We start from the raw sequence: 112,480 nt of genomic DNA on the forward strand, positions 1-112,480 counted from the left end.
AGGCGCCCAGGTAGTGGATGCCGACGTTGATGTTCATGCGCAGGCCGTGCTCGGTGATCGGCGTTTCCGGCTGGAAGTTCAGCAGGTCGGCTCCCTTCACCTGCACGTCCGGACGCTGCTTCTCGAACTGGTTCGGCTTGTCGCCCAGCACCGCCACGAATTCCTTCATGGCCGGCTCGACCAGGCCGGGGTGCGCCACCCAGCCGCCGTCGTAGCCATCGGTGGCGTCGCGGCGCTTGTCGCTGATGATGCCTTCCATGGCGATGGCGTTCTTCTCCGGATCGTTCTTGATCGGGATCAGCGCGCTCATGCCGCCGATGGCGGGGGCGCCGCGTGAGTGGCAGGTCTTGAGCAGCAGCAGCGCATACGAGCGCATGAACGGCGCGGTCATGGTGACCTTGGCGCGGTCGGCCAGGCAGAAGTCCTTGTCGTTCTTGAACTTCTTGATGCACGAGAAGATGTAGTCCCAGCGGCCGGCGTTCAGGCCGGCGCTGTGCTCGCGCAGCTCATACAGGATCTCTTCCATCTCGAACGCGGCGAGGATGGTCTCGATCAGCACGGTGGCCTTGATGGTGCCTTGCGGCAGGCCGATTTCGTTCTGCGCCATCACGAAGATGTCGTTCCACAGGCGCGCTTCCAGATGGCTTTCCATCTTCGGCAGATAGAAGAACGGGCCGGCGCCGCGGGAAATCTGCTCGCGGGCGTTGTGGAACAGGAACAGCGCGAAGTCGAAGACACCGCCCGAGACGCGCTTGCCGTCGATGGTGACGTGCTTTTCGTCCAGGTGCCAGCCGCGCGGACGGACCTGCAGCGTGGCGATCTTGTCGTTCAGCTTGTATTGCTTGCCCTTGGATTCCAGCGTCAGCGTGCGGCGCACGGCGGCCTTCAGGTTGACCTGGCCCTGCAGCTGGTTGTGCCAGTTGGGGGTGTTGGAATCCTCGAAATCGGTCATGTAGCTGTCAGCGCCCGAGTTGAAGGCGTTGATCACCATCTTGGCTTCGACCGGGCCGGTGATTTCCACGCGGCGGCATTCCAGCGCCTTGGGCACCGGCGCAACCTTCCAGTCGCCTTCGCGGATGCTCTTGGTTTCCGGCAGGAAGTCAGGCACCTCGCCGGCATCCAGGCGCTTGGCGCGCGCGACGCGCGCGGCCAGCAATTCCTGACGGCGCGGCTCGAAGGCGCGGTGCAGCTTGTCTACCAGGGCCAGGGCTTCCGGCGTGAGGATATCTTCGTAGGCCGGCAGGATTTCGCCGGTAATCTTCATGCCCGCGGGCAGCGTGATAGCCATCAGTGTTCTCCTGTTAAACGATAGCGATAGCGTTGGTTGTTGGGCGCCCTGCTAGGCCGTCACGCCATGGGCGCGGACGAATTCGAGCAGGTCGTTCATGTCGTGCCCGGTGCCGGCGGGGGCGACATCGAGCCGCTCCGCCGGATGGCCGGCACGGTTGATCCAGAAAGTGGTGTAGCCATACCAGCTGGCGCCGCAGGCGTCCCAGCCGTTGGACGAGACGAACAGCATCTCCTGCGCCTCCAGGCCGAAGGCCAGCGGCCCCAGCGCGTAGGCGGCGGGCGCGGTCTTGTACTGGCGCACCGCATCGACCGACAGCACGTGGTCGAACAGTCCGTGCATGCCGGCGCTCTTGACCGAGATGTCGAGCATCTCCGCATTGCCGTTGGACAGGATGCCCAGCGGCAGCCCCGCCTTGCGCAGTCGCTTCAGTGCGCCGAGGTTTTCCGGGAACGCCGACAGGCACGCGTACTCCTTGAGCAGCTGCGCTTCAGTCGCTTCATCCAGCATCAAGCCCAGACGCTCGGCGGCGTAGCGCAGCGCATCCACGGTGATGGCCCAGAACGGCTTGTAGTGCGCGCCATCGGGCGCGGCCATGGTGCGGATGCGCGTGTAGTCGATCTGGCGTTCGCGCCACAGCAGCGCCAGCGCCTCGCCGCGGCCCGGGAACAACTGCTCCGCGCGCGCGGTGACGGAATACACGTCGAACAGCGTGCCATAGGCATCGAAGACGACGGCGCGGATCTTGTTCATAGGGGCCTGGACAACCTGCAACGGGACGGGGCGACTTCAGGGGCGACTTAGGGGCCGACTCAGTGAACGGTGGCCAGACCACAGCTGCGTGGCTCTGTACACCATTGAATGCATCGAATTGTAGGGAGACGCTGCAGTGCGGCAAAGTGGGCGTCGGTCACTTGATCTTTTACTTTTACACAACTAATCTTGGCTGACTAAAACAAAACTCCGCACCAAATCCTCTTCACTGGTGACCAAAGGCCCGACTTGGCACCCTTTGCGTGGCCAGCGCGGCACCCTGCGGGACCTCCCGTGCAACTCAGGCGAAACATTCGTGGACCATTTCAAACAACTGGAGACCTTTGTATCCGTCGCCTCGCGCGGCAGCCTGTCCGCCGCCGCCGCGGCCGAGGGCGTGGCGCCCGCGATCATTGGCCGGCGTATTGATGCCCTGGAAGAGCGGCTGGGCGTCAAGCTGCTGGTGCGGACCACGCGCAAGATCAGCCTGACCTTCGAGGGCTCGGCGTTCCTGGAAGATTGCCAGCGCATCCTGAACGACCTGCACAACGCCGAGGCCAGCGTCTCGGCCGGCGGCGTCAAGGCCAGCGGCCACCTGCGCGTGACCGCGCCGGCCGGCTACGGGCGCAAGCACGTGGCGCCGCTGGTGCCGCTGTTCATCGAGTCGCACCCGGACGTGTCGATCACGCTGGACCTGTCCGACCGCGTCGTCGACCTGGTCAACGAAGGCTTCGACTGCGCCATCCGCCTGGGCGACCTGCCCGACTCCAGCCTGGTGTCGATCCGGCTCGCCGAAACCCGCCGCGTGGTGGTGGCCGCGCCGGAATACCTGGCGCGCGCCGGGCGCCCGAACACGCCCGAGGACCTGCAGCGTCATAACTGCCTCGCCTTCGGCGCCAGCGCCAACATGCAGCGCGGCTGGGTGTTCCAGGAAGAAGGCCGCGCCGTGACCGTGAAGGTGGGTGGCACCATGGAATGCAGCGACGGCGCGGTGCTGCACGAGTGGTGCCTGCAAGGCAACGGGCTGGCCTGGCGCTCCTGGTGGGAAGTCGGCAGCGAGATTGCCAGCGGACGGCTGGTGACGGTGCTGGACGAGTTCCAGGCGCCGCCGATCGGCATCCATGCGGTGTTCCCGCAGCGCAAGCACCTGCCGCTGCGGGTGCGGCTGTTTATCGATCACCTTAAGAACACCTACGGCAATCCGTCCTACTGGCGGCGCGCCGAGCAGGCTTCCGCGCTGCCTGTGGCGGAAGTGCTGGCGGACTAGGCACGGTGCCAAGGCGGGCTTGCGGCCCTTCGGATGCCATTGACATTACGCAATGACCTTCTCGGCACACTGACTACAATGCATTCAAGACAGGCGCTGCCCCGCGCCGCGGCCATGCCGCGACGCGCGGGTCGCCGCCCTGCCCCGACCCCTAGTCAGCAAAGGAGCCCCGCATGTTCCAACATATCCTGCTTCCCACCGACGGCTCGGAACTCTCCAAGAAAGCCATCAACGGCGGACTGGAGCTCGCCAAGGCCATCGGCGCGCGCGTCACGGCCTATGTCTGCCTGGAGGAATACCCGTACACGCCGTTCAGCGAAATCGTGGTCGAGGCCCCGCAGGCATTCAAGGACCGCATCGAGAACCAGGCCAAGCTGTATCTGAAAGAGGTCGAGAACCTGGCCACGGCGGCCGGCGTGACCTTCGACGCGGACATGTCGACCTTTGCCGTGCCCTACCTCGGCATCATCGACGCCGCCGAGCGCCACGGCTGCGACGTGATCTTCATGGCCTCGCACGGCCGGCGCGGGCTGTCGGGCCTGCTGCTCGGCAGCGAGACGCAGAAGGTGCTGACGCATACCGACATTCCGGTGATCGTCTACCGCTGAACCCCGGCGCAGCGTGCGCCAAAGCAAAGCCGCCCGCACCGGCATGACCGGTGCGGGCGGTTTTTTTGCTGGCGCAGGCGCCTTACGAGGCCTTGCTGATGCGCTGCTCGATATGCTTGGCGCGGTCGTCCGAGCCCGGGTGCGACGAGAACATGCTGGACTTGCCGCCGTCGAGCTTGGCCAGCTTCTGGAATGCCGTGACCAGGCCCTTGGTGCTGGCCTTGTTCTTGGTCAGCAGGTCGAACGAATAGTCGTCGGCCGCGGTTTCCTGCGACTGCGAGAACTGCGCGTTGATCAGCTTCTCGCCCAGCTCGCCCAGTTGCGATTGCGAAAGCGCTGCCACCGCGCCGTTGCCGGCCGATGCCGCCGCGCCGCGCGCTGCGGTGGCGGTGTAGGCCACCTGCATGGCCTTCTTGGTGTGGCCCAGGGCCACGTGGCCCAGTTCGTGGCCCAGCACGCCGCGCACTTCGTCGTCGGTCATCATGTCCATCAGGCCGCTGTAGACACGCACGCAGCCGTTGGCCATCGCCCAGGCGTTGACGTCCTTGGTCATGTAGACCTTGGCATTGACGTTGGGCACGTCGCTGTTCTTCAGCCCGCTCATGATCTTGACCAGGCGCTTGCCGTAGGTGCTGTTGGCAGCGGCGATCTTGTTGGTCTTGTCCGATTCCGCGCAGGCCTGGTCCGACAGGCTCTTGACGTCGGCGTCCGACAGCGTGGCGGCCTTGGCCAGCGAGGTGCCGGCGCTCAGCATGCCGTCGACATTGGTGGGCATGCCGCCGGAACAGCCGGCCAGCAGTGCCGCCGCGACGGCGCAGGCAGCGAGCGAGAGAGTTGCTTTCATGATGTTGTTCTGGGTGGAGTGGCTCGGAGGTGCCGATAAAGGCTCCGGCACTTTAAGCCATCCGCCCGCGCCAGGGAATCACCCAAATGCTGCAAGCCGTCAAAAATGACAATTTGTTGCATTTGAACAATCTTCCACTTCGAAGGACGCAAAAAGTGTGGCGGCCTTGGGCGTGTTTGCAGCGATCCCCCAGCGAATCAGCGCGGTCCGGCTGCAGGGACCACGGTGGTGCCCGGTGGAGCAATGAAGGGAATGAACTTGCATGGCTCGCGCTGGCCCAGCGAGCAGTTTGACCCGATCGCGCAGCCACTGACGGCCAGCACGAGCAACAGACAGACGAGCGGTTTCATGGCACCCATTTTTTTCGTTTTGCCGGAGGGTATCACGGCGAAAAGGGCGCAGAAGGGCTATCACCTGAGAGTGGCCCATCCGCACCGCAACAAACCTTTACAAATCCGTCCGTGAAATCCCGGATCGGTGCCCTAGCCTGTTCCCATGCTTTCGAGGGAGACGGCCATGCCTTCGTCACGGGACACATTCAAATTGCGTCGACCTGGGCGTCGCACGATGAACTGGCACGACGTCGCCCTGATCGCGATTGGATGGGTCGGTCTATGCCTCGGCGTGGGATGGACGCTCTCCAAGGCGGCTGGCACCTTCGAGTGAGTCGCCGGTACGCGCTCCCGCATCCGGCGCATGTACGGCCGTCGCATTGGGAATAAAAAAATCGCGCCGTCCCTGAGAGAGAGAACGGCGCGTCGCCTAAAAGAGAGAGCGTGATGGTCGCACGCCCTCCCGATCCCGCCGGACCCACGAGCCGGCGGGAGTGACCAGGAGAGTCAGGCCACTTTCTTGTCTTCGAAGAACTGCTCGTCTTCGGTCGAACCCTTCAGGGCGGTCGTCGACGACTGGCCGCCTTCGATGGTCTGGGTCACGGCGTCGAAGTAGCCGGTGCCGACTTCGCGCTGGTGCTTGACCGCGGTGAAGCCCTTCTCGGCAGCCTTGAACTCCGCTTCCTGCAGCTCCACGAACGCGCTCATCTGGTTGCGGGCGTAGCCGTAGGCCAGGTTGAACATCGAATAGTTGAGCGAGTGAAAGCCGGCCAGCGTGATGAACTGGAACTTGTAGCCCATCGCGCCCAGTTCGCGCTGGAACCTGGCGATGGTGGCGTCGTCCAGGTTCTTCTTCCAGTTGAACGATGGCGAGCAGTTGTAGGCCAGCATCTTGCCCGGGAAGCGGGCGTGCACGGCCTCGGCAAACTTCTTGGCAAATTCGAGGTCCGGCTTGCCGGTCTCGCACCACACCAGGTCGGCCACCTCGGCGTAGGCCAGCGCGCGCGAGATCGACTGCTCCAGGCCATTGCGGACGCGGTAGAAGCCTTCCACGGTGCGCTCGCCGGTGCAGAACGGCTTGTCGTTGTCGTCGATGTCGGAGGTCAGCAGGTCGGCGGCCTCGGCGTCGGTGCGGGCGATCACCAGGGTCGGCACGCCCGAGACGTCGGCGGCCAGGCGCGCGGCGGTCAGCTTGGCGACGGCTTCGCGGGTCGGCACCAGCACCTTGCCGCCCATGTGGCCGCACTTCTTCACCGAAGCGAGCTGGTCCTCGAAGTGCACGCCGGCGGCGCCTGCCTCGATCATCGCCTTCATCAGCTCGAAGGCGTTCAGCACGCCGCCGAAGCCCGCTTCCGCGTCGGCGACGATGGGGGCGAAGAAGTCGGTGTCGCCCGAGCCTTCGCTCCACTGGATCTGGTCGGCGCGCTGGAAGGTGTTGTTGATGCGCTTGACCACCTGCGGCACCGAGTTGGCCGGATACAGCGACTGGTCGGGATACATCTCGCCCGCCAGGTTGGCGTCGCCGGCGACTTGCCAGCCAGACAGGTAGATCGCCTTCAGGCCGGCCTTGACCTGCTGCATGGCCTGGTTGCCGGTCAGCGCGCCGAGCGAGTTGACGAACGGCTCGGTATGCAGCAAGTGCCACAGCTTTTCGGCACCACGGCGCGCCAGGGTGTGCTCGACTTGAACCGAACCGCGCAGGCGTACCACGTCTTCGGCGGTGAAATTGCGCTTGATACCCTTCCAGCGCGGATTGGTGTCCCAGTCTTTTTGCAGGGCCTGGATCTGCTCTTGGCGGTTCATGGTCGCTCTCCTGAACGTGATTGGGAATGGCTGAGGATCTCGTGCTCGCCTGACCCGGGCTGCGTCGCGTCGCCGCTGCATCGACCGCTGTTTTCATGCCGGGTGACCTGTGTCTTATATAAGAGTGTAGAAAACACTACCGCGCTGCAACAACCCCGAACCCCAACCGGCACCAAGATTTATTTCTCTTTAAAATCATTAGCTTGCATAAAATATTTCACGATACGGGACATAATCTTTCATCATGAGAAATGGCGTTGTGCCACGCAAACGGGGATTTTTGCGGTCCAAAACCTTTTTCCACATTGTGAAAAATCCGCGGATGTGGCGCAAGCTGCTAGTGGACGCGGCTCGTCTGCAGCGCCCTGGGCGCCGGCGCGCCGTCGATATGTTCGGCCGGGCCGCCGGCTTGCCGGGCGCATCGGCGCCCCCGCGTAAACCCCGATGACACAGTCGGCACTTTGACAGTTTGCTGACAGCCTTCCCCGCCTAGAATCCGCCCCTTGTTGATTGGGGCTGCCGCGATGTCGAAATCATCCGGCAGCGAAACGCTCACTTCACGAAAGGACAGCCAATGCAAGACCGTGCACGCGAACAGATTTCCGCCACGCTGATTCCCGGCGATGGGATCGGCCCCGAAGTGGTGGACGCCACCGTCAGGGTGCTGGATGCACTTGGCGCTCCCTTTGCCTGGGATGTCCGGCACGCGGGCATGGCTGGCATCGACTACTGCGGCGACCCCATGCCGGAAGAGACGCTGGACAGCATCCGCCGCACCGGCCTCGCCCTGAAGGGCCCGCTGACCACGCCGGTGGGAGGCGGCTTCCGTTCGGTCAATGTGCGCCTGCGCGAGACTTTCAACCTCTATGCCAATGTGCGCCCGGTGCGCACGCTGGTGCCGGGCCGCTTCGAGGATATCGACCTGGTGCTGGTGCGCGAGAACGTGGGCGGCTTCTATGTGGCGCACGACTATTACATCCCGGTCGGCGACGACCCGCATGCGGTGGCGGTGTCCACCGGCACCAACACGCGCGAGGCCTGCCGGCGCATTGCCCGCTTCGCCTTCGAGTACGCCGTCAGGAACGGCCGCAAGAAGATCACGGTGGTCCACAAGGCCAACATTCTGAAAGCGCTCACCGGCATCTTCCTTGACGCGGCGCGCGAGGTGGCGAAGGACTACGCCGGCCGCGTGGATCTCGACGACATCATTGTCGACGCCTGCGCCATGCAACTGGTGCTCAACCCGTGGCGCTTCGACATGCTGCTCTGTACCAACCTGTTCGGCGACATCCTGTCGGACCAGATCGCCGGCCTCGTAGGCGGGCTTGGCATGGCACCGGGCGCCAACATCGGCGACCAGGCCGCCATCTTCGAGGCGGTGCACGGGTCGGCGCCCGACATCGCCGGCAAGGGCATTGCCAATCCGATCTCGCTGATGCTCGCCGCCGGCCTGATGCTCGACCATGTGGGCCGCCAGGACCTCGCCGCGCGGCTGCGCGCGGCGATCGCGCAGACCCTCAACCAGGACCAGGTGAAGACCCGCGACCTGCAGGGCACGGCCTCCACGCTGCAGTTCGCCGACGCGGTAACGCAACGCCTCGTTTGCGCCAGCTGAATCGCGCCACGCCAGACAACCGCCACGCAGCGCCCCGCAAAGCCTGCCCGGCAATGAGATATTGAAGAAAGATGTTGACCCTGCTCGCCTACTCCATGGTGATCGTGTTCATGGCACTGATCATGACCAAGCGGCTCTCGGCGATGGTGGCGCTGATCCTTGTTCCCATTGCGTTCGGCGCGATCGGCGGCTTCGGCCCGGATCTGGGACCGATGATGCTGGATGGCGTCAAGAAGCTGGCGCCGACCGGCGTGATGCTGATGTTCGCGATCCTGTATTTCGGCCTGATGATCGATGCCGGCCTGTTCGACCCGGTAGTGCGCGTCATCCTGAAGCTGGTGGGCGGCGACCCGGTCAAGATCGTCGTCGGCACGTTCGTGCTGGCCGCGCTGGTATCGCTGGACGGCGACGGCTCGACCACCTACATGATCACCTGCGCCGCCATGCTTCCGCTCTACAAGCGGCTGGGCATCAGCAGGCTGGTGCTGGCCTGCGTGATCATGATGGCGGGCGGGCTGATGAACATCCTGCCCTGGGGCGGCCCGACCGCGCGCGCCGCAAGCGCGCTGGGGGTGGATGTGGGGTCGCTCTTCGTGCCGATGATCCTGCCGATGGTCGTCACCGGCATGTGGGGCCTGTTCGTCGCTTTTCTGCTTGGCCGGCGCGAACGCAACCGGCTCGGCCACATCGCGCTGATGACCGCCGGGGCGGGCGAATCCGGCCATGGCGCCGCGGAGGTTGTCACCGGCGATCCGCAGATCGCCCGGCCCCGGCTGCTGTGGTTCAACCTGGCGCTGACCATCGGCCTGATGGCAATGCTGATCCTCGGCATATTTCCGCTGCCTGCGCTGTTCATCGTGGCGTGCGCCATCGCTCTGATGGTCAACTACCCGAGCCTGCATGAACAGAAGGAGCGGATTGGCGCGCATGCGGCCAATGTCGTACCGGTCGTAGCGCTGATCTTTGCCGCCGGCATCTTCGTCGGCATCCTGTCGGGCACCAAAATGGTCGACGCGATCGCCAACAGCGTCATCAGCGCCGTGCCCGACTGGATGGGCCCCTACATGGCGCTCGTCACGGGCGTGCTGAGCGTACCGTTCACGTTCTTTATTTCCAACGACGCGTTCTACTTCGGCATTCTGCCGATCCTGGCCAAGGCCGCCGCCGTCTACGGCATCAGCGCCGCCGAGATCGGACGCGCCTCGCTCATTGGCCAGCAGGTTCACCTGCTGAGCCCGCTGGTCGCGTCGACGTACCTGCTGGTCGGCCTGGCTGAAGTCGAGTTCGGCGACCACCAGCGCTATACCCTGCTATGGGCGCTGTCAGCGGCGCTGGTCATGATGCTGGCGACCGTTTTCCTTGGCGTGATCCCCATCGTTGGCCAGTCTGCGTGACAGAGATCCCGGCCATTCCCTGCGCTCCGGCAAGGAATGGCTCGGATCACGCAGCGGCGTGATCGCGGGCGCGGCGATAGGCCACCCAGTCGCCGCTGTCGATGCGCGGCAGCGTGGCCGCCGCGGCTTCAGCCACCGGATACAGCAGGCAGGCGACGGGCTGGCCGTGGTGCTGCACCGCCTGTTCCTCGCGCACGAACAGCGTGGCCTGGCCCGGATAGACCTCTTCGATTTCATCCAGCACCGGCAGCAGGGTTTCGGCAATCTCGTAGATATCGCCGACCACCGGACCGCCGCCGGCATCCAGCACCAGGCCGGGATAGGAACCAAAGTCATAAAGCCTGCCGGCCACCGTGCCCGTGCCCAGCAGCGTGGGCGCGGCAATGCCGTGGCGCCGCGCGGCGGCGTTCAGGTCGTTGACCTCGCCGGCGCGCAGCGTGCCGTAGACGAAGACGCGCGGCATGCTCAGCGCTCCAGCGGAGCGTCGGCGGCCAGGATCCCGTCGACATCGACGTAGATCCAGTTGCCCGGGCGCACCACCGCGCCCGGCATCTGCACCGTGACCTCGCTCTCGCCCACGTTGCGCTTCTGGCTCTTTTGCGGATGCGCGGCCAGCGCGCGGATGCCGATGTCGCACACGTCCAGCTCGGCGGTATCGCGGATGCAGCCGTTGACGACGATGCCGACCCAGCCGTTCTTCTCCGCCAGCAAGCCCAGGTTGCCACCCACCAGCGCGCAGCGCAGCGAGCCGCCGCCGTCGATCACCAGCACGCGCCCGCGGCCCGGCGACTCCAGCGTGCTGCGCACCAGCGAGTTGTCTTCGAACACCTTGAGCGTCGCGGCCGGACCGGCAAACGCCGGCTGCTTGCCGAAGGCGCGGAACACCGGCGCCATCACGCGCAGCGTGCCGTCGGCAAGGCGGTCTTCATGCGCGTCGCACAGGTCGGTGGTGACGGGCTTCATCTCGGGTCTCCTGGTCGGTAAGAAAAAATACTGTCTGGCCGCGTAGCGTCATGGCTTCTGGCTGGCGAGCGCCTGCGCCCGGATCGCGCTCAGCGTGGTGCGCGGCGTGATCACGTCCGGGTCCACCTGGATTTCGATCAGCGTCGACACCGGCGCCGCCAGCGCCTCGCGCAAGGCCGGCGCAAAGGCCTCGGTCGTGGTCACGGTGGCGCCGCGTGCCCCGTAGGCGCGCGCCAGCGCGGCAAAGTCGGGATTGCACAGCTCGGTGCCGGACACATGCGTCGGGTATTCGCGTTCCTGGTGCATGCGGATGGTGCCGTACATGCCGTTGTTGACGACGATGATGATCACCGGCGCCTGGTATTGCATCGACGTGGCAAGTTCCTGGCCATTCATCAGGAAGCAGCCGTCGCCCGCCAGCGCCACCACGGTACGCTGCGGGAACGCGATCTTGGCACCCACTGCCGCCGGCACGCCGTAGCCCATCGCGCCGCTGGTCGGCGCCAGCTGGCCGCGGCCGCCGCTGGTGAACGGGCGATAGTGGAAATAGCGGTGCAGCCAGCCGGCATAGTTGCCGGCGCCGTTGGTCACCACCGCATCGGCCGGCAGCAGCTGGTCCAGCGTGCGGATGACTTCGGCCATGTCGACGCCCTGCCCCGTGAACGGCGGCGGCTGCAGGTAGCGCTCGTAATCGGCATGCGCGGCCTCGGTCCACGCTTTCCAGCGTGGCGCGCTGGGTGGCTGCAGGCCGGCCAGGCGCGCGGCGATGGCCGGCATCGCGGCCTGGATCATCAGGTCGGCCTGGTACACGCTGCCCAGCTCTTCGGCCCCTGCATGCACATGGACCAGCTTCTGGGCCGGCCGCGGCGCCGCGATCAGCGCGTAGCCGCCGGTGGTCATCTCGCCCAGCCGCGGGCCGATCGCGAGCACCAGGTCGGCATTGCGGATGCGCTCTGCCAGCGCGGGATTGATGCCGATGCCGACATCGCCGGCGTAGCTGGGATGGCGGTTGTCGAACAGGTCCTGGCCGCGGAAGGCGCAGCCTACCGGCAGCGCGAAGCGCTCGGCAAAGGCCTGCAGGTCGGCGCACGCCTGCGGGGTCCAGCCGCTGCCGCCGGCCAGCACGAACGGGCGCTCGGCGGCGTCGAGCATCTCGGCCAGCCGCATCAGCTCGCCCTCGCCGGGCCAGGCCATGACGCGCTGGTAGGCCTGCAACTGCGGCACCGCGGCGGTTTGCGCCAGCATGTCTTCGGGCAGCGCCAGCACCACCGGGCCGGGCCGGCCCGAGGTGGCGGTCTGGTAGGCGCGCGCAATGTATTCGGGGATGCGCTCGACCCGGTCGATCTGCGCTACCCACTTGGCCATCTGGCCGAACATGCGGCGATAGTCGATTTCCTGGAAGGCCTCGCGGTCCATGAAATCGGTGCCGACCTGGCCGATGAACAGGATCATCGGGGTCGAGTCCTGGAACGCGGTATGCACGCCGATGCTGGCATTGGTGGCACCGGGCCCGCGCGTGCAGAACGCCAGCCCGGGGCGGCCGGTCAGCTTGCCGTAGGCCTCGGCCATCACCGCGGCCCCGCCCTCCTGGCGGCAGACGATGAAGCGCAGCCGGTCACGGCGGCGGTGGAAGCCGTCGAGCACCGCCAGGTAGCTCTCGCCCGGCACGCCGAAGGCCAGCTCGGCCCCGTGCGCCAGCAGCGCATCGACCAGGATATGGCCGCCCGGCAGCGGCGTGCAGCGATCGGTGTCTTCGGGCTGGGTGGCGTTGGCCGGCGTCATTGGCATGGAAACGTTCCTCAGGCAAGCGGATTCGGATAGCGGCGGGCTGGCTGGACTAGGCGGCCTCCGCCCGTGTCGAGGCCTGGCTGCGCGAGCGGTTGCCGTTGCCCACGGTCACCGCGGTGAAGATCGACAGCAGCTGGAAGCCGCCGATCATGAAGAAAACCCAGGCCGGCAGCCTGGCGTCCATCAGCGCGCCGAAGAACAGCGGGCCGCAGGCCAGGCCGATATCCAGCCCAGAATAGACCACGCCGTAGACGCGCCCGGTGGCGCCGGCCGGGGCTGCCGCGCGCACCAGCAGGTCGCGCGAGGGCCCGGCGGTGCCGGCGCCAAAACCAATCACTCCCATCAGCACCGGCACCAGCAGTGCCGGCACCAGGTCCAGCCCCACCAGCACCGCCATCAGCCCCGACACGGTGAAGCTGATCGCGATCAGCCGGTCATGGTTGCTGGTGCGGCTGGCGGCGAAGCCGCCGACGATCATGCCGCCGGCGCTGCACAGCATGTAGACGGTGTACGACGCGGTCGCCAGCGTGAACGGCATGTCGTAGAGATAGGTCAGCGCGGTGGGCGCGAAGCTCTGGATGCCCGCGGCGGAGAAGGTGGTCAGCAGGAAGAAGCCCCAGCACACCCACACCTGCGGCAGGCGCAGGAAACCCAGCACGCTTCCGCCCGCTGCCGCGGCCCTGGCGGCGGGCCGGCCCACGGCGCCCTGCACTTCGCGCGGGTCCAGCACGTGGCGCAGCGCCACCAGCACCGCCAGCACGATCAAGGCCACCGCAGAGGCTGCCGCCAGCGCCACGCGCCAGCTGGCCAGGTTGGCGATCGCCACCAGGAACAGCGGCGCCGCGGCCCAGCCCAGGTTGCCGGAAATGCCGTGCACCGAGAACGCGTGGCCCAGCCGCGGCTGCGACACATGCTTGTTCAGCAGCGTGAAGTCGGCCGGATGGAACACGCCGTTGCCCAGCCCCGCCACCGCCGCGCCGAACAGCAACCCGCCATAGCCGCCGCTGGCCGACAGCAGCAAGGCCGCGGCGCCCAGGCAGGCCAGCCCGCCGAACAGCACCGGCCGCGCGCCGAAGCGGTCGACCACGAAGCCCGACGCGGTCTGCACCACCGCCGAGACCGCGAAGAACACCGTCATCAGCAGGCCCAGCTCGGCATAGCTGAGCCCGAACTCGGCCTTGATCCACGGGAATAGTGGCGCCAGCAGCAGGTGGTAGAAATGCGAGACGCCATGCGCCAGCCCCACCAGCCCGATCACCTGGGCGTCGTGGCGAAGGGAATTGGGCGTGGGCTCGAGGGCGGCGGTGGGCATGGCGCTGGCGGTCGGAGGGGTGATGCGGTGGGCTGGGCGGCCGGCAAAAAAATACGGGCCGAAGCCCGCATCATAGAGGAAAACCCCTGTCCGCTGCTGGCAGGTGGCGGCCACGCCGCCTCCACGCCGGCGGTCCCGCCCCCCCTCGCCGTCACATCTGCTTGAACAAGTGGGCGTACTGGCGCGCCACCGGCAGCAGCTCCGGCCGGTCGCGCAGCCGCAGCGACAGCCGGCCCAGCGACTGGTTGACCGCGCTGGCGACGCAGCTGATGTTGACCACGGTGCCGCGGTGCACCTGCCAGAAGCGCTCGGGATCAAGCTGCTGGGTCAGCTCGCGCAGGCTGGTGCGGATCAGCGCCTCGCCGGCGCCGGAGACCACGTTGACGTACTTGTCGGTGGCTTCCAGGTAGATCACTTCGTCGACCGGGATGATGCGCACCTCCTGCCCCACCAGTGCCTTGATAAAGCGCAGGTACTGGCGCTGCGGCGCGCCGGCCGTGCCCGGCGTGGCATGCTCCAGCAATTCCAGGCGCGCCAGCAATTGGCCGAGCCGGTCGGTTTCGCCTACCGCGGCTTCATCGTCGCCGTCTTCCGCTTCCGCGGGATCGGACAGCCGTGCCTTCAGGCGCTGGACGGTGGCCTCCAAACGTTCGCGCTGCACCGGCTTGAGCACGTAGTCGACCGCGGCCCGCTCGAAGGCCTCCAGCGCAAACTGGTCATAAGCGGTGACGAACACCACCAGCGGCGGGATATCGAACTCGATCAGTTCGCGCGCCACGTCCATGCCGCTCATGCCCGGCATGCGGATGTCGAGGAAGGCCACGCGCGGCTGGTGCTCGCGCGCCGCTGCCAGCGCTGCCACGCCGTCGTGGACCACGGACACGACCCGCGCCTCGGGCCACAGGGCCGCCAGTTCGGATTCGAGCACACGGGCGAGCAGCGCTTCGTCGTCGGCAATCAGCAGGGTCGGGGTCATGGGGGCGTGGGGGGCGTGTGCGAAAGCAGGTTCTTGGCACTGCAGGCGCACCGGCGGGTGCAAAGCCTGCAGCGCATGTTGTTGTCAGGCGAGCCCGCAGCGAGTGCGCGTCAGAGCCGTGGCATGGCCGGTGCGGATACCGGCATGCCCTCCGGCACCGCGGTGACGGTCTGGGTCACGGTGGGCGCCTCGGCCGGGCGCTCCAGCGGCAAGGTCAGCCGCACCACCACGCCGCGCGGCGTGTTTTCTTCCATCTGCATGGTCGCCGCCGCGCCGAAGATACGCGCCAGCCGCTCGCGCACATGGGTGATGCCCAGTCCCGAGCCCTTGCCCGAGGCATGGCCGAACCCGACCCCGGTATCGGCGATCACCACCTGCACCGCGTTGTCGCCGGCCGCGCGCGCCGACAGCCGGATATGGCCGCCGATCATGCAGGGTTCGATGCCATGCGTGACCGCGTTTTCCACCAGCGGCTGGATCAGCATCGGCGGGATTTCCACCTTCGCCAGGTCGCGCGGCAGGTCGATATCGTACGAGAGCCGCTGGCCGAAGCGCATGGCCTGGATCTCGAGATAGCTGCGCAGCAGCTCGAACTCCTGCCGCAGTGTGCATTGCTCGGCGCGGGTATGCGCCAGCGACATGCGCAGGAAGCCGATCAGCCGCTGCAGCAGCTGCCGCGCGGCGGGCGGATCGGTGGCGATCAGGCCGTCGAGGTTGGCCAGCGAATTGAACAGGAAGTGCGGCTCGATCTGCGCCTGCAGCGCCATCAGCTGCGCGCGCACCAGCTGCTTTTCGGCTTCCTCGCGCTGCAGCGCGTCCAGTGCCGCCTGCCGCTCCAGCGACGCCAGCTTCTCGCGCGACCAGTAGAAGTAGATCATCGACGCCGCCGCCAGCATGCCCACCACCAGGCACATGCGCAGCATGCCGCCAGCCTCGTCGGCGGACTTGGGCGGCAGGTCCAGCACCACGCGCGTGGCCCAGCTGCCGAACACCACGCCGGCGGGCACAGCGGCGGCGGCGAGCAGCAGGAAGGGCCAGCGCCGCGGCCGGTCGTTCCACCAGATCACCACGCGCGGGATGTCGATCAGCACCCAGATCGACAGGCCGATCAGCTGGCTGTAGACGAAGTTGTGCCACAGCGAGCCGCCGGTCTGGAAGCCGTAGTTCAGGCTGATGGCAATCACCGAGTTCATGCACAGCACGAACAGCAGGTCGCGCCCGAGGATATTCAGGCGGGACGGGATGGCGGTGCAGGCGTGTGAGAAGCAGCGGTCCATGGCGTTCATGTTAGCGCGGCTTTCGCCATGCGCAATACAGGGGGTGATGTGACGGCAACATGGGCTGCGTCAGCCACCCTGCCCGCTGACCTCGCCAGACCGCGCGGGAGCCGGCGCGGGCGCAGCCGCAGGCGCGCGGCCCGCCAGCGCGCGCCACCATCGCCCGGACAGCACATAACGGGGAAAGGTGATCCACTGCTCGGCCAGGATGCGACCCGCGATATCGGCCGGCCCGGCAAACGGCTCCGGCGCATGGGCCTCCAGCCGATGGCCCCGCCCCTGCAGCGCCATCGACATACCCATGCACACCAGCCCGAGCGCGATCGCCGGCAGGTTCAGGCGCACCAGGCCATAGAGGCCCAGCACGGTGCCGGCCATGAACATCGGCACGGCCACGATATGCAGCAGCAGGTTGCGGGGATGCTGGTGGTTGCGGGCATAGCCGCGCCACTGCCAGCGCAGCAGCGGTTCGTCGTCGCGCATGATCGTCTCTCTCTCCCTTGCCCGATCCTTGCCGACCGGCGGCCGTGCGCAAACTTTGTTGCGCTGCGGTACACGTGCGGCGCCTGCCGGAATGGCAGCGCGGGCACGTGCACGGAATGTACCCCGCGGCGGGGATGGAAGAAAGTCTGTTGCGACGAACGGCGGGCACGGGGTGCGAACGGCACCGGGGCAGGTGCGGACTGCGCATCCGCCGGCCCGCGCGCAGGTGCTGCCGGCGCCTCGCGCCGGATCAGGCGGCCAGGGCCTGGCGGTCCTGTTCGGACAGCGCGCTGCTCACGGCGTCGCGCGACAGGTGCGGCGCGAACATGTTGATGAAGGCGTGCGCATAGCCGCGCAGGTATGCGCCGCGGCGCACCGCCACGCTGGTGGTGTTGGGCGCGAACAGGTGGTCGGCCGAGATCCGCACCAGGCCGGAGTCCTTGCGTTCGTCATAGGCCATCGAGGCGATGATGCCCACGCCCAGGTCGAGTTCGGCATAGGTCTTGATCACGTCGGCATCCAGCGCCGTCAGCACGATCTCGGGCTGCAGCCCGGCCTCGGCAAAGGCGCTGTCGATCTTGCGGCGGCCGGTGAAGCCGGCGTCGTAGGTGATCAGCTGGAAGTTCGCCACGTCTTCGAGCGTCGGTTCCGGCAGGCGCGTGAGCGGATGGTCCGGCGACACCACCAGCACGTGCTGCCAGCTGTAGGCCTCGAACGAGGTCAGCCCGGCCTCGGTCGCCAGGGCCTCGGTGGCGATGCCGATATCGGCCTGCCCGGTCAGCAGCAGCTCGACGATATGCGTGGGCGACGCCTCCTGCAGTGCCAGCGTCACATGCGGGTATTCGCGGCGGAACGCCTGCACCACGCGCGGCAAGGCGTAGCGCGCCTGGGTGTGGGTGGTGGCGACGGTGAGCCGGCCGGTGTGGCGGCCGGCGTATTCGTCGCCGGCCTGGCGCAGGTTCTCGGCCTCGAGCAGCAGGCGCTCGACGATGCGCACGATCTCGCGGCCGGGCTCGGTCAGCCCGGTCAGGCGCTTGCCGTAGCGCTCGAAGATCTCCACCCCCAGCTCCTCCTCCAGCTCGCGGATCTGGCGCGACACGCCGGGCTGCGAGGTATAGAGCGCGTTGGCGACCTCGGTCAGGTTGAACTGGCGGCGCACCGCCTCGCGGATCGAACGAAGTTGCTGGAAGTTCATCGTGCGGCCTCTTGTTGTTGGGTGGGGGCGGTGCCGTTGGAGTGCGTGAAGACGCGCAGCTGGCGCGGGCGCACGGCGAGCAGCTCGCCCTCGCGGAAGCCCGCGTGGCGGAAGCGCTCCAGCGGCAGCGCCACCTCGATCACGTCCTGGTTGTCTTCGCGCTCGAGCTCGAGCTGCGCCACCGGGCCCAGCGTCAGCGCGCGGCGCAGCGTCACGGCGATGCCGTCGGCGCCGGGTGCATAGCGCTCCAGGTCCAGGTCGTGCGGGCGGACATAGGCGACCGCATCGCCGGCGGTCTCGTGGCCGCTGCCGACCACCGGCAGCACCGCCTCGCCGGTATGCAGCAGGCCGCCGCTCTCGCCCACTTCCAGCCGGCCGTGGAACAGGTTCACGTTGCCGAGGAAGCCGAACACGAATGGCGTGGCGGGATGGTTGTAGACCGCCTCGGGCGAGCCGTGCTGCTCGACGCGGCCGCGATTCATCAGCACTACCTGGTCAGCCACTTCCAGCGCTTCTTCCTGGTCGTGCGTGACGAACACGCTGGTCACGTGCAGTTCGTCGTGCAGGCGCCGCAGCCAGCGGCGCAGTTCCTTGCGCACCTTGGCATCGAGCGCGCCGAAGGGCTCGTCGAGCAGCAGCACGCGTGGCTCCACCGCCAGCGCGCGTGCCAGCGCGATGCGCTGGCGCTGGCCGCCCGACAGCTGCGCCGGGTAGCGGTCGGCGAGCCAGTCGAGCTGGACCAGGTCGAGCAGCGCATGCACCTTCTCGCGGATCTGCGCCTCGTTCGGGCGCTCCGCGCGCGGCTTCACGCGCAGGCCGAAGGCGACGTTCTCGAACACGCTCATATGCTTGAACAGCGCGTAATGCTGGAACACGAAACCCACCTGGCGCTGGCGCACGTGCTGGTCCGAGGCATCGCGCCCGGCCAGCACGATCTGGCCGGCGTCGGCGCGCTCCAGCCCCGCGATGATGCGCAGCAGCGTGGTCTTGCCGCAGCCGGAAGGCCCCAGCAGCGCGGTCAGCTCGCCCTCGTCGAAATCGAGCGAGACATGGTCCAGCGCGACGAAATCGCCAAAGCGCTTCTCTACATTCTTGACCTGGATGCTCATGATGCTTGTCCTTGCACTGAAGCCGGCAGGCTTGCCAGCGGCCGCTCCGGCGCGGCCTCTTCGGTTTCCTTGCGGGCGCGGAATTCCACCAGCGTCTTGATGCCCAGCGTAATCAGCGCCAGCAGTGTCAGCAGCGACGCCACCGCGAACGCGGCCGCGAAGTTGTACTCGTTGTAGAGGATCTCCACGTGCAGCGGCATGGTGTTGGTCAGCCCGCGGATATGGCCCGACACCACCGACACCGCGCCGAACTCGCCCATCGCGCGCGCATTGCACAGGATCACGCCGTACAGCAGGCCCCAGCGGATATTGGGCAGCGTGATATGGCGGAAGGTCTGCCAGCCCGACGCGCCCAGCACGATCGCGGCCTCTTCTTCTTCGCTGCCCTGCGCCTGCATCAGCGGGATCAGCTCGCGCGCGACGAAGGGGAAGGTGACGAAGATGGTGGCCAGCACGATGCCCGGCACCGCGAACATGATCTTGATGTCGTGCGCTTCCAGCCATGGACCCAGCCAACCCTGCGCGCCGAACAGCAGCACATAGACCAGGCCGGAGATCACCGGCGACACCGAGAACGGCAGATCGATCAGCGTGATCAGCAGGTTCTTGCCGCGGAAGTCGAACTTGGCGATGGCCCACGCCGCCGCCACGCCAAACACCACGTTCAGCGGCACCGCGATCGCCGCCACCGTCAGCGTGAGCTGAATCGCGGCCAGCGCGTCGGGCTCGACCAGCGCTTCCCAGTAGGTCTGCACGCCCTTGCGCAGGGCTTCATAGAACACCGATGCCAGCGGCACGAACAGGAACAGCGTCAGGAACAGCACCGCCAGCGCGATCAGCGTGTAGCGCGCCCATGGCGCCTCGCCGGTGGCGTCGAAGCGGTGATGTCCCCTGGCGCTGCCGTGCCCGCCGAGGCGTCTCGAGATTGCTCCGGCCATCTCAGAACTCCTTGGCCGTGGCGGGCGCTTCGGGCGCCAGCGCGGCGCGCGCACCGGACTGGTGGCGGCGCGTCCAGGCCTGCAGCAGGTTGATCAGCAGCAGCAGCGCGAAAGAGATCACCAGCATCACCACCGCCACCGCGGTCGCGCCGGCATAGTCGTACTGCTCCAGCTTGGAATAGATCATCAGCGGCGCGATCTCGGACACCATCGGCATGTTGCCCGAGATGAATACCACCGAGCCGTACTCGCCGGTGGCGCGCGCGAACGACAGCGCAAACCCGGTCAGCAGTGCCGGCAGGATCGCCGGCAGGATCACGCGGCGGAAGGTTTGCAGCCGGTTGGCGCCGAGGCTGGCCGCGGCCTCTTCCAGCTCCTGCTCGACGTCTTCCAGCACCGGCTGCACCGTGCGCACCACGAACGGCAGGCCGATAAAGGTCAGCGCCACCACCACGCCCAGCGGCGTGAACGCGACCTTGATGCCGAGCGGCTCCAGGTAGCGGCCGATCCAGCCATTGCCGGCGAACAGCGCGGTCAGCGCGATGCCCGCCACCGCGGTCGGCAGCGCGAACGGCAGGTCGACCAGCGCATCGATCAGGCGCTTGCCGGCAAAGCGGTAGCGCACCAGCACCCACGCCACGATCAGCCCGAACACCGTATTGACGATGGCGGCGATCAGCGACGCGCCGAAGCTCAGCTGCAGCGATGCCACCACGCGCGGCGCCGTAATCGCGGTCCAGAACGCGTCCCACGTCATCGTGAACGTCTTCAGGAACGTGGCCGACAGCGGCACCAGCACGATCAGCGTCAGGTAGAACAGCGTGAAGCCGAGCGACAGGCCGAAGCCTGGCAGCACGGTGAAGCGCTGCGCGGACGGCTGGCGCGGCGCGGGCGCCGAACCGGACCCGGACGCGGACTCGGGCACGCGGGGCGCCGCCGGCGGCGGCGTGTCCGCGAGGGAGATGGATGGAGGCATGTCGTCTCGTCTGTGAGCGGTGCGCTGCCAGGCCTGTTGGCCCGGTCCGGCGCGCCGTTCCTTATGACGCCGGCACCTATTGCGCCGGCCTACGAGACAGATTCTGCAGAGCCGTCTTTATAAAAAGAACGAATCTTTATGAATTTTCTTAGACGGTTTAGATATAAGGGACCGTCGAGGCCACCTCAAGCCCGGCTTCCCAAGCAGTGGTTGAAGCACTTTGAGTGCCGGTGTCGCCTGCCTGTGTGATCCGCTGCACCAGTGTATCGAGCAGCGCGAGGCCTTCCGGCCACTCGCCCAGGCCCGAGTCGGCGTTGATATGGCCGAGATGGCCCACGTCGACCAGTTCACTGCCCCACAGCGTGCCCCACGAGAACGCGGTGCGCTGCGGCATCCACGGATCGTTGCGGCTGGCCGCGAGGATGGTCGGGAACGGCAGCCGGTAGGCGGGCAGCAAGGCCGCCACGCCGAACTTGTCCGGATCGGCCGGCGCCACCAGCAAGGCGCCGGCGATGCCGACCGGGTCCAGCGCCGCCTGGCGCAGGGTCGCCAGGCAGCCGAAGCTGTGCGCCACCAGCACGGCGCCGCGCGCGGCCACGCGCCGGGCCCGCATCACCCCTTCGGAAACGCGCTCGGCCCACAGCGGCAGGCTCGGGCGCGACCAGTCATGCTGCTCCACGCGCTGCCAGTCCGGAAACTGCTGTTCCCAGCGGCTCTGCCAGTGCCCCGGGCCACTGCCGTGCAAGCCGGGCACCGTCAGCACCTGCAGATGGCGGGGAATGTCCAGCCGCGTGGCACGGCCGGGTGCGGTCCTGTCCGATGGCGTCATACCGGCTCCTCGTTCAGTGCAGGCAAGGTCGTGGCGTGGGATGCCGCGCCCGATCGATCCGCGGCGCGCAGCGCGGCAGCATTCACCAGCCCGCCGGCAAAGGCGCCCTGGCCCAGGCCGATGCCGGCCGCCTGCAGGCGCTCGATGCTCTCGGCGTCCTGCAGGCGCCGCCCGATCAGCGTGACGCCGGCGCTGGCCGCGCTGGCGCGCAGGCCGGACAGCTGGCGGTCGGTCCAGGTGCGGCGCATGTCCAGCTTGAGCCAGTCCGGCAGCGCATGCGCCATCAGCGCACCCGCCTCCGCCGGATCCGACGCCTGCAGGCTCACCGCGAAGCCATTGCGCCGGTAGTTGCCCACCACATGCAGCAACAGCCCGAGATCATCGTTGGCACTGGCCGGCACCTGGATCACGAAGCGCTCCAGCGGCAACCCCAGCGACTGCAGCGCGCGCCGGAAGGCCGCGCCGTGGTCGTCGGCCACCGCGGCCAGCAGCCGGTTGTGCACGTTCAGCACGAGCTTATGCTCACCATCCGCGGCAAAGTAGTTGATGGCATGCAACAGGCGCGAGAGCCGGTCCAGCGACACCAGGGTATGATCGTCCGCCGCCATCGCGAACAGCTTCCATGCCGCCAGGCCGACGCCGTCCTCGGCATAGGTATGGATCGCGCCTTCATGCGCCACCACCTGCCGGTCCGCCAGCGTCACCAGCGGCTCGAACGCGCTCGTCAGCGAGCAGTTGAAGAACTGGCCCTGCACCTGCCCGCGCGCATCGCGCCACAGTTGCCGGTCCGCCAGCGGCTGGCGCGGCAGCGATTCGAGATAGCGTTGGAGCGCAGAGGCTGCCTCCGTGGGTTCATGCACGCCTGGCATGGTGATCCTTGGGTTGACCGGCCGCCCGGGCCGGAGGTCTGATTGGTGATGGGGCAAGCGCCACGCCAGCGGCCCCCTGCCTGCTCATGATAGGAGCCTGGCAGGCGCCGGCGTATGAAGATTTAGGACTGTCGATATGCGCCGTCAGGCAGCCCAGCTCACATTCAGCGGCGCAGATGCGGCGGGCGCGGCAGACTGCGCCCCGGCTGCTCCGGCGGCCGGCGACGGCCGCATCACCCGCTGCAGCACCTCGGCTTCCAGTTGCGCAAAGCCCGCGGCGCCGCGTTCGCGCGGACGTGCCAGCGCCACGCGCGTGTCCATGGCGATGCGGCCGTCCTCGATCAGCACGATGCGGTCGGCCAGCGCCACCGCTTCGGAGACATCGTGCGTGACCAGCAGCGCGGTGAAGCCCAGCCGGCGCCACAGCGATTCGATCAGCGCCTGCATTTCGATGCGCGTCAGCGCGTCGAGCGCGCCCAGCGGTTCGTCGAGCAGCAACAGCTGCGGGTGGTGCACCAGCGCGCGCGCCAGCGCCACGCGCTGGCGCTGGCCGCCGGACAGCCGTGCCGGCCACGCCTGCGCGCGGTCGGCCAGCCCAACCTGCGCCAGCACCTGCGCTGCTTCGGCGCGGCGTGCGCGCGGCAGGCCCAGCGCCACGTTGTCCAGCACGCGCTTCCACGGCAGCAGCCGCGCGTCCTGGAACATCACGCGCACGTCCGCCGGCCGCGCGCGGCTCGTCGGGCCCGTGGCAGCGGCCTTGCCGTCGATGGCGATGCTGCCGCCGTCGGCCGCCTCGAGCCCGGCCACCAGCCGCAGCAAGGTGCTCTTGCCGCAGCCGCTGCGCCCGACGATGGCGAGGAACTCGCCCGGCGCGACGTCCAGCGCCACCTCGTGCAGCACCGTGCGGCCGTCGTAGCGCTTGACCACCTGGTTCACGCGCAGCGCCACGCCGCCCGCGGCCTTGGCGGGCACCGCGCGCGCCACGTCCGAGACAGCGGACGCCTCGCGCCGCGTCAGGCCCGCTTCCAGCTCGGCCAGGGCCGCCTGTTCCACCGGATACATCTGCATCTTGCTCTCCTTGCCTTGATTGGTTGCCGGGCCGCTCAGGCTGCGGCGTAGCCCGGGTGCCAGCGCAGCCAGTAGCGCTCCAGCGCGCGCGACAGCCAGTCGGCCAGCTTGCCCAGCAGGGCATAGAGCAGGATGCCGACCAGCACCACGTCGGTTTGCAGGAATTCGCGCGCATTCATGGTCATGTAGCCGATGCCCGCTTGCGCGGAGATGGTTTCCGCGACGATCAGCACCACCCACATCAGCCCCAGCGCAAAGCGCACCCCCACCAGGATGCCCGGCAGCGCGCCGGGCAGGATCACCTCGCGATACAGCTGCCCGCCGGACAGGCCGTAGCTGCGCGCCATCTCCACCAGCCCCGCATCGACCGAGCGGATGCCGTGGTAGGTGTTCAGGTACACCGGGAAAAACACGCCCAGCGAGACCAGGAACAGCTTGGCGCTCTCGTCGATGCCGAACCACAGGATCACCAGCGGGATCAGCGCCAGCGCGGGGATGTTGCGCACCATCTGCAGCGTGCTGTCGAGCAGCGTGGCGGCGCTGCGGAAGGTGCCGGTCAGCAGCCCCAGCAGCAGGCCCAGCCCGCCGCCAATGGCAAACCCCAGCAGCGCGCGCCAGGTGCTGACGCCGACGTGCCGCCACAGCTCGCCCGAGCGCGCCAGCTCCCACGCGGCCTGCACCACCGCCAGCGGGGCCGGCAGCACGCGGCTGGACAGCCAGCCGTGCTGCGACGCCAGCTGCCACGCGACGATCAGCAGCACCGGCACGATCCACGGCGCGGCCGCGCGCCACAATGCCTGCGGCGCCTGGCGCGGCGCTGGCAATAGCGGAGTCGTCATGGTTGCGCCTCCCCTCAGCTTTGCGCGGCGCGCGGCACGATGCCGGTCGCCATGACTTCACCGAACGGGCCGGACAGCACCTTGCCGGGCAGGTCGTCGAACTTCGCGCGCACTGCGCGCGGCAGCAGCGGGAACACCAGTTCGGCGAAACGGTAGGCTTCTTCCAGGTGCGGATAGCCGGACAGCACGAAGGTATCGATGCCCAGCTCGGCGTACTCGCGCAGGCGCTCGGCCACGGTATGCGGGTCGCCCACCAGCGCGGTGCCGGCGCCGCCGCGCACCAGGCCGACACCGGCCCACAGGTTGGGGCTGATCTCCAGCGCCTCGCGCGTGCGGCGCGTGCCGCCCGCATGCAGCGCGGCCATGCGGCGCTGGCCCTCGGAGTCCATGTTGGCGAACACCGCCTGCGCGCGCGCCACGGTGTCGTCGTCGAGCCGGCTGATCAGGTCCTCGGCGGCGGCCCATGCCGCGGCATCGGTCTCGCGCACGATCACGTGCAGACGGATGCCGAACTTGACCGTGCGGCCGTGGCGCGCGGCGTGGCGGCGCACGTCGTCCAGCTTTTGCGCCACCGCCGCGGGCGGCTCGCCCCAGGTCAGGTAGGTATCGACCTGCTCGCCCGCCAGCGCATGCGCCGGCGCCGACGAGCCGCCGAAATACACCGGCGGATGCGGCCGCTGCAGCGGCGGGTACAGCACGGTCGCGCCCTTCACGCTCAGGTGCCTGCCCTCGTAGTCGACCTTGTCGCCGTCATGGCTGGCGGCCAGCACCTGGCGCCAGATGCGCAGGAACTCGGCCGAGGCCTCGTAGCGTTCGGCATGGTCGAGAAACAGGCCGTCGCCCTCCAGCTCGGCGCGATCGCCGCCGGTGACGAGGTTGATCAGCAAGCGGCCGTTGGAGACGCGGTCGAAGGTCGCGGCCATGCGCGCGGCCAGCGTCGGTGCCATCAGGCCGGGGCGTACCGCGACCAGGAATTTCAGGCGCTGCGTCACCGCGGCCAGCGCCGATGCCACCACCCAAGGGTCTTCGCATGAGCGGCCCGTCGGGATCAGCACGCCTTCATAGCCAAGCGTGTCGGCCGCCACGGCGACCTGCCTGAGGTAATCGAAACCGACCGCGCGCGCGCCTTCGGAGGTGCCCAGATAGCGGCTGTCGCCGTGGGTGGGGATGAACCAGAATACTTGCATGTCGTGCTCCTTCTTCTTGGCTGGCGAGTTAGCGCCTGGCCTGCTGCTGCGGCCCGGCCCAGCGCGCATCGGCGACCTTGACCGGCTTGGGAATCAGCTTCAGCGCGTGAAACGCATCGGCAATGCGTTGCTGCTCGGCCAGTACCTCCGCGCTGACCGGGCGCGCGCCATACGAGAAGCGCGACACCGCAAGCGCGAGCACATCGGCCGGCAGCCCGGTTTCACCGGTCAGCACCGAGGTGGCGTCCTTGGGGTGCTGTTGCGCCCAGGTGCCAAGCGTCGCCAGTTCCTCCAGGATCAGGCCGACGATTTCCGGCCGGGCCTGGGCATAGGAGCGCGAGGCCAGGTAGAACTGGTGGTTGCTGACCAAGTTTTTGCCATCCGCGCCGTGGCCATCGACCAGCACGCGCGCGCCCAGCTGCTTCTCGGCGGCGGCCAGGAACGGGTCCCAGATCACCCACGCATCGACCGCGCCGCGCTCGAAGGCGGCGCGCGCATCGGCCGGCGGCAGGTAGACCGGCTGGATCTCGCCGTAGGGAATGCCGGCCTGCTCCAGCTGGCGCACCAGCAGGTAATGCACGTTCGAGCCCTTGTTCAGCGCCACGCGCTTGCCGCGCAGGTCGGCCACCGAGCGCAGCGCCGAGCCCCTGGGCACGACGATGGCCTCGGCCACCGGCGCCGGCGGCTCGTTGCCGACATAGACCAGCTGCGCACCCGCGGCCTGCGCGAAAATCGGCGGCGCCTCGCCGACGGTGCCGAAGTCGATGGCGCCGACATTGAGCCCCTCGAGCAACTGCGGTCCCGCCGGAAACTCGGTCCACCTGACGCTGATGCCTTGCGGCGCCAGGCGCTTCTCAAGCGCGCCGCGCGCCTTCAGCAGCGTCAGCGTGCCGTACTTCTGGTAGCCGATGCGCAGCACCTTGGGGTCGATATGGTTCGATTGTGCTTCGGCGTGGCCGGGCAGAATCCCGTAGGCCAGGCCAGTGGCAAGCACCAGCGCTGCGGTGATGAGTCGGCGGCGCTGACTTGCCGTGCGCAGCGGGTTGGTCGTTGTCATGTGAAGTCCTCCATGGCCCGCGACGATGTGCTGCGGGCCAGATCGATGTCCGGGATGGTTGCGGCAGCACGCCGCCCTGCCGGCCCCGCGTGGCGGGTGGCATCGCGTCGCTGCCGTTGCGCCGGTCTGGCCGGCGCCACTACAGTCAAGCCATCAGTTCAGGCGGAACATCGCTCGGCCACCGCGATCGCGGCGGCGCGGCGGACATGGGCGCCGGGCACCACGTCGAGCGGCACTTCGATGCGGGCATGCGCGAGCGCATCGCGCACGCGCAGCACGCCTTCCTCCAGCCGCGCCGTCAGCGCGGCATCGAAGCGCGCCTGGCGTGCGCCGGCGGCATCGACCGCTTCGATCTGCTGGTCCACGGCAAAGATGCCGGGCAGGATCTGGCGCGAGCCGAGCGCGGCCAGGACCGGCCGCAGCGCATAGTCGATCGCCAGCGCATGCGCCAGGCTGCCGCCGGTGGCGATCGGCAGCACGATCTTGTCGCGCAGCCCGGTCTGCGGCAGCAGGTCCAGGAAGGCCTTCAGCAAGCCGCTGTAGGCGGCCTTGTAGACCGGCGTGGCCAGTACCACCACCTGCGCCTCGGCCATCGCACGCGTGGCGGCATCGATGGCGGGGTCGTCCGTGCGTGCGGCCAGTAGCGGGCCGGCGGGCAGGTCGCGCAGGTCGAGGTGGCGGGTGCGTTCGCCGGCGGCCTCGAGCGCCGTGCGCAGGTGCGCCAGCACGAGACCTGAGCGGGACTGGGCCGACGGGCTGCCGGAGAGCGTCAGGATGGACATCGGGCTTCCTTGTTCGGATGGACCGGTCGACGCCGCGGCCGCCCCACGCGGCCCCGGCGCGCCGGTCCAGGGGTCTTATTTCTTGCCGGGCTGGTAGATCTGGTCGAACGAGCCGCCGTCGGCGAAGTGGGTCTTCTGCGCCTTCTGCCAGCCGCCGAACACCTCGTCGATGGTGAACAGCTTCACCTTCGGGAAATTGGCGGCGTACTTGGCCGCGACCTTCTGCGAGATCGGGCGGTAGTAGTTCTTCGCCGCGATCTCCTGCCCTTCCTCGGTGTACAGGAACTGCAGGTAGGCCTCGGCCGCCTTGCGCGTGCCCTTCTTGTCGACCACCTTGTCGACCACCGCCACCGGCGGCTCGGCCAGGATCGACACCGACGGCGCGACGATGTCGAACTTGTCCGGGCCCAGCTCCTTGATTGCCAGGATCGCTTCGTTCTCCCACGCGATCAGCACATCGCCCAGCCCACGCTCGACAAAGGTCGTGGTCGCACCGCGCGCGCCCGAATCCAGCACTGGCACATGCTTGAGCAGTTCGCCGACGAAGTCGCGCGCCTTGGCGTCGTTGCCGCCCGGCTGGCGCAGCGCATAGCCCCACGCCGCCAGGTAGTTCCAGCGCGCGCCGCCCGAGGTCTTGGGGTTGGGGGTGATCACCTGCACCCCCGGCTTGACCAGGTCGCCCCAGTCCTTGATGCCCTTGGGATTGCCCTTGCGCACCAGGAACACGATGGTCGAGGTGTATGGCGAGGCGTTGTGCGGCAGGCGCTTCTGCCAGTCCGGCCTGATCAGGCCCTTCTCGGCGATGGCGTCGATGTCATAGCCCAGCGCCAGCGTGACCACGTCGGCGTCGAGCCCGTCGATCACCGAGCGCGCCTGCTTGCCCGAGCCGCCGTGCGACTGGCGCACATTCACGGCGTCGCCGCCCTGGGCCTTCCAGGCCTTGGCGAAGGCGGCGTTGACGTCGACATACAGCTCGCGCGTCGGATCGTAGGAAACGTTCAGCAGGTTGGCGGCGCTCGCGCTCTGCGCCGCGCTGATTGCTGCCAGCGCAGCCAGGCCGATGGCCAGTTTGCGGATCATCTTGTGTTGCTCCCGTCAGTGTCGTGAATGCGCCGTGCGCCTGTTTGCGTGGCCCGCCTGGCGGGGCGGGCTGGTGTCAGGAGCAAGACTACCGACGGGGCAATCCGAACGGAACGAAGGGTTTCGCCGATCCTTCGCCGTTTTCTGCATAAGATCCGGCGGAAATATGGGCATACCCGCGATGGGGTGCCAGCGGAACGCCGACCGTGCGCTTAAGTGGCGCAAACAGCACGCCCAAAAGAAAACGCCCGCACCGGCAAACCGGTGCGGGCGAAGTTTCCATTCTGGAAACGGGTAGACAAGTCATGAAGAGCGCCCCCGCATCTCCATGACAGGGCAGATCTTATCGGCCCGGCCGCGGCCGCGGCTTGACCCATATCAAGTGCCCGGCAATCGCATCAGCCGCCGCCCTGCCGGCTCAGCAGGTCCGCCATCTCGTCGGCATGCTCCTCTTCCACGGCCAGGATCGATTCCATCAGCCGGCGCGAAGTCGGGTCGCGCTCGCCCAAAAACTGGATGATCTCCCGGTAGCTGTCGATGGCAATGCGCTCGGCTACCAGGTCTTCCTTGATCATGTCGGTCAGCGAGATGCCGGCCACATACTCCGCATGCGAGCGGCTGGTCAGCCCGTCCGGGGCAAAGTCAGGCTCGCCGCCCAGTTGCACGATGCGCTCCGCAATCTGGTCGGCATGGCCCTGCTCTTCATTCGAATGCGCCAGGAATTCATCGGCCACGCTCTTCGAGTTAGGCCCCTTGGCCATGTAGTAATGGCGGCGATAGCGCAGCACGCAAACGATTTCGGTGGCCAGCGCGTCGTTGAGCAGCTTCAGCACGGTGTCGCGGTCGGCAGCGTAGCCTGCGGTCACCGCCCCTTCGTCGATGTGCTGACGGGCACGCTCGCGCAGGGTCTTGACGTCTGTGAGGAAAGGCTTGTCGTTCATAAAGGGCTCCTGGGGGATGGGGCTGCGTTGGACGCAGCGCCTTGTGCGGAAACTCAACCCTTCTGCAACGCGAAAAGCGTGCCACTTGGCATCACCCTGCAATCCCTTGGCTGCCGTAGCGCCGTCGCCAATGCCGCGTGAAATATTTGCACGGGTGCGGACCGCATTACACGGCGACCAAAAAAAGAAAATCCCTGCGCTCGCGCGCAGGGATTGTGCATGGCAACGCTTGTCCACGCCTCCCCCGTGTGCGGGGAGGCGACGCTCAGCCTCAGTCCAGCTTCCGCCCGAACGTGAACTCCCCGTCGACGTAATCCACCGGCACCACATCCTTGGCCGCAAACTTGCCTTCGAGGATGGCCCGCGCCACCGGGTTCTCGATCTGCTGCTGGATCGCCCGCTTCAGCGGACGCGCCCCGAACACCGGGTCGTAGCCCGCGCTGGCGATCTTCTCCAGCGCATGGTCGGTAACCTCCAGCGTCATGTCCATGCGGGCCAGGCGGGCCTGCAGGCGCTGCAGCTGGATGCGCGCGATCGACTCGATGTTCTTCTGGTCGAGCGCGTGGAACACCACCACTTCATCGATCCGGTTCAGGAATTCAGGCCGGAAATGCGTGCGCACTTCCTGCCAGACCGCGCCCTTGATCGCTTCCTGCGGCTCGCCGCTCATCGCCTGGATGATCTGCGAACCGAGGTTGGAGGTCATCACGATCACCGTGTTCTTGAAGTCCACCGTGCGGCCCTGGCCATCGGTCAGGCGGCCGTCGTCCAGCACCTGCAGCAGCACGTTGAAGACGTCCGGGTGGGCCTTCTCGACCTCGTCGAGCAGCACCACGCTGTACGGCTTGCGGCGCACGGCCTCGGTCAGGTAGCCGCCTTCCTCGTAGCCCACGTATCCCGGCGGCGCGCCGATCAGGCGGCTGACGCTGTGCTTCTCCATGAACTCGCTCATGTCGATGCGGATCAGGTGCTCTTCGGAATCGAACATGAACTCGGCCAGCGCCTTGCACAGCTCGGTCTTGCCGACGCCGGTCGGGCCCAGGAACAGGAACGAGCCATAGGGCTTGTTTTCGTCCGCCAGTCCGGCACGCGAACGGCGGATGGCGTCGGACACCAGCCGCACGGCCTCGTCCTGGCCGACCACGCGCGCATGCAGGCGCTCCTCCATTTTCAGCAGCTTCTCGCGCTCGCCCTGCATCATCTTCGATACCGGGATGCCGGTGGCGCGGCTCACCACTTCGGCGATTTCCTCGGCGCCCACCTGCGTGCGCAGCAGCTTGTTGGGCTGCTTCTGCTCGCTGGCCTCGGCGTCGGTCGCGGCCTTGAGCTTGCCTTCCAGGCCCGGCAGCTTGCCGTATTGCAGCTCGGCGACCTTGTCGAGCTTGCCTTCGCGCTGCAGCTTGGCGATCTCGAGCTTGACCTTCTCGATCTCTTCCTTCAGCGCGGCCGTGCCCTGCGCGGCGCCCTTCTCGGCCTTCCAGATTTCATCCAGGTCCGCGTATTCCTTCTCCAGGCGTGCGATCTCCTGCTCGATCAATTCCAGGCGCTTGAGCGAGGCTTCGTCGGTCTCTTTCTTGACCGCCTCCCGCTCGATCTTCAGCTGGATGGTGCGGCGCTCGAGCTTGTCCATCGACTCCGGTTTGGAATCGATTTCCATCTTGATGCGCGCGGCGGCCTCGTCGATCAGGTCGATGGCCTTGTCGGGCAGGAAGCGGTCGGTGATATAGCGATGCGACAGCTCCGCCGCGGCGACGATGGCCGGGTCGGTGATCTCGACGCCGTGGTGCAGTTCATACTTTTCCTGCAGGCCGCGCAGGATGGCGATGGTGGCCTCCACGCTCGGCTCGTCGACCAGCACCTTCTGGAAGCGGCGCTCGAGCGCGGCATCCTTCTCGATGTACTTGCGGTATTCGTCCAGCGTGGTCGCGCCGATGCAGTGCAGCTCGCCGCGCGCCAGCGCCGGCTTGAGCATGTTGCCCGCGTCGATCGCGCCCTCGGCCTTGCCGGCGCCGACCATGGTATGGATCTCGTCGATGAAGACGATGGTCTGGCCCTCGTCCTTGGCAACGTCGTTCAGCACGGCCTTCAGGCGTTCCTCGAACTCGCCGCGATACTTGGCGCCGGCCAGCAGGCCGGCCATGTCCAGCACCAGCACGCGCTTGTTCTTCAGGCTCTCGGGCACCTCGCCGTTGACGATGCGCTGCGCCAGGCCTTCGACGATGGCGGTCTTGCCCACGCCCGGCTCGCCGATCAGCACCGGGTTGTTCTTGGTGCGGCGCTGCAGGATCTGGATCGCGCGGCGGATCTCGTCGTCGCGGCCGATCACGGGATCGAGCTTGCCGATGCGGGCGCGCTCGGTCAGGTCGATGGTGTATTTCTTCAGGGCCTCGCGCTGGCCTTCGGCCTCGGCGCTGTTGACCGAATCGCCGCCGCGCACGGCCTGGATCGCCGACTCCAGCGACTTGCGGTTAAGCCCGTGCTCGCGCGCGAGCCGGCCGGCGTCGCCCTTGTCGTCGGCGACGGCGAGCAGGAACAGCTCGCTGGCGATGAACTGGTCGCCGCGCTTGATTGCTTCCTTCTCGGTGGCATTGAGCAGGTTCACCAGGTCGCGGCCGATCTGGACCTCGCTGGTGCCCTGTACCTGCGGCAGGCGCTTGATGGCCGCGTCCAGCGCGGTCTGCAGGCCCTGCACGTTGGCGCCGGCGCGCGCCAGCAGCGCCTTGGCGGCGCCGTCGTCCTGCGCCAGCAGGGCGCGCAGCACGTGCTGCGGATCGATGTACTGGTTGTCGTTGGCCAGCGCCAGGCTTTGCGCATCAGCCAGCGCTTCCTGGAACCGGGTGGTCAGCTTGTCAAGACGCATAAGGATTCCCTCTCTCGGATAGGTCGTGTCCTGATGCGCGGGCGCTGGCGCCGGCGGCGGTTGCCGGCGCGCCCGTATGCCCTGCCGGACACTCGATGTCATACCGAAAGATAAGGCTTTGCCGTGACATTTCAAGGCCGCATTCCGCACGGAATCGCGCTCTCCGGCGTTGCGCGGCGCGGGCGCGCTGTCGCGGCGGCATGTGATGCCAGCGATACGCGTGGGGACTACGCGGCGCGGTCTGCGGCCTTGTCGGCGAGGTTGCGCACTAGCACCAGCGACTCGCCCCGCACCACCACCCGGCCGTCCGCGCCGGTGACCACGCTGGCCAGGTTGACCAGATCCTTGTCCGCGCGCAGCCGCACGATGCGCACCCGCGCCGTCAGCGGCTCGTCCAGCCACGCCGGCGCCGCCAGCCGCAGCGACTGCTTCATCCACCCGGTGCCGCGCCCGGGCAGCCGGGTGCCGAGCAGGTCCGAGAACATGCCGGCCAGCAGCGGCAGCGGCACCAGCGGCCCGGCGAAGCCCCGCGCGCGGGCAAAGCCCGCATCGGCGTGGAACGGGTTGTGGTCTTCAGTGAGCGCGATGTACTCGTCCAGGTCCGCCGCGGTGAAGGCCCGTACCGCGCTCGCCTGCTGGCCCGGACGCAGGCCGTACAGGGCCGCGTCGCCGTCCTGCGCAACCGGGTGCGCTCCGGCTGACTGGCCGGCCAGTGCCGCTGGACTCGCGTCCGTCAGCCAGCGCGACTCGCCCACGGCCGTCACCCGCGGCGCCTGGCCCGCCCCGGCCGCACAGCTCACCGTGGTGGCGCAGGCGGCAAGCCCGGCGGGCGCGGGCTGCGCAGACAGCGCAAACCGCACCGCATCGCCAACGAACGCCGGCGCCGGGAACATCAGCGTCTGCGCGACCGGCAAGGCCGGCCGCGGCAGTTGCCGCGCGCCATGCGCGCACAGCAGCGAGAACAGCAACATGCCGTGCGCCACCGTGGCACCGAAATGCGTGCCACGGGCAAAGGCCGGATCGCAATGGATCGGGTTGTCGTCGCGCGACAGCGCGGCGAAGCGGTCGAAATCGCGCTGCGACAGCACGCGCGGCGGTTCGTCGTGCATCAGTCGGGCACCTGTACGGTATTGGCGGTGACGGTGATGGCGTTGCCGGGTGCCGGCGTGGCGGCGAACGGCGGCACGTTGGACGGCAGCAGCGCCGGCGCCGGGGTGTTGAAGGTGCCGCCGCGCGGCGTGGTCCGCACCACCTGCGACGGCGGCAGCGCCCTGCCCGCGGTCAGGTTGTCGTAGACCGCGTCGAGGGCCCGGTTCAGGTAGACGTGCAACGGCACATAGCGGTTGCTGTAGCCCGGCACCACGCCGATGAAGGCGTCGAAATGCTGTGCGTTCTCGACCTCCACGTAGGACAGCTTGCTGGCCACGCCCTCCTGCTGGCGGTTCAGGCCCAGGTAGGGGCGCGAGGTATGGTTGACCGGCAGCAGCGCGTCGCTGCGCCCATGCACGATCAGCGCCGGCTTGCCGCGCAGGTTGCCGTTGCGCAGCGTCAGCGCCTGGCCGGCCTGCAACGCGAGTGCCGCCGCATCGGATCCGGTCAGCAGGTTGCGCAGGCAGCTGGCGCCGTCGTAGTTGAGGTCGGCGCGCTGGGTCGAGGCGGACACGGACGGCAGGTTCAGGTAGGGCCCGTGCTGCGGATCGCGGTCGTTGATCAGCTGGACCGGTGCCTGCGGCGGGATGCCGTTGCCGGTGGCGTACATCGACGCCAGCGGCGCCGGTGCGATCGCAGCGGGCTTCAGGTCGGTCAGCGTGGCGGCAAAGCTGTAGCCGCACAGCCGGTCGGTCACGCTGGCCTGCGCATAGGCGTTGGCATAGGTGACCGAGATCGCGGCCGCCACGTCGAACGCGGCCAGCGACGGGTGCAGGTCGTCCGATTCCGCTTCCCAGCCGGCGGCGCGCAGCGCCTGCAGCGCGCTGGCGCTCTGCTGGTCGGTGTTGGCGCCGGTGACCAGCCCTTTCTCGGCCAGCGTCTGGCAGCGCGCGGCGAAGAACGGCGCCATGGTGGGATTGGTGTAGAACGGCGCCTGGGTCAGCGCGGTGGCGCGCCCGGCGCAGTGCTGCAGCAGGTTGGCGGTGGTGGTGTAGTCGTACAGCGTCAGGCCCGAGGCCGGCACCTGTGCCGCGCCGCGACGCACCACGATGCCGGTGTTGGGCGGCATGTTCAGGTTGGGCTCGGCCACCGCCACGCCGTCGATCAGGCCGCCGGCATCCTGCTCGGCGGCCGCCACGGCGGCGCCGCCGCCATTGGACACGCTCGATGCGATCACCAGCACCTTGTCCTGGTCCAGCGTGCGCTGGCGCGTGCCGTTGGCCGACACCGCGCCGACGCGGTCATTGATGGCCCACAGCGCAAACTCCACCGCCTGCAGCGTGAACTTGCCCCAGTCCTTCTCCGGGTTGCGCTGCGAATGCGCGTGCTTGAACGCCAGCCGGTGCGGGTTGGCGGCGGTGAATTCCGCCAGCGAGGTGGCACCTGCCGGCGCGGCGAAGTGCGCGTTCTTGCCGGCGGCCGCGCGCGTGGTGCGGGTGCCGTCGATCAGCGGCACCGTGTCGGTATCGAGGTCATGCGGTGCGGCGCCGGTGCCCTTGTCGGTATAGGCCACCGCGCAGCCGCGCTTCAGCCCCCATTCGCCGGTGCCGATGGCACCATAGACCCCGCGCGAGCCGGACGAGGTCGCGGTGATCAGGCATGGCGTGGCGGGGTTGAACGTGGTCGGTATCTGCACCAGCATGGTCACGTTCTGCTGGCCGGAGCCGTCATCGGAGTAGGCCACGTACTCGACGCCCGCGACCTTGCCCTCCGACGCGGTGATATTGCCCTGCGCATCGACGTTGGGCCCATAGAGCGAGCCATAGCCGCCGCCGGCACTGGTGTCGACAATGGCGCGATAGTTGGTATAGATCGCATAGCGCCGCAGTTCCGCCGCGGTCGGTGCGGCCGGGTTGAGCGGCAGTGGCGCCGTGCTGCTGGCCAGGCCGTCCTTGCCCAGGCCTGCGGTCAGCAGGTCGTCGGTGGCGCCGTCGTAGCTGCTGATGGTGACTGCGCCGATATAGGCGGGCTTGGCATTGGGCTTGCCGCCATTGCCGTTGTCGTCGTCGCCCGAGCCGCATGCGGCCAGCATCGATGCGGCCGCCGCCAGCGCCGTGAGCCTGAGGCCGCGGTGCCGCCGCGGCGAATGCTGCGTGGATTGCATGTCAACCTCCTTCTATCGCCCCGTGCCGGGGCCGTCGAGACCTACGTCGATGGGAGACTGCGAAAGACTGCAAGGATTGCAAGGACTGCGACCGCGAACAACGGGAACAACGTCGAACCTGGGGGACTGGTGCGCGCCTCAGCCGCTGTTGCCGGCAACGTCCGCACGCAGCTTGTGCTTTTCCACCTTGCCGGACGGCGTGCGCGGCAGCGCGTCGAGAAAGCGCACCTGGCGCGGCACCTTGTAGCCGGCCAGGTGCGCCTTGCAGTGGGCAATCACGGCATCCGCGTCCAGCGCGGCACCCGGGCTCAGCACCACCAGCGCCATGCCGACCTCGCCCCAGCGTGGGTCCGGCGTGCCGATCACCGCGGCCTCGGCCACGCCCGGCAACTGGAACAGCACGTTCTCGACCTCGGCCGGATAGACGTTCTCGCCGCCCGAGATGAACATGTCCTTGGCGCGGTCGACGATGTAGTAGTCGCCGTCCTCATCGCAATAGGCGATGTCGCCGGAATGCAGCCAGCCGTCGCGCAGCGCCTGCGCGGTGGCCTCGGGCAGGTTCCAGTAGCCCGGCGTCACGCCCGGCCCCTTGATCAGCAGTTCGCCGCGCTCGCCAGGGCCTACGTCCACGCCGAGCGGATCGACGATGCGGGTCAGCATCGATCCCACCGGCTTGCCGATGCTGCCGAGCTTGCGGCGCGCGGTGTCCTCGTCGCAAACGAAGACCGTGGGGCCGGTCTCGGTCATGCCGAAGCCGAAGCGGATGGTCACGCCCTTGGCCAGGTAGGCTTCCAGCAGTGGCCGTGGCACCGGCGAGCCGCCGGCCGCCATATTGCGCACGCCGGACAGGTCCGCCTGCGCGAAGCGCGGATGCTGGCTCAGGAACAGGTACACCGACGGCACCGCGAAGAACATGGTGATGCCCGCGCCGCTGCGGCGGTCGAGCCGGTCCAGCACGGCCTGCGGCTCGAACTGCCGCATGATGTGCACCGTGCCGCCGGCGTGCAGCACCGGGTTGGCGTACAGGTTCAGGCCGCCGGTATGGAAGAACGGCAGCACGTTGAGGAACACGTCGTCGCGCGTGATCTGGTTGGCCAGCATCGCGTTGACGGCGTTGAAGAAAACCATGCCGTAGGTCTGGATCACGCCCTTGGGCTTGCCGGTGGTGCCGGAGGTGTACAGCAGGTGCCAGACTTCGCTCTCGTCGCGGCACGGCATCTCGATGATGCGGCCGGACGCGGCATCGAGCACGGCCTCGTATTCGGTCCAGCCGCCGGGCACGTCGGCGGCCTCGTCATCGGCCAGGTGCAGCACCGCGCGCAACGGCATGGCGCGGGCCAGTTCCGCCGCCACGCCGAGGAAGCCGTCGCCAGCCACCAGCACTTGCGGCGTGCAGTCGTGCAGGATCGGCAGCAGTTCGGCCGCGGGCAGGCGCCAGTTCAGGCACACCATCACCATGCCGGCCTTGGCGCAGCCATACAGCATCTCGAGATAGTCCGAGCTGTTGTGCGCCAGCACCGCCACGCGCGTGCCCGGTGCCAGGCGCAGATGGTCGCGCAGGTATTCGGCAAAGCGGCTGGCGCGCTCGTCGACGTGGCGATAGGTCACGTGGCGGCCGCTCTCCACGTCCACCAGCGCGACCTTGTCGGGGCAATGCTGCGCGTTCCGGTGCAGCCAGTCGATCACGTACATGGGCTAGCCTCCGCTCAGCTGGCGATGTCCTGGACCGGCCCGCTGCCGCGCAGCCGGCCCACCACGCCCTGCGGGAAATAATAGACGCTCAGCACGAACAGCAGTCCCAGCCATAGCAGCCAGCGGTCCGGATGCAGCAGCGCCGACAGCAGCGGCAGCGCGGCGGTGCCGTCGCTGGCCAGCTTCATCACATCCTGCAGGTAGGTCTGCGCCAGCAGGAACAGCACGGTGCCGATCACCGCGCCGTAGAGCGTGCCCATGCCGCCGATCACCACGATCAGCAGGATGTCGACCATGATCTCGAACGACAGCGAGGTGTCGGGGCCGTTGTAGCGCAACCAGATTGCCATCAGCACGCCCGCCAGCGTGGCGAACATCGCCGACAGCACCGTCGACACCGTGCGGTAGACCACGGTGCGGTAGCCGATCGCCTCGGCGCGGAAATCGTTCTCGCGGATTGCCTGCAGCACCCGCCCGAACGGCGAATTGACGATGCGCAGGAGTGCCAGGAACAGCATCAGCGCGCCGGCGAAGACCAGGTAGTAGCTGAGCAGCTTGCCGCTCAGCGGCACGCCCAGCCATTCGGCGTCGCCCGGCGTAAAGCCGGGGCGCAGCACCTCGGGCACCTTGAAGGTCAGCCCGTCCTCGCCGCCGGTCCATTCCGACAGCTGCGATACCAGCGTGGCGAAGGCGGTGGCCACCGCCAGCGTGATCATGGCGAAGAAGATCGCCCTCACCCGCAGCGAGAACAGCCCGATCAAAAAGGCCAGCAACGCCGATACGGCCAACGCGCCGGCCGTGCCGGCCAGCAATGCGCCCCAGCCCGGCTCCATGCGCGACATGGCGATGGCCACGCCATAGCCGCCGATGCCGAAGAACATGGTGTGGGCAAACGAGACAATGCCGGTATAGCCCAGCAGCAGGTCATAGCTGGCCACCAGCACCACGAAGATGCAGATCTTGGCCGCCATGTTGAGCGCGCGCGCGCCGGGGAACGCAAACGGCGCGCACGCCAGCGCAATCAGGATCAGCAGCAGCAGCGCCGCCAGCACGCGGCTGCGCGGCAGGTCGCCGGAGAGAAGTCGGATCATGGTCGTTGCCCTCAGCGCCGCGCCACCGGGAACAGCCCTTGCGGGCGCCACAGCAGGATCAGCATCATCAGCAGGATGTTGGAGAACAGCGCAACCTTTGGGAACAGGAAACCGGTGTAGTTGGCCATCAGCCCTACCAGCAGCGCGCCGACAAAGCAGCCGGTGGTTGAGCCCAGCCCGCCGATAATGATCACGATGAAGATCAGCACATTGACCTGCGCCCCGATCGCCGCCGTGATGTTCTGCTGGTACAGCCCCCACAGCACGCCGCCCAGCCCGGCCAGCCCTGCGCCCACCACGAACACGCCGATGAACAGGCGCCGGATGCGGTAGCCCAGCGCCTCGACCATCTCGCGGTTCTCCACCCCGGCGCGGATCAGCAGGCCGATGCGGGTGCGGTTGAGCAGCAGCAGCATGGCGATGAAGATCACCAGCCCCAGCGCCATCGCGATCAGCCGGTATTTCTCGATCGCCGCGTCGCCCAGCAGCACCGCGCCGCGGAAGGTGGTGGGCACCTGCAGCGCGATGGTTTCCGGGCCCCAGATCGCCTTGATCAGCTGCTCGGCCACGATCATGCCGCCCATCGTGATCAGGATCTGCTTGAGATGCTGGCCGTAGACCGGACGCACCACCACGCGCTCGAAAAACAGCCCGACCGCGCCGGCGGCCACCATCGCCGCGGCGATCGCCAGCGCGAACACCGACAGGTTCAGCGCCAGGCTGTCGGCCTCGACCCAGCCCGCCAGCGGCAGCAGCACCGAGGCCGCGACATAGGCGCCCAGTGCGATGAATGCGCCATGGCCGAAGTTGAGCACGTCCATCAGGCCGAACACCAGCGTCAGCCCGGACGACACCACGAAGATGATCATCCCCATCGCCAGGCCGGCAATGGTCAGCGTGAGCCAGGTCGACGGGCTGCCGACCAGCGGAAAGGCCAGCAGCATCAGCAAGGGCGCGAGCGCCAGCGGGGTCCAGTCGAGACGGACGCCGGGCGGTGCGGCCGGGGTTGCGGCCGGCAAGGTGGTTGATGAAGTCGTCATGTGTCTGTTCGTGCTGATTGTGTGCTCCGGCCTGCGCAAGCGCAAAGGCCTACTGGTGCGCCGCCAGCGACAACCCCAGCAGCCGCTGCTGCAGCGCCTCGTCCTCCGCCAGCCCCGCCATCGCGCCGGTATGCACCGTGCGGCCATCGTCCATCACCGCCACCGTATCGCCCACCGACTTCGCCATATGGAAGTTCTGCTCCACCAGCAGGATCGACACCTCGGTCTGCTTCAGCTCGCGGAACACATGGATCATGTTCTGGATGATCGCCGGCGCCAGCCCCTTGGTCGGCTCGTCGACGATCAGCAGCTGGCGCGGCTCGATGATGGCGCGCGCCACCGACAGCATCTGCTTCTGCCCGCCCGACAGCACGCCCGCGCGCTGGTGCCAGAAGGTCTTCAGCGCCGGAAACATGCGGAACACCCAGTCCAGCCGGCGTTCGTCGATGGCGCCGGTGCGGGCGGCGAGGCGCATGTTCTCGGCCACGGTCAGGTCGGAGAACACGCTCATGTTCTCGGGCACGTAGGCAATGCCGGCCTGCGCGATCGCCGGCGTGCCGTGGCGCGTGATATCGGCGCCGTTGAAGCTGACGGTGCCGGCGCTGGCCTGCCACAGGCCCATGATGGTGCGCAGCGTGGTGGTCTTGCCGGCGCCGTTGCGTCCCAGCAGCATGGTCACGCCGCCGCGCGGCACCGCGAAGCTGACGCCGTGCAGGATGTGGTACGGGCCGATATGGGTCTGCACGTCCTGCAGCTGCAGGATCGGCTGCGCCGTGGTTGCCTCAGCCATGGCTGCCCTCCTCTTCCGGCAGGCCCAGGTAGGCCTGCTGCACCACCGGCGACGCGATCACGCCGGCCGGATCGCCATCGGCCACCAGCGTGCCGTTGTGCAGCACGATGATGCGGTCGGCCAGCGAGCGCACCACGTCCATCTTGTGCTCGACCAGCAGCACGGTCTTGCTGCGGTCCTGGCGGATCTCGCGGATCAGGTCCAGGATCACCGGCACTTCGTCGACGCTCATGCCCGCAGTGGGCTCGTCGAACATGAACACGCGCGGCTGCAGCGCCAGCAAGATGCCGACCTCCAGCTTGCGCTGGTCGCCGTGCGGCAGCGACGCCACCGTCAGGTGGCGCTTGCCGGCCAGCGCCACGCGTTCCAGGATGGCCATGGCCTGCGCCTGCAGGTCGCGGTGACGCGACCACATCGAGAACAGGTCGATGCCGCGCTGCTGCCGCGCCTGCACCGCCAGCCGCACGTTTTCCAGCACCGACAGCTGCGGGAACAGGCTGGTCAGCTGGAACGCGCGGCCGATGCCGCGCCGGGTCTTCTGCGACACCGGCAGGCGCGTCACGTCCTCGCCGTCGAGCAGGATCTGCCCGGCAGTGGGCGGCAGCTGTCCGGAGATCAGGTTGAAATACGTGGTCTTGCCGGCGCCGTTGGGCCCGACGATGCAGGTCAGCTCGCCGGGCCGGAACGCGCACGACACCGCATTGACGGCCACGTGGCCGCCAAAGCGGATGGTGAGCCCGCGCGTTTCCAGCAACGGCCGCAATGCGGACGCCGCCGCGCCAGCGGACTGGCCCGCCGGCTGCGACGGCGCGGTCCTGGCGAAGGAGGCTGGCGCGTCCATCAGCGGTGGTTGCGCACGGGCACATTCATTTCTTCGGGCCTGATCTCACGCACGAGCTCCGGCACGCCCCAGGCAAAGGCCGGGTCCACCTTGATCTTGAAGTGGTACATCGACTGCATCGCCTGGTGGTCTTCCTTGCGGAAGGTCATCCTGCCCTTGGGCGTGTCGAACGACATGCCTTCCATCGCCGCGATCAGCTTGTCGGTGCCGGTATCGCCATGCGTCTTCTTCAGGGCTTCGACCAGCGCGATGCCCGCGCTCATGCCACCGGCGGTAAAGAAATCGGGCGGCGCCTTGAACTTGCTGTAGTGGTTGGACACCAGCCACTCGTTGGCCTTGTTCTTGGGGATGCCGAAGTAGTAATACGTGGCCCCTTCCATGCCGGGAAAGTTCTTGTAGCTGGCCATCGCGGGCAGGATGTTGCCGCCGGTGGCGATCTCGATGCCGTAGCGTTTCGGGTCCAGGTCGGCGATCTTGAACGGGTTGCCGGCGCCGGCCCAGATGATGAAGATCACCTTGCGGCCGGGCTTGTCCTTGAGCGAATCGAACAGCCGCTGCGCGCCGGCGGTGAAGTCCGTGGTGCTGGTCGGCAGGTATTCCTCATGCACGATCTTCGCGTTCTTCAGCGCCCCCTTGAAGGCCTTCACGCCATCGCGGCCAAAGGCATAGTCCTGCGCCAGCGTGGCAATCTGCACCCCCGGCTTGTCCAGCGCCACCGCATTCGAAATCGCGTCCTGCGACGAATTGCGGCCGGTGCGGAAGATGTAGCGGTTCCACTTGTCGCCGGTGATGGAGTCGGCCACGGCGGGCTCGACCAGCAGCACCTTCTTGTATTCCTCGGCCACCGGCAGCATCGCCAGCGCCGTGCCGGACGACGTCGGGCCCACCGCGATGTCGGCGCGGTCGTCGCTGTAGGCCGCGGCCAGCTGCGCCTTGGCCACGTCAGGCTTGCCCTGCGTGTCCTTCTCGATCACCACCAGCTTGTTGCCGTTGACGGTCATGGTGCCGTTGGTGGCGTATTCCAGGCCCATCATCAGGCCGGTCTGGGTCTGCTTGGCATAGGCCTCGAGCGCGCCGGTCTTGTCGTAGACGTGGGCGATGCGGATGTCCTTGGCCAGCGCGGCGCCGGCGCCGAGCAGCGCGGCGGCCAGGGCCAGGGCGCGTAGGGCGTGGGGGTTGCGATGCATTGCGGTCTCCTGGGTTCGGTCTCGTTTGTGTTTGTAGGGATGAAACCTGCTGCAACTGCGTGGCATGCCGGCTGGCGGCGCATGCGGGCCGGTACTGTGCTATCGGCGCCTATCGCGTCTGGCGCGGCTGCAGGCCATGCGCGATCAGGTCGAACGCGGTGTCGACGACCTTCTCCATCGACGGCGGACGCTTCCAGCGCGCATAGCGCATGCCGAGAAAATTGCTGATGCCGATCAGGCACCAGGCGCGCACCTCGGCATCGCCGGGCACGATTTCGCCCTGCTCTTCGGCACGGGTCAGGCGCCGGCTGTAGAGCTCGGCGAACACCTGGAAATAGCTGCTGTAGATGGTCTCGTCGACCGAGTAAGAATCCAGCACGATCCGGTACAGGTTCTTGTGGCGCGAAACGAAGGACAGGAACGCCTTCAGGCCCAGGCGCTCGGCCTCCATCTGGGTTTCGGCGGCGGCCACGTGCTTGCGCAGGTGCGCGCGCACCAGTTCCAGCATGTGCGCGACCAGCGCGCGGAAGATGTCTTCCTTGTCCTTGAAGTACAGGTAGAAGGTGCCCATCGCCACCTTGGCTTCCTGCGTGATCTCTGAGATCGACGCGGCGTAGTAGCCCTTCTCGCCAAACACTTTCTCGGCGGCGCGCAGCAGCGCCTCGCGTGTCTTCTGCCCGCGCGCGGTCTTGGGCGGGCCCATGCCGCCGGCCGGGCCGGTGGCGTCGACGTCGGCTATGCCGGTGTCGCCAGTCTGGGTGGTGGACATCTTGTCTCCGGTGGCGCTGCGCGCCTTGTCATGGAAATGCCGACCGCTGCCTGTTTTGCCGGCGCCGGCAGGTTGTCGGCAGGCGCCTCCTCGCCCCTCCCGCCCACTTGCCGTCGCCCGGAACCGACATTCAGGCAAAACCTGATATCTGATTCATGTTTCATCGTATAAATTGCCCAGCGTGGATGTCAATAGAGGGGCACCCTCACCCCGTGCGGCAGCCCGGGAATCTTTTACCCCTCCAGCCAGCCGAGACACGCCGTTGGACGCTTCCGATCCGATACCTGCCAGCCCCGCCGCGCCGCCTTATGCGCTCCATCCGGCGCGCGGCGCCCTGCCCGGCTGGCGCGAGGTTGGCCAGGGACGGCCCCTGCTGCTGCTGCACGGCTGGTCGGTCAATGGCGCGGCCTTTGACGGACAGCGCGCGCTGGCGCTGGCGGGCTTCCGCGTGATCGCCCCCGACCATGCCGGGCATGGCCTGTCGCGGCAGCGCGCGGGCGCGACCGTCGCGGCGCTTGCGTGCGACGTGGCCGCGCTGGTCGGGCACCTCGGGCTGGCTGACGTGGTGGTGGCGGGCTGGTCGATGGGCGCGATGGTGGCCTGGGCGCTGCTGCGCGACCAGCCGCAACTGCCGCTCGCGGCGGTCGGCAGCATCGACATGACGCCCCGCATGGTCACTGATCAGGGCTGGCCGCATGGGCTGCACGGCCATTACGAACCGGCCCATGCCCGGCAGATGGCAGAGCGGGTCCGCGCCGACTGGCCCCGGCTGGCGCCGTCGGTGGCATCAGGCTTGTGGGCCGCAGGCCGGCGTCCGGAGGCAGCGGCGACGCAGCGGATCGCGCACATGGCGCAGCAGTGCGATGCCTCGGCGCTGGCCAGCTTGTGGGAAGACATGGCGCGGCAGGATTTCCGCGACACGCTGCGCGCGGCGCGCCTGCCGCTGTTCCATCTGTATGGGGAGTCGAGCCGGCTGTATGCGCCGGCGGTGGGCATGGCCACGCGGGCCTTGCACCCGGCGGCGGGGTACAGCGTGGTGGCCGGCGCCGGCCACAGCCCGCATATGGAGCAGGCACAGGCCTTCAACGCCGCGCTGCTGGCCCTGATCCGGGACGCCGGTCAGGCCAGCATGCGATAGGTCCAGAGCCCCAGGGCGGTCAGCAGCAACGAGCCGCCGAGATGCAGCAGCAGGTGCATCGCCGCCCAGCCGTAGTCGCCGGCGATCAGGTTGGCCACGACCTCGCTCGAGAACGTCGAGAACGTGGTCAGCCCGCCGAGGAAGCCGGTGATGGCCAGCAGGCGCCATTCCGGCGGCAGGCCGGCATGGGTATCGAAGAAGCCGACCGCCAGCCCGATCAGGTAGCCGCCCAGCAGGTTGGCCGCGAGCGTGCCGTACGGCATCGCCGGATTGATGGCATTCCACAGCACCGAGAATCCCCAGCGCAGCCATGCCCCCGCCGCGGCGCCGACACCGACGGCGACAAACCCCAACGGCCCCATCAGGGCTGGTCCTCGCCGCTGGCGTTGATCGACTGGATGCCCCAGCGCTTCAGCGCGTCTTCATCGGTCACCCGTGCATCGACCCAGCGCGCGCCCTCCGGCGTTTCTTCCTTCTTCCAGAACGGCGCTTCGGACTTGAGGTAGTCCATGATGAATTCGCACGCGGCGAAGGCATTGCCGCGGTGCTTCGATGCCACCGCGACCAGCACGATCTGGTCCAGCGGCAGCAGCGGGCCGACGCGATGGATGATGGTGACGCCCAGCAGTTCCCAGCGCGCGCACGCCGCCGCCTCGATCTGCGCCAGCGCCTTCTCGGTCATGCCCGGGTAATGCTCCAGCTCCATCGCGCTGACGGCGCTGCCCTCGCTGACGTCGCGCACGGTGCCGATAAAGCTGGCCACGGCGCCGACCTGCGGGTTATCGGCGCGCAGCGCCGCGACTTCGGCGCCGAGATCGAAATCCTCACGCTGCACCCTGACGCTCATCTCAGCCTCCGGTCACGGGCGGGAAAAACGCGACTTCGCAGCCTTCGGCGAGCGCGGTATCGGCGCGGGCCACGGCGTGGTCGACCGCCATGCGCAGCGCGCGGCCCTCGGCCAGGGTCTCGGCCCAGGCCCCGCCGCGCTGCCGCAGCCACTGGCGCAGCGCGCCGACGGTGCGCACCTCGGGCGGCACGTCGGCGCGCTCGGCGGACACGCCGAGCTGCTCGCGCACGCTGGCAAAGAATCGGAGTTCGATGATCATTGCTGCCTTCTGCTTCCTGGTCATGCCGGCCGCTACGCGAGCAGGCCGTCAAACGGAATGAACTGCACGGTGTCGCCGCGCGCGATCGCCTGGTTGGGCGGATTGTCGATCAGGCCATCGCCCCAGACGGTGGAGGTCAGCACGCCCGAGCTCTGGTTGGGGAACAGGTCCAGCCCGCCCTCGGCGTTGAGCCGCGCGCGCAGGAACTCGTTGCGGCGGTCGCCCTTGTTCAGCGCGAAATCGGCGCGCAGCGGCAGGCGCCGCGGCGTGACCTCGGCCACGCCCTGCAGGCGCAGGATGAACGGGCGCACGAACAGCAGGAAGGTTACGAAGCTGGACACGGGGTTGCCCGGCAAGCCCAGGAAAAACGCCGGCTCGCTGCCGCTGCCGACCTGCCCGAACGCCAGCGGCTTGCCCGGCTTGATCGCGATCTGCCACATATCGAGCCGCCCCTCGGCCTCGACCGCGGGCTTGATATGGTCTTCCTCGCCGACCGAGACGCCGCCCGAGGTAATGATCAGGTCATGACCCTGCGCCGCGCGGCGCAGCGTCTCGCGCGTCGCGGCCAGCGTATCGGGCACGATGCCGAAGTCGCTGATCTCGCAGCCCAGGTTCTCCAGCAGGCCGCGCAGCGTGAAACGGTTGGAGTTGTAGATCGCGCCCGGCTTGAGCGGCTCGCCCGGCATCGCCAGTTCGTCGCCGGTGAAGAACACCGCGACGCGCACGCGTCGCACCACCTCCAGCTGCGCCTGGCCGACCGACGCGGCCAGCCCCAGCGCCTGCGGCGTCAGCCGCTTGCCGGCCGCCAGGATCACGCTGCCGGCTTCGATATCCTCGCCGGCGCGCCGCACCCATTCGCCGGACTGCGGCACGTGGTTGACGATCACGTCGTCGCCCTCGGCCGTGCATTGCTCCTGCATCACCACGGCATCGGCGCCGGGCGGGATCAGCCCGCCGGTGAAGATGCGCGCCGCGGTGCCCGGCTCCAGCGCGGTGCCGACATGGCCGGCGGGAATCCGTTGCGACACGCGCAGCCGCGTGCCCGCGACCGGGACCTCGGCCGCGCGCAGAGCGTAGCCATCCATCGAGGTATTGTCGGCCGGCGGCACGCGCAGCGTGCTTGTCACCGGCGCGGCCAGCACGCGGCCGTTGGCGGCGAGCGTGTCGATCGACTCGGCCTGCGCCAGCGGCCGGGCGGCACCAAGCAGCGCGTCGAGCGCCTGGGCCATGGTCAGCATCGGGGGACGGGAAGGTGCTGCGGCTTGGGTCATGGTGCGATGTGCGAAAGGGTTGGCCCACGAAAAACGGCCCGCGCACTGCCGGCACCCGCGCGCGGGGCTGGCAATCCGGGGACCGTGGATCGGGCCCGCAGCCTGATTGTAGCGAGTTGGGCGGGACCCGGCACGCGGCGGCGCCGCACCACGTCCGCGCCCCTGCGCGCTTACAGGCCGGTGTGGCGGGCGATATAGGCCTTCACCTGCGCGGCGTCCGCCGGCATCACCTCGAAGCGCTGCGGCAGGCTCTCGATGCCCTCGAACTTCGCCGGGCGCTCCGGCTCGTGGCCGAGCGCTTCGCGGATGGTGTCGGCAAACTTGGCCGGCAGCGCGGTTTCCAGCACCACCATCGGCACGCCGGCGCTGAGATGCTCGCGCGCCACCTTGATGCCGTCGGCGGTATGGGTATCGATGGTGATGCCATAGCGCGACGACAGGTCGCGGATGGTCGCCAGCCGGTCCTCGTGCGTGCTGCGGCCCGAGACAAAGCCGAACTCGCGGATGCGGTCGAATTCCGGCGTGCCGGCCAGGTCGAAGCCGCCCTGCTCTTCCACGTCGCGGAACAGCGCCGCCAGCTTGCCGGCGTCCTGCCCCAGCAGGTCGAACACGAAGCGCTCGAAGTTCGAGGCCTTGGAGATGTCCATGCTCGGACTGGAGGTATGGTAGGTCTCGGCCGACTTGCGCACGCGGTAGGCGCCGGTGCGGAAGAACTCGTCGAGCACGTCGTTCTCGTTGGTGGCGACTACCAGCTTGTCGATCGGCAGGCCCATCATGCGCGCGATATGGCCGGCGCAGACGTTGCCGAAGTTGCCCGACGGCACGCAGAACGAGACCTTCTGGCCGGGACCGTCGGTCGCCAGCAGCCAGCCCTTGAAGTAGTACACCACCTGGGCCACCACGCGCGCCCAGTTGATCGAGTTGACCGTGCCGATCTTCTGGCGCGCCTTGAAGGCGTGGTCGTTCGAGACCGCCTTGACGATGTCCTGGGCGTCGTCGAACACGCCGTCGATGGCGATGTTGAAGATGTTCGGGTCCTGCAGGCTGAACATCTGCGCGGTCTGGAACGCGCTCATCTTGCGGTGCGGGCTCAGCATGAAGACGCGGATGCCGCGCTTGCCGCGCATCGCGTATTCGGCCGCGCTGCCGGTATCGCCGGAGGTGGCGCCCAGGATGTTCAGCTCCTGCCCGGCGCGCGCCAGCGCGTACTCGAACAGGTTGCCGAGCAGCTGCATCGCCATGTCCTTGAAGGCCAGCGTCGGGCCGTTGGACAGGCCCAGCAGCTGCAGCCTGGTGCCGCCTTCCTCGCCCAGCGTGCGCAGCGGCGTGATGTCGGCGGTGTTGTCGCCTGCGCGCGCGTTGCAATACACCTCGGCGGTGTAAGTCTTGCGCGTCAGCGCGCGCAGGTCTTCAGCCGGAATGTCGTCGCAGAACTTGCGCAGGATCTCGTAGGCCAGGTCGGCATACGGGAGCTTGCGCCATGCTTCCAGCTCATCGGCCGTGACCTGCGGATACTGCGCGGGCAGGTACAGGCCGCCGTCCGGCGCCAGGCCGCCCAGCAGGATCTCGGAAAACGATTGCGGCATCTCGTGGCCGCGGGTCGACTGGTATTTCATGACAATGGTCCGGTCCGGCCCTTAGTTCAGTTCTTCCATGCGCAGGCGCGTCACCGCGGACAGCACCGTGGGCAGTGCCTCGATCTTGGCGATGGCGGCGTTGACGTGCTTCTCGCGCGTGATGTGGGTCAGGATGATGATGTCGGTCTGCGGCTCGCCTTCACGCGATTCCTTCTGCAGCATGGCGTCGATCGAGATCCCGCCCTCGGCCAGGATGCGCGTGATCTCGGCCAGCACGCCGGTCTCGTCGGACACGCGCATGCGCAGGTAGTACGAGCTGTTGATCTCTTCGATCGGCAGCACCGGCACGCTCGACAGCTCGTCCGGCTGGAACGCCAGGTGCGGCACGCGATGCTCGGGGTCGGCCGTGTGCAGGCGGGTCACGTCGACCAGGTCGGCGATCACTGCCGAGGCGGTCGGCTCGGCGCCGGCGCCCTTGCCGTAGTAGAGCGTCGCGCCCACGGCATCGCCCTGCACCAGCACCGCGTTCATCGCGCCTTCCACATTGGCGATCAGGCGCGTGGCCGGCACCAGCGTCGGATGCACGCGCAGCTCGACGCCGTCGTCGCGGCGGCGGGTGATGCCGAGCAGCTTGATGCGGTAGCCCAGTTCCTCGGCATACTTGATGTCGGTGGCCGACAGCCTGGTGATGCCTTCGACGTGGGCCTTGTCGAACTGCACCGGCATGCCGAAGGCGATCGCGCTCATCAGCGTGACCTTGTGCGCGGCGTCGACGCCCTCGATGTCGAAGGTCGGGTCGGCCTCGGCATAGCCCAGCTGCTGCGCTTCCTTCAGGACCACGTCGAAATCCAGGCCCTTGTCGCGCATCTCGGACAGGATGAAGTTGGTGGTGCCGTTGATGATGCCGGCGATCCACTGGATGCGGTTGGCGGTCAGGCCTTCGCGCAGCGCCTTGATGATGGGGATGCCGCCGGCCACCGCGGCCTCGAACGCGACGATCACGCCCTTCTTGCGCGCGGCCTCGAAGATCTCGTTGCCGTGCACGGCCAGCAGCGCCTTGTTGGCGGTGACCACGTGCTTGCCGTTCTCGATCGCCTTGAGCACCAGCTCGCGCGCAATGCCGTAGCCGCCGATCAGTTCGATGACGATATCGATGTCGGGGCGGTTGACCACCGCGTTGGCATCGCTGACGACTTCCACTTCCCCGTTGGTAAGTTCGCGCGCGCGTTCGGTGTTGAGATCGGCCACCACGGCAATCTCGATGCCGCGGCCGGCGCGGCGACGAATTTCTTCCTGGTTGCGCTTGAGCACGTTGAACGTGCCGCTACCGACGGTACCGATGCCGAGCAGGCCAACTTTGATGGGGTTCATGGACAAATCTTCTGAGTTGCTAAGGATGGGTTGCGGCGCGGCCGGCCGGATCAGGCCGCTGCCTTGCCGTGGCGTTTTCGGTAGGCCTCGAGGAAGCGCGCGATGCGGCCGATGGCCTCGCGCAGGTCTTCCTCGTGCGGCAGGAACACGATGCGGAAATGGTCGGGCCGGGCCCAGTTGAAACCGGAGCCCTGCACCAGCAGCACCTTGGACTCCTGCAGCAGTTCATAGATGAACTCCTGGTCGTCCTGCACGGGGTACATCGACAGGTCCAGCTTCGGGAACAGGTACAGCGCCGCCTTGGGCTTGACGCAGGTCACGCCCGGAATCGCGGTGATCAGTTCGTAGGCCAGGTCGCGCTGGCGGCGCAGGCGCCCGCCTTCGGCGACCAGGTCGTTGATGCTCTGGTAGCCGCCCAGCGCGGTCTGGATCGCCCACTGGCCCGGCACGTTGGCGCACAGGCGCATCGACGACAGCATGTTCAGGCCTTCGATGTAGTCGATGGCCGGGCGCTTGTCGCCCGACACCACCATCCAGCCGGCGCGGTAGCCGCACGAGCGGTAGTTCTTCGACAGGCCGTTGAAGGTCACCGTCAGCACGTCGGTCGACAGCGAGGCGATCGAGGTGTGGGTGTTGCCGTCGTACAGGACCTTGTCGTAGATCTCGTCGGCAAAGATGATCAGGCCGTGCTCGCGCGCGATCGCGACGATCTCGCGCAGCAGCTCATCCGAATACAGGGCCCCGGTGGGGTTGTTCGGGTTGATGATGACGATGGCCTTGGTATGCGGCGTGATGCGCGCGCGGATATCGGCCGGATCGGGCATCCACGCGTTGGACTCGTCGCAGATGTAGTGCACTGGCGTGCCGCCCGACAGGCTGACCGCGGCGGTCCACAGCGGGTAGTCCGGCGCCGGCACCAGCACTTCGTCGCCGGTATTGAGCAGCGCGTTGACGGCCATCACGATCAGCTCGGAGGCGCCGTTGCCCACATAGATATCGTCCAGGCCGACGCCTTCGATATTTTTTTGCTGGGTATAGTGCATGATCGCCTTGCGCGCGGCGAAAATGCCCTTGGAATCGGAATAACCTGCCGAATTCGGCAGGTTTCGCATCATGTCCTGCTGAATCTCTTCCGGCGCGTCAAAACCGAATACGGCCAGGTTGCCGATATTCAGCTTGATGATCTTGTGCCCTTCTTCCTCCATCTGCTTGGCCTTTTCCAGCACCGGCCCGCGGATGTCGTAGCAAACGTTATTGAGCTTGTTGGATTTCTGGATGGGTTTCACGGCGATGTCGGGCAAGCGTGGCGTGCCGCGTCGGCGGCACCGGACTGGGAATCGGGGCGATCTGACAGAATCTGAAAGAATGCGGAGGCGCCGTCCGCTGCGATGCAACGCAAACGTGGCAGACAGGAAGGCAAAAGCTATAATTTATCGGATTATGACAGACTTCGGCAGGGATTCTTGCATTGCAGCGTGCGCTGTCCGCGCGCACCGCGGTCGCCTGCCCGCTGTCGTCCATCCACTGCCCGCCCGGCCCGCCGGCCTTCCGCTCCGCGGACCCGCCCGCCAGCCCGCGCCGGCCACCGCCGAGACCCCCAAGTGAAACTCCACGCCGACCAGCCCCAGTCGCTCAACACCGTCACGGCCTACGGGCCCGGGTATATCGAAATCAACCTCGTGCGCCATACCAGGTCGGTGCTGGTCATGCCGGAGGGCGAAGTGCGGCCCTGGCCAGTCGACCGTTTCGAAGACCTGGAGCCTGCGCATTTCGAGCAGCTGTCCGAACTGGGAGCCGAAGTGGTGCTGCTCGGCACCGGCTCGCGGCTGCGCTTTCCGCACCCGCGCCTGACCGCATCACTGGCGCGCCGCCATGTTGGCGTCGACGCCATGGACATGCAGGCCGCCTGCCGCACCTACAACATCCTGATGGCCGAGGGCCGCAAGGTGGCGGCGGTGCTGCTGCTCGAGCCCGAGGCCGCCTGACGCGGCCCCCGGCGAAAGTTGAGCAGTCGCCACGCTTGAAGTCCGCGCGAGGCGCCCCAATCTGTTCGCGCTGAGGCGGCAGCCCCTCTCCCGATTCCAACGATCTCACCGATCCCCTGCCCCTCCCCCAAGGAGCCACAAGCATGACCGTCAGTCTCAACAAGGCCACCCCCGACTTCAGCGCGCCGATGACCGGCGACGCCACCTTCCGCCTGGCCGACTACCGCGGCAAGACGGTGGTGCTGTACTTCTACCCGAAGGACAACACGCCGGGCTGCACCACCGAGGCAATGAACTTCCGCGACCAGTACGAGGATTTCGAGAAGGCCGGCGTGCACGTGTTCGGCATCTCGCGCGACAGCCTGCGCTCGCATGAAAACTTCAAGGCCAAGCTGGAACTGCCGTTCGAACTGATCTCCGATGCCGACGAAAATGTGTGCACATTGTTCGATGTCATAAAGATGAAAAAGCTGTATGGCAAGGAGCACCGCGGCATCGAGCGCAGCACCTTTGTCATCGACGGCAAGGGCATCCTGCGACACGAGCTGCGCGGCATCAAGGTGCCCAACCACGTCGACGAAGTGCTGGAGATGGTGCGCGCCATCTGAAGCGTCGCCGCAGCGTTGGCGTTGCCCGTAACGGCACCGATCCGGACGCGTCGTGGCAAACGTTGGCAAACCCAATTGCCAAACCCAAAGCCTTCAGATACATTGGCCCGTAATGAGTTCAGATTCCGGATGCCACGCTGTTTCGACTCCCCGGCCCAGGCGCTTCATGCCACAGGCCGGTAGCGGACCTGCCATGTCGGCAGTCCGCCCAAGAGCCGCCAACCCTGTTCTGCAGGCATGGCGGCTTTTTTGTTTGCAGCCACGTCTGTCCTCATGGTTGTCCGCGCCGGGCGCCGCGCGCATGCATGCCCCGGCCTGGGTCCGCCACGCCGCCCCGAACCCGTCGCACGCTGAAGAGATCGCGCGGCGCCGCGTACCGGACATCCCCGCCCCCTTCTTGTCCCCCTGAAAGGAAAGCCAAGCATGCCGCTGCCTACCATGCCCGCCAAGCCTGCCCAATTGCTGGACCCGAGCGAGTTTGCTCCGGTCTCCGCGGTGCCTAAGGCCAAAGCCGCCACACAGGGCAAGAAACCTGTGCCGGCGCTCGAGCGCGTGGCATTGCTGGAAACCGGCGACACGCAGGTGCCTGAAGTCAAGGCCCGCGCCGCCGGCGGCACCCGCGCCCGCAGCACCGAGACGCCCGCCGTATCGACGCCGGCCGTCACCGCCGCGCCGGTGAGCCTGGTCAAGCCTTCGACCGGCACCACGCGCCGCGCGCGCAAGGCCGAAGGCCCGAGCAAGCTGTTCGTGCTCGACACCAACGTGCTGATGCACGACCCGGCCTCGCTGTTCCGCTTCGAAGAGCACGACATCTACCTGCCGATGATGACGCTCGAAGAGCTGGACAACCACAAGAAGGGCATGAGCGAAGTCGCGCGCAACGCGCGCATGGTCAGCCGCACGCTCGATTCGCTGGTGGGCGGCACCGACGGCGTGCTCGACGAAGGCCTGTCGCTGGCCAGCCTGGGCAACCGCGACGCGCAGGGCAAGCTGTTCTTCCAGACGCGCCTGAATGACATCAAGCTGCCGGAGGGGCTGCCGCAGGGCAAGGCCGACAACCAGATCCTGGGCGTGGTCAGCGCGCTGCAGCAGCAGTATCCCGAGCGCCAGGTGGTGCTGGTGTCGAAAGACATCAACATGCGCATCAAGGCGCGCGCACTGGGCCTGCCGGCCGAAGACTACTTCAACGACCAGGTCCTCGAGGACAAGGACCTGCTCTACGCGGGCGTGATGCAGCTGCCCGGCGACTTCTGGGCCAAGCACGGCAAGGGCGTCGAAAGCTGGCAGGACCCCAAGTCCGGCGCCATGTTCTACCGGCTCACCGGCCCGCTGGTGCCGTCGTTCCTGGTCAACCAGTTCGTCTACCTCGAACCGGTGGACGGCAGCCTGCCGCTGTATGGGCAGGTCAAGGAGATCAACGGCAAGACCGCGCTGCTGCAGACCCTGAAGGACTACACGCACCACAAGAACAACGTGTGGAGCGTGACCGCGCGCAACCGCGAGCAGAACTTCGCGCTCAACCTGCTGATGAACCCGGACATCGACTTCGTCACGCTGCTGGGCCAGGCCGGTACCGGCAAGACGCTGCTGGCGCTGGCGGCGGGCCTGGAGCAGGTGCTGGACCAGAAGCTCTACAACGAGATCATCGTCACCCGCGCCACCGTGCCGGTGGGCGAGGACATCGGCTTCCTGCCCGGCACCGAGGAAGAGAAGATGCAGCCGTGGATGGGCGCGTTCGACGACAACCTCGAAGTCCTGCAGAAGAGCGACGACAGCGCCGGCGACTGGGGCCGCGCCGCAACCCAGGAGCTGATTCGCTCGCGCATCAAGGTCAAGAGCATGAACTTCATGCGCGGCCGCACCTTCGTCAACAAGTTCGTCATCATCGACGAGGCGCAGAACCTGACGCCCAAGCAGATGAAGACGCTGGTGACGCGCGCCGGCCCCGGCACCAAGATCATCTGCCTGGGCAATATCGCGCAGATCGACACGCCCTACCTGACCGAAGGCTCGTCGGGCCTGACCTATGTGGTCGACCGCTTCAAGGGCTGGAGCCACAGCGGCCATATCACACTGGCGCGCGGCGAGCGCTCGCGCCTGGCCGACCACGCCGGCGACGTGCTCTGACGCGGGCCGCGGGCCCGGGCACCCTTCCATGCGGAAGGGGCCCGGGCCCGCTGTCGTGAGCGGCAAGCGCAATGCGGCTATGATGTCCGCAGGTCCGCTTGTTGTCCCGCATCCCCACTGGAGGCGTCGATGAAACCGCAGCATCTCCGCCTGGCCGCGCTGATCGGCGCCGCCATGTTCCTGACCAGCCCGCCTCAGGCGCGCGCGGCGGCTGACGACCTGGTGATCCGCACCATGGGTCCGGTCAGCTATGTCTGCGGCGGCGTCGCCGAAGACGAGCGCCAGGCGCTAAGCGCGCGCGAGAAGGATTTCAATATCGGCGTCCTGTTTACGCAGGGCGCCGCGGGCGAGTTCCTGTCCGATGTGGCGGTCAAGCTGGTGCGCGACGAACAGGAGGTCGCAAGCTTCCGTGCCGCCGGGCCTCGCTGCCTGATACGTGCGCCCGAAGGCAGCTACAATATCGAGGCCAGTTACAAGGGCCAGGCCAAGTCGATCAAGGTCAGCACCGGTACGCGCAACGCCCAGCTACGCTGGTAGCGGCAAGGCTTCCGGTGCGCCGGCAGGCCGGCGACCGGAATCCAGCGATGCCATTACGCCGTACCCGTAGTTCTTCCAGTCCTTCCGCACTACCCGGCCCGCTTGCCCGGGCCGGCCTGCCGCTGCTCTGCGCCGCCGCACTGCTGCTGGCAGCGTGCGCCAGCTCCCCACCCTCTCGCCATGGCAGCTTGCCGCGTACGCCCGGCAAGCCCATGACCGATCCCAGCGCCGGGCTCGAGGAAATCTCGATCCAGGCGATGTCGCTGGTCGGCACCCCGTACCGCTACGGTGGCAATACGCCGGATGCCGGCTTCGATTGCAGCGGCCTGGTGCGCTATGTGGTCGCGCGCGCGGCCAATGTCAACTTGCCGCGCACCACCGAGGCCATGGGCACGCGCGGCAGCTCGCTCGACCGCAGCGAAGTCGCTTCCGGCGACCTGGTGTTCTTCAACACCACCGGACGCGCCAACTCGCACGTCGGCATCTACGTCGGCCAGAACCGCTTTGTCCATGCGCCATCGTCCGGCGGCACCGTGCGGCTGGAGGACATGGGCAAGCCCTACTGGGCCTCGCGTTACAACGGCGCGCGGCGGGTGGTTGCCGGTGCGGTCAACCTGCCGCCGGCGCCGGCGACACCGCTGCCCGCGCCCGCCCTGGCGCCTCTGGTGCCGGAACCTGCCCCGCTGCCCGACGACGACGATCCCATCGCCGCCTTCGCCGACCGCTGAAGCCGCCACGCGCGGCAAACAAAAAAGCCAGGCATTTGCCTGGCTTTTTTTGCATCGACGGCCGGTCCCGCGTTACAGGATATGGCGACCGATCCACCATGCGATCGCCGCCATGAAGGCCGAGGCCGGGATCGTCAGCACCCAGGCCCACACGATGTTGCCGGCCACCCCCCAACGCACCGCCGACATTTTCTGCGACGAGCCGACCCCGACGATGGCACCGGTGATCGTATGCGTGGTCGACACCGGCACGCCCAGCGCCGAGGCGAAGAACAGCGTCAGCGCACCGCCGGTCTCGGCGCAGAAGCCGCCCACGGGCTTGAGCTTGGTGATCTTCTGGCCCATGGTGCGCACGATGCGCCAGCCGCCGAACAGCGTGCCCATGCCGATGGCCACGTAACAGCTGACGATCACCCAGGTCGGCGGCGGATCGCCGGCGAGCACGTGGCCGCTGGCGATCAGCAGCATCCAGATGATGCCGATGGTCTTCTGCGCATCATTGCCGCCATGGCCGAGGCTGTACAGCGAAGCCGAGACCAGCTGCAGCCGCCGGAACCAGCGGTCGACGCGCGATGGCGGCGTGCGGAAAAAGGTCCAGCCGACGATGACCATCATCAGCGAACCCAGCAGGAAGCCGAGGAAAGGCGACACCAGGATGAACGCCACGGTCTTCAGCAGGCCGCTGGCCACCAGCGCGCCGGTGCCGGCCTTGGCCACCGCGGCACCCACCAGCCCGCCGATCAGCGCGTGCGACGACGACGACGGAATGCCGTAGTACCAGGTAATGACGTTCCACGCGATCGCCCCGACCAGCGCCCCGAAGATGACATAGTGGTCGACGACACCGCCCTGGATGGTGCCGGTGCCGACCGTGGCCGCCACCTTTAGGTGGAATACGAAGATCGCGACGACGTTGCACATCGCCGCCATCGCCACCGCATGGTGCGGCTTGAGCACGCCCGTGGACACCACCGTCGCGATCGAGTTGGCCGCGTCGTGGAAGCCGTTCATGAAGTCGAACAGCAATGCCAGCGCCACCAGCAAGGCGATCACCCACAGGCTCATTTGTATGGTCTGCATGCCGATTACCGCCTCAGGCGTTTTCCAGGACGATGCCTTCGATGATGTTGGCGACGTCCTCGCACTTGTCGGTGATCGTCTCGAGCTGCTCGTAGATCGCCTTCAGCTTGATCAGGCGCTTGACGTCGGTCTCGTCGCGGAACAGCTTGGACATCGCCGAGCGCATCACGCGGTCGGCCTCGGATTCCAGCTGGTCGATCTGCTGCGCGGTCTTCAGGATGGTGCTGGCGTTGCCCATGTCCTCGAGCAGGCCCACGGCGATCTTGACCTGATCGCAGCACTGCACGCAGATCGCGGCGAGGCGCAGCGCCTCGTCGGTCAGGTTGGTCACGTCATACAGCGAGATGGTTTCGGCCACGTCTTCCATCAGGTCCAGGATGTCGTCCATGGTCGTGATGAGCTTGTGGATCTCGTCGCGGTCCAGCGGCGTGATGAAGGTCTTGTGCAGCAGGTCGATGGTGTCGTGCGTAATGCGATCGGCCTTCTTTTCGGTGGCCTGGACACGCCGGGCATGGGCTTCGGCGTTGGGCAGGTCGTTGACCAGGGCCTGCAGTTCATGGGCGGCGGTCACCGCGCAGTCGGCATGCTGGTTGAAATATTCGAAGAACTTGCCCTCGGTGGGCATGAATCGGCCGAACATGGAATGTTCCTTGTGGCAGCGTGGTATCGCTGCGGATGGTGTTGCGGGATTAAGCGGACGCGAGCATGACGGCCGCGGATGGCGGCTGTCATCAAAGCGCAATATTTTACAGGGTTAGCGGGACATTGCCCGCGTATTTGGCACAAACGAGACGGGCAGGCACGCCGGAGGGCCGACCCGCTTGACTTCGTCAGGTGTCGTTGTCGAAGAAGGCCGGGCCGCCGCTGAAGTTGTCGAACTTCGTGAACTGGCCGAGGAAGGTCAGGCGCACGGTGCCGATCGGGCCGTTACGCTGCTTGCCGATGATGATTTCGGCGGTGCCCTTGTCCTGCGAGTCGGCGTTATAGACTTCGTCGCGGTAGATGAACAGGATCACGTCGGCATCCTGTTCGATAGCGCCCGATTCGCGCAGGTCGGACATCACCGGGCGCTTGTTGGGGCGCTGTTCCAGGCTTCGGTTCAGCTGCGACAGCGCGATCACCGGGCAATTCAGCTCCTTCGCCAGGCCCTTCAGGGAACGCGAGATTTCTGAAATCTCCGTGGCGCGGTTCTCGCCGCCGCCGGAGCCCGACATCAGCTGCAGGTAGTCGATGATGATCAGGCCCAGCTGCCCACACTGGCGCGCCAGGCGGCGCGAACGGGCGCGCAGCTCCATCGGGTTCAGCGCTGGCGTTTCGTCGATAAACAGCTGGGTGTCGTTCATGCGCTGGATCGCATGCGTCAGCCGCGGCCAGTCCTCGTCGAGCAGGCGCCCGGTGCGCAGCCGGTGCTGGTCGAGGCGGCCAACCGAGCCGAGCATACGCATGGCCAGCTGCGTGCCCGCCATTTCCATCGAGAACACCGCCACCGGCAGGCCTTGCTCCACCGCCACGTGCTCGCCGATGTTCAGCGAGAACGCGGTCTTGCCCATCGACGGGCGGCCGGCGACGATGACCAGGTCGCCCGGCTGCATGCCGCTGGTCATCTTGTCCAGGTCGATGAAGCCGGTCGGCACGCCGGTGACATCGGTGGTCGAATCGCGGTGATACAGCTCGTCGATGCGCTCCACCACCTGGGTCAGCAGCGGCTGGATTTCCTGGAAGCCCTTCTGCCCGCGCGAGCCTTCTTCGGCAATCGCAAAGACCTTGGATTCGGCCTCGTCGAGCAACTCGCGCACCTCGCGCCCCTTGGGCGCGAATGCGGCGGAGGCGATATCGTCGGCCACCGTCACCAGCTTGCGCAGCACCGAGCGCTCGCGCACGATTTCCGCGTAGCGGCGGATGTTGGCGGCGCTGGGGGTGTTCTGCGCCAGCGAATTCAGGTACGCCAGTCCGCCGACCTCTTCGGCCTTGCCGGCCACCTGCAGCATCTCGTAGACCGTGATCACGTCGGCGGGCTTGGTCGCCGAGATCAACCGGGCGATGCTCTGGAAGATCATCCGGTGGTCGAAACGGTAGAAGTCCGCCTCTGAAAGGAAGTCCGCGATACGGTCCCAGGCGGCATTGTCCAGCAACAGCCCACCGAGCACCGATTGCTCGGCTTCGATGGAGTGCGGCGGGACCTTGAGGTTATCGAGTTGGGGGTCGGCGACGGGCGCGTTCATGGGGAGGGATTATAACGGCGAGCGGACACACTTCGCCGTACATTTGGCGACAGCGCCGTCCAGGGCAGGCGGGAAACAAAAAAGGCAGGAGCCGGGGCTCCTGCCTTTTTTGCAATGCTTGCGGGCTTCGGCCGGCGTGGTGCGCCGGTCGAGGCGGCGCGTCCTTAGACGCTCTCGCCCACCACCGACACGGTCACGTCGACCACGACGTCCGTGTGCAGCGCAACGCTGACCGGGTGGTCGCCCACCGTCTTCAGCGGACCGTTCGGCAGGCGAACCTGCGCCTTTTCCAGCTTGTAGCCTTGGCCAGCAAGGGCTTCAGCGATGTCGGCGTTGGTCACCGAACCGAACAGGCGGCCGTCCACACCCGACTTCTGGGTGATCTGGACGTTCAGGCCGTTCAACTTCTCGCCTTCGGCTTGCGCGGCGGCCAGCTTCTCGGCAGCGGCCTTTTCCAGCTCGGCGCGCTTGACTTCGAATTCGGCGATCGCGCTTTGCGTGGCGCGGCGGGCCTTCTTGCCCGGGATCAGGAAGTTACGGGCATAACCGTCCTTCACCTTGACGATGTCACCCAGGTTGCCCAAGTTGACGACTTTTTCCAGCAGAATGATTTGCATCGTGTTCTCTCCTTACGGACCTAGGGCCTGATCAGTTCTTGTGCAGGTCGGTGTACGGCATCAGCGCGAGGAAACGCGCGCGCTTGATGGCCGTATCCAGCTGACGCTGATAGTGAGCCTTGGTACCGGTCAGGCGGGCCGGCGTGATCTTGCCGTTGTCGCCGATGAAGTCCTTCAGAGTGTCCAGATCCTTGTAGTCGATCTGTTCGACGCCAGCCACGGTGAAGCGGCAGAAGCGCTTGCGCTTGAACAGCGGGTTCTGTTGCTGGAAGCGCTTCTTGTTCTTGTTGTCACGTTTGACGAATGCCATGATTCAATCCTTTTCGAATGCTTTACATCCAGTGATGTGAAAGACGAGAGCCTTGCTGTTGCGGTGCTTGCGGGCCAGGAATCCTTCGCAGTCGAGCAGCGTGCCGAGCGGAAGCCGCTCCAGACGCTGGCCAACCTGGCCGATTCCCATCGCAGCGATTGCAAACTCGACCTGCCGCGGCGTCTGTGCCTCGACGGCCTCGCCGCTGTACTGCAGGATGCAGTTCACGACGGGGACCCCGGCCGGGGTATAGCGCAGGGCATCGCGTTCCGCCAGGGTGGCGGCAAGCCGAAGCTGGTTCAACGCGTGACCTCTTGCTGGTTGCAATCGTTGCGGTTTGCGCTCGCGCCCCGGCCGACGCTGTCAGCCACGGCGCGCACCGCAGTCCGCACTCAGGCGGCCTGGCCTTCGGTGGTCGTTTGCGCGGCCTTGCGGGCTTCTTCGCGCTGCACTTCCTTCATCATCGGCGAAGGTGCGGTCTCGGCCTTCTTGGTCTGCACGATCAGGTGGCGCAGGACGGCGTCGTTGAACTTGAACGCGTGTTCCAGTTCAGCCAGGGTTTCCTTGCCGCATTCGATGTTCAGGCAAACGTAGTGAGCCTTGGCCAGCTTCTGGATCATGTAAGCCATCTGGCGACGGCCCCAGTCTTCCACGCGGTGAACGTTGCCGTTCTGCGAGGTCACGAGCTGCTTGTAGCGCTCGATCATGGCGGGCACTTGCTCGCTCTGGTCCGGGTGGACGATGAAGACGATCTCGTAATGACGCATTGACGCTCCTTTTGGGATTAGCCACCCGGGCGTCACGAGTCCGGTGTGGCAAGGTTTGAATAGCCTTAAATTATAGCCCGCTCCGCGCCGACAACGCAAGCCGCTGATTTCACGGGCAAATCAGGCGCTGGCAAAGACCGCCTGCAGCCGCGCCGGGTCGCGCGCGAGCCCGGCATCCGCCGCCAGGGCCAGCGCCAGCAACACGCGCGCCTTGTAGGGGTTGAGGTCCGCGGCGGACACGAACACACCGTCGGCAGGGCTGGGCTGCGGCGGGATCGCCACATGCCCCGCACCGGTACGCGAACTGCGCACCACCGCCACCCCGGCTGCTGCGGCGTCGGCAAGGGCCGCTGCCAGCACCTCATGGACCGAGCCATTGCCGGTCGCGGCGACGACCAGCCCGGCGGCGCCGGCCTGCACCAGCGCATCCACCACCGCCCTGCCCGGCTGAGCGTAGCTGGCCACGATCTCCACCACCGGCCACCGTGCCGGCATCGGGCCGATGGGTGCAGCCGCCCGGGGCGCCCGGGCAAAGCGCACGTAGTCGTCCTGCACGAACCCCAGCGGCCCGCACGGAGAGACAAAGGCATCGACCGCCGACGTATGCATCTTGGCCACGTCGCGTGCCGCGTGGATCTGCTGGTTCAGCACCACCAGCACGCCCTTGCCGCGCGCATCCGGATGGGCGGCGACGCGCACCGCATCGAGCAGGTTCAGCGGCCCGTCCGCCGACAGCGACGTCGACGGACGCATCGCCGCGGTCAGCACCACGGGCACCGGGCACGATTGCGTCAGATGCAGCGCCATCGCGGATTCTTCCAGCGTGTCGGTGCCGTGCGTGATCACGATGCCCGCAACGTCGGGCTGCGCCGACCAGTGCTCGACCCGCGCCGCCAGTGTTTGCCACAGCGCGAAGGTCATGTCCTTGCTGTCGACCTGCGCCACCTGCTCGGCCTCGATGCGGGCCACCGACTGCAAGGACGGCACCGCAGCCAGCAATGAGGACACCGGCACGGTCGCCGCCTGGTAGCGAGCGCTGCTGGCGGCGCTGCCGGCCGCGCCGGCGATGGTACCGCCAGTGGCCAATACGACAATGCGAGGCAATTGGGTCATGGGAGCGCGCAAGGATTTTGATCTGGACAAAGGAAAGGCGATTGTAGCGGGCGCACGCGCCCTGCCGCAGCCGCGATCAGAGGCATCGACCGACGTCCATGCGACACGCCTCAAAATTCTGCTTGCACTGACGCCGATACTGTATAAAATCACAGCATACTGTTTAAACATACAGTGCCCGGCTCGCCGGATGCTGGATAACGGACCAGTGCTTCCGTCATCCAGGCCAGCGGCCCTGCACGGAACGGCGATCCCATGGCGACCCTGACACCCCGGCAGCAGCAGATTTTCGATCTGATCCGCAACACGATCCGCCGTACCGGCTTCCCCCCTACCCGCGCCGAGATCGCGGCGGAGTTCGGTTTCTCCTCGCCCAATGCAGCGGAAGAACACCTTCGGGCGCTGGCCCGCAAAGGCGTGATCGAACTGACGCCGGGGGCGTCTCGTGGCATCCGCCTGAAGGTCTCGCGCAGCGATTCGGAACTGCCTGACCAGTTCTCGTTGCCGATGGCTGGCGTGATGCAGCTGACGCTGCCGCTGGTGGGCCGCGTCGCAGCCGGCAGCCCCATCCTGGCCGCCGAGCATATCGATCGCCAGTACCAGGTCGATGCCTCGGTCTTCGATGAGCGACCGGATTACCTGCTGCGCGTGCGCGGGCTGAGCATGCGCGACGCCGGCATCCTCGACGGCGACCTGCTCGCCGTGCGCCGCGCCAGCGAGGCCGCCAACGGCAAGATCGTGGTGGCGCGACTGGGCGACGACGTCACCGTCAAGCGCCTGCAGCGGCGCGGTGGCCATATCGAACTGATTGCCGAGAACCCGGACTTCACCAACATCATCGTCGAGCCTGGTGAAGAGTTCTCGCTGGAAGGCATCGCCGTCGGGCTGATCCGCTCTTCCGGCTTCTAGCCGGGCACCATCGCAGGCACTCGTCCTGCGCGGGCCCACCCGCTTCCATTGCTTTGCAGACGCCGCCCGGCTTGCCGGGTGTTGACCCCGCTTTGCCTAAAAAGAGGTGCCACCATGCCGCAAATCCACCACGTCGCCGCCCGTCGTCCGGTCAAGCCCGTGCCGTTTCGCCAGAGCAAGGGCGTACGCGTCTACCAGGGTACGCAGCGCCGTACCATGGTCGGCAGCATGGCGGCCATCTGCCGCATGCTGGAACTTGAAACCACCGAAAAGCTGGCCGCCTGACTGATATCGGCAGACCCTTGCCGCGTCGCCGGCCCTCTGCCCCGCTCAGCTACGCGCGCACGCCTTGGCTTCGGCCTCGAGTTCCGTCGGCGTCAGCTGGGGAAACCAGGTATCGGTCTTGCGCAATTCCAGCGCCGTGCCATCGGCCTGTGCCGTAAGAGAGATCAGGTAGGCGTATTGATACTCACCGCTTGCCGCGCTCTGGCCGATACGGATTTCGGTCTGGTTTTTCGCCGGCAACTGGACCAGCGTAGCCTCATCGCCCAGATTGTTGCGCAGGCATTTCGCGACCTCGGCCATCTTGACCGGCGTAAACAGCCGCATCGGCGGGCGAGCGCGGACGTCCTTCTCCGAAGTGCCAGTGGCACACCCTGCCACCATGGTTGCCATCGCTGCGCCAATCAGTACCGTTCGAACCAACATACCGCCCCCGGAAATGAAAAACGGCGCCCTTGGACGTGCAGGTATTGTGGGCGCCGGGTGCGGATTTTAACCTGCACGCGGGGCACACGCCATCTCGATCTTTGCCATTGGCCGGCAACGGCCTTTGGCATGGCAAGGCGCTTACCAGTTACCAGCGCTTGCACTCGATCTTCTCTTCGAATTCCCCGTCGCGCTTCCATTCGCGCTCGATCAGGCAAGGGCCTTCGCGGTATTTCTGCTTCTGCTCGTAACCGCGCGGCCCGCCCTTGCACTTGCGCTCTTCCTTGTATTCGCCATCGCGCTTCTGCTCGCGTTCCACCTCGCAGCCGCCGCTACGGAACTTCTCCTTGTATTCGCCGCCATGGCGATAGCCACCGGGATAATCGCGGTCGTCGGCCTGCGCCAGCGATGGCGCCATCAAACACAGTAGCAAGGAGACAGCGGCAGCGGGCGTCCGGAACATGGGAGAAACGGCAGGAGCGAAATTGCGGCCAGCATAGCAACCGGAATCGCTGGCCGCTGTATCAAAGCGTTACGCGCGGCGATCAGCGCAATTCCCCGACCACGACGCGCCATGCTCCGCTTATTTCGTGGCGCAGCAAACCTTGGCGCGGTACCCTATACTCACGTCTTCTTGCTGGCCCGCCCCGCGCCTGGCGCCTGTCGGGGTGCAGTGACCTGCATATGCCACCGCGCCAGTCTCTGGGGTCTGCCGACGCTGCCGCGTCCGGCCCGCATCCAATTGCCGTATTCCATGAACGTAAATCCCCGCCGCATTTCGGTTGCGCCGATGATGGACTGGACCGACCGTCATTGCCGCATGTTCCATCGTCAGCTCAGCCGCCACACCTGGCTGTATACCGAGATGGTGACCACCGGCGCGCTGCTGCATGGCGACGTGCCGCGCCACCTCGATTTCAATGCGGCCGAGCATCCGGTCGCGCTGCAGTTGGGCGGCAGCGAGCCGGCCGACCTCGCCATGGCGGCGAAGCTGGGCCAGCAGTGGGGTTATGCGGAAATCAACCTGAACTGCGGCTGCCCGTCCGAGCGCGTGCAGCGCGGCGCCTTCGGTGCCTGCCTGATGGCGGAGCCGCAGCTGGTGGCGGACTGCGTGAAGGCGATGTGCGATGCAGTGGAGATTGCGGTAACCGTGAAGCATCGCATCGGCATCGACAAGATCGAGCACTACGATTTCGTTCGCGATTTTGTCGGCAAGGTGGCGCAGGCGGGTTGCGGCACGTTTATCGTGCACGCGCGCAATGCGGTCCTGAAGGGCCTGAGCCCGAAGGAAAACCGCGAGATTCCGCCGCTGCGATATGAGGTGGCGTACCAACTCAAGCGCGAATTCCCGGAGCTCGAGATCCTGATCAACGGCGGCATCGTCAGCCATGACGAAATCGCCGCTCATCTGGAGCACGTCGACGGCGTCATGATCGGACGCGAGGCGTATCACCAGCCGTATATCCTCGCGGAAATGGACGCGCGCTTCTATGGCGACACCAGTGCGCCGGTGCCGTCGCGACTCGAGGTCGAACTGGCGATGCAGCGTTATATCGGCGACTTCGTCGAGCAAGGCGGATATATGGGTGCCGTGACGCGGCACATGCTTGGACTGCATCGTGGCATCGCCGGCGGACGTGGCTGGCGCCGCGTGCTGTCCGATGCGAAGCGTATGCATGCGGCGCGCACGCGGGCCGACGTCGAGGCGCTGTTCGAAGAAGCCCGCACGCATCTGCGCCCGCACGCACAAGAGCCGCTGGCCGCCTAAGCGCGCACGGCGACGTGCCGTGCCGAGGTCGCGTTCTAACTTCGAATCGTGAAAATATGCATGGCGGCGCGCGGGTTCCGCGCGCCGCACATGAGATGCCGGATCGCCCGGAAGCCGGCGTCCGGAAAGGGATTCCCCTAATTCGCTGAGGCAGGGCACTTTCTTACACTGTGCCTGCCCTCGAATACAGGGCTTTCTTCAACTGATTATTAGCCCGCTCCGGCGGGCTTTTTTTCGTCGGCGATCTCGCGCTTGCGGCATCGCTCTTCGTTTACCCGAATGGTGCATTGCCCGCATGGCAGTTACAGTGCAACGGCCTTCAGGGCATTTGAGATCGCTAAAGTTAAGAGTCCGCGCTGCGGACTCTTTTTTTGCGCGCTCGCCCGGCACCGCCTAGACGAACCGATTTGACCAGCCTTCCGGACAAGCGTTCCATCGGCCACGCAAAATGGATTCCGCTGGAGGCCGCACCGCCGGGGCTATCGCGTATGGCTGATGCCGATGTCCAGCGTGCCGTAAGTGGTGATGCTCGATTCCCTGCCGTCGGCACCGCCGCCCGCGGCGCATCCGCCCAGCAAGGCCGTCAGTGCCGCCACCGCAAGAATCCTTGTCGTCCAACTACACTTGTTCTGCATGGCCCGTTCCCTGCGTCGATCACGTCGGTTGGGCTCGCGCGTGGCCGAGAGGTTCCATCGCAGGCATGGTGCGGCATGGAAACGTCAGCTGCGGGAGGAAGGAAAAAGAGGCAGGCGGCCCATGGGGCGGGCCGCCTGACGGGAAGGTCGAGGGGGGTCAATGTCCCTCGGCCTCGAGTATCGCTTCGGGCACGTGCCGCATGAACCCTGCAGAGGTAGGGGCTGTGCGCAGCATATTTGGCTGGCGGGCGTGATCAGAAGTCATGCAGGACCCGTGATACGATTTCCGCACGCTCCCCAGGCGAGATCAGGCATGGTATGCGGCCGTGCCTGCAGGGAGGCAGCATGAACAAAGACAACGTGGAAAATGAAGCGCCGTTCGGCGTGGTCTATGAAGACTTCAGGGTGATCTGGGTGGCCGAGCAGCTCCAGGATGGCAAATGGACCGCGCGCTACTGCTGGCACCCCGGCACCTCGGAAGCCGCGGGCAAGGCCTTGCAGGAAGCCGTGCTGAACGGCAAGTCGCGCCGGCTGCTGGGCCAGTTCGATACCGAAGCCGAAACCATCGCGGCGATCAAGCAGGCGGTGCTGCTCGAGGCCAAGTGGAGCCCGTCTCGGTCCTAACGATGTCCCTCAAAATTTTTTGTGCGGGATACTAGCCATCTCGAAAATCTGTTTGTATAATCTTGTTTTTCGTCGATCAGCGCTTCGCTGATGACCTCTACGGTGGCTGTAGCTCAGTTGGTAGAGTCCAGGATTGTGATTCCTGTCGTCGTGGGTTCGAGTCCCATCAGCCACCCCAAAATTCCCTGCAAAACGGCGCCTGATTCAGGCGCCGTTTTACTTTTCGGTCGCGGCTTTCGGAAGCTGACGCTGCGCGGCCCTCAGCGTGGCGCGTTCCGCTCGATCCACGCCGCAAACGCAGTCAAGAACTTGCCAAGGAAGCCCTTGGTCGACTCGTTGCCAATCCCGCCCTGCTCGTCGAACAGCTTGTCAACGCCGCTGATATACGCCTCCGGTTGCTGCAGGATGGGGATATTCAGGAATACCAGCGACTGGCGCAGGTGGTGATTGGCGCCGAAGCCGCCGATGGCGCCCGGCGATGCGCTGATGATGGCGCCGGGCTTGCCGTCCCAGACGCTGCTGCCATAGGGGCGCGAACCCACGTCGATAGCGTTCTTCAACGGCGCGGGCACCGAGCGGTTGTATTCCGGCGTGGCGAACAGCACGGCGTCGGCGCGGCGGATACGGTCGCGGAATGCGGTCCAGGCCTGGGTCGGCTTGTCGTCGAGGTCCTGGTTGTACAGCTCCAGGCTGCCGATCTCGACGATTTCCAGCCTGAGCTGCGCCGGCGCCAGCGCGATCAGCGCCTTGGCCAGCTTGCGGTTGTATGACTCCTTGCGCAGGCTTCCCACCAGTACAACGACATCACGAGGATCACTCATTACGGCTCCTTTGACGGTGTGGACGGATTGGCACAGGCGATGTCCGCGCCCGGCATGGCCATGCGCGGGCACCAGACCCTGCCCGTCACTCTACCCGAGTCGGCGCCGGCGCGTTCCGTGCAACGATGTCAGGCATGCTTGCCCAGTGCCGCCAATGGGTGCTCCTCCTGGCGCCACGGGCTGTCGAAGAACGACTGCGCCTTCTCGCGGCTGACTTCGTCGAGCCGCGCGTATTGCCAGCGCGGCTTGTGGTCCTTGTCGACCGCCAGCGCGCGAATGCCTTCGACGCCGTCGCCCTTGCGGAACACGTAGTACATCATGTCCAGCTCCATGCGCAGTTCATCTTCCAGCGACATGTTGCGCGCGCGGCGGATCTGATCCAGCGTCACGCACAGCATCAGCGGCGAACGGCTGCGCAGCATGGCTGCGGTCTGCGCGGCCCAGTCGCCGGGGGCGTCGCTGACGGCGGCAAGGATGTCCTGCGCGGTGTTGCCGGCGAAGAGCTGGTCGATCTGCGCCGACAGCCCGGCCAGCGTGCTCTGCGCCGGCATGCAGTCCGCGCGATGCGGTGCAATGAAGGTTTCGATATGCGCCAGCACCGCATCGCCGCTGGCGAACTGCTGCGCGCGCAGCGAATCGACCAGTTCCGCGAGGCGGTTGCCCGGCAGGTAGGCGTCGGCCAGGCCGGCATACAGGGCGTCGGCGGCGTGGATCACGGCGCCGGTCAGGCCCAGGTATTCACCGATGCGTCCGGGTGTGCGCGCCAGGAACCAGCCGCCGCCCACATCCGGGAACAGGCCGATATTCGTTTCCGGCATGGCCATCCTGGTGCGATCGGTGACCAGCCGCAGTCGCGCCCCCTGCGAAATGCCCATGCCACCGCCCATCACCACGCCATCCATCAACGCGATATAGGGCTTGGCGTAGCGGTGGATCAGGAAATTGAGCGCGTATTCCTCGACGAAGAACTGGTCGAGCAGCGGATCGCCCGCATGCGCGGCCTGGTGGAAATAGCGGATATCGCCGCCGGCGCAGAAGGCCTTGCCGCCAGCACCGGCCACCACCACGGCAGTGACCTCGGGCGCGGCGGCCCAGTCCTGCAGCGCCTGCGTGATGGCGCGGATCATGTCCAGCGACAGCGCGTTGAGCGCCTGCGGACGGTTCAGCGTCAGGTATCCGATGCCACCGCGGACCTCGGTCGTGACGAATTCAGTCATGTCGTACTCCTCCAATGCAACTGGCAATTTTACGCCAGTCACCTTGGCAAGCGCACGCTCGTGAGCAGCTTGCGGCGCATGCCGGCACGCATGCGCCCTGCCCGTTCAGGCCAGCCGGAACGTCGCCACCAGCGAGGTGAGCCGCTGCGCCTGCTCTTCCAGCGATGCCGCGGCGGCCGCAGCCTGCTCCACCAGCGCCGCATTCTGCTGCGTCATGCTGTCCATCTGCGACACCGCCACGTTGACCTGCTCGATGCCGTTGGACTGCTCGTCCGACGCCGCGCTGATATCGCCAATGATGGCGCTGACGCGCTGCACCGCATCGACGATATCCTGCATCGCGCGCCCGGCATCATCGACGAGGCCCGAGCCTTCCCGCACATTAGCCACCGACGCACCGATCAGCGCACGGATTTCCTTGGAGGCGCCGGCGCAGCGCTGCGCCAGGTCGCGCACGTCGCCCGCCACCACGGCAAAGCCGCGGCCATGCTCGCCGGCACGCGCGGCTTCCACCGCGGCATTCAGCGCCAGGATATTGGTCTGGAACGCAATCTTCTCGATCACGTCGATGATGTCGACGATCTTGCCCGAGCTGGCGTCGATCGACTGCATGGTATCGACCACGCGCAGCACCGCATCGCTGCCGCGCCCGGCCAGGGTGGCGGCATCGCTGGCGAGCGCGCGCGCCTCGCGCGCGCTGTCGGCATTCTGGCGCACGGTGCTGGTCAGTTCCTCCATGCTCGAAGCGGTTTCCTCCAGCGACGCCGCCTGCTGTTCGGTGCGCTGCGACAGGTCGGCATTGCCGCTGGCAATCTGCTTGCTGGCCGCGGCGATCGAATCGGCACCGCCGCGCACATCGCCCACCATCGCCACCAGGCTGGCCTGCATCCGGCCCAGCATGCCGAGCATGCGCGCGGTCTCGTTGCGCGCCGCTTCATCGGCCAACGCTTCGCCGGCCCCCACTACGCCGCCGCTCGCGGCTACGCTCAGGTCGCCACCGGCAATCCTTTCGAAGCGCGCAATCGCCGTATCCAGCGGCTGCACGATCGAACGGCGCAGGCGCCACGCCACCACGGTGCTGAACACCAGTCCCGCGGCCAGCACGCACACGGACAGCGTGAACAGGTTGCGGTAGCGCTGCTGCGAGGCCTCGTAGACCTGCTTCGCGCTGGCCACCTGCAGCTTGTTCAGCTCGGTGTTGACGGCGGTGAAGGCGATATCGAGCTGCGGGATGGTTTCCAGCACCGCCTTCATCACGCCGTCGCGATCGCCGGCATGCAGCGCGGCGATCATGGGCGCGACACCCTGCCTGAACAGGGCATCGCGCTTGGCGGTAACGTCTTCGACCACCTTCGCTTCGTCGGCCGAACGCGGCAACGCGAGATAGGCCTTCCAGGCCTGCTCCGAATCGCGCGCAAAGCCTTCCGCGGTCGCGGCGCGTGCCTTGGCGTCGGCCGGATCGGCGGCAAAGGTGGCCTGGTCCAGCAGCACGCGCACCAGTAACTGGTTCGAACGCGCCTCGGCCAGGTTGACCGCGGCCGACAGCTGCTGCCCGTAGATCTGGTGCGTGGCCTCGTTGCTGCGCGACATGCCAAGCCAGCCGACGGCACCGACAATCAGCAACAACAAATTAATGACGATAGTGAGAAACCACAATCTGGCGCCGATGGTCGTGTTCCTGAACATGGATGAGGCTCCGGGAGGAATGAGGAAACTGAATGAAGGCGGCGCGCCGCGCCGCTGCCCTGTCCAACTACGGCGCCGGCGCCGCATCCTTTACCCGTATTGATCGCCTTCACACGCGTGACAGAATTGCGTGGCAGTACATCATCGCCATCAAGTGGCGGAAGCGGCCCACTCCGACCCACCAGGCGCCCAGCGCCACCGTTTGGAGGAAGCCCTCGTGGCAATTTCGTGGCGAACAGGCACACTGCCGGGATGAACACCGCATCGCTCGATCCCGGACTCGTGCTGCTGGCCTTCGCGCCGGTCTTCGTGCTGACCATCGGCGCCGAAGCGTGGTACTGGGCGCGCCGCGACCCGGCCGTCTACAGCCTGCGCGATACGCTCTCCAACGCCGCGCTGGCGCTGATGCACCAGGCCTCGGACGCGTTCTTCCTATGGCTGATGGTCCGCACCGTCTATACGTGGTGCTACCAGCACGGCCTGCAGGCGATGCCGCCGACGCTGTGGTCATTCGCGCTGCTGCTGTTGCTGCAGGACTTCCTCTACTACTGGTTCCATCGCGCCAGCCATCGGGTGCGCTGGCTGTGGGCCTCGCACGTGACGCATCATTCGTCGGAGGGCATGAATTTCTCGACCGCGTTCCGGCAGAGCCTGACGTATCCGCTGTCCGGCATGTGGCTGTTCTGGATCCCGCTGGCGTATATCGGCTTCCCGCCGGACTGGGTGATCCTGGCCGTGGGCCTGAACCTGGGCTTCCAGTTCTTCGTCCATACGCGGCTGGGGCAGCGCTGGCCGCTGGTCGAGCGGCTGCTGAACACGCCTTCGGTCCATCGCGTCCACCACGCGAAGAACCCGCAGTACATCGACCGCAACTATGCCGGCGTGCTGACGGTCTGGGACCGCCTGTTCGGCACCTTCGTCCCCGAGCGCGAGGCCCCGCTCTATGGCATTACACGCCAGGTGCGCAGCCATGATCCGCTGATGCTGACCTTCCACGAATGGCGCGACATGTTTGCCGATGCGTGGCGTGACCGCGACCTGCGCTATCTGTGGAAGCCGCCGGAATGGCGCAGCCCGCGCGCCGCCGTGCCGGCGACGCTGCCGGGCACGCAATAAAAAACCGCGCCTGGCAGGCGCGGTTTTTTGTGACCAGCTTCAACGCTCAGGCGCTTACGCGCCTTCGCGGGATGCACGCTTGCGTTCGTGCTCCTTCAGATGGCGCTTGCGCAGGCGAATGCTCTTGGGCGTCAGCTCGACCAGTTCGTCGTCGGCGATGAATTCCACCGCGTATTCGAGCGACATCTGGATCGGCGGCACCAGGCGCACGGCTTCGTCGGTACCCGACGCGCGCACGTTGGTCAGCTGCTTGCCCTTGATCGGGTTCACGACCAGGTCGTTGTCGCGGCTGTGGATGCCGATGATCATGCCTTCGTACAGCGCATCGCCCGGCTTGACGAACATGCGGCCGCGGTCCTGCAGCTTCCACAGTGCGTAGGCCACGGCGTCGCCGTCGTCCTGCGAGATCAGCACGCCGTTGTGGCGCTCGCCCAGGCCGCCTTCGCGCACCGGCGCATAGTCGTCGAAGATATGGCTGATCAGGCCGGTGCCGCGCGTCAGCGTCAGGAACTCGCCCTGGAAGCCGATCAGGCCGCGGGCCGGGATGCGGTATTCCAGACGCGTGCGGCCCTTGCCGTCCGACGCCATGTCGAGCAGTTCGCCCTTGCGGCGACCCAGCTCTTCCATGATGCCGCCCTGGTGGCTGTCTTCGACGTCAACGGTCAGCAGCTCATACGGCTCGCACTTGACGCCGTCGATTTCCTTGAACACCACGCGCGGACGCGACACGGCCAGCTCGTAGCCCTCGCGGCGCATGTTTTCCAGCAGGATGGTCAGGTGCAGTTCGCCGCGGCCCGACACTTCGAAGATGGTGTCGTCGCCGGTATCGGCCACGCGCAGCGCCACGTTGGACTTCAGTTCGCGGTCCAGCCGCTCGCGCAGCTGGCGGCTGGTGACGAACTTGCCTTCACGGCCGGCCAGCGGCGAGGTGTTGACGCAGAAGTTCATGGTCAGCGTCGGCTCGTCCACCTTCAGCATCGGCAGCGCGTCCTGGGCCTCGGGCGCGCACACGGTGCAGCCGATGCCCAGTTCTTCGATGCCGTTGATCAGCACGATGTCGCCGGCTTCGGCTTCCTGCACGATTTCGCGCTCCAGGCCCTGGAACTTCAGCACCTGGTTGATGCGGCCCTTGATCGGGTTGCCTTCCGGGCCAAACTTGACCACCACGTCCTGCAGCGGACGGGCACGGCCACGCGAGATGCGGCCCACGCCGATCTTGCCGACGTAGCTGGAGTAGTCCAGCGAGATGATCTGCAGCTGCAGCGGACCGTCGCGGTCGTCGTCACGCACCGGCACCTTGTCGAGCACGGTCTCGAACAGCGGCTTCATGTCGCCGTCGCGCACGTCTTCGGTCAGGCCGGCGTAGCCGTTCAGGCCCGAGGCGTAGATCACCGGGAAGTCGAGCTGCTCGTCGGTCGCGCCGAGCTTGTCGAACAGGTCGAAGGTCTGGTTGATGACCCAGTCCGGGCGCGCGCCCGGGCGGTCGATCTTGTTGATCACCACGATCGGCTTCAGGCCCAGCGCCAGCGCCTTGCGCGTGACGAAGCGGGTCTGCGGCATCGGGCCCTCGACCGCGTCGACCAGCAGCAGCACGCCGTCGACCATCGACAGCACGCGCTCCACTTCACCGCCGAAGTCGGCGTGGCCCGGGGTGTCGACGATATTGATATGGGTGCCGTTGTATTCGACGGCACAGTTCTTCGCGAGAATCGTGATCCCGCGTTCCTTTTCCAGGTCGTTCGAGTCCATCACCCGTTCGGCGACTTGCTGGTTGTCGCGGAAGGTGCCTGCCTGGCGCAGGAGCTGGTCGACCAGGGTGGTCTTGCCATGATCGACGTGGGCGATGATGGCGATATTTCGGATGGCGCGGGTCATTGCTGCGTCTCGCTAAGAACGGGGCCCTCGCAAGGAGGGCCGGAGAATCTGAGGTAACCCAGCATTCTAGCATGTTGCGGCGCAAGAAGCGTTGACCGGAACCGCCCCCGGCATAGGGAAAATATTTGCGGATTTCGCAATGACCAATTTCCTTTCTTGCGGATCGTTAAACGTGAACATATATTTGCCTCAGCAAAGATTGCAAAGGCAAAGATGTCACAAGCACCTTCTTCCGCTCCACCCGCTGCCACGGCCAGTCCGTTCGATCCCGCCCAGTACCAGATGTGCGACAGCGTCGGCTATCTGATGCAGCGCGCCAAGAACATGCTGGCGCACGGCGTCGAGCAGGAGGTGAGCAGCCTGGACATCACCCAGGCCCAGGCCAGTTGCCTGATGATGCTGGCCACCGGCCGCGCCTCGACCGTTACTGATCTGGGCCGCGAACTGAACACCGACATGGGCTCGGTCACGCGGCTGCTCAGCCGCATGGAAAAGCGCGGACTGATCGAGCGCCGCCGTCGCGATGCCGACCGCCGCGTGGTCGACCTGTCGGTGACGCCGCAGGGCCAGCAACTGGTGCAGCAACTGCCGGCGATCTTCTGCAAGGTCCTGGCGCATCACTTTCGCGGTTTCTCCGAGGCGGAGATCCAGCTGCTGCGCAGCATGCTGCGGCGGGTCATCGACAACAGCGGGTAGCAGGCTGCGCGCCGGACTTCCGGCACACCAGATCGTCCGCGTCGGCCAGCCCGGCCGGATACCGTCAGCAGCCCGTAGTCACCGTATGGCTCCGCCACGGAGCAACACCATGAAACCAGTTCTTCCATTCCGATTTAACCGGCCTGCCAGCTCCCGCAAGCTGGCGCGCCGCGCCGGCACGCTGGCGCTGACCGCGATCGCGGCCGCGGCGCTGGCCGGCTGTGCGGCGCTTGGCAATTCGCACAGCACCCAGACCATGGCCGACCCGGCCGCGATGGCCACCTCGCAAACCCTGCCCGGCGAACACGGGCAATGGCCCACGCAGAACTGGGTCGACCAGTTCAAGGACCCGCAGCTGAGCGCGCTGGTCGACGAAGCGGTCAAGGACAATCCCAGCCTGCAGGCCGCCTTTGCCCGCGTGGAAGCGTCGCGCGCCATGGCCGAGGCCACACGCAGCGCGCTCTACCCGCACCTGGAGTTCGAAGGCAGCCTGATCCGCCAGCGCTTCTCCGAGAAAGATCTGTTCGAAGGCACGCCGCTGGCGGGCTCGTGGCAGAACCAGTCGCGCCTGCAGGTGGGCCTGTCCTATGACTTCGACTTCTGGGGCAAGAACCGCGATGCGCTCGAAGCCGCGCTGTCGGATGACCGCGCCGCCGAGGCCGAAAGCCAGGCCTCGCGCCTGATCCTGGCGACCTCGATCGCGCGCAACTACGCCCGCCTGGCCGCACTGTATGCCCAGCGCGACGTCGCCGAGCGCGCCATCGCGCAGCGCCGCGACCTGACCGAGCTGTCGCGCCAGAGGCTGGCCGCCGGCCTCGACACCCAGGTTGAGACCACGCAGGCACGCGGCACTGTGGCCGCATCGCAGACCGACCTGCAGCGCGTCGAAGAAGAGATCGCGCTGGCCCGCAACCAGCTTGCCGCGCTGCTGGGCAAGGGCCCGGACCGCGGCCTGCAGATCCAGCCGCCGGTATTGCTGGCCCAGGCCACGCCCACCCTGCCCGACGACCTGACCATCGGGCTGCTGGGCCGCCGCCCCGACCTGGTGGCGGCGCGCTGGCGCGTCGAGGCGGCGTCCAAAGACATCAACGTCGCCAGGAAGGAATTCCTGCCCGACGTCAGCCTGACCGCCTTTGCCGGCGTGGCCGCGCTCGATCCTTCGAACCTGCTGATGGGCATCAGCCGCACCTTCGGCATCGGTCCGACCGTGCGCCTGCCGATCTTCGAGGGCGGCAGGCTGCGCGCCAACCTGAAGGGCAAGTACGCCGGCTACGACATCGCCGTGGCCAACTACAACCAGGCGCTGGTCGATGCGCTGCGCGAGACCGCCGACACCATGACCAGCATCCGCAGCGTCGACAAGCAGATCCAGACCCAGCGCGAAGCGCTGGACCTGGCCGAGCACGCCTACGCGCTGGCCACCACGCGCTACAAGGCCGGGCTCGGCACGCAACTGACCGTGCTCAACGCGGAAAGCAACGTGCTGCAGCAACGCCGCCTGGCGACCGACCTGAGGGCGCGGCGGCTGGACCTGCAGATGGGCCTGATGAAGGCGCTCGGCGGCGGCTACCAGGAGCCTGCCGAAGGCCATGAGAGCGTGGCGCATGGCCAGGCACGGCAGCCGGACCACACCCAGGCGGGCGCCCGCGGCTGATCCGCGCACCCGGTGAACGCAGACAAGATTATCCAGAAGACATCATGAGCAACAACCAGCAAGCGGCCGGCACCAACACCCCCCAGCAAGCCACGGCCACCCCATCCAACGGCAAGCGCAAGCGCATGCTGCTGTCGCTGAGCGCCGCGATCGTGGTCGCCGGCATCGGCTACGGCGTGTACTGGGGGCTGTATGCACGCCATTTCGAAAGCACCGACGACGCCTATGTCGCCGGCAACGTGGTCCAGGTCACGCCGCTGGTGGCCGGCACGGTGGTATCGATCGCCGCCGACGACACCCAGCTGGTCACCGCCGGCCAGCCGCTGATCCAGCTCGACCGCGCCGACACGCAGGTGGCGCTGGAACAAGCCGAGGCCCAGCTCGCCCAGGCCGTGCGCGAAGTGCGCACGCTGTACGTCAACAACGGCTCGCTCGCCGCCAACGTGGCGCTGCGCGAGGCCGACCTGGCCAAGGCGCGCGACGACCTGCGCCGGCGCCAGGCCATTGCCGGCTCGGGCGCGGTGTCGAATGAAGAGATCTCGCACGCGCAAGCCGCGCTCAAGGGCGCCGAGTCGGCGCTGCTGGCCGCGCGCGAGCAGCTGGCATCGAACCAGGTGCTGACCGACCAGACCACGGTCGACAACCACCCCAACGTGCAGCGCGCCGCCGCCAACCTGCGCTCGGCCTACCTGTCGTTCGCGCGTTCGGCGCTGCCGGCGCCGGTGACCGGCTACGTCGCCAAGCGTTCGGTGCAGGTCGGCCAGCGCGTCGCCGCCGGCGCGCCGCTGATGGCGGTGGTGCCGCTGGACCAGGTCTGGGTCGACGCCAACTTCAAGGAAGTGCAGATCACGCATATGCGCATCGGCCAGCCCGTGACGCTGGAAGCCGACGTCTATGGCTCCAAGGTCGAATATCGCGGCAAGGTCGCGGGCTTCTCGGCCGGCACCGGCTCGGCGTTTTCGCTGCTGCCGGCGCAGAACGCCACCGGCAACTGGATCAAGGTGGTGCAGCGCCTGCCGGTGCGCATCGCGCTGGACCCGCAGCAACTCAAGGACCATCCGCTGCGCGTGGGCCTGTCGATGACGGTCAAGGTCGACGTGCGCCGCGAGGAAGGCGCCGCCATGGCCGCCGCCGCGCCGGCCAGGCCGATGCAGACCGACGTCTATGACAAGGTGGCGCAGGATGCCGACCAGCTGATCGCGCGCATCATCGCCGCCAACAACGGCGGCCGCGGCACCGGCCTGTCCTCGGCCAGCGCCGCTCACGCCAAGGTCGCCAAGTCCGCCAAGCCCGCCAATACCTGATCATGGCCACCTCCCCCTCCGCCGCACCGGCCGCGCCCGGGGCGCAGCCAGGCGCCGGCCCGGCGCCGGCGCGGGCCCTGCCGCAGCAGCCGCAGCCGCTGACCGGCGGCAAGCTGGTGCTCGGCACCATCGCGTTGTCGCTGGCCACGTTCATGAACGTGCTGGACTCGTCGATCGCCAACGTGTCGATCCCGGCGATCTCCGGCGACCTGGGCGTGGCGCCGAACCAGGGCACCTGGGTCATCACCTCGTTCGCGGTGGCCAATGCGATCTCGGTGCCGCTGACCGGCTGGCTGACCACGCGCTTCGGCGCGGTGCGGCTGTTCATCACCTCGATCCTGCTGTTCGTGCTGGCGTCGTGGCTGTGCGGCGTCGCGCCCAACCTGGAGACGCTGCTGGCTGCGCGCGTGCTGCAGGGGGCAGTGGCCGGGCCGATGATCCCGCTGTCGCAGTCACTGCTGTTGTCGAGCTATCCGCCCGCGAAGAGCACCATGGCGCTCGCGCTATGGGGCATGACCACGCTGGTGGCACCGATCATGGGCCCGCTGCTGGGCGGCTGGATCTCGGACAACATGACCTGGCCGTGGATCTTCTACATCAACGTGCCGGTAGGCATCGTCACCGCCTACGCCACCTGGGCCATCTACAAGGACCGCGAGAGCCCCACCAAGGTGCTGCCGATCGACCGCATCGGCCTGGCGCTGCTAGTGATCTGGGTGGGCTCGATGCAGCTGATGCTGGACAAGGGCAAGGAGCTGGACTGGTTCCACTCGACCGAGATCGTGGTGCTGACCCTGGTGGCGATCGTCGGCTTCCTGTTCTTCCTCGCCTGGGAAACCTATGAGAAGCATCCCATTGTCGACATCAGCCTGTTCAAGGGCCGCAACTTCAGTTCCGGCGTGGTCGCGATCTCGGTGGCGTACGGGCTGTTCTTCGGCAACCTGGTGATCCTGCCGCTATGGCTGCAGACCATCGTCGGCTATACCGCGACCGACGCGGGCATCGTGATGGCGCCGGTCGGCATTTTCGCAATCCTGCTGTCGCCGGTGATCGGGCGCAACCTGCCGAAGATGGATGCACGCTGGGTGGCCACCGCGGCCTTTATCACCTTCGGCATCGTCAGCCTGATGCGCGCGGGCTTCACCACGCAGGTCGATACCTGGACGCTGATGGTGCCCACCTTGATCCAGGGCGCGGCCATGGCGATGTTCTTCATCCCGCTGACTTCGATCATCCTGTCAGGGCAGCCGCCGGAAAAGATCCCCGCCGCCTCGGGCCTGTCGAATTTCGTGCGGATCACCTTCGGCGGCATCGGCGCGTCGGTCTCGACCACCGTCTGGGAGAACCGCTCGGCGCTGCACCACGCGCAACTGGTCGAGCACGTCAACCCGTACAACCCGGCCTACCACGCCCAGCTCAACCACCTGATGCAGATGGGCATGAGCCAGGCACAGGCGGTCGGCGTGATCGAGCGCAATATCACCCAGCAGGCCGCCATGCTCGGCGCCAACGACATCTTCTGGATCTCGGGCGTGCTGTTCTTCGCGCTGATCGGCTTTGTCTGGCTGACGCGGCCGGCCAGGGGCGGCGGTGACGGCTCGGCGGACGCAATGGCGGCGCATTGAGCACACCAGCGATGCATGGAATGGCCCCGGTTCGGGGCCATTTTTTTTGCCCGTATCCGGCAAGGGAAATTTCCCCTTGTGCTCCGGCCCCCATCGCCCTATGATTTGCCAACCGAATTATGGAACCATGGTTCCGAAAAACGGAACCCAAGCAATGAACGTAGGTGGAGAAGCGGAGTGAGCATTCTTGAAGGCGTGGAGGGCGTGCTGGACCTGTTCGGGCACGGCCGCCACGAGATCACGTTCAACGATGTGCTGGATGAGCTGGGGCTGGCCAAGAGCTCGGCGTCGCGCCTGCTCGCCCAGATGGTGCGCTACCGGCTGCTGGAGTTGCAGCCGTCGACGCGCCGCTATCGCCCCGGCGCACTGGTGATCCGCGCGGCGCAGGCGGCCACGCAGGCGCACCCCTTTGACGACCAGTGCCGCGAGATCCTCGCCGGCTTGTCCGATTCGACCGGCTTCACGGCCTACCTGTCGATGCTCGATGGCACCGACACCGTGGTGCTGCAGCGCCTGAACGGCAGCAACCCGGTGCAGGTGCTGTCGCCGCCGGGCGCGCGCCGCCCGGCCTTCACCACGGCCATGGGCCGCGTGCTGCTGTCGCGCCTGCCTGAGACCGAATTCAGCGCGCGCTACGGCGCCACCGGCGCCCGCAAGCTGCCCGACGCACCGGTCGGATGTCCCGCCACCGTAGCCGAGCTGCGCGAGCGCGTCGCCACGGCCCGCGCCGAGCGCAGCGCCATCGCGGTCAACGAAGGCATGCCGGGCATCGGTGCCGTTGCCACCACCCTGGCGGACCCGCTCTCGGGCGACGTGCGCGGACTGTGCCTGTCCTTCACCGCGATGCAGGTCAGCCAGGCCCAGGCGCGCGCGCTGCGCGAAACCCTGGTGCAGGCGGTGGCGCCGCTCGGGCAGCGCCTCGGCGATCCGCTCTGGCTCCATCCCGGCGACACCGCCGCCAACTAGTCATCCCGCAGTTCAGACCCATGGAACTCCTGTTACTCAGCAACTCCTCCAGCGACGCGGGCTATCTCGTGCATGCCCACGACGCGATCCGCGAACTGGCCGGCGGGCGCACCCGTGCCTGCTTCCTGCCGTTCGCCGGCGTCACGCGCGACTGGGACAGCTACGAAGCGCTGGGGCGCGACGCACTGGCCCCGGCCGGCATCGCAGCGCAATCGCCACACCGGCTCTCCGATGCCGACTGCGTGCGGGCGGTGGCAGCGGCCGAACTAATCGTCATCGGCGGCGGCAACACCTTCCGTCTGCTGCAATGCCTGCGCGAGCGCGGCCTGCTGCCCGTGATCGCGCGCCAGGTGGCCGCGGGCGCCGCACGCTATATCGGCTGGAGCGCCGGCACCAATGTCGCCTGCCCGACCATCCGCACCACCAACGACATGCCGGTTGCCGACCCGGGCGGCCTCGACGCGCTCGGGCTGGTGCCGTTCCAGATCAACCCGCACTACTTCAATCTGGTGGTGCCCGGCTTCCGCGGCGAAACGCGCGACCAGCGGCTGGCCGAGTTCACGGTGCTGCAGCCGCAGACGCCGGTGCTAGGCTTGCCCGAAGGCAACTGGGTGCGCGTCTCGGGCAATCGCATGGAGATGGGCGGCGCGCATCGCGCCCGCTGGTTCCTTGGCCAGCAGATCGCGGACGTCGCCCCCGGGGCATTGTCCGTGCCGGCCTGTGCCGCTGCCCCCTGACCCATCGCCATTCCGTAACGCAAGCAAGGAACCCCAAGCAAGATGTCCATCAAGCAGGTGATTGAATCGATCGAGCTGCTGTCCGCAGCCAATGTCGACGGCGCAGCCGTCGCCACCTTGCTGCGCGCCCGCGGCATCCGCGACGTCACGGTGACGCGTGTGGAAGAGAACGGCCTCTACACCGACTTCCTCGCCTGCACCCTGCCCGGCCGCAACCCCGATGCGCCCGCGCTGGGCGTGGTCGGCCGCCTCGGCGGCGTCGGCGCACGCCCTGCCGTGACCGGCCTGGTGTCGGATGCCGACGGCGCCATCGTCGCCGTCGCCACCGCGCTCAAGCTGGCCGACATGGCCGCCAGCGGCGATGTGCTGGCCGGCCCGGTGCGGATCCATACCCACATCTGCCCGCACGCCGCCACACGGCCGCACCAGCCGGTGCCGATGATGAAATCGCCCTTCGCGATGCGCACGATGATGTCGCACGAGGTGCATCCCGACATGGCGGCGATCCTGTCGGTCGACACCACGCGCGGCAACCGCTTCGTCAACCGCCGCGGCGTGGCGCTGACGCCGGTGGCCAAGGAAGGCTGGCTGCTGCGCCTGCCGGAGCGGATGCTGGACCTGATGGGCTGGGTCAGCGGCGAGCTGCCGATGGTGCTGCCGCTGACCACGCAGGACATCACCCCGTATGAGAATGGCCTGTGGCATGTCAATTCGATCATGCAGCCCGCCATCGTCACCGCGGCGCCGGTGGTGGGCGTGGCACTGACCGCGCAGACCACCGTGCCGGGATGCGCCACCGGCGTCACCAACGCCTTCGACATCGATGTGGCGACGCGCTTCTGCATCGAGGTCGCCAAGCAGTTCGGCCAGGGCCAGTGCGCCTTCTACGATGCCGAGGAATGGGCCGAGCTGCAGCGGCGCTACGGCTCGCTCGCGCACCTGCAGACCGTGGGGGCCGAGGCATGACTATGGCCGCCCCTCGCCCCCCGCGCGTGGCCTTCGTCACCATCGGGCAGTCGCCGCGGACCGACGTGGTGCCGCAGATGATGGCCGAGCTGGGCCTGCCGGCCGAAGTCGAAGAATTCGGCATCCTGGACGCACTGGGGCCCCACGAGATCGCCGCGCTGGCGCCCGCCGCAGGCGAGTACCGCTTCGCCAGCCGCCTGCGCGACGGCACGCAGGCGGTGATGGGCAAGCCGGTGGCCGAGACCATGCTGGCCCGGCTGATGACCTCGCTCGACGACGGCCGCTTCGACGCACTGGTGCCGCTGTGCACCGGCACCGCGCTGCCGCCGATGCAAACGCTGGTGCTGGAGCCCCAGCAGGTGGTGGACCACCTGACCGTGGCGCTGGCGCAGGGCTGCAAGCGGCTCGGCATCGTGCTGCCGCTGGAGGCGCAGGTGAGCGGCTTTCACCTGATCCAGCCGGTGCCCTGCGAGCTGCGCGTCACGCATGCATCCCCCTATGCCGATAGCGCCGAGAGCGATACCGGCCGCTTTGCGCAGGCGGGCGCGGCGCTGCGCGGCTGCGACCTGGTGGTGATGCACTGCATGGGCTACACCGAAGCCATGCGCGCCATGGTGGCGCGCCATGCGGGGGCTCCGGTGCTGCTGTCGAACCGCATGGTGGCACGGCTGCTGGGACAGGTACTGGCTGGCGCGACGGCTTGATGCCGCGCACGCCACCAAGGCATTCCGGGTAAGGGCAAGCCCGCTGACAGATTGCCCATGACACTGCTGGAGCTGGAAGGCATGGAAAAGGTAGCAAAGTGGAGGAAGCCGCTGGCAAGCGGCATGATGTGGATCGGTCTGGCCGCCGCGATGGCCCCCGCCGCGCAGGCGCAGGAATGGAAGCCGGCAAAGCCGGTGCGCCTGCTGGTGGGCTTTGCCCCCGGCGGCTCGGCCGACCTGCTGGCGCGGCTGGTGCAGGCGCCGCTGTCGGAAAGCCTGGGCGTGCCGGTGGTGGTGGAAAACGTGCCCGGCGCGGGCGGCAATATCGCGGCGGACAAGCTGGCCAAGGCGCCGGCCGACGGCTACACCATCGGCATGGGCGCCGCGGGTGCGATGGCGGTGACCCACGTGCTCAATCCCAAGGGCACGCCGTACAAGGCGGATGACTTCACCCCCATCGCCATGCTGGCGACGCAGCCCAATGTCGTGATCGTCAACCCGGCCCTGCCGGTCAAGACCATGGCCGACTTCGCCACGTACGTCAAAAAGACGCCGCAGGTCACCTATGGCACCGCTGGTGTCGGCACCTCGAACCACCTGATCGCCGAGACCATGCTGCACCGCCTCGGCATCGACATGGTGCATGCGCCGTACAAGGGCGCAACCCCGGTGATCACGGACCTGATGGGCGGCCATATCGCCATGACGGTCGATAACATCACCACCGCCGCGGCGCTAGCCAAGAGCGGCAAGGTCAAGGCGCTGGCGGTCACGGGCAGCAAGCGCTCGCCGTTGCTGCCGGAAGTGCCGACGCTGGCCGAGAGCGGCCTGAAGGACTTCAACATGCCGACCTGGCAAGGCATCTTCGGGCCGAAGGACCTGCCGAAGGCGATCGTGGCCCGCTACAACCAGGCTCTGGTCAAGGCGCTGGCGAATCCGGAAGTCAGGAAGAAGATGGCCGAGTTCGGCTCCGAGCCCGTGGGCGACACGCCCGAGCACTTTGCGGGGTTCCTCGCGCAGGACCGCAAGATGTGGGCCGACGTGATCAAGACCGCCAAGGTCACGCTGGAATAATGGCTGTCGGGCGGCGGCTACGTTGGTGCCGCCCTCCGGCACATCACAGCTTGACCAGCCGCTCCGGCCGCAACGCGCCTTCGCGCATGCGTGCCACGCCCAGCAGCCGCACCGGCTCGCCGGCATAGACCCGCGCCAGGCTTTCCTCGGCCAGCATGGTGCCGGCCGGCAGGTCGCGCTGGGCGATGCGCTGGCCCTGCAGGAAGCGCCCCGCCGCCGCCGCATCCAGCTGCACCGGCACGCATTTCTGCAGCAGGGCATCCACCGGCGCCAGCATGGCCGGGCGCTGCGCATCGTCCTGCTCTTCGATTTGTGCCAGCGTCACCGCGCCGTCGAGGGTCAGATCGCCCACGGCGATGCGGCGCAGTCCGGTCAGGTGCGCGCCGCAACCCAGCGCTTCGCCGATGTCCTCGGCCAGCGTGCGGATATAGGTGCCCTTGCTGCACGTCACCCGCATGGTGAACGAGGGGGCATCGGGCAAGGCGCAGTCCAGCAATGCAATCGAACGGAGGGTGACGCGGCGCGCGGCGCGCTCGACGGTCTGGCCGGCGCGCGCGTATTCGTACAGCGGACGGCCGTCCTTCTTCAACGCCGAATGCATCGGCGGCACCTGCTCGATCTCGCCCATGAAATTTGCCAGCGCCTGCTCCACCGCGGCACGGTCACAGGTGACCGCGCGCACGTCGAGCAGTTCGCCTTCGGCGTCGCCGGTGCTGGAGCGCGCGCCCAGTCGCACTTCGGCGTCATAGGTCTTGTCCGCTTCCAGCAGGTCCTGCGAAAACTTGGTGGCTTCGCCAAAGCACAGCGGCAGCAGCCCCGTGGCGAGCGGATCGAGCGTGCCGGTATGGCCGGCCTTGGCCGCGCGCAACAGGCGCTTGGCGCGCACCAGCGCGTCGTTGGACGACAGCCCCAGCGGCTTGTCGAGCAGCAGCACACCATGGACCTCGCGGCGCGGCAGGCGCGGCGGACGGTTGGCGTTGGAATCGGTCATCGGGAACAAGCGGAAGGCGGCGATGCGGAACGCGCGGCGACCGCGCCGGGATAGCCCATGCCAGTCGGCATGGGCGCCGGCATCAGTCTTCGTCTTTCGAACGCGTGGCGTTCGCTTCGTTGATCAGCCGGGACATCTCGATCGCGTGTTCGACCGAGGTATCGTGATGGAAATGCAGCGTCGGCACCGTATGGATGTGCAGGCGCTTGAACAGCAGCGAGTGCAGGTAGCCGGCCTTCTCGTTCAGGATGGCTTCGGCTTCGGCCGCTTCGGCGCCCAGCACGGTGAAGTACACCTTGGCGTGCGCGTAGTCGGGGGTCAGCGTGACGGACTGCAGCGTGACCAGGCCGAGGCGCGGGTCGCGCAGTTCGCGCTGGATCATCTCGGCCAGGTCCTTCTGGATCTGGTCGGAGATGCGGAGATTGCGGGAGGAGATATTGCCTTTCTTGGCCATGCAATACAGTCTGGTCGAGATGACAACGGCAGGCCGAAGCCTGCCGTTGCTTGCGACGCCTTACAGCGTGCGCGCCACCTCTGTGATTTCGTACACCTCGAGCTGGTCGCCTTCCTGAACATCGTTGAAGTTCTTGATCGACAGACCGCACTCGAAGCCTTGCTTGACTTCCTTGACGTCGTCCTTGAAGCGCTTGAGCGAATCCAGCTCGCCGTCGTGGATGACCACGTTGTTGCGCAGCACGCGCACCAGCGAATTGCGCTTGACCACGCCGTCGGTGACCATACAGCCGGCCACCGCGCCGACCTTCGGCACGCGGAACACCTGGCGCACCTCGACCGTGCCGGTAGTGGTTTCGCGCTTCTCCGGCGCCAGCATGCCCGACATCGCCGCCTTGATCTCGTCTACCGCATCGTAAATGATGTTGTAGTAGCGGATATCGATGCCGTTGTGCTCGGCCAGCTTGCGCGCGCCCGCATCGGCACGCACGTTGAAGCCGATGATGACCGCCTTCGAGGCCGTCGCCAGGTTGACGTCGGATTCGGAGATGCCACCCACGCCGCCGTGCACGATCTGCACCCGCACCTCGGCGGTCGACAGCTTCTGCAGCGACTGCACCAGCGCTTCCTGCGAGCCCTGCACGTCCGCCTTGACGATCAGCGGCAGCGTCTGGACTTCGCCTTCGGCCATCTGCTCCAGCATGTTCTCGAGCTTGGCGGCCTGTTGCTTGGCCAGCTTCACATCGCGGAACTTGCCCTGGCGGAACAGCGCGATTTCGCGCGCCTTGCGCTCGTCCGGCAGTACCAGCACTTCCTCGCCGGCGGCGGGCACTTCCGACAGACCCTGGATTTCCACCGGGATCGACGGGCCGGCTTCCTTGGTGGCCTTGCCGTTCTCATCCAGCATGGCGCGCACGCGGCCGTAAGCGCTGCCAGCCAGCACCACATCGCCACGCTTGAGCGTGCCGCTGCTGACCAGGATGGTGGCGATCGGGCCCTTGCCCTTGTCGAGCTGGGCTTCCACCACCAGGCCCTTGGCCGGGGCGTCCACCGGTGCCTTCAGTTCCAGCACTTCGGCCTGCAGCGACACCTGCTCCAGCAGGTCTTCGACACCGGCGCCGGTCTTGGCGGACACCGGCACGAACGGCGAATCGCCGCCGTATTCTTCCGGCACCACCTGCTCGGCCACCAGTTCCTGCTTGACGCGGTCCGGGTTGGCTTCGGGCTTGTCGACCTTGTTGATCGCCACCACGATCGGCACGCCGGCAGCCTTGGCGTGCGCGATCGCTTCCTTGGTCTGCGGCATCACGCCGTCGTCGGCCGCGACCACCAGGATCACGATGTCGGTGGCCTTGGCACCGCGGGCACGCATCGCCGTGAAGGCCTCGTGACCCGGGGTATCCAGGAAGGTGATCACGCCGCGGTCGGTTTCCACATGGTAGGCACCGATATGCTGCGTAATGCCGCCGGCTTCGCCCGCGGCCACCTTGGTGCGGCGGATGTAGTCCAGCAGCGAGGTCTTGCCGTGGTCGACGTGACCCATCACGGTCACCACCGGCGGACGGGGCAGCAGTTCGGCGTCCTCGTGCTCTTCGCCGTCGACCACCAGCAGCGCTTCCGGATCGTCCAGCTTGGCGGCGTACGCCTTGTGGCCCATTTCTTCCACCACGATCATGGCGGTTTCCTGGTCCAGCACCTGGTTGATCGTCACCATCTGGCCGAGCTTCATCATCTGCTTGATGACCTCGGATGCCTTCACCGCCATCTTGTGGGCCAGGTCGGCCACCGAGATGGTTTCCGGCACGTGCACTTCGCGCACCACCGGTTCGGTCGGCGCCTGGAAGTTGCTGCGGCCGTCGTCATGCTGCTGCTGGCGGCCGCCACGGCCGCGCGGGCCACCGCGCCAGCCGCCCACGCCGCCCGACGAATCGCCGCGCGTCTTCAGGCCGCTGCCCTTCTTGCGGCTGCCTTCGTCCTGCCACGTCGACGAAGTGCCGGTCTTGACGACCTTGCCCTTCTTGTCAGTGGTGGTGGTGGCGGTAGCGGTAACCGGCTTTTTCTCGCCCGGCTTGGCTTCGGTGCCGGCCGGCTTGACCGGCTTGTGCAGCGTACCGGTCTGCTCGGCCTTCTTTTCCTCGGCCTTGCGCTCGGACGGCGCCTTCAGCACGCGTGCCGGCGCGTTCAGCATCTGCTGGATCGCACGGGCCTCGGCTTCGGCAGCTTCGCGGCGCTTGCGCGCGGCGACTTCCTGCTCGGCGCGGGCCTTGTCCGCGGCAGCCTTGGCCTCGTCGGCGGCCTTCTGCGCCTCGGCGCGTTCGGCGGTGACGCGGGCCCTCTCGTCCTCGGCCTTCTTGCGCGAGGCGTCCTCGTTGGCTTCGGTCACGGCGCGCGACGCGGCAGCTTCTTCCTCGGCCTTGCGGGCAGCGAGTTCGGCCTGGCGGCGCTGTTCGGCCTCGAGTGCCTCCTGGCGGGCGCGGCGCTCGGCTTCCTCGCGTTCGGCAGCCTCGCGGGCAGCCTTGGCCTCGGCTTCCTGGCGCGCCAGCTGTTCGGCCTGGCGGCGCTCTTCCGCTTCGCGGCGCGCCTCCTCGGCGGCGTCGACGACCTGGGCCTGGGCCTCGGCGCCATCGGCCTGCGGTTCCGGCGCAGCGTCGTCGCGCTTGATCAGCACGCGCTTCTTGCGCACTTCCACCTGGACCGTGCGGGTCTTGCCGGTGGCGTCCGACTGGCGGATCTCGGAGGTTTCGCGCTTGGTCAGTGTGATCTTCTTGCGGGCGCTGTCGTCGGCCTGGCCGTGCGAGCGCTTCAGATAGTCCAGCAGCCTGGTCTTATCCGATTCCGTGATGATGTCTTCTGGCGTCGCTTTGCCCACCCCAGCCGCCTGCAATTGTTCCAGCAGGGCAGCTGCGCTGCGACTCAGTTCTGCGGCCAGTTGGGCAACTGTTGTGCTTGCCATTCAAACCCTTTCAATGCTTGGTTTCTACGTCGGGACAAATTGTTGCGGAAAGCGCGCCCTGCCCGGTTTCAGCGGCCAGGGGCGTGTCCCTCAGTTGAACCAATGTTCCCGTGCTTTCATGATCAGCGACTTGGCTTCTTCCTCGCTGACACCGGTCATCTCAACCAGCTCGTCCACGGCCAGTTCGGCCAGGTCGTCACGCGTATGGATATCGCCTTCGGCCAGCTTGCCGATCAGTTCCGGGTTGAGGCCGTCGAGCGAGCGCAGGTCCTGCGACACCTCTTCCACCTTTTCTTCCCGGGCCAGTTCCATCGTCAGGAGCGCATCACGCGCGCGATTGCGCAGCTCGTTGACGGTGTCTTCGTCAAAGGCCTCGATCTCCATCATTTCACTGATGGGGACATAAGCCACTTCTTCCAGCGTGGAGAAGCCTTCCTCGATCAGGATGTCCGCGACTTCCTCATCCACGTCCAGCTTGGACATGAACAGCTTGCGCACGACATCGCTCTCTTCGGCCTGCTTCTGCGCCGATTCTTCCTGCGTCATGATGTTGATCTGCCAGCCGGTCAGCTCGGACGCCAGGCGCACGTTCTGACCGCTGCGGCCGATCGAGACGGCGAGGTTTTCCTCGTCGACCACCACGTCCATGCTGTGCTTCTCTTCATCGACCACGATCGACTGCACTTGCGCAGGTGCCAGCGCGCCGATCACGAACTGCGCCGGGTCTTCCGACCACAGCACGATGTCCACCGCCTCGCCGCCGATCTCGTTGCGCACCGCGGTGACGCGCGTGCCGCGCACGCCCACGCAGGTGCCGATCGGGTCGATGCGCTTGTCGTGCGCCACCACGGCGATCTTGGCACGCACGCCCGGGTCGCGGGCAGCCGCCTTGATCTCCAGCAGGCCCTGCTCCATTTCCGGCACTTCGTTCTCGAAGAGCTTGATCAGGAAGTCAGGGGCGGTGCGCGACAGCTCGATCTGCGGGCCGCGCGCGGCGCGGTCCACATTCAGGATATAGGCGCGCACACGGTCGCCGGTGCGCAGGTTTTCCTTCGGGATGATCTGGTCGCGGGCCAGCAGCGCTTCGACGCGGCCGGACTCGACGATCAGGCCCTTCTTGTCGGCGCGCTTGACCGTGCCGGTCATGATCTTCTCGCCGCGATCGAGGTAGTCGTTCAGGATCTGCTCGCGCTCGGCATCGCGGATGCGCTGCAGGATCACCTGCTTGGCGGCCTGCGCGCCGATGCGGCCGAACTCGACCGATTCGATCTGCTGCTCGATATAGTCGCCCAGCTCGATGCCGGCGTTTTCCTCGCGGGCCTCGAACAGCAGGATCTGCTTGTCCGGCTCCTGCAGACCCAGCTCATCGGGAACGACCAGCCAGCGGCGGAAGGTTTCATGCTCGCCCGACTCGCGATCGATCGCGACACGGATATCCACGTCTTCCTCGAAACGCTTCTTGGTGGCCGAGGCGAGCGCCGCCTCCAGGGCACCGAATACCACATCCTTGTCGACGTTCTTCTCACGCGCAAGCGCATCGACGAGCAACAGAACTTCGCGGCTCATTGCTTGTTCCCTTTTCTTTGATTTCCTTTGAAGTCGATCACCGGCACCAGGCGTGCCTTGTCGACATCGGATACGGCAAATTCCAGCAGCGCCGGGCCATCCTTGCCCTCGAACTCCAGGCCGATCTTCTCTTCGCCCGCGGCGCCGGTGGGCTCGCGCAGGATGCCGGTGAAGTTCTTCTGTCCGTTGACGGGCAGGCGCAGCGTCACGCGCGCCTCCGCGCCGGCAAAGCGGATGAAGTCGGCCAGCTTCTTCAGCGGCCGGTCCAATCCCGGCGACGAGACCTCGAGGCGTTCATAGTCGACGTTCTCGACCGTAAACACGTGGGTGAGCTGGCGGCTCACCTTTTCGCAATCCTCGATGGCAATGCCGGTTTCAGGCTGATCGATATAGACACGCAGCAATCCGGCCGGGGCACGCTCGAGCTCGACCAGCTCATATCCCATGCCGCTTAGGGTGGTTTCGATCAAATCTGCCAGATGCACTGTTATCCCGAGTAATGGCCATCAACACCGTGGCAGGCAAACCCGCCGGTGCCGTCCGGGACGACCCTGCTGCAGCGCTGCCTGTCCGCCACCCCTTCCGCGCAGGCGGAAGCACCGAAAAACGGGCGAACCAAAAAAAAATGGGCGCAATGCCCATCATTCGCCCATCCTCGGACGAGGATGGCTTTTTGAATAGACTTGAATTATACGCGGATTATGTCGAAAAGGCAAAAGCCAGACATTACCGCCGGCCGCATGCGGCGCCGGCAGGCGTTCCGCCCGCCGTGCGCCGCATACAGCGCTTAACGATTGCCGCCGCGGTTGCCACCGCGATTGCCACCACCGCCACGCGGCGAACGGTTGCCGCCCGACTTCGCTGCCTTCGGCATCACGTTGCCATTGGCTTCGCCGCCGCGGCGAGTCTTGCCCTGCCCTTGGCCGGCCTGACCCCTCGCCCCGCCCATGCCGCCCATGCCGGCGCCACTGCCACGTCCCTGGCGCGCACCGGCGCCGCGGCCACCGCCGAGGTTGGCGGCGTGCGAAGTCAGCAGCGTCGGCCCGTGGCTGATATAGCCCATCGACGTCTTCATCGGATCCGGCTGGCTGCTGCGGCTGCCGCCGCCACCGCCGCGAGGACCGCTCTGCTCGAAGCGCGGCAGGCCGTCCATGCCGGTATGCATCGGCATGCCGGCAATCGCCGCCTCGGTGCGCTGCTTGCGCCCGCCCACCTTGGTGGCGCCCTTGGGCGCCTGCTCGCCCTTGCCGGGCACCTTCAGGCCGACGCTGGTCATCAGCGCCTTGACGTCGTTCGACTCCACTTCCTGCCAGCGGCCGCGCTTGAGGCCGCGCGGCAGCAGGAACTGGCCGTAGCGGGTGCGGATCAGGCGCGACACGGTCAGGCCGACCGCCTCGAACATGCGGCGCACTTCGCGGTTGCGACCTTCGGTCAGGGCCACGTGGTACCAATGGTTGGCGCCTTCGCCGCCACCGTCGGCAATGCGCAGGAAGTTGGCCTCGCCGTCATCCAGCTTGATGCCGTGCAGCAGGCGCTGGCGGTCGGCCTCGGCCAGCTCGCCCAGCGTGCGCACCGCGTATTCGCGCTCGACGCCGTAGCGCGGATGCATGAACCGGTTGGCAATGTCGCCCGAAGTGGTGAAGATCAGCAGGCCTTCGGTGTTGAAGTCCAGGCGGCCCACCGCGACCCACTTGCCGGTCTTGATGCGCGGCAGGTTGTCGAACACGGTCGGACGGCCTTCCGGATCCGACTGGCTGACGATTTCGCCGGCAGGCTTGTGATACAGCAGCACGCGCGGCGGCTTGGTCGAGACCTTGCGGTGGATCAGTTTGCCGTTCACGCGGACCTGGTCGGCCGGCAGGATACGCTGGCCGATATGGGCCGGCAGCCCGTTGACCGAGACGCGCCCCTGCAGGATCAGCTCTTCCATCTCGCGGCGCGAGCCGAGGCCGCCCTCGGCCAGGACCTTGTGCAGCTTGGGCGCGTCGTCATCGGCGGACAGCTCGCGCACGGGCTTGGCCTTGGTGCGCGGAATGACGGTGTCTTCACTGTCGTACTGTTCGGAAATGACGAAGCGGAACAGGTCTTCGCTGCCCGCCGCGGACTTGTCGGCGCCGGCCTGGCCCTTGCGCGGTGCTTGCGGCTTGCCACCATCCTTGCGCCGGCCCTGCTGGCGCGCGCCGGCGCCCTGGGTGTCGCCAGAAGGCGCGGGCTTGCCGCTGCGCGGGCCCTGCTTGCGCTTGCGGCCAGGCTGCTCCGGCTTGTCGGCGCCTTCGGCGCGGGCCGCGCGGTCGATCTTGTCTGCCTTGCTGCCGCCCTGGCTGCCCTGCCCGCCTTCGCCCTGGCCGGTCTTGCGCTTGCCGCGGCCGCGCTGGCCGCCACGCCCGGCACCCGCTGGGCCCGCGTTTGCCGCGGCACCCGCCTCGCCGGCATCGCCCTGGCCGGCCGCGCCGGCGCCTTCGGCGCCCTCGGCGCGGTCCTGCGCCGCCTGGCGCCGCGATGCCACCAGGTTCCTCAGACCGCGGCGCAGCCCCTTGCGGCGGGGCGCGGCGTCGCTGCCCGTTCCGGGTTCTGCGGCGCTGGTGTCGGCGGATGCGCCCGCATTGCGGGCGTCTTGCTCAACGGAATCAGACAAGATATTCACTATCGGATGTTGCATGTTGTTCAGTTCGGCACGCGCTCGTCGTGCTCGCTCGGGTGCGGCGGGGTGCCGTCGTCCGGCAGTTGGTCCCGCGCCCCGTCCGGATCAGATGCGGCCGGTTCGGTGGCATCGCCCACATCCGCCTCAACCACCGCCTCGGCAGCCGCCGGCAGCGGCTGCGCCTCAAAGCCATCGGCGCCGTCTTCGCGCGCGGGCGCCGGCTCCGCTGCTGCTGATGTGTCGGCCGGGGCGCCCGGCTCGGCAAAGGCTTCCTCGTCGGCGCTGGCCGGCTTGTTAACTGCCAGGTCCTCGAAATTGATCGCCTGCTGCTCCAGCAAGGCGGCCTGCGCCTGCGCCTGGGCATCCTCCAGCGGCGGCAGCTCGTCCAGCGTGCGCAGCCCGAGGTCGTCCAGGAACGCCTTGGTGGTGGCATACAACGCCGGACGGCCCGGCACGTCGCGATGGCCGATCACCTCGATCCAGCTGCGGTCCTCAAGCTTCTTGATCACTTCCGTGCTGACCGTCACGCCGCGGATTTCCTCGATATCGCCACGCGTCACCGGCTGGCGGTAGGCGATGATCGCCAGCGTCTCCATCACCGCGCGCGAGTATTTTGGCGGTTTTTCCGGATTCAGGCGGTCGAGGTATTCCCGCATTTCGGGCCGGCTCTGGAACCGCCAGCCGCTTGCCAGCGCCACCAGTTCCACGCCGCGCGGGCGCCAGTCCTGGCGCAGTTCGTCCAGCAGCACGCGGATGGTGTCTGCGCCGACGTCATCGTCGAACAGGCGGCGCAGATCGTTGACGCGCAACGGTTCCTGCGCGCAGATCAGCGCCGTCTCGAGGACGATCTTCGCCTCTTGGGTATTCATGTTGATGGTGTGCAGCCTGTCTTTGCACCTGCTCCCGGACGGATCCGGGGCACCGGAGATTTTGGATACAGCGGTGCCAGAGCCACCGCCATCTCATTGCGCAGCGAGCCGGATACCTGCCGTACCCAGGCCGTGCACTTCCCTATCTTTGCATCGAGTTGCCGGGCTTCCGGCAGGAGATCGTCCGCATGCCGTCATGGACCGGCCAGCGAACCTCTTGCGTCGCTCATCCGCACAAGCGGACATCGCGGTCGGCGAACTGAACGCCTCGGACGCAAGAAAATACGGGTATCGGGAGCAAGGCCGGCATCTACCACGCCGCAGCGCCAACCGGACTTTTGAACCAGATCTTTTGAACCGAATGGACCGCGGGGACTGGCGCTCATCGAAAGCCTTCCGCTTCCCGCGTCCCGAGCGTGCCTTCGGATAGGAAGACCGCCAGGCGCTGTTGGCCGCTGCCTCCCGCAGCCTGTCTGACTCCGCGCGATACCGCAATGCTGGCGATTGTATGGCATTCCCGCCTCCGCCTGCAACCATCATCCTGCTTGCGCGGGGTGCCGGCGCCGCAGGATGCCGCGTGTGGCATCAAAACACCAGGCAAAAGCCCTGTTCCGCCAGCGAATGTGGCAGCAGCACCGCTCGCGCAATGCCAAGCCCGCCGAACGCCATCACGGCAAGGCCCGCGCCCAGGCGCACGCCCGGTCGCCGTGACCACAGCCTGAGATAGCCGGACAGCCCGGACAGCACCAGCAGGTTCGGCAGCGTGCCCAGCCCGAACACGCCCATCACCAGCGCGCCCGAGCCGGCGTTGCCCGCCAGCAGCGCCAGCGTCAGCGCGCCGTAGACCATGCCGCACGGTACCAGCCCCCAGGCCAGGCCCACGCCATAACGTCGGGCCAGCCCGCCGCGCGCCCGCACGAAGGCCGGCATCGCGCTGGCGAGGCCGCCGAGCCGGCCGGCCACCGCCGTGCCGGCGTGCGCCGCCAGCCGCTCCAGCCAGTTCACGGTAAAGGTACTGCCGCGCAGCAGGCGCCAGCCCGACCACAGCAGCATCAGACTGCCTGCACCGAACAGCCAGCGCTGCACCGGCAGGTAATCCTGCTTCCAGGCCGTCGCACCGGCGGCGCCCAGCGCGGCACCGAGCAGCATATAGGTGCTGATCCTGCCAAAGTGCATCACCAACAACTCGCCAAGCCAGGCAGTCCGGCTACGCACCAGCGCGATCGGCGCTGCCTTGCCGCGCCGCTGCTCCACGGCCAGAGCCACCCCGCCGCACATGGCGGCGCAGTGCACGCCGCCCAGAAGAGCGAGCAGGAAAACGCTGATCAATACTCCAAATGTCAATTCTGTCTCCCTGCCGCATCACATCGCACGGTAAAATGTCCATATCGTGCCCCGCTGCCATTTCTAGCAGGTTCCAATTGCTCACTTCCATCCCCGTTACCGAGATGTCGCCCCGCTGCTCCACCTGTGCGATGGGACAGTTGTGCCTTCCGGTTGGCATGTCGCAGCAAGACCTTGCCAAGATCGACACGCTGGTGCAGGAACGCATCCGCGTGCACAAGGGGGAAACCCTTTACCGCATGGGCGACCCGCTCACCGCGGTCTACGCCATCCGCTTCGGTACGCTCAAGACGCATGTCACCACCGAAGACGGACGCTCGCAGATTACCGGGTTCCACCTGCCCGGTGAAATCGTCGGCCTCGACGGCCTGGGCGAGATGCAGCATGCATCCGATGCCACCGCGCTCGAAGATACCGAGGTATGCGTGGTTCGCATGAACGATCTGCAGACGCTGTCGGCCGACCTGCCTTCGCTGCAGCAACAGTTCCTGCGCCTGATGGGCAAGGAAATCACGCACGACCAGCTGATGCTGGTCACGCTCGGCTCGATGCGCGCCGAGGAACGCCTGGCCGCCTTCCTGATCAATTTGTCGGAGCGGCTGTCGGCGCGCGGTTATTCGGCGTCCGAGTTCGTGATGCGCATGAGCCGGGAAGAGATCGGCAGCTACCTCGGGCTGAAGCTCGAGACCGTCAGCCGCCTGTTCTCGCGCTTTGCCGAGGCCGGGCTGATCCAGATCCGCCAGCGGCATGTCAAGCTGATCGACATCGACGGCATCAAGCAACTCTACAGCCGTAGCTGCTGAGCCACCGCGGCGTCGCCGCGCCGCCTGCGGCGCCGGCAACGCGGTGGTCCCTCCCTATTCCAGTTCGTCCGTATCCGCCAGCCGCGTCGGCATGGTGTACAGCGTCAGGCCGCTGGACAACGCACAGAACACCCACGCCAGCAGGAAGCCGACGGTATAGACCGACTCGCGCGACGATTCGATCGGATGGCCGAAGAATTTCAGGTCACCCGGATCGACGACGGAAAAAACCGTCGCCGTCGCCAGGCCCGCCATCAGGAAGCCCGGCCACAGCACCCACATCAGCCAGCGCAACCTCATGGCTGCCTCGCTGCCGCTGACTTGGGCGCCACCGCTTCAGCCTTCTCGACCACGAGACCATGCCGCGTCGAGCCCTGCACGGGCATGTCGGGATGCGCCGATGCCAGCCAGATCGTCACGCCGCACGCCACCATGGCCACCAGCGGACCGGCCATCAGCAGCCACGGCCACGGTTCCTTCCACCACGGATTGCCTTGCAGACTCATCTTGCCCCCTTCGTCCTGGCGACTACGTCAGAGTCGCCTAGCTTCACAAATCGCGCGGCACGATAAAACTGGTGGATTGCCGGATTTCGGCATGCCCCTGCTCCGTGCCTTCGCTCGTTACCGTTACGTTGATCTTGTGCGTGCCCTGCCTGGCGGCCTCGATCGGCACGCGGATGCGGATCGGCAGCAGCCGGTTGGAGGTCGGCGCCAGCGATTCGGCCTGCTTGTCGTATTCGACCGTCAGGTCCTTCAGTTCATCGCTGTCGGCGTGCACACGGATCTGCATCGGCGCTTCGGTGGTGTTGATCAGCTGCAGCCGATAGACGTTCTCGATCCAGCGCCCTTCCACCTCCCGGCCCAGCGCACCGCGGTCGCGGATGATGTCGACCTTCAGCGTCGTGCGCAGCATGATCGACGCCACGAATCCCGCCAGCAGCGCCGCCCAGATCACCGAGTAGATGATGACGCGCGGGCGCATCAGGCGCTTGCGTGATGCCGCGGCGGACAGTCCCTTGCGCATCGCGTTTTCCGAGGTGTACCGGATCAGCCCGCGCGGGTAGTCCATCTTGTCCATGACCTGGTTGCAGGCGTCGATGCAGGCGCCGCAGCCGATGCACTCGTACTGCAGGCCATCGCGGATGTCGATGCCGGTCGGACACACCTGCACGCAGATGCTGCAGTTGACGCAATCACCAAGCCCGGCCTGGTGGTGGTCGGTCTTGCGCGAGCGACTGCCGCGCGGCTCGCCGCGGCCGACGTCATAGGTCACGACATAGGTGTCGCGGTCCACCATCACGCTCTGGAAACGCGCGTAGGGGCACATGTACTTGCACACCTGCTCGCGCATGAAGCCTGCGTTGCCCCAGGTGGCGAACGCATAGAACAGCATCCAGAACGCCTGCCAGGGACCCAGCGACAGCGCCAGCACCTCGCCGCCCAGTTCGCGGATCGGCGCAAAGTAGCCGATGAAGGTGAAGCCGGTCCACAGTGCGATCAGCACCCACAGGAAATGCTTGGTTGCCTTGAGGCGCAGCTTGCGCAGGCTCCACGGATCCCCGTCGAGGCGGATACGCGCGATGCGGTCGCCTTCGACCCGCCGCTCGATCCACATGAAGATCTCGGTGTAGACCGTTTGCGGGCACGCGTAGCCGCAGAACAGCCGCCCCGCGATCGCCGTGAACAGGAACAGCGCCAGCGCGGAGATGACCAGCAGCACCGCCAGGTAGATGACGTCCTGCGGCCACAGCACCAGGCCGAAGATATAGAACTTGCGCTCGCCAAGGTCAAACAGCACGGCCTGGCGTCCATTCCACTGGAGCCAGGGCGTGCCGTAGTAGATCAGCTGGGTCAGGATCACCAGCCAGACCCGCCAGCTGGAGAACGCGCCCTTCACCGAGCGCGGATAGATTTTGCGGCGGACCTCGTAAAGGGTTTCTTCCGAGGTCTCGCCCGGCGCAGCGGCCGACCGTTGCAGGTCGGCCGCCCGGGCCATTTCTTCGGTCCCGGGCGCATTCATGGGCGAGTTCTCCCGCGAGCCTCGAGCGCTCGCTCACATGAGTCGTCGATCATTGCCCGGCTCCGCCTCCCGTATTGGACAACCCCCACACATAGGCCGTCAGCATGCGGATGCGTTCGGGCGTCAGGATTTCCTCGTGTGCTGGCATATGGTTGTTGTGACCCTTCAGGATGGCCTCGACGATGCTGGCTTCCGAGCTGCCATAGAGCCAGACGTTGTCCGACAGGTTCGGCGCACCGAGGGCCTGGTTGCCCTTGCCGCCGGCGCCATGGCAGGCCACGCAGGTGGTCTTGAACGCGCCTTCGCCGCGCGATACGCGGATCGGGTCCGACGAAAGCCCGGACAGCGAGCGCACATACTGCGCCACGTCGCCCGCCTGCTTGGCATCGATGGTCGCGCCAAACGGCGGCATCACGCCGTTGCGGCCCTTGGTGATGGTCTGGCTGATTGTCTCGGGCTCGCCGCCGTACAACCAGTCGTTATCGGTCAGGTTGGGGAAGCCCCGGCTGCCGCGCGCATCCGAGCCATGGCACTGCGCACAGTAGTTCAGGAACAGGCGCTGGCCAATCTCGCGCGCCTGCGGGTCCGCCGCCACCTGCTTGACGTCCATCTTCAGGTACTTGCCGTAGATCTCGTTCTGCATGCGTTCCTGCTCCGCCCGGTGCGCGGCCAGTTCGCTCTGCGTGGAGAACTTCAGCACGCCGGCGTACGAGCCCAGGCCGGGATACAGCACGAGGTAAGCGAGGCCGAAAATGCAGGCCAGCAGGAACATCCACATCCACCAGCGCGGCAGCGGGTTGTTCAGTTCACGCAGGTCGCCGTCCCAGACATGGCCCGTATCTTCCGTGCCACCGGGGGTCTTGGTGATCTTGCGTTGTGAAAACAGCAGCCATACGCACCAGACGATGCCGATGAGCGCGATGGCGGCAATGTAGTAACTCCAGAAATCGGAAATGAAATCGCTCATGGCTAGGTGTTCCGGCTCGATGTTGTCGTAGTTTCGTCAGGCAGCGCGAACGGCAGCATGGCGGATTCGCGGTTGGCGGCCTGGCGGCCGGCGGACCAGGCCCACCAGCAGATGCCGAGGAAGACGACCATCGACACGACGGTCGCGATGGCGGTGATCATGGCCATGGCTTACTCCTTCGGCGCCGCTGCGGCGGCATCGACGCGCACGTTGCGGCGGTTGGTGCCGAGGCCCTGCAGGTAGGCAACCAGCGCGTCTTCCTCGGTCTTGCCTTTCAGCTCGTCCGGAGCCTTGGCGATTTCGGCGTCGGTGTACGGCACGCCCAGCTTGACCAGGGCGCGCATGCGCGCCTGGATATCGTTGGTGGGCAGCTCGGCCTTCTCCAGCCAGGGGTACGACGGCATCACGGATTCCGGCACCACGTCGCGCGGGTTGCGCAGGTGGATGCGCTGCCAGTCGTCGGAGTAGCGTCCGCCCACGCGCGCCAGGTCGGGGCCGGTACGCTTGGAGCCCCACAGGAACGGATGGTCGTAGACCGATTCGCCGGCGGTGGAGTAATGACCGTAGCGCTCGGTCTCGGCCTGCAGCGTACGCACCTGCTGCGAGTGGCAGCCGACGCAGCCTTCGCGGATATAGATATCGCGCCCCATCAGCCGCAGCGGCGAATACGGCGTGATGCCCGGATCCGGCTCGGTGGTGGAGTGCTGGAAGAACAGCGGCACGATCTGGACCAGACCTGCGATGCTGACCACGAGGATCGTGCAGATGATCAGCCAGCCGATGTTCTTCTCCAGCGTTTCGTGGGAAAAGAAGCGTTGTTTATCGGACATCTTTCTATCCTGGATTGATCAGTGGGCAGAGGCGGCGATGCTGGCCGGAATCGGCGCATCCACGGCAGGCTTGCCGACGATGGTCTTGGCGATGTTGTAAGCCATCAGCAGCATGCCGGACAGGAAGCACATGCCACCCAGCAGGCGAATCAGATAGAACGGGTACTTGGCCTTGACCGCCTCGACGAAGGCGTAGGTCAGCGTGCCGTCCGGCTGCGTGGCGCGCCACATCAGGCCTTCCATCACACCCGCGATCCACATCGAGGCGATATACAGCACCACGCCGATGGTCGCGATCCAGAAGTGCCATTCGATCAGGCGTACGCTGTACATCTGCTTCTCGCCAAACAGCCGCGGGATCAGGTAGTAGAGCGAACCGATGGAGATCATCGCGACCCAGCCCAGCGCGCCGGAGTGCACGTGACCGATGGTCCAGTCGGTGTAGTGCGACAGCGCGTTGACGGTCTTGATCGACATCATCGAGCCTTCGAACGTGGACATGCCGTAGAACGACAGCGCCACCACCAGGAACTTCAGGATCGGGTCGGTGCGCAGCTTGTGCCAGGCGCCCGACAGGGTCATGATGCCGTTGATCATGCCGCCCCAGGAAGGCGCCAGCAGGATCAGCGAGAACACCATGCCCAGCGACTGCGCCCAGTCCGGCAGCGCGGTGTACTGCAGGTGGTGCGGGCCGGCCCACATGTAGGTGAAGTTCAGCGCCCAGAAGTGGACGATGGACAGGCGGTAGGAAAAGATCGGGCGCTCGGCCTGCTTGGGAATGAAGTAGTACATCATCCCCAGGAAGCTGGTGGTCAGGAAAAAGCCGACCGCGTTATGGCCGTACCACCACTGGATCATCGCGTCCTGCACGCCGGCGTAGGCGGAATAGGACTTCCACAGCGACACCGGCATCTCGATGTTGTTGACGATGTGCAGCAGCGCGATGGTCAGGATGTAGGCGCCGAAGAACCAGTTGGCGACGTAGATATGTCGGGTCTTGCGCTTGACGATGGTGCCGAAGAACACGATGGCGTAGGCCACCCAGACCGCGGTGATCAGCAGATCGATGGGCCATTCGAGTTCGGCGTATTCCTTGGAGCTGGTGATGCCCAGCGGCAGCGTGATGGCGGCGGCGACGATGACCAGTTGCCAGCCCCAGAACGTGAACGCGGCCAGCGGGCCGCAGAACAGGCGCGCCTGGCAGGTGCGCTGGACCACGTAGTAGGACGTGGCGAACAGCGCGCTGCCGCCGAAGGCGAAGATCACCGCATTGGTATGCAGCGGACGCAGCCGGCCGAACGACAGCCAGGGTGTATTGAAATTGAGTTCGGGCCAGATCAGCTGTGCTGCCAGCAGCACGCCGACGGCCATGCCGACGATCCCCCAGACTACCGTCATGACAGCGAACTGTCTTACGACGCCGTAATTGAAGGTGTCGACGCGTGAAGACGCGGCAGTGACATCCATTCAGACCCCCAAAGCTTAGAGAAAATAAAAAACCTACTGACAGTGTGACTTTAGAAAAACCATGCCGCGGGTGCGTTGATCTTTATCAAGCCGCTCCGGGCACGTCTTGAACCTGCGCGCGTGGCTCCGGTCCGAGGCACGCGCCGCGGGCTCACGGCTTGTCGTTGTCGAGCAGGATCGATTCGGCAGGCCGGTCCAGGTCGTCGTACTGCCCGGCATGAAGCGCCCACCACAGCGCGCCCGCGATGACCACCACGAGCACCAGGCTCATCGGCACCAGCAGGTAAAGCGTTTCCATCGTCAGGCTCCCTTGTGCCGGGGCTTGCCAGCGCGCAGCAGGCGCCAGGCATTGGCGACTACCAGCAGCGACGACAATGACATGCCGATGCCGGCCATCCAGGCCGTGACGAGGCCCGTCGCCGCCAGCGGAATGGCAACCACGTTGTAGAAGAAGGCCCAGCCCAGGTTCTGGCGCACCACCCGGCGCGTCTGGCGCGACACGGCCAGCGCCGTCGCGATCTCGGCCACGCCGCCGTGCGTCAGCACCGCGTCGGCGCCGGCCTGGGCCAGCGGCGCGCCGCTGCCGATGGCAATCGACACCTGCGCCCGCGCCAGCACCGGCGCGTCGTTGATGCCGTCGCCGACCGCCAGTACCACGGCCCCGCCCTGCTGCAGTCGCGCCACGTAGTCGCGCTTGCCTTCGGGCGTGACCTCGCCGGCGATGCACTCGATGCCGAAGTGCGCGGCCCACCAGTGCACCGCCGCCATGTTGTCGCCCGATACCAGGTGGCAGCGCACCCCCAGTTCATGCAGGCGCGCGAGCAGCATCGGCGTTTCCTGGCGTTCGACGTCGGCCAGGACGAAGCGCGCCAGCGGGCCGGACTCGGCGCCGAGCCAGACCACCGTGGCGCCGGGATGCGTCAGGTCGCCGGCAGCGGCCGGCGCAGGTTGGCCAGCGCCGCCCAGCGCAAAGACAAAATCGGCACGGCCGAGGCGCAGGCGGTGGCCCGCGACCACCGCCTCGAGGCCGTGGCCGGGCACGTTGCGCATGTCGCTGACCTGCAGCGGCAGGCCGGCGGGATCCTGCGCCGCCGACACCAGCGCGCGCGCGATCGGATGCTCGCCGCCGCGCTCCATCGCCGCGGCCAGGGCCAGGCATCGGGCTGAATTGGCGTCTCCCAGCGGCTCGACCGCCGCCACGGCAAAGCGGCCCTCGGTCAGCGTGCCGGTCTTGTCGAGCACCACGTCGGTGACGCGGGCGAGTGTTTCGAGCGCGTGGCCGCGCGCCAGCAGCACGCCACGCCGCGACAGCGCCGCGCCGGCCGCGGCCAGTGCCGCCGGCGTGGCCAGCGACAACGCGCACGGGCAGCTGACCACCAGCACCGCGATGGTCACCAGCAAGGCCCGCGACGGATCGATCCAGAGGCCCCAGACCATGCCGGTCAGTGCCGCCAGCAACAGCAGCGTCGCCACGAACCAGCCCGCGACGCGGTCGGCCAGCGTGGCCAGGCGCGGCTTCTCGGCCAGCGCGCGGTCCAGCACCGCGACGATTTCGGCCAGGCGGGTGCCGGCGCCGACGCGGGTCACGCGCAGTTCCAGCGGGCTGGCGGTATTGAAGCTGCCGGCCAGCACGGTGTCGCCGGCGCAGCGGCGCACCGGGCGGCTTTCGCCGGTCAGCATGGATTCATCGAGTTCGCTGGTGCCCGAAGTCACTGCGCCATCCGCCGGGACGATCTCGCCCGCCTTGACGCGGATCAGGTCGCCCGCGCGCAGGCGCGCCACCGGGATGCGCTCGCCCGCCGCGCCGGCCGCGGCCAGCCGCTCGCACGTGGCGGGTAACTGGCGCGCCAGCATTTCGGCACCGCTGCGCGAGGCCTGCCGCACGCGCAGTTCCAGGTAGCGGGCCAGCAGCAGGAACGCGACGAACATCGTCACCGAATCGAAATAGACCTCGCCCACGCCACGCACCGTGGCCAGCGCACTGGCGGCAAAGCCCGCCGCGACGCCGATCGCCACCGGCACGTCCATGCCCATATGGCGCTGGCGCAGGCTGCGCCAGGCGCCGGCAAAGATTGGCGAGGCGGCGTAGCACACCACCGGCAAGGTCAGCGCGAAGCTGGCCCAGCGCATCAGCTGCAGCTGGCCGGGATCGATGGTGGCCTCGTGGGTGTAGATCGGCCACGCGTACATCATCACCTGCATCATGCCGAGCATGGCCACTGCCATGCGCATCAGCAGGCCGCGGCGCGCGCGGCGGTCCTGCTGGTCGGTGCGCGAGACCTCGAAGGGCCAGGCCATGTAGCCGATGCCGGCCAGCGCCGCCAGCAGCCCGGAGACCGTCTGGGCGCCGTCGCGCCAGCGCACCACCACGCGCCGCGTGGCGACGTTGGCCACTGCGGACTCGACGCCCGGCTGGCGGCTGAGATGCTGTTCGATCAGCCAGGCGCAGGCGGCGCAGCGGATGTTCTCGGGAGCCAGCGTGATCTCGGCGCGGCCGCCGTCGAGCGGGCGGACAAACTGCGCGCGCAGTTCCGGGGCATCGTAGGCGTCCCAGATCGGCTCGGCTTCGCGCCGGGCCTTGTCGTCGATGGGCCGGGCGAAGCGGGCCTGGTCGCCGTACAGGTGCGCAAAGCCGGCGGCATGGAGGGTCTGCGCCAGGGCCTGGCAACCGCCGCAGCAGAATACGCGGCGGCTGCCGTCTAGGTCGGCGGCGAGCGGTTCGGCATCGGTGACCGGCAAACCGCAATGGAAGCAGGCCAGCGGTGAGGCGGCGTCGCGCGCGGCCGTGTCCGCGCCATCGCGCCCGACGGGCGGCGGCGGCAGGACAGATCGTGGCGCCAGCAAGCTGGCGGAAGGACTGGTGGCTGGGGGCGGCGACATGGGAAGCTTTTTTTACCCAGTCGAGGATATAGGCCGCCCCCCGATTCCAACTTGATATAGATCAAGGCGGCCCGGCTATGGTTGCGCCGGGCCTGAAATACCGCTCAGGTGAGCGTCGTATCCATGGTGCGGCGCTCGGATTCCAGGTACTCGCGCGACTGCATCTCGATGATGCGGGACACGGTGCGATGGAATTCGTTGGCCATCTGGCCTTCGGTATAGAGTTCGTCGGCCGGCACTTCCGCCGACATCAGCAACTTGACCTTGTGGTCGTAGAAGACGTCGATCAGCCAGGTAAAGCGGCGCGCCTCGGACGACATGCGCGGCGTCATGCGCGGCACGTCGGACAGGATCACCGTATGAAATTGCGAGGCCAGTTCCAGGTAGTCGTTCTGCGAGCGCGGGCCACCGCACAGCGTGGCAAAGTCGAACCAGACCACCCCGTTGGCCTTGCGCAGCGAGCGCAGTTCGCGGTGCTCGATATGCAGCAGCGGGGACTCGTCGGCCACGCCGGCAATGGAAGTGAACGCATCCCGCAGCGCCGAGTTGGCCTTGGCGTCCAGCGGGGTGTGGTAGGCCTGCACCTGTTCCAGCGCGCGCTTGCGGTAGTCGATGCCGGCATCGACATTGAGCACGTCCAGCTTCTGCTGCAGCAGCGCGATGGCGGGCAGCACGCGGTCGCGGTGCAAGCCATCTGTGTATAGCAGGTCGGGCCGGTAGTTTGAGGTCATCACGAACTGCACGCCGTTGTCGAACAGCTGCTGCAGCAGGCGATGCAGGATCATCGCGTCGGCGACGTCGCTGACATGGAATTCATCGAAGCAGATCAGGCGAAAACGGCGCGCAATGCGCTTGGCCAGTTCGTCGAGGGGGTCGGGACGGCCACGCAGTTCTTCCAGCTGGCGATGCACCTCGCGCATGAATTCATGGAAATGCAGCCGCGTCTTGCGCACCACCGGCACGCAGGTATAGAAGCTGTCCATCAGGAACGACTTGCCGCGCCCCACCCCGCCCCACATATAAACGCCCTGCGGCACATCCGGGCGCACCAGCAGCTTTTTCAGCGCGTTATTGCGGCGCCCCTTGTAGGCGACCCATTCGTCGTAGCACTGCTGCAGCCGGGCCACGGCGCGCAGCTGGGCCTCGTCGGACTGGTAGCCGCGCTCCTTCAGTTCCTTCTCGTAGTACTCGGTGACGTTCATGCTAGGGGCTCACGCGGCACGGGCCGCAAGTGAAAACGGCGCGCCGCAGAACGGCGCGCCGGTACTCAGGCAGCGGCGGACATGCGCCTCACATATTGAGTTGACGCTTGTCGACGGCCAGCGCGGCTTCGCGCATGACTTCCGACATCGACGGGTGCGGATGGCAGACGCGGCCGATATCTTCGCTGGCGGCCTTGAACTCCATCGCCACCACGGCTTCGGCGATCAGATCCGAGGCGTTGGCGGCAACGATGTGCACGCCGAGGATCTCGTCGGTCTTGGCATCCGCCAGCATCTTGACGAAGCCGTCGGCATGGCCCATGCCCAGCGCACGGCCGTTGGCCATGAACGGGAACTGGCCGGCCTTGAACTCGCGGCCTTCGGCCTTGAGCTGGGCTTCGGTCTTACCGACCCATGCGATTTCCGGGAAGGTGTAGATCACCCACGGCACGCAGTTGTAGTCGATATGCGGCTTCTGGCCGGCGATGCGTTCGGCCACGGCCACGCCCTCGTCCTCGGCCTTGTGCGCCAGCATCGGGCCGCGCACCACGTCGCCGATGGCCCACAGGCCCGGCACCTTGGTGGCGCAGTGGTCGTCCACCTCGATGAAGCCGCGCTGGTCGGCCGCCAGGCCGACCGCGTCCAGGCCCAGGTTGTCGGTGTTGGGCACGCGGCCGACCGACACGATCAGGCGGTCGACTTCCAGGGTCTGGGCCTTGCCATCCTTGTCGGTGTACTTGACCGTCACGCCCTTCTTGCCGGTGGTGACTTCGTCGACCTTCACGCCGAGGCTGAACTTCAGGCCCTGCTTGGTCAGCTGCTTCTGCGCTTCCTTGGCCACGCCTTCGTCGGCGGCGCCCAGGAAGGCGGGCAGCGCTTCCAGCACGGTCACGTCGGCACCCAGGCGGCGCCACACCGAGCCCAGCTCGAGGCCGATCACGCCGGCGCCGATCACGCCCAGCTTCTTCGGCACCGACGCGAACTTCAGTGCGCCTTCGTTATCGCTGACCAGGTCGTTGTCGACGGTGATGCCGGGCAGGTGGCGAGCCTTCGAGCCGGTGGCGATGATGACCTGCTTGGCGGTCACGACTTCGCCGGCGATCTCGACCTGGAAGCCTTCGGCGCTCTTGCCGACGAACTTGCCGTAGCCCTTGAGCAGCGTCACCTTGTTCTTGCGGAACAGGAACTCGATGCCCTTGGTCATCTTGCCGACGATATCGTCCTTGCGCTTGAGCATCTTGGCCACGTCGACCTTGACGTCGCCGACGGTGATGCCGTGGTCGCCCAGGTGGTGCTGGACGTTCTCGAACTCTTCCGAGGAAGCCAGCAGCGCCTTGGAGGGGATGCAGCCCACGTTCAGGCAGGTGCCGCCCAGGCGCGGTTCGTTCTTGGGGTCGTCGTAGGCGTTGCCTTCGCAGCAGGCCACGTTCAGGCCCAGCTGGCCGGCGCGGATCGCGGCGATATAGCCGCCGGGGCCGGCACCGATCACCAGCACGTCGAATTGTTTGCTCATGGAAATTCCTTTGTGGGCGCCGGCAGCCTGTGCCGGCGCGCCTTCAACACGGGGAGCGTGCCCCGCGCGGCAGGCGCGCGGGGGGACCGGTTCTTACAGGTCCAGCAGCAGGCGGGCCGGATCTTCCAGCGCGTCCTTCATGGCGACCAGGCCCAGCACGGCTTCGCGGCCGTCGATGATGCGGTGGTCGTAGGACATCGCCAGGTAGTTCATCGGGCGGATCACGATCTGGCCGTCTTCCACCACCGGGCGGTCCTTGGTGGCGTGCACGCCCAGGATGGCCGACTGCGGCGGGTTGATGATCGGGGTCGACAGCATCGAGCCGAACACGCCGCCGTTGGAGATCGAGAAGGTGCCGCCGCTCAGCTCTTCCAGCGACAGCTTGCCATCACGGGCCTTGACGCCGAACTCGGCGATCTTCTTCTCGATGTCGGCCAGGCTCATCTGGTCGGCGTTGCGCAGGATCGGCACCACCAGGCCACGCGGCGAACCGACGGCGATACCGATGTCGAAGTAACCGTGGTAGACGATGTCGTTGCCGTCGATCGAGGCGTTGATCAGCGGGAACTTCTTCAGCGCGTGCACCGCGGCCTTGACGAAGAACGACATGAAGCCCAGCTTCACGCCGTGTTCCTTCTCGAAGCGGTCCTTGTACTTGTTGCGCAGGTCCATCACCGGCTTCATGTTCACTTCATTGAAGGTGGTGAGGATGGCGTTGGTGGCTTGCGACTGCAGCAGGCGCTCGGCGATACGGGCACGCAGGCGGCTCATCGGCACGCGCTCTTCCGGGCGGTCGCCCAGCGCGGCGAAGTCGACCGGAGCGGAAACCTGCTGCATGGCCGGCTTGGCCGCGGCCGGGGCTGCCTTGGCGGCCGGAGCGGCGGCGGCGGCGATCGCGTCGCCCTTGGTGATGCGGCCGTCCTTGCCGGTGCCGGCAACCTGGCCAGCCGACAAACCGGCTTCGGCCATCAGCTTGGCGGCCGACGGCATCGCCACGGCGCCGGCGGCGGCCGGAGCGGCAGCAGCGGCCGGGGCCGGCGCGGCGGCAGCCGGAGCCGGTGCAGCAGCGGCCGGGGCGGCGGCGCCAGCGGTGGCTTCGGTGTCGATCTTGGCGATGATTTCATCGGCCACGACGGTGTCGCCATCGTTCTTGACGATGATCGACAGCACGCCGGCCGACGGGGCCGGCACTTCCAGCACGACCTTGTCGGTTTCGATTTCGATCAGGATCTCGTCCTGGGCAACGGCTTCGCCTGGCTTCTTCTTCCAGTTGAGCATGGTCGCTTCGGCGACCGATTCGGAGAGTTGCGGAACCTTGACGTCAACGATAGCCATGGTGGTGAATTCCTCGTGTTATGCGTGTTGTCGTGATGCTGGCGATGCCACGCGGCGCCTGCGCGCGCCGCCGTGGCAGCCACTGATTACTTGGTCAGAACAAAGCCCTTGAGCTTGCCGAAAGCCGCGTCGAGCAGCGCTTTCTGTTGCTCGTTGTGCTTTGCGTAGTAGCCCACCGCCGGCGAAGCCGAGGCGGGGCGACCGGCATAACCGAGCTTCTGGCCGTCCGTCATGTTTTCCATGATGTAGTGCTGCACGAAGAACCAGGCGCCCTGGTTCTGCGGCTCGTCCTGGCACCACAGGATCTCGTTGGCGTTCGGGTACTTCTTCAGTTCCGCCGCCAGCGCCTTGTGCGGGAACGGGTACAGCTGTTCGAGGCGGATGATGGCGGTGTCGTTGGCCTCGCGTTCCTTGCGCGTGTTGACCAGGTCGTAATAGACCTTGCCCGAGCACATGATGACGCGCTTGACCTTGCCGGCGTTGAGCTCTTCGTGGTCGGGGATGACCGTTTCGAAGTGGCCCTTGGCCAGGTCGGACAGCGGCGAAACGGCGTCCTTGTTACGCAGCAGCGACTTCGGCGTCATGATCACCAGCGGCTTGCGGAACAGGCGGATCATCTGGCGGCGCAGCAGGTGGAAGATCTGGGCCGGCGTGGTCGGCTGGCAGACCTGCATGTTGTGGTCCGCGCAGAGCTGCAGAAAACGCTCGATACGGGCCGAGCTGTGTTCCGGACCCTGGCCTTCGTAACCGTGCGGCAGCATCAGCGTCAGGCCCGAGGCGCGGCCCCACTTCACTTCACCCGACGAGATGAACTGGTCGATCACCACCTGGGCGCCGTTGACGAAGTCGCCGAACTGGGCTTCCCAGATCACCAGCGCGTTCGGTTCGGCGGCCGAGTAGCCGTATTCGAAGCCGAGCACGGCTTCTTCCGACAGCACCGAGTCGATCACCGTGAACGGAGCCTGGTTTTCCGACACGTTCTGCAGCGGCACATACGAGCCGGCATCCCAGCGCTCGCGCGCCTGGTCGTGCAGCACGGCGTGGCGGTGGGTGAAGGTGCCACGCCCGGCGTCCTGGCCGGTGATACGCACCGGATAGCCCGACGACACCAGCGAGGCAAAAGCCAGGTGCTCGCCCATGCCCCAGTCCAGCGGCTGGTCGCCACGGCCCATGTTGGCGCGGTCCTTGACGACCTTCTCGACCAGCGGGTGCAGCTTCAGCGTCTCGGGCGTGGTGGTGATACGTTCGGCCAGGCGCTTCAGTTCGGTCACCGGCACGGCGGTGTCGGCGGCGTCGGTCCACTTGCGGTTCAGGAACGGCATCCAGTCGACGGCGAACTTGTTCTTGAAGTTCGACAGCACCGGATCGGCGGTGTGCTTGCCGGCGTCCATCGCGGCGCGGTATTCCTTGACCTTCTGGTCGCCGAAGTCGGCCGGAACCAGGTTCTGCGCGGCCAGCTTGTCGGCGTACAGCTTGCGCGTGCCGGGGTGCTGGGCGATCTTCTTGTACATCAGCGGCTGCGTGACCGCCGGGGTGTCCTGCTCGTTATGGCCCAGCTTGCGGAAGCAGATGATGTCGACCACGACATCCTTGTTGAACTCCATGCGGAAGTCCACGGCCAGCTGCATGGCGTACACCACGGCTTCGGGATCGTCGCCGTTCACGTGCAGCACCGGCGCCTCGATCATCTTGACCACGTCCGTGCAGTACAGCGTCGAACGCGCGTCGCGCGGGTCCGAGGTGGTGAAGCCGATCTGGTTGTTGATGACGATGTGCATCGAGCCGCCCGTGCCGTAGCCGCGGGTCTGCGCAAGGTTCAGCGTCTCCATCACCACGCCCTGGCCGGCAAAGGCCGCGTCGCCGTGCACCTGCACCGGCAGCACTTCCTTGTGGCCGACTTCGCCGCGGCGTTCCTGGCGGGCCTTGGCCGAGCCTTCGACCACCGGGTTGACGATTTCCAGGTGCGACGGGTTGAACGCCAGCGACAGGTGGACCGGGCCGCCTTCGGTCGAGACGTCGCTCGAGAAGCCCTTGTGGTACTTGACGTCGCCAGCCGGCAGGTCATCGACGTGCTTGCCTTCGAACTCGGCGAACAGGTCGGCGGGCATCTTGCCCAGGGTGTTGACCAGCACGTTCAGGCGGCCGCGGTGGGCCATGCCGATCACGATTTCCTGCACGCCCTTGCTGCCGGCGTGCTGGATCAGCTCGTCCATGGCAGCGATGAAGCTCTCGCCGCCTTCCAGCGAGAAGCGCTTCTGGCCGACATACTTGGTGTGCAGGAAGCGCTCCAGGCCTTCGGCCGCGGTCAGGCGGTCAAGGATGTGCTTCTTCTTTTCCAGCGTGAACACCGGCTTGGAACGCGTGGTTTCCAGGCGCTCCTGCCACCAGCGCTTCTGCGCCTGGTCGCTCACGTACATGAATTCGAAGCCGATGGTGCCGCAATACGTTTCGCGCAGGTTGTTGAGCAGCTCGCGCAGGCTCATCGACTCCTTGCCGAAGTAGGTATTGCTGGCGTTGAAGACGATATCGAGATCGGCTTCGGAAAAACCGTAGAAGGCCGGGTCCAGATCCGGCAGGGGCGGACGCTCCTGGCGCTTGAGCGGGTCCAGGTCAGCCCAGTGCGAACCGATGTTGCGGTAGGCGGCTATCAGCTGCGTGGCAGCGACGCGCTTGCGGCCCATGTCGGAATCGGCCGATGCAACGATGGTGCGGATGGGGCCTTGCTTGGCGCGCTCGGCGAACGAGGCAACGATGGGAGCGTGGGCGATATCCCGGCCGTTCGAGCCGTCGACGGCGGGAACGTTCTGCATCGCGTCGAAGTACGCGCGCCAATTATCGGGAACCGAGGCGGGATTCTGGAGATAGGCTTCGTACAGTTCTTCGACATAGGGGGCGTTACCGCCGAAGAGGTACGAATTGCTCTGATACTGCTGCATCATGGGACGCTCACTTTTCTCCGGGTCTGCCGGAGTTCAGCGGGTTATTCAACCTTCCGCGACACGGCTTGACCGGTTAGCGGATCGCAAACAACTCTTGGGGGCCAAAGGAGGCACTTACGCAAACGGCACCACCAGGGTGCCGCATGTGCTGGCCGCCTCACAAGGCCCGAAAGGGCAAGTTGTGCGGGGAAGGACCTTAAGTCTTCACGGCGGTAAGAATAGCACGGATTGCGTTTGATCAATGTGGACTTTTCGCGATACGAAACACAGCCGCGCGACAATTCCAACCGCGTTCAGCAAATTCGCAACAGCCGCACAACAATTTGAATCAGGGCACGATCCGGTCGACTGCGTCGGTGATCACCCCATCGAGCCCCCATTCCAGCAACTGCGCCGCTCGCGCCGGATCGTTGACGGTGTAGGCGAGGACGCGCAGGCCGGCCGCATGTGCGGTGGCGATCACGCCGGCATCCAGCTCGCGGTGGTTGGCATCGAGCGCGACGCAGCCGAGCCGGCGCACCCGCTCCAGCCAGTCACCGGGCAGGTGGTCGAGCAGCAGCGCGCGCGGCAGGTCGGGCGCGGCGCGCGCCGCGGCGGCAAGGGCCTCTTCCGAAAACGAGGACAGCAGCGGCGGCACTTCGGCGCCGGCCCACAGCGACTGCGCGTCGATGGCCACCGCGGCGCCGGTGCGTGCATCGGTGCCGGGCACCGGCTTGATCTCGATATTGACCAGGAAGCCGTTGGCGCGGGTGTAGCGCGCGATCGCCGCCAGCGTCGGCACCGGCTCGCCGGCAAAGGCCGGGCCGTGCCAGCTGCCGGCGTCGAGCAGCGCCAGTTCGCCCAGCGTCAGCGCATCCACCCTGCCCTGGCCGCTGGTGGTGCGCTCCAGGGTGGCGTCATGCATCAGCACCGGCTTGCCGTCGGCCGACAGCTTCACGTCGAACTCGAACATGCGATAGCCAAAGCCCGCGCCGTGTCGGAACGCCGCCAGCGTGTTCTCCGGCGCCAGCTTGCCGGCGCCGCGGTGCGCGATATGGCTGGGATAGCGCCAGGCGTTGTCGGTTGTGGTGGTCATGTCAGGCCTCGATGCGCTTGCCGGTGTCCGGCGCAAAGAAATGCAGGTGCTCGGCCGACGAGGTCACCGGCAGGCGATCGCCGGCACGCACGCGCGCATGGCTGTCCAGCCGCACCACCACCGCCTGCCCGCCGAGCGAGCCGTAGGCGAAGGAGTCCGCGCCCAGCGCCTCGACCACCCGCACATCGACCTCGGCGATCGCTTCATGCGCGGCGCACGGCTCGATATGCTCCGGACGCAGCCCCAGCAGCGCCTGTGCCGGCAGGTGCAGCCCCATCGGCAGGTGACCCAGCGTGGCATTGGCGGCTTCACCCTCCTTCGCCACCACGCGCATCTGCGCGCCAGCGTCGCCGCCGGCATTGCGCGCCACCGGGATCAGGTTCATCGGCGGCGAGCCGATAAAGCCGGCCACGAAGGTGCTGGCCGGTTTTGAATAGACTTCCAGCGGCGTACCGATCTGCTCGACCCGTCCGGCGTTGAGCACCATCATGCGGTCGGCCAGCGTCATCGCCTCGACCTGGTCGTGGGTCACATAGAGGCTGGTGGTGCCCAGGCGCCGGTGCAATTCCTTCAGTTCCAGCCGCATCTGCACGCGCAGCTTGGCGTCGAGGTTGGACAGCGGCTCGTCGAACAGGAATACCGCCGGCTCGCGCACGATGGCACGACCCATGGCGACGCGCTGGCGCTGCCCGCCCGAGAGCTGGCGCGGCTTGCGCTCGAGCAGCGGCGCCAGCTCGAGAATGCCGGCGGCGTGGTTGACGCGCTGCGCGATCTCGGCCTTGCCCATGCCGCGGATCTTGAGGCCGTAGGCCATGTTGTCGTACACGCTCATATGCGGATAGAGCGCGTAGTTCTGGAACACCATGGCGATGTCGCGCTCGGCCGGCTCCAGCTGGTTGACCACCTTGTCGCCGATATCGATCTCGCCGCCGGTGATGGTTTCCAGCCCGGCCACCATGCGCAGCAGCGTGGACTTGCCGCAGCCCGAGGGCCCGACGATGACGATGAACTCGCCGTCGGCGATCTCCATGTCGATGCCATGCACGACCTGGGCGCCGCCGGCGTAGGTTTTCTGAACGTTGCGTAGTGACAGTTTTGCCATTGTGTTCCGCTTATTTCTCGGTTTCGACCAGGCCCTTGACGAACCACTTCTGCATCAGCACCACCACCACCGCGGGCGGGATCATCGCCAGCATCACCGTGGCCATCACCAGGTTCCAGTCGGTGGCGGCATCGCCCGAGCGCGAGATCATCTGCGTCACGCCCACCACTACCGGCGTCATCGACTTCTGCGTGGTGATCAGCAGCGGCCACAGGTACTGGTTCCAGCCGTAGATGAACTGGATCACGAACAGCGCGGCGATGCTGGTGCGCGACAGCGGCAGCACCACGTCCCAGAAAAAACGCAGCGGCCCGGCGCCGTCGATGCGCGCCGCTTCAGCGAGTTCATCGGGAATCGTCAGGAAGAACTGGCGGAACAGGAAGGTCGCGGTCGCCGACGCGATGATCGGAATGGTCAGCCCGAAGTAGCTGTCGAGCAGCCCCAGGTCCGACACCACCTTGTAGGTTGGCAGGATGCGCACCTCCACCGGCAGCATCAGCGTGATGAAGATCAGCCAGAAGAAGGTCTTGCGCAGCGGAAACTTGAAGTAGACGATGGCAAAGGCCGAAATGATCGAGATCGCGATCTTGCCCAGCGCAATGCCGAGCGCCATGATCAGGCTGTTTTTCATCATGGTCGAGACCGGCGACGCGGCCTCGCCCACGCCCTGGAACAGCACGGTGCGATAGTTGTCGATCAGGTGGCTGCCGGGGATCAGCGTCATCGGCGCGTCGAGCACCTCTTCGGCGGTCAGCGTCGAGGCGACGAAGGTCAGGTACACCGGAAACAC

The 112,480-nt window shown here is 67.0% G+C and carries 106 protein-coding genes and 1 tRNA gene (2 of these 107 cut by a window edge); 27 read left to right on the plus strand and 80 right to left on the minus strand.

Annotated features, from left to right (window positions below):
* Both aceB and MKD38_RS11730 read right to left on the minus strand, forming a co-directional pair.
* Positions 1–1,288 carry the 5' portion of a malate synthase A gene (aceB, locus tag MKD38_RS11725; RefSeq protein WP_252676986.1) on the minus strand. Its footprint begins 299 nt before the window's first position, so 1,288 of the gene's 1,587 nt are visible here — the first part of the coding sequence; its start codon is at positions 1,286–1,288; its stop codon lies off the left edge, out of view.
* Between the two features lie 51 nt (positions 1,289–1,339).
* Positions 1,340–2,041, minus strand: a complete 702-nt coding sequence (locus tag MKD38_RS11730) for a haloacid dehalogenase type II (RefSeq protein ID WP_252676988.1) — start codon at positions 2,039–2,041, stop codon at positions 1,340–1,342.
* Positions 2,042–2,357: 316 nt separating this feature from the next.
* Between MKD38_RS11730 and MKD38_RS11735 the strand changes: the two genes are divergently transcribed.
* Together MKD38_RS11735 and MKD38_RS11740 are read left to right on the plus strand one after the other, a co-directional pair.
* Positions 2,358–3,308 (plus strand): LysR family transcriptional regulator, encoded by a 951-nt coding sequence (locus tag MKD38_RS11735; protein ID WP_252676990.1) that lies wholly within the window; start codon positions 2,358–2,360, stop codon positions 3,306–3,308.
* A gap of 173 nt (positions 3,309–3,481) precedes the next feature.
* Positions 3,482–3,916 carry a universal stress protein gene (locus MKD38_RS11740; RefSeq protein WP_012353026.1) on the plus strand — a complete coding sequence of 145 codons (435 nt, stop codon included), beginning with the start codon at positions 3,482–3,484 and terminating at the stop codon, positions 3,914–3,916.
* A gap of 82 nt (positions 3,917–3,998) precedes the next feature.
* Here the strand turns inward: MKD38_RS11740 and loiP are convergent, their stop codons facing one another.
* Positions 3,999–4,760: a metalloprotease LoiP gene (loiP, locus tag MKD38_RS11745; RefSeq protein ID WP_252676992.1), complete on the minus strand. Its 762-nt coding sequence runs from the start codon at positions 4,758–4,760 to the stop codon at positions 3,999–4,001.
* A gap of 243 nt (positions 4,761–5,003) precedes the next feature.
* Here loiP and MKD38_RS11750 point away from each other — a divergent pair, with 243 nt between their 5' ends.
* Positions 5,004–5,225 carry a hypothetical protein gene (locus MKD38_RS11750; protein ID WP_252676994.1) on the plus strand — a complete coding sequence of 74 codons (222 nt, stop codon included), beginning with the start codon at positions 5,004–5,006 and terminating at the stop codon, positions 5,223–5,225.
* A 374-nt stretch (positions 5,226–5,599) separates the two neighbouring features.
* On the opposite strand, the gene aceA is transcribed toward MKD38_RS11750, so the two are convergent.
* On the minus strand, positions 5,600–6,895 hold the full coding sequence (gene aceA, locus MKD38_RS11755; protein ID WP_252676996.1) for an isocitrate lyase: 1,296 nt from the start codon (positions 6,893–6,895) through the stop codon (positions 5,600–5,602).
* Between the two features lie 574 nt (positions 6,896–7,469).
* Here aceA and MKD38_RS11760 point away from each other — a divergent pair.
* Both MKD38_RS11760 and MKD38_RS11765 read left to right on the plus strand, forming a co-directional pair.
* Positions 7,470–8,510, plus strand: a complete 1,041-nt coding sequence (locus MKD38_RS11760) for an isocitrate/isopropylmalate dehydrogenase family protein (RefSeq protein ID WP_252676997.1) — start codon at positions 7,470–7,472, stop codon at positions 8,508–8,510.
* Positions 8,511–8,581: 71 nt separating this feature from the next.
* Positions 8,582–9,904 (plus strand): CitMHS family transporter, encoded by a 1,323-nt coding sequence (locus MKD38_RS11765; RefSeq protein ID WP_252677000.1) that lies wholly within the window; start codon positions 8,582–8,584, stop codon positions 9,902–9,904.
* A gap of 46 nt (positions 9,905–9,950) precedes the next feature.
* On the opposite strand, the gene MKD38_RS11770 is transcribed toward MKD38_RS11765, so the two are convergent.
* From MKD38_RS11770 to MKD38_RS11915, 30 genes are all read right to left on the minus strand, one after another.
* Positions 9,951–10,367, minus strand: coding sequence for a gamma-glutamylcyclotransferase family protein (locus MKD38_RS11770; RefSeq protein WP_252677002.1), 417 nt, complete (start codon positions 10,365–10,367; stop codon positions 9,951–9,953).
* A 2-nt stretch (positions 10,368–10,369) separates the two neighbouring features.
* Positions 10,370–10,867 carry a ribonuclease E activity regulator RraA gene (gene rraA, locus MKD38_RS11775; protein ID WP_252677004.1) on the minus strand — a complete coding sequence of 166 codons (498 nt, stop codon included), beginning with the start codon at positions 10,865–10,867 and terminating at the stop codon, positions 10,370–10,372.
* A 48-nt stretch (positions 10,868–10,915) separates the two neighbouring features.
* A complete protein-coding gene (locus MKD38_RS11780; protein ID WP_371925678.1) occupies positions 10,916–12,655 on the minus strand; it encodes a thiamine pyrophosphate-binding protein in 1,740 nt (579 codons plus the stop codon).
* A 49-nt stretch (positions 12,656–12,704) separates the two neighbouring features.
* Positions 12,705–13,967 (minus strand): MFS transporter, encoded by a 1,263-nt coding sequence (locus MKD38_RS11785; RefSeq protein ID WP_252677006.1) that lies wholly within the window; start codon positions 13,965–13,967, stop codon positions 12,705–12,707.
* A 151-nt stretch (positions 13,968–14,118) separates the two neighbouring features.
* Positions 14,119–14,943 (minus strand): LytR/AlgR family response regulator transcription factor, encoded by an 825-nt coding sequence (locus tag MKD38_RS11790; protein WP_252677008.1) that lies wholly within the window; start codon positions 14,941–14,943, stop codon positions 14,119–14,121.
* A 110-nt stretch (positions 14,944–15,053) separates the two neighbouring features.
* Positions 15,054–16,229: a sensor histidine kinase gene (locus MKD38_RS11795; RefSeq protein WP_252677010.1), complete on the minus strand. Its 1,176-nt coding sequence runs from the start codon at positions 16,227–16,229 to the stop codon at positions 15,054–15,056.
* Between the two features lie 60 nt (positions 16,230–16,289).
* Positions 16,290–16,703: a DUF962 domain-containing protein gene (locus MKD38_RS11800; protein WP_252677012.1), complete on the minus strand. Its 414-nt coding sequence runs from the start codon at positions 16,701–16,703 to the stop codon at positions 16,290–16,292.
* Between the two features lie 250 nt (positions 16,704–16,953).
* Positions 16,954–17,898 carry a CysB family HTH-type transcriptional regulator gene (locus MKD38_RS11805; protein WP_252677015.1) on the minus strand — a complete coding sequence of 315 codons (945 nt, stop codon included), beginning with the start codon at positions 17,896–17,898 and terminating at the stop codon, positions 16,954–16,956.
* The gene (locus MKD38_RS11810) at positions 17,895–19,007 is read right to left on the minus strand and encodes a sulfate/molybdate ABC transporter ATP-binding protein (RefSeq protein WP_252677017.1); all 1,113 of its coding nucleotides are present in this window, start codon (positions 19,005–19,007) and stop codon (positions 17,895–17,897) included. Before MKD38_RS11810 ends, MKD38_RS11805 begins: the two co-directional genes overlap by 4 nt.
* Entirely contained in the window at positions 19,004–19,945 is a 942-nt protein-coding gene (gene cysW / locus MKD38_RS11815) for a sulfate ABC transporter permease subunit CysW (protein ID WP_252677019.1), read from the minus strand. Before cysW ends, MKD38_RS11810 begins: the two co-directional genes overlap by 4 nt.
* 1 nt (position 19,946) lies before the next feature.
* The gene (cysT, locus tag MKD38_RS11820; protein ID WP_252677021.1) at positions 19,947–20,921 is read right to left on the minus strand and encodes a sulfate ABC transporter permease subunit CysT; all 975 of its coding nucleotides are present in this window, start codon (positions 20,919–20,921) and stop codon (positions 19,947–19,949) included.
* 157 nt (positions 20,922–21,078) lie between these two features.
* Positions 21,079–21,750, minus strand: a complete 672-nt coding sequence (locus MKD38_RS11825; RefSeq protein ID WP_252677023.1) for an RBBP9/YdeN family alpha/beta hydrolase — start codon at positions 21,748–21,750, stop codon at positions 21,079–21,081.
* Positions 21,747–22,619 carry an EAL domain-containing protein gene (locus MKD38_RS11830; protein ID WP_252677025.1) on the minus strand — a complete coding sequence of 291 codons (873 nt, stop codon included), beginning with the start codon at positions 22,617–22,619 and terminating at the stop codon, positions 21,747–21,749. Before MKD38_RS11830 ends, MKD38_RS11825 begins: the two co-directional genes overlap by 4 nt.
* Positions 22,620–22,763: 144 nt before the next feature.
* A complete protein-coding gene (locus MKD38_RS11835; RefSeq protein ID WP_252677027.1) occupies positions 22,764–23,687 on the minus strand; it encodes an ATP-binding cassette domain-containing protein in 924 nt (307 codons plus the stop codon).
* A 35-nt stretch (positions 23,688–23,722) separates the two neighbouring features.
* Positions 23,723–24,526, minus strand: a complete 804-nt coding sequence (ssuC, locus tag MKD38_RS11840; RefSeq protein ID WP_252677029.1) for an aliphatic sulfonate ABC transporter permease SsuC — start codon at positions 24,524–24,526, stop codon at positions 23,723–23,725.
* A gap of 14 nt (positions 24,527–24,540) precedes the next feature.
* The gene (ssuD, locus tag MKD38_RS11845; protein ID WP_252677031.1) at positions 24,541–25,713 is read right to left on the minus strand and encodes an FMNH2-dependent alkanesulfonate monooxygenase; all 1,173 of its coding nucleotides are present in this window, start codon (positions 25,711–25,713) and stop codon (positions 24,541–24,543) included.
* A gap of 28 nt (positions 25,714–25,741) precedes the next feature.
* On the minus strand, positions 25,742–26,770 hold the full coding sequence (locus MKD38_RS11850; protein ID WP_252677033.1) for a sulfonate ABC transporter substrate-binding protein: 1,029 nt from the start codon (positions 26,768–26,770) through the stop codon (positions 25,742–25,744).
* A 158-nt stretch (positions 26,771–26,928) separates the two neighbouring features.
* The gene (gene ssuE, locus MKD38_RS11855) at positions 26,929–27,552 is read right to left on the minus strand and encodes an NADPH-dependent FMN reductase (RefSeq protein ID WP_252677034.1); all 624 of its coding nucleotides are present in this window, start codon (positions 27,550–27,552) and stop codon (positions 26,929–26,931) included.
* A gap of 75 nt (positions 27,553–27,627) precedes the next feature.
* Positions 27,628–28,632 (minus strand): sulfate ABC transporter substrate-binding protein, encoded by a 1,005-nt coding sequence (locus MKD38_RS11860; RefSeq protein WP_252677035.1) that lies wholly within the window; start codon positions 28,630–28,632, stop codon positions 27,628–27,630.
* Between the two features lie 398 nt (positions 28,633–29,030).
* Positions 29,031–29,573 (minus strand): ferritin-like domain-containing protein, encoded by a 543-nt coding sequence (locus MKD38_RS11865; RefSeq protein WP_252677036.1) that lies wholly within the window; start codon positions 29,571–29,573, stop codon positions 29,031–29,033.
* 271 nt (positions 29,574–29,844) lie between these two features.
* A complete protein-coding gene (gene clpB, locus MKD38_RS11870) occupies positions 29,845–32,433 on the minus strand; it encodes an ATP-dependent chaperone ClpB (RefSeq protein ID WP_252677037.1) in 2,589 nt (862 codons plus the stop codon).
* A 227-nt stretch (positions 32,434–32,660) separates the two neighbouring features.
* Positions 32,661–33,542 (minus strand): MaoC/PaaZ C-terminal domain-containing protein, encoded by an 882-nt coding sequence (locus MKD38_RS11875; protein WP_252677038.1) that lies wholly within the window; start codon positions 33,540–33,542, stop codon positions 32,661–32,663.
* A complete protein-coding gene (locus MKD38_RS11880) occupies positions 33,542–35,686 on the minus strand; it encodes a D-(-)-3-hydroxybutyrate oligomer hydrolase (protein ID WP_252677039.1) in 2,145 nt (714 codons plus the stop codon). The genes MKD38_RS11875 and MKD38_RS11880 overlap by 1 nt, the downstream gene beginning before the upstream one ends.
* A 138-nt stretch (positions 35,687–35,824) precedes the next feature.
* Complete coding sequence (locus tag MKD38_RS11885) at positions 35,825–37,378, minus strand: acyl-CoA synthetase (protein ID WP_252677040.1); 1,554 nt, start codon at positions 37,376–37,378, stop codon at positions 35,825–35,827.
* A gap of 14 nt (positions 37,379–37,392) precedes the next feature.
* Positions 37,393–38,469 (minus strand): branched-chain amino acid ABC transporter permease, encoded by a 1,077-nt coding sequence (locus MKD38_RS11890; protein WP_252677042.1) that lies wholly within the window; start codon positions 38,467–38,469, stop codon positions 37,393–37,395.
* 11 nt (positions 38,470–38,480) lie between these two features.
* Positions 38,481–39,509: a branched-chain amino acid ABC transporter permease gene (locus MKD38_RS11895; protein WP_252677044.1), complete on the minus strand. Its 1,029-nt coding sequence runs from the start codon at positions 39,507–39,509 to the stop codon at positions 38,481–38,483.
* A gap of 49 nt (positions 39,510–39,558) precedes the next feature.
* On the minus strand, positions 39,559–40,299 hold the full coding sequence (locus tag MKD38_RS11900; RefSeq protein ID WP_252677046.1) for an ABC transporter ATP-binding protein: 741 nt from the start codon (positions 40,297–40,299) through the stop codon (positions 39,559–39,561).
* On the minus strand, positions 40,292–41,053 hold the full coding sequence (locus tag MKD38_RS11905) for an ABC transporter ATP-binding protein (RefSeq protein WP_252677201.1): 762 nt from the start codon (positions 41,051–41,053) through the stop codon (positions 40,292–40,294). Before MKD38_RS11905 ends, MKD38_RS11900 begins: the two co-directional genes overlap by 8 nt.
* Before the next feature lie 86 nt (positions 41,054–41,139).
* On the minus strand, positions 41,140–42,327 hold the full coding sequence (locus MKD38_RS11910) for a substrate-binding domain-containing protein (protein WP_252677047.1): 1,188 nt from the start codon (positions 42,325–42,327) through the stop codon (positions 41,140–41,142).
* Between the two features lie 109 nt (positions 42,328–42,436).
* On the minus strand, positions 42,437–43,096 hold the full coding sequence (locus MKD38_RS11915; RefSeq protein ID WP_115680462.1) for a TetR/AcrR family transcriptional regulator: 660 nt from the start codon (positions 43,094–43,096) through the stop codon (positions 42,437–42,439).
* Positions 43,097–43,358: 262 nt separating this feature from the next.
* On the opposite strand from MKD38_RS11915, the gene MKD38_RS11920 reads away from it, so the two are divergent.
* Entirely contained in the window at positions 43,359–44,234 is an 876-nt protein-coding gene (locus tag MKD38_RS11920; protein WP_252677049.1) for an alpha/beta fold hydrolase, read from the plus strand.
* Here MKD38_RS11920 and crcB read toward each other — a convergent pair.
* The 7 genes from crcB to MKD38_RS11955 all read right to left on the minus strand — a co-directional run bounded on the left by crcB (position 44,216) and on the right by MKD38_RS11955 (position 50,845).
* Entirely contained in the window at positions 44,216–44,596 is a 381-nt protein-coding gene (crcB, locus tag MKD38_RS11925; protein ID WP_012353067.1) for a fluoride efflux transporter CrcB, read from the minus strand. The genes MKD38_RS11920 and crcB overlap by 19 nt on opposite strands.
* Positions 44,596–45,081: a molybdopterin synthase catalytic subunit MoaE gene (moaE, locus tag MKD38_RS11930; RefSeq protein WP_062800446.1), complete on the minus strand. Its 486-nt coding sequence runs from the start codon at positions 45,079–45,081 to the stop codon at positions 44,596–44,598. Before moaE ends, crcB begins: the two co-directional genes overlap by 1 nt.
* Before the next feature lies 1 nt (position 45,082).
* A complete protein-coding gene (moaD, locus tag MKD38_RS11935; protein ID WP_252677051.1) occupies positions 45,083–45,340 on the minus strand; it encodes a molybdopterin converting factor subunit 1 in 258 nt (85 codons plus the stop codon).
* Positions 45,341–45,372: 32 nt separating this feature from the next.
* On the minus strand, positions 45,373–46,611 hold the full coding sequence (locus MKD38_RS11940) for a molybdopterin molybdotransferase MoeA (protein ID WP_252677053.1): 1,239 nt from the start codon (positions 46,609–46,611) through the stop codon (positions 45,373–45,375).
* Between the two features lie 170 nt (positions 46,612–46,781).
* Positions 46,782–48,227, minus strand: coding sequence for a threonine synthase (gene thrC, locus MKD38_RS11945; protein WP_252677055.1), 1,446 nt, complete (start codon positions 48,225–48,227; stop codon positions 46,782–46,784).
* A gap of 21 nt (positions 48,228–48,248) precedes the next feature.
* A complete protein-coding gene (locus MKD38_RS11950; RefSeq protein WP_252677057.1) occupies positions 48,249–49,559 on the minus strand; it encodes a homoserine dehydrogenase in 1,311 nt (436 codons plus the stop codon).
* A gap of 50 nt (positions 49,560–49,609) precedes the next feature.
* Positions 49,610–50,845: a pyridoxal phosphate-dependent aminotransferase gene (locus MKD38_RS11955; RefSeq protein ID WP_252677060.1), complete on the minus strand. Its 1,236-nt coding sequence runs from the start codon at positions 50,843–50,845 to the stop codon at positions 49,610–49,612.
* 315 nt (positions 50,846–51,160) lie between these two features.
* Between MKD38_RS11955 and MKD38_RS11960 the strand changes: the two genes are divergently transcribed.
* The 5 genes from MKD38_RS11960 (at position 51,161) to MKD38_RS11980 (ending at position 55,544) form a co-directional block, all read left to right on the plus strand.
* Complete coding sequence (locus tag MKD38_RS11960; protein ID WP_252677062.1) at positions 51,161–51,544, plus strand: Mth938-like domain-containing protein; 384 nt, start codon at positions 51,161–51,163, stop codon at positions 51,542–51,544.
* A gap of 143 nt (positions 51,545–51,687) precedes the next feature.
* Positions 51,688–52,152 (plus strand): peroxiredoxin, encoded by a 465-nt coding sequence (locus MKD38_RS11965; RefSeq protein ID WP_252677064.1) that lies wholly within the window; start codon positions 51,688–51,690, stop codon positions 52,150–52,152.
* Positions 52,153–52,575: 423 nt separating this feature from the next.
* Positions 52,576–54,279 carry a PhoH family protein gene (locus tag MKD38_RS11970; RefSeq protein ID WP_116382909.1) on the plus strand — a complete coding sequence of 568 codons (1,704 nt, stop codon included), beginning with the start codon at positions 52,576–52,578 and terminating at the stop codon, positions 54,277–54,279.
* Between the two features lie 129 nt (positions 54,280–54,408).
* Positions 54,409–54,816, plus strand: coding sequence for a hypothetical protein (locus MKD38_RS11975; protein WP_371925681.1), 408 nt, complete (start codon positions 54,409–54,411; stop codon positions 54,814–54,816).
* A 47-nt stretch (positions 54,817–54,863) separates the two neighbouring features.
* The gene (locus MKD38_RS11980; RefSeq protein WP_252677066.1) at positions 54,864–55,544 is read left to right on the plus strand and encodes a C40 family peptidase; all 681 of its coding nucleotides are present in this window, start codon (positions 54,864–54,866) and stop codon (positions 55,542–55,544) included.
* Between the two features lie 72 nt (positions 55,545–55,616).
* On the opposite strand, the gene MKD38_RS11985 is transcribed toward MKD38_RS11980, so the two are convergent.
* The 8 genes from MKD38_RS11985 to MKD38_RS12020 all read right to left on the minus strand — a co-directional run bounded on the left by MKD38_RS11985 (position 55,617) and on the right by MKD38_RS12020 (position 61,653).
* Positions 55,617–56,624, minus strand: coding sequence for an inorganic phosphate transporter (locus MKD38_RS11985; RefSeq protein ID WP_012353079.1), 1,008 nt, complete (start codon positions 56,622–56,624; stop codon positions 55,617–55,619).
* 13 nt (positions 56,625–56,637) lie between these two features.
* Entirely contained in the window at positions 56,638–57,264 is a 627-nt protein-coding gene (locus tag MKD38_RS11990; RefSeq protein ID WP_010809517.1) for a DUF47 domain-containing protein, read from the minus strand.
* 190 nt (positions 57,265–57,454) lie between these two features.
* Positions 57,455–58,846, minus strand: a complete 1,392-nt coding sequence (locus MKD38_RS11995) for a replicative DNA helicase (protein WP_115661877.1) — start codon at positions 58,844–58,846, stop codon at positions 57,455–57,457.
* 164 nt (positions 58,847–59,010) lie between these two features.
* Positions 59,011–59,463 (minus strand): 50S ribosomal protein L9, encoded by a 453-nt coding sequence (gene rplI / locus MKD38_RS12000; RefSeq protein ID WP_062800470.1) that lies wholly within the window; start codon positions 59,461–59,463, stop codon positions 59,011–59,013.
* Positions 59,464–59,494: 31 nt separating this feature from the next.
* Positions 59,495–59,773: a 30S ribosomal protein S18 gene (rpsR, locus tag MKD38_RS12005; protein WP_006163606.1), complete on the minus strand. Its 279-nt coding sequence runs from the start codon at positions 59,771–59,773 to the stop codon at positions 59,495–59,497.
* 3 nt (positions 59,774–59,776) lie between these two features.
* The gene (gene priB, locus MKD38_RS12010; protein WP_012353082.1) at positions 59,777–60,076 is read right to left on the minus strand and encodes a primosomal replication protein N; all 300 of its coding nucleotides are present in this window, start codon (positions 60,074–60,076) and stop codon (positions 59,777–59,779) included.
* Between the two features lie 89 nt (positions 60,077–60,165).
* Complete coding sequence (rpsF, locus tag MKD38_RS12015; protein ID WP_010809513.1) at positions 60,166–60,540, minus strand: 30S ribosomal protein S6; 375 nt, start codon at positions 60,538–60,540, stop codon at positions 60,166–60,168.
* A 120-nt stretch (positions 60,541–60,660) separates the two neighbouring features.
* Positions 60,661–61,653 carry an asparaginase gene (locus MKD38_RS12020; RefSeq protein ID WP_252677068.1) on the minus strand — a complete coding sequence of 331 codons (993 nt, stop codon included), beginning with the start codon at positions 61,651–61,653 and terminating at the stop codon, positions 60,661–60,663.
* 255 nt (positions 61,654–61,908) lie between these two features.
* Between MKD38_RS12020 and lexA the strand changes: the two genes are divergently transcribed.
* Together lexA and MKD38_RS12030 are read left to right on the plus strand one after the other, a co-directional pair.
* The gene (gene lexA / locus MKD38_RS12025; RefSeq protein WP_115703541.1) at positions 61,909–62,562 is read left to right on the plus strand and encodes a transcriptional repressor LexA; all 654 of its coding nucleotides are present in this window, start codon (positions 61,909–61,911) and stop codon (positions 62,560–62,562) included.
* 114 nt (positions 62,563–62,676) lie between these two features.
* Positions 62,677–62,847 (plus strand): hypothetical protein, encoded by a 171-nt coding sequence (locus tag MKD38_RS12030; protein WP_012353085.1) that lies wholly within the window; start codon positions 62,677–62,679, stop codon positions 62,845–62,847.
* A 45-nt stretch (positions 62,848–62,892) separates the two neighbouring features.
* Here MKD38_RS12030 and MKD38_RS12035 read toward each other — a convergent pair whose 3' ends face one another.
* Positions 62,893–63,237, minus strand: a complete 345-nt coding sequence (locus MKD38_RS12035) for a hypothetical protein (protein WP_231942128.1) — start codon at positions 63,235–63,237, stop codon at positions 62,893–62,895.
* Between the two features lie 181 nt (positions 63,238–63,418).
* The gene (locus MKD38_RS12040; RefSeq protein WP_240988172.1) at positions 63,419–63,688 is read right to left on the minus strand and encodes a hypothetical protein; all 270 of its coding nucleotides are present in this window, start codon (positions 63,686–63,688) and stop codon (positions 63,419–63,421) included.
* Between the two features lie 336 nt (positions 63,689–64,024).
* Between MKD38_RS12040 and dusA the strand changes: the two genes are divergently transcribed.
* The gene (dusA, locus tag MKD38_RS12045; protein ID WP_252677071.1) at positions 64,025–65,038 is read left to right on the plus strand and encodes a tRNA dihydrouridine(20/20a) synthase DusA; all 1,014 of its coding nucleotides are present in this window, start codon (positions 64,025–64,027) and stop codon (positions 65,036–65,038) included.
* A gap of 479 nt (positions 65,039–65,517) precedes the next feature.
* Here dusA and MKD38_RS12050 read toward each other — a convergent pair whose 3' ends face one another.
* Positions 65,518–65,673: a hypothetical protein gene (locus MKD38_RS12050; RefSeq protein ID WP_252677073.1), complete on the minus strand. Its 156-nt coding sequence runs from the start codon at positions 65,671–65,673 to the stop codon at positions 65,518–65,520.
* A 345-nt stretch (positions 65,674–66,018) separates the two neighbouring features.
* Between MKD38_RS12050 and MKD38_RS12055 the strand changes: the two genes are divergently transcribed.
* Together MKD38_RS12055 and MKD38_RS12060 are read left to right on the plus strand one after the other, a co-directional pair.
* On the plus strand, positions 66,019–66,297 hold the full coding sequence (locus MKD38_RS12055) for a hypothetical protein (RefSeq protein WP_252677075.1): 279 nt from the start codon (positions 66,019–66,021) through the stop codon (positions 66,295–66,297).
* A gap of 102 nt (positions 66,298–66,399) precedes the next feature.
* A tRNA-His gene (locus MKD38_RS12060) sits at positions 66,400–66,475 on the plus strand.
* An 82-nt stretch (positions 66,476–66,557) separates the two neighbouring features.
* On the opposite strand, the gene MKD38_RS12065 is transcribed toward MKD38_RS12060, so the two are convergent.
* The 3 genes from MKD38_RS12065 to MKD38_RS12075 all read right to left on the minus strand — a co-directional run bounded on the left by MKD38_RS12065 (position 66,558) and on the right by MKD38_RS12075 (position 70,021).
* Positions 66,558–67,118, minus strand: a complete 561-nt coding sequence (locus MKD38_RS12065) for an NADPH-dependent FMN reductase (RefSeq protein WP_252677076.1) — start codon at positions 67,116–67,118, stop codon at positions 66,558–66,560.
* A 128-nt stretch (positions 67,119–67,246) separates the two neighbouring features.
* Positions 67,247–68,335, minus strand: a complete 1,089-nt coding sequence (locus MKD38_RS12070) for an enoyl-CoA hydratase/isomerase family protein (protein ID WP_252677077.1) — start codon at positions 68,333–68,335, stop codon at positions 67,247–67,249.
* A 105-nt stretch (positions 68,336–68,440) separates the two neighbouring features.
* The gene (locus tag MKD38_RS12075; RefSeq protein ID WP_252677079.1) at positions 68,441–70,021 is read right to left on the minus strand and encodes a methyl-accepting chemotaxis protein; all 1,581 of its coding nucleotides are present in this window, start codon (positions 70,019–70,021) and stop codon (positions 68,441–68,443) included.
* Between the two features lie 252 nt (positions 70,022–70,273).
* On the opposite strand from MKD38_RS12075, the gene MKD38_RS12080 reads away from it, so the two are divergent.
* A complete protein-coding gene (locus MKD38_RS12080) occupies positions 70,274–71,137 on the plus strand; it encodes a sterol desaturase family protein (RefSeq protein ID WP_252677081.1) in 864 nt (287 codons plus the stop codon).
* A gap of 54 nt (positions 71,138–71,191) precedes the next feature.
* Here the strand turns inward: MKD38_RS12080 and typA are convergent, their stop codons facing one another.
* Complete coding sequence (gene typA / locus MKD38_RS12085) at positions 71,192–73,012, minus strand: translational GTPase TypA (RefSeq protein ID WP_115703553.1); 1,821 nt, start codon at positions 73,010–73,012, stop codon at positions 71,192–71,194.
* A gap of 213 nt (positions 73,013–73,225) precedes the next feature.
* Between typA and MKD38_RS12090 the strand changes: the two genes are divergently transcribed.
* The 9 genes from MKD38_RS12090 (at position 73,226) to MKD38_RS12130 (ending at position 82,738) form a co-directional block, all read left to right on the plus strand.
* Positions 73,226–73,708, plus strand: coding sequence for a MarR family winged helix-turn-helix transcriptional regulator (locus tag MKD38_RS12090; RefSeq protein WP_252677083.1), 483 nt, complete (start codon positions 73,226–73,228; stop codon positions 73,706–73,708).
* 109 nt (positions 73,709–73,817) lie between these two features.
* On the plus strand, positions 73,818–75,362 hold the full coding sequence (locus MKD38_RS12095) for an AdeC/AdeK/OprM family multidrug efflux complex outer membrane factor (protein ID WP_252677085.1): 1,545 nt from the start codon (positions 73,818–73,820) through the stop codon (positions 75,360–75,362).
* Positions 75,363–75,406: 44 nt separating this feature from the next.
* Positions 75,407–76,666: an HlyD family secretion protein gene (locus MKD38_RS12100; protein ID WP_252677087.1), complete on the plus strand. Its 1,260-nt coding sequence runs from the start codon at positions 75,407–75,409 to the stop codon at positions 76,664–76,666.
* Between the two features lie 2 nt (positions 76,667–76,668).
* Entirely contained in the window at positions 76,669–78,291 is a 1,623-nt protein-coding gene (locus tag MKD38_RS12105; RefSeq protein ID WP_252677089.1) for a DHA2 family efflux MFS transporter permease subunit, read from the plus strand.
* Between the two features lie 177 nt (positions 78,292–78,468).
* The gene (locus MKD38_RS12110) at positions 78,469–79,257 is read left to right on the plus strand and encodes an IclR family transcriptional regulator (RefSeq protein ID WP_252677091.1); all 789 of its coding nucleotides are present in this window, start codon (positions 78,469–78,471) and stop codon (positions 79,255–79,257) included.
* A 20-nt stretch (positions 79,258–79,277) separates the two neighbouring features.
* Positions 79,278–79,994 carry a dipeptidase PepE gene (gene pepE, locus MKD38_RS12115; protein ID WP_252677093.1) on the plus strand — a complete coding sequence of 239 codons (717 nt, stop codon included), beginning with the start codon at positions 79,278–79,280 and terminating at the stop codon, positions 79,992–79,994.
* Positions 79,995–80,036: 42 nt separating this feature from the next.
* Positions 80,037–80,960 carry a DUF1177 domain-containing protein gene (locus MKD38_RS12120; RefSeq protein WP_252677095.1) on the plus strand — a complete coding sequence of 308 codons (924 nt, stop codon included), beginning with the start codon at positions 80,037–80,039 and terminating at the stop codon, positions 80,958–80,960.
* A complete protein-coding gene (locus MKD38_RS12125) occupies positions 80,957–81,664 on the plus strand; it encodes an AroM family protein (protein WP_252677097.1) in 708 nt (235 codons plus the stop codon). The genes MKD38_RS12120 and MKD38_RS12125 overlap by 4 nt, the downstream gene beginning before the upstream one ends.
* Before the next feature lie 81 nt (positions 81,665–81,745).
* Complete coding sequence (locus MKD38_RS12130; RefSeq protein WP_252677205.1) at positions 81,746–82,738, plus strand: Bug family tripartite tricarboxylate transporter substrate binding protein; 993 nt, start codon at positions 81,746–81,748, stop codon at positions 82,736–82,738.
* Positions 82,739–82,781: 43 nt separating this feature from the next.
* Here the strand turns inward: MKD38_RS12130 and truB are convergent, their stop codons facing one another.
* From truB to MKD38_RS12170, 8 genes are all read right to left on the minus strand, one after another.
* A complete protein-coding gene (gene truB / locus MKD38_RS12135) occupies positions 82,782–83,729 on the minus strand; it encodes a tRNA pseudouridine(55) synthase TruB (protein WP_252677099.1) in 948 nt (315 codons plus the stop codon).
* Positions 83,730–83,811: 82 nt separating this feature from the next.
* The gene (gene rbfA, locus MKD38_RS12140) at positions 83,812–84,183 is read right to left on the minus strand and encodes a 30S ribosome-binding factor RbfA (RefSeq protein WP_092309110.1); all 372 of its coding nucleotides are present in this window, start codon (positions 84,181–84,183) and stop codon (positions 83,812–83,814) included.
* A 60-nt stretch (positions 84,184–84,243) separates the two neighbouring features.
* Entirely contained in the window at positions 84,244–87,135 is a 2,892-nt protein-coding gene (infB, locus tag MKD38_RS12145) for a translation initiation factor IF-2 (RefSeq protein WP_252677101.1), read from the minus strand.
* Between the two features lie 90 nt (positions 87,136–87,225).
* Positions 87,226–88,701: a transcription termination factor NusA gene (nusA, locus tag MKD38_RS12150; protein ID WP_252677103.1), complete on the minus strand. Its 1,476-nt coding sequence runs from the start codon at positions 88,699–88,701 to the stop codon at positions 87,226–87,228.
* Positions 88,698–89,186 carry a ribosome maturation factor RimP gene (gene rimP / locus MKD38_RS12155; protein WP_018007726.1) on the minus strand — a complete coding sequence of 163 codons (489 nt, stop codon included), beginning with the start codon at positions 89,184–89,186 and terminating at the stop codon, positions 88,698–88,700. Before rimP ends, nusA begins: the two co-directional genes overlap by 4 nt.
* 302 nt (positions 89,187–89,488) lie before the next feature.
* Positions 89,489–91,360: a 23S rRNA pseudouridine(2605) synthase RluB gene (rluB, locus tag MKD38_RS12160; RefSeq protein WP_252677105.1), complete on the minus strand. Its 1,872-nt coding sequence runs from the start codon at positions 91,358–91,360 to the stop codon at positions 89,489–89,491.
* A gap of 5 nt (positions 91,361–91,365) precedes the next feature.
* Positions 91,366–92,211 carry an SMC-Scp complex subunit ScpB gene (gene scpB, locus MKD38_RS12165; protein ID WP_252677107.1) on the minus strand — a complete coding sequence of 282 codons (846 nt, stop codon included), beginning with the start codon at positions 92,209–92,211 and terminating at the stop codon, positions 91,366–91,368.
* Between the two features lie 585 nt (positions 92,212–92,796).
* A complete protein-coding gene (locus MKD38_RS12170; protein ID WP_252677109.1) occupies positions 92,797–93,555 on the minus strand; it encodes a sulfite exporter TauE/SafE family protein in 759 nt (252 codons plus the stop codon).
* Positions 93,556–93,632: 77 nt separating this feature from the next.
* On the opposite strand from MKD38_RS12170, the gene fnr reads away from it, so the two are divergent.
* Positions 93,633–94,358 carry a fumarate/nitrate reduction transcriptional regulator Fnr gene (fnr, locus tag MKD38_RS12175; RefSeq protein ID WP_252677111.1) on the plus strand — a complete coding sequence of 242 codons (726 nt, stop codon included), beginning with the start codon at positions 93,633–93,635 and terminating at the stop codon, positions 94,356–94,358.
* Between the two features lie 54 nt (positions 94,359–94,412).
* Here the strand turns inward: fnr and MKD38_RS12180 are convergent, their stop codons facing one another.
* The 16 genes from MKD38_RS12180 to ugpE form a co-directional block, all read right to left on the minus strand.
* Positions 94,413–94,658 (minus strand): hypothetical protein, encoded by a 246-nt coding sequence (locus tag MKD38_RS12180; RefSeq protein WP_012353116.1) that lies wholly within the window; start codon positions 94,656–94,658, stop codon positions 94,413–94,415.
* Positions 94,655–94,864 (minus strand): FixH family protein, encoded by a 210-nt coding sequence (locus MKD38_RS12185; RefSeq protein WP_252677113.1) that lies wholly within the window; start codon positions 94,862–94,864, stop codon positions 94,655–94,657. The genes MKD38_RS12180 and MKD38_RS12185 overlap by 4 nt, the downstream gene beginning before the upstream one ends.
* 43 nt (positions 94,865–94,907) lie before the next feature.
* Positions 94,908–96,380, minus strand: coding sequence for a cytochrome c oxidase accessory protein CcoG (gene ccoG, locus MKD38_RS12190; RefSeq protein WP_252677115.1), 1,473 nt, complete (start codon positions 96,378–96,380; stop codon positions 94,908–94,910).
* Between the two features lie 49 nt (positions 96,381–96,429).
* Positions 96,430–97,347: a cytochrome-c oxidase, cbb3-type subunit III gene (gene ccoP / locus MKD38_RS12195; RefSeq protein WP_252677117.1), complete on the minus strand. Its 918-nt coding sequence runs from the start codon at positions 97,345–97,347 to the stop codon at positions 96,430–96,432.
* A gap of 2 nt (positions 97,348–97,349) precedes the next feature.
* A complete protein-coding gene (locus MKD38_RS12200) occupies positions 97,350–97,514 on the minus strand; it encodes a cbb3-type cytochrome oxidase subunit 3 (RefSeq protein ID WP_010809472.1) in 165 nt (54 codons plus the stop codon).
* 3 nt (positions 97,515–97,517) lie between these two features.
* Positions 97,518–98,177, minus strand: a complete 660-nt coding sequence (gene ccoO / locus MKD38_RS12205; protein ID WP_252677119.1) for a cytochrome-c oxidase, cbb3-type subunit II — start codon at positions 98,175–98,177, stop codon at positions 97,518–97,520.
* An 18-nt stretch (positions 98,178–98,195) separates the two neighbouring features.
* Positions 98,196–99,644 (minus strand): cytochrome-c oxidase, cbb3-type subunit I, encoded by a 1,449-nt coding sequence (ccoN, locus tag MKD38_RS12210; RefSeq protein ID WP_115709943.1) that lies wholly within the window; start codon positions 99,642–99,644, stop codon positions 98,196–98,198.
* Positions 99,645–99,795: 151 nt separating this feature from the next.
* Entirely contained in the window at positions 99,796–99,942 is a 147-nt protein-coding gene (ccoS, locus tag MKD38_RS12215; protein WP_010809469.1) for a cbb3-type cytochrome oxidase assembly protein CcoS, read from the minus strand.
* A 2-nt stretch (positions 99,943–99,944) separates the two neighbouring features.
* Positions 99,945–102,524: a heavy metal translocating P-type ATPase gene (locus tag MKD38_RS12220; RefSeq protein WP_252677122.1), complete on the minus strand. Its 2,580-nt coding sequence runs from the start codon at positions 102,522–102,524 to the stop codon at positions 99,945–99,947.
* Positions 102,525–102,628: 104 nt separating this feature from the next.
* On the minus strand, positions 102,629–103,726 hold the full coding sequence (zapE, locus tag MKD38_RS12225; protein WP_252677124.1) for a cell division protein ZapE: 1,098 nt from the start codon (positions 103,724–103,726) through the stop codon (positions 102,629–102,631).
* An 88-nt stretch (positions 103,727–103,814) separates the two neighbouring features.
* Complete coding sequence (gene lpdA / locus MKD38_RS12230) at positions 103,815–105,239, minus strand: dihydrolipoyl dehydrogenase (RefSeq protein ID WP_252677126.1); 1,425 nt, start codon at positions 105,237–105,239, stop codon at positions 103,815–103,817.
* Between the two features lie 93 nt (positions 105,240–105,332).
* Entirely contained in the window at positions 105,333–106,574 is a 1,242-nt protein-coding gene (gene odhB / locus MKD38_RS12235; protein ID WP_252677128.1) for a 2-oxoglutarate dehydrogenase complex dihydrolipoyllysine-residue succinyltransferase, read from the minus strand.
* Positions 106,575–106,660: 86 nt separating this feature from the next.
* Positions 106,661–109,513 (minus strand): 2-oxoglutarate dehydrogenase E1 component, encoded by a 2,853-nt coding sequence (locus MKD38_RS12240; RefSeq protein ID WP_252677130.1) that lies wholly within the window; start codon positions 109,511–109,513, stop codon positions 106,661–106,663.
* Between the two features lie 328 nt (positions 109,514–109,841).
* Complete coding sequence (gene ugpQ, locus MKD38_RS12245; RefSeq protein WP_252677132.1) at positions 109,842–110,588, minus strand: glycerophosphodiester phosphodiesterase; 747 nt, start codon at positions 110,586–110,588, stop codon at positions 109,842–109,844.
* A 1-nt stretch (position 110,589) separates the two neighbouring features.
* Positions 110,590–111,690 (minus strand): sn-glycerol-3-phosphate import ATP-binding protein UgpC, encoded by a 1,101-nt coding sequence (locus MKD38_RS12250; RefSeq protein WP_252677134.1) that lies wholly within the window; start codon positions 111,688–111,690, stop codon positions 110,590–110,592.
* 10 nt (positions 111,691–111,700) lie between these two features.
* A protein-coding gene (ugpE, locus tag MKD38_RS12255) for a sn-glycerol-3-phosphate ABC transporter permease UgpE (protein WP_092309164.1) crosses the window boundary here: on the minus strand, positions 111,701–112,480 show its 3' portion. 69 nt of this gene lie beyond the right edge of the window; 780 of the gene's 849 nt are visible here — the last part of the coding sequence; its start codon lies off the right edge, out of view; it ends in the stop codon at positions 111,701–111,703.

The organism is Cupriavidus sp. WGlv3 (assembly GCF_023952475.1).
GTDB classification, from domain to species: domain Bacteria; phylum Pseudomonadota; class Gammaproteobacteria; order Burkholderiales; family Burkholderiaceae; genus Cupriavidus; species Cupriavidus phytorum.

What these genes read in the sequence shown, in the direction of transcription:
- MKD38_RS11795 (WP_252677010.1), bottom strand. Translation starts at nt 16,229, where the DNA reads ATGAACGCCATGGACCGCTGCTTCTCACACGCCTGCACCGCCATCCCG.
- ccoP (WP_252677117.1), bottom strand. Translation starts at nt 97,347, where the DNA reads ATGAGCGATTTCATTTCCGATTTCTGGAGTTACTACATTGCCGCCATC.
- MKD38_RS12120 (WP_252677095.1), top strand. Translation starts at nt 80,037, where the DNA reads ATGTCCATCAAGCAGGTGATTGAATCGATCGAGCTGCTGTCCGCAGCC.
- truB (WP_252677099.1), bottom strand. Translation starts at nt 83,729, where the DNA reads ATGACCGATTCCAACGCCAACCGTCCGCCGCGCCTGCCGCGCCGCGAG.
- MKD38_RS12080 (WP_252677081.1), top strand. Translation starts at nt 70,274, where the DNA reads ATGAACACCGCATCGCTCGATCCCGGACTCGTGCTGCTGGCCTTCGCG.
- MKD38_RS11965 (WP_252677064.1), top strand. Translation starts at nt 51,688, where the DNA reads ATGACCGTCAGTCTCAACAAGGCCACCCCCGACTTCAGCGCGCCGATG.
- MKD38_RS12040 (WP_240988172.1), bottom strand. Translation starts at nt 63,688, where the DNA reads ATGGCGCCATCGCTGGCGCAGGCCGACGACCGCGATTATCCCGGTGGC.
- MKD38_RS11915 (WP_115680462.1), bottom strand. Translation starts at nt 43,096, where the DNA reads ATGTCCACCACCCAGACTGGCGACACCGGCATAGCCGACGTCGACGCC.
- moaD (WP_252677051.1), bottom strand. Translation starts at nt 45,340, where the DNA reads ATGATCATCGAACTCCGATTCTTTGCCAGCGTGCGCGAGCAGCTCGGC.
- MKD38_RS11950 (WP_252677057.1), bottom strand. Translation starts at nt 49,559, where the DNA reads ATGAACCCCATCAAAGTTGGCCTGCTCGGCATCGGTACCGTCGGTAGC.
- MKD38_RS11785 (WP_252677006.1), bottom strand. Translation starts at nt 13,967, where the DNA reads ATGCCCACCGCCGCCCTCGAGCCCACGCCCAATTCCCTTCGCCACGAC.
- moaE (WP_062800446.1), bottom strand. Translation starts at nt 45,081, where the DNA reads ATGAGCGTCAGGGTGCAGCGTGAGGATTTCGATCTCGGCGCCGAAGTC.
- MKD38_RS11825 (WP_252677023.1), bottom strand. Translation starts at nt 21,750, where the DNA reads ATGACGCCATCGGACAGGACCGCACCCGGCCGTGCCACGCGGCTGGAC.
- scpB (WP_252677107.1), bottom strand. Translation starts at nt 92,211, where the DNA reads ATGAATACCCAAGAGGCGAAGATCGTCCTCGAGACGGCGCTGATCTGC.
- MKD38_RS12055 (WP_252677075.1), top strand. Translation starts at nt 66,019, where the DNA reads ATGAACAAAGACAACGTGGAAAATGAAGCGCCGTTCGGCGTGGTCTAT.
- lexA (WP_115703541.1), top strand. Translation starts at nt 61,909, where the DNA reads ATGGCGACCCTGACACCCCGGCAGCAGCAGATTTTCGATCTGATCCGC.
- rpsR (WP_006163606.1), bottom strand. Translation starts at nt 59,773, where the DNA reads ATGGCATTCGTCAAACGTGACAACAAGAACAAGAAGCGCTTCCAGCAA.
- MKD38_RS11770 (WP_252677002.1), bottom strand. Translation starts at nt 10,367, where the DNA reads ATGCCGCGCGTCTTCGTCTACGGCACGCTGCGCGCCGGCGAGGTCAAC.
- rraA (WP_252677004.1), bottom strand. Translation starts at nt 10,867, where the DNA reads ATGAAGCCCGTCACCACCGACCTGTGCGACGCGCATGAAGACCGCCTT.
- MKD38_RS12020 (WP_252677068.1), bottom strand. Translation starts at nt 61,653, where the DNA reads ATGACCCAATTGCCTCGCATTGTCGTATTGGCCACTGGCGGTACCATC.
- ccoN (WP_115709943.1), bottom strand. Translation starts at nt 99,644, where the DNA reads ATGGATGTCACTGCCGCGTCTTCACGCGTCGACACCTTCAATTACGGC.
- rplI (WP_062800470.1), bottom strand. Translation starts at nt 59,463, where the DNA reads ATGCAAATCATTCTGCTGGAAAAAGTCGTCAACTTGGGCAACCTGGGT.
- ccoG (WP_252677115.1), bottom strand. Translation starts at nt 96,380, where the DNA reads ATGAATGCGCCCGGGACCGAAGAAATGGCCCGGGCGGCCGACCTGCAA.
- MKD38_RS11895 (WP_252677044.1), bottom strand. Translation starts at nt 39,509, where the DNA reads ATGACGACTTCATCAACCACCTTGCCGGCCGCAACCCCGGCCGCACCG.
- MKD38_RS11780 (WP_371925678.1), bottom strand. Translation starts at nt 12,655, where the DNA reads ATGCCAATGACGCCGGCCAACGCCACCCAGCCCGAAGACACCGATCGC.
- rbfA (WP_092309110.1), bottom strand. Translation starts at nt 84,183, where the DNA reads ATGGCCAAGAAAGGCAATATCTCCTCCCGCAATCTCCGCATCTCCGAC.
- MKD38_RS11730 (WP_252676988.1), bottom strand. Translation starts at nt 2,041, where the DNA reads ATGAACAAGATCCGCGCCGTCGTCTTCGATGCCTATGGCACGCTGTTC.
- MKD38_RS12095 (WP_252677085.1), top strand. Translation starts at nt 73,818, where the DNA reads ATGAAACCAGTTCTTCCATTCCGATTTAACCGGCCTGCCAGCTCCCGC.
- MKD38_RS11860 (WP_252677035.1), bottom strand. Translation starts at nt 28,632, where the DNA reads ATGATCCGCAAACTGGCCATCGGCCTGGCTGCGCTGGCAGCAATCAGC.
- MKD38_RS11990 (WP_010809517.1), bottom strand. Translation starts at nt 57,264, where the DNA reads ATGTTCGGCCGATTCATGCCCACCGAGGGCAAGTTCTTCGAATATTTC.
- MKD38_RS11875 (WP_252677038.1), bottom strand. Translation starts at nt 33,542, where the DNA reads ATGCACGACGAACCGCCGCGCGTGCTGTCGCAGCGCGATTTCGACCGC.
- cysT (WP_252677021.1), bottom strand. Translation starts at nt 20,921, where the DNA reads ATGCCTCCATCCATCTCCCTCGCGGACACGCCGCCGCCGGCGGCGCCC.
- cysW (WP_252677019.1), bottom strand. Translation starts at nt 19,945, where the DNA reads ATGGCCGGAGCAATCTCGAGACGCCTCGGCGGGCACGGCAGCGCCAGG.
- MKD38_RS12075 (WP_252677079.1), bottom strand. Translation starts at nt 70,021, where the DNA reads ATGTTCAGGAACACGACCATCGGCGCCAGATTGTGGTTTCTCACTATC.
- MKD38_RS11940 (WP_252677053.1), bottom strand. Translation starts at nt 46,611, where the DNA reads ATGACCCAAGCCGCAGCACCTTCCCGTCCCCCGATGCTGACCATGGCC.
- MKD38_RS11985 (WP_012353079.1), bottom strand. Translation starts at nt 56,624, where the DNA reads ATGCAGACCATACAAATGAGCCTGTGGGTGATCGCCTTGCTGGTGGCG.
- MKD38_RS11910 (WP_252677047.1), bottom strand. Translation starts at nt 42,327, where the DNA reads ATGCATCGCAACCCCCACGCCCTACGCGCCCTGGCCCTGGCCGCCGCG.
- MKD38_RS12250 (WP_252677134.1), bottom strand. Translation starts at nt 111,690, where the DNA reads ATGGCAAAACTGTCACTACGCAACGTTCAGAAAACCTACGCCGGCGGC.
- MKD38_RS12035 (WP_231942128.1), bottom strand. Translation starts at nt 63,237, where the DNA reads ATGGCAACCATGGTGGCAGGGTGTGCCACTGGCACTTCGGAGAAGGAC.
- MKD38_RS12180 (WP_012353116.1), bottom strand. Translation starts at nt 94,658, where the DNA reads ATGAGGTTGCGCTGGCTGATGTGGGTGCTGTGGCCGGGCTTCCTGATG.
- MKD38_RS11790 (WP_252677008.1), bottom strand. Translation starts at nt 14,943, where the DNA reads ATGACCCCGACCCTGCTGATTGCCGACGACGAAGCGCTGCTCGCCCGT.
- ssuD (WP_252677031.1), bottom strand. Translation starts at nt 25,713, where the DNA reads ATGCAAGTATTCTGGTTCATCCCCACCCACGGCGACAGCCGCTATCTG.
- dusA (WP_252677071.1), top strand. Translation starts at nt 64,025, where the DNA reads ATGAACGTAAATCCCCGCCGCATTTCGGTTGCGCCGATGATGGACTGG.
- MKD38_RS11800 (WP_252677012.1), bottom strand. Translation starts at nt 16,703, where the DNA reads ATGCGCGACGACGAACCGCTGCTGCGCTGGCAGTGGCGCGGCTATGCC.
- MKD38_RS11765 (WP_252677000.1), top strand. Translation starts at nt 8,582, where the DNA reads ATGTTGACCCTGCTCGCCTACTCCATGGTGATCGTGTTCATGGCACTG.
- loiP (WP_252676992.1), bottom strand. Translation starts at nt 4,760, where the DNA reads ATGAAAGCAACTCTCTCGCTCGCTGCCTGCGCCGTCGCGGCGGCACTG.
- aceA (WP_252676996.1), bottom strand. Translation starts at nt 6,895, where the DNA reads ATGAACCGCCAAGAGCAGATCCAGGCCCTGCAAAAAGACTGGGACACC.
- ccoO (WP_252677119.1), bottom strand. Translation starts at nt 98,177, where the DNA reads ATGTCCGATAAACAACGCTTCTTTTCCCACGAAACGCTGGAGAAGAAC.
- MKD38_RS11750 (WP_252676994.1), top strand. Translation starts at nt 5,004, where the DNA reads ATGAAGGGAATGAACTTGCATGGCTCGCGCTGGCCCAGCGAGCAGTTT.
- MKD38_RS12200 (WP_010809472.1), bottom strand. Translation starts at nt 97,514, where the DNA reads ATGGCCATGATCACCGCCATCGCGACCGTCGTGTCGATGGTCGTCTTC.
- rluB (WP_252677105.1), bottom strand. Translation starts at nt 91,360, where the DNA reads ATGCAACATCCGATAGTGAATATCTTGTCTGATTCCGTTGAGCAAGAC.
- MKD38_RS11835 (WP_252677027.1), bottom strand. Translation starts at nt 23,687, where the DNA reads ATGCAGATGTATCCGGTGGAACAGGCGGCCCTGGCCGAGCTGGAAGCG.
- lpdA (WP_252677126.1), bottom strand. Translation starts at nt 105,239, where the DNA reads ATGAGCAAACAATTCGACGTGCTGGTGATCGGTGCCGGCCCCGGCGGC.
- ugpQ (WP_252677132.1), bottom strand. Translation starts at nt 110,588, where the DNA reads ATGACCACCACAACCGACAACGCCTGGCGCTATCCCAGCCATATCGCG.
- nusA (WP_252677103.1), bottom strand. Translation starts at nt 88,701, where the DNA reads ATGAGCCGCGAAGTTCTGTTGCTCGTCGATGCGCTTGCGCGTGAGAAG.
- MKD38_RS11970 (WP_116382909.1), top strand. Translation starts at nt 52,576, where the DNA reads ATGCCGCTGCCTACCATGCCCGCCAAGCCTGCCCAATTGCTGGACCCG.
- MKD38_RS11850 (WP_252677033.1), bottom strand. Translation starts at nt 26,770, where the DNA reads ATGACAACGACCAACCCGCTGCGCACGGCAAGTCAGCGCCGCCGACTC.
- MKD38_RS11760 (WP_252676997.1), top strand. Translation starts at nt 7,470, where the DNA reads ATGCAAGACCGTGCACGCGAACAGATTTCCGCCACGCTGATTCCCGGC.
- MKD38_RS12065 (WP_252677076.1), bottom strand. Translation starts at nt 67,118, where the DNA reads ATGAGTGATCCTCGTGATGTCGTTGTACTGGTGGGAAGCCTGCGCAAG.
- MKD38_RS12125 (WP_252677097.1), top strand. Translation starts at nt 80,957, where the DNA reads ATGACTATGGCCGCCCCTCGCCCCCCGCGCGTGGCCTTCGTCACCATC.
- rpsF (WP_010809513.1), bottom strand. Translation starts at nt 60,540, where the DNA reads ATGCGTCATTACGAGATCGTCTTCATCGTCCACCCGGACCAGAGCGAG.
- typA (WP_115703553.1), bottom strand. Translation starts at nt 73,012, where the DNA reads ATGACCCGCGCCATCCGAAATATCGCCATCATCGCCCACGTCGATCAT.
- crcB (WP_012353067.1), bottom strand. Translation starts at nt 44,596, where the DNA reads ATGGGGCCGTTGGGGTTTGTCGCCGTCGGTGTCGGCGCCGCGGCGGGG.
- MKD38_RS12030 (WP_012353085.1), top strand. Translation starts at nt 62,677, where the DNA reads ATGCCGCAAATCCACCACGTCGCCGCCCGTCGTCCGGTCAAGCCCGTG.
- MKD38_RS12090 (WP_252677083.1), top strand. Translation starts at nt 73,226, where the DNA reads ATGTCACAAGCACCTTCTTCCGCTCCACCCGCTGCCACGGCCAGTCCG.
- clpB (WP_252677037.1), bottom strand. Translation starts at nt 32,433, where the DNA reads ATGCGTCTTGACAAGCTGACCACCCGGTTCCAGGAAGCGCTGGCTGAT.
- MKD38_RS11880 (WP_252677039.1), bottom strand. Translation starts at nt 35,686, where the DNA reads ATGCAATCCACGCAGCATTCGCCGCGGCGGCACCGCGGCCTCAGGCTC.
- MKD38_RS12070 (WP_252677077.1), bottom strand. Translation starts at nt 68,335, where the DNA reads ATGACTGAATTCGTCACGACCGAGGTCCGCGGTGGCATCGGATACCTG.
- MKD38_RS11805 (WP_252677015.1), bottom strand. Translation starts at nt 17,898, where the DNA reads ATGAACTTCCAGCAACTTCGTTCGATCCGCGAGGCGGTGCGCCGCCAG.
- MKD38_RS11740 (WP_012353026.1), top strand. Translation starts at nt 3,482, where the DNA reads ATGTTCCAACATATCCTGCTTCCCACCGACGGCTCGGAACTCTCCAAG.
- MKD38_RS12185 (WP_252677113.1), bottom strand. Translation starts at nt 94,864, where the DNA reads ATGAGTCTGCAAGGCAATCCGTGGTGGAAGGAACCGTGGCCGTGGCTG.
- MKD38_RS11865 (WP_252677036.1), bottom strand. Translation starts at nt 29,573, where the DNA reads ATGAACGACAAGCCTTTCCTCACAGACGTCAAGACCCTGCGCGAGCGT.
- MKD38_RS11830 (WP_252677025.1), bottom strand. Translation starts at nt 22,619, where the DNA reads ATGCCAGGCGTGCATGAACCCACGGAGGCAGCCTCTGCGCTCCAACGC.
- MKD38_RS11810 (WP_252677017.1), bottom strand. Translation starts at nt 19,007, where the DNA reads ATGAGCATCCAGGTCAAGAATGTAGAGAAGCGCTTTGGCGATTTCGTC.
- MKD38_RS11975 (WP_371925681.1), top strand. Translation starts at nt 54,409, where the DNA reads ATGAAACCGCAGCATCTCCGCCTGGCCGCGCTGATCGGCGCCGCCATG.
- ssuE (WP_252677034.1), bottom strand. Translation starts at nt 27,552, where the DNA reads ATGTCCATCCTGACGCTCTCCGGCAGCCCGTCGGCCCAGTCCCGCTCA.
- zapE (WP_252677124.1), bottom strand. Translation starts at nt 103,726, where the DNA reads ATGAACGTCACCGAGTACTACGAGAAGGAACTGAAGGAGCGCGGCTAC.
- ssuC (WP_252677029.1), bottom strand. Translation starts at nt 24,526, where the DNA reads ATGACGACTCCGCTATTGCCAGCGCCGCGCCAGGCGCCGCAGGCATTG.
- MKD38_RS12130 (WP_252677205.1), top strand. Translation starts at nt 81,746, where the DNA reads ATGGAAAAGGTAGCAAAGTGGAGGAAGCCGCTGGCAAGCGGCATGATG.
- MKD38_RS11995 (WP_115661877.1), bottom strand. Translation starts at nt 58,846, where the DNA reads ATGAACGCGCCCGTCGCCGACCCCCAACTCGATAACCTCAAGGTCCCG.
- MKD38_RS11980 (WP_252677066.1), top strand. Translation starts at nt 54,864, where the DNA reads ATGCCATTACGCCGTACCCGTAGTTCTTCCAGTCCTTCCGCACTACCC.
- MKD38_RS12240 (WP_252677130.1), bottom strand. Translation starts at nt 109,513, where the DNA reads ATGATGCAGCAGTATCAGAGCAATTCGTACCTCTTCGGCGGTAACGCC.
- odhB (WP_252677128.1), bottom strand. Translation starts at nt 106,574, where the DNA reads ATGGCTATCGTTGACGTCAAGGTTCCGCAACTCTCCGAATCGGTCGCC.
- MKD38_RS12220 (WP_252677122.1), bottom strand. Translation starts at nt 102,524, where the DNA reads ATGTCGCCGCCCCCAGCCACCAGTCCTTCCGCCAGCTTGCTGGCGCCA.
- MKD38_RS12100 (WP_252677087.1), top strand. Translation starts at nt 75,407, where the DNA reads ATGAGCAACAACCAGCAAGCGGCCGGCACCAACACCCCCCAGCAAGCC.
- MKD38_RS11885 (WP_252677040.1), bottom strand. Translation starts at nt 37,378, where the DNA reads ATGTACGTGATCGACTGGCTGCACCGGAACGCGCAGCATTGCCCCGAC.
- ccoS (WP_010809469.1), bottom strand. Translation starts at nt 99,942, where the DNA reads ATGGAAACGCTTTACCTGCTGGTGCCGATGAGCCTGGTGCTCGTGGTG.
- infB (WP_252677101.1), bottom strand. Translation starts at nt 87,135, where the DNA reads ATGGCAAGCACAACAGTTGCCCAACTGGCCGCAGAACTGAGTCGCAGC.
- MKD38_RS12105 (WP_252677089.1), top strand. Translation starts at nt 76,669, where the DNA reads ATGGCCACCTCCCCCTCCGCCGCACCGGCCGCGCCCGGGGCGCAGCCA.
- MKD38_RS11900 (WP_252677046.1), bottom strand. Translation starts at nt 40,299, where the DNA reads ATGGCTGAGGCAACCACGGCGCAGCCGATCCTGCAGCTGCAGGACGTG.
- thrC (WP_252677055.1), bottom strand. Translation starts at nt 48,227, where the DNA reads ATGAAATACCAGTCGACCCGCGGCCACGAGATGCCGCAATCGTTTTCC.
- pepE (WP_252677093.1), top strand. Translation starts at nt 79,278, where the DNA reads ATGGAACTCCTGTTACTCAGCAACTCCTCCAGCGACGCGGGCTATCTC.
- MKD38_RS12050 (WP_252677073.1), bottom strand. Translation starts at nt 65,673, where the DNA reads ATGCAGAACAAGTGTAGTTGGACGACAAGGATTCTTGCGGTGGCGGCA.
- MKD38_RS11890 (WP_252677042.1), bottom strand. Translation starts at nt 38,469, where the DNA reads ATGATCCGACTTCTCTCCGGCGACCTGCCGCGCAGCCGCGTGCTGGCG.